General features: G+C 42.3%; 97 protein-coding genes, 1 pseudogene and 1 riboswitch (3 of these 99 running past the window's edge). Of the genes and pseudogenes, 41 read left to right on the forward strand and 57 right to left on the reverse strand.

Annotated features, from left to right (window positions below; translation table 11 throughout):
- Both G5S32_RS16095 and G5S32_RS16100 read right to left on the reverse strand, forming a co-directional pair.
- On the reverse strand, positions 1-348 hold the start of the coding sequence (locus G5S32_RS16095; protein WP_165313058.1) for a M14 family metallopeptidase. The gene continues 777 nt to the left of window position 1, outside the view; the window shows 348 of its 1,125 coding nt (coding positions 1-348); it begins with the start codon at positions 346-348; the stop codon falls past the left edge of the window.
- Positions 349-437: 89 nt separating this feature from the next.
- Positions 438-1,358, reverse strand: a complete 921-nt coding sequence (locus tag G5S32_RS16100) for a LysR family transcriptional regulator (RefSeq protein ID WP_165313061.1) — start codon at positions 1,356-1,358, stop codon at positions 438-440.
- 131 nt (positions 1,359-1,489) lie between these two features.
- On the opposite strand from G5S32_RS16100, the gene G5S32_RS16105 reads away from it, so the two are divergent.
- The 3 genes from G5S32_RS16105 (at position 1,490) to G5S32_RS16115 (ending at position 6,502) form a co-directional block, all read left to right on the forward strand.
- Complete coding sequence (locus G5S32_RS16105; protein WP_165313063.1) at positions 1,490-2,245, forward strand: SDR family NAD(P)-dependent oxidoreductase; 756 nt, start codon at positions 1,490-1,492, stop codon at positions 2,243-2,245.
- 212 nt (positions 2,246-2,457) lie between these two features.
- Positions 2,458-4,629 carry an esterase-like activity of phytase family protein gene (locus tag G5S32_RS16110; RefSeq protein WP_165313065.1) on the forward strand — a complete coding sequence of 724 codons (2,172 nt, stop codon included), beginning with the start codon at positions 2,458-2,460 and terminating at the stop codon, positions 4,627-4,629.
- A gap of 151 nt (positions 4,630-4,780) precedes the next feature.
- Positions 4,781-6,502, forward strand: coding sequence for a S8 family serine peptidase (locus G5S32_RS16115; protein ID WP_165313067.1), 1,722 nt, complete (start codon positions 4,781-4,783; stop codon positions 6,500-6,502).
- 58 nt (positions 6,503-6,560) lie between these two features.
- Here G5S32_RS16115 and G5S32_RS16120 read toward each other — a convergent pair whose 3' ends face one another.
- From G5S32_RS16120 to G5S32_RS16165, 10 genes are all read right to left on the reverse strand, one after another.
- A complete protein-coding gene (locus G5S32_RS16120) occupies positions 6,561-7,754 on the reverse strand; it encodes an acetate/propionate family kinase (RefSeq protein ID WP_165313069.1) in 1,194 nt (397 codons plus the stop codon).
- Positions 7,755-8,081: 327 nt separating this feature from the next.
- Complete coding sequence (gene vctC, locus G5S32_RS16125; RefSeq protein WP_165313071.1) at positions 8,082-8,843, reverse strand: iron chelate ABC transporter ATP-binding protein VctC; 762 nt, start codon at positions 8,841-8,843, stop codon at positions 8,082-8,084.
- Between the two features lie 2 nt (positions 8,844-8,845).
- Positions 8,846-9,796 (reverse strand): iron chelate uptake ABC transporter permease subunit VctG, encoded by a 951-nt coding sequence (gene vctG / locus G5S32_RS16130; protein WP_165313073.1) that lies wholly within the window; start codon positions 9,794-9,796, stop codon positions 8,846-8,848.
- Positions 9,786-10,724: an iron chelate uptake ABC transporter permease subunit VctD gene (vctD, locus tag G5S32_RS16135; protein ID WP_165313075.1), complete on the reverse strand. Its 939-nt coding sequence runs from the start codon at positions 10,722-10,724 to the stop codon at positions 9,786-9,788. Before vctD ends, vctG begins: the two co-directional genes overlap by 11 nt.
- A gap of 79 nt (positions 10,725-10,803) precedes the next feature.
- Positions 10,804-11,712 carry a siderophore ABC transporter substrate-binding protein gene (locus G5S32_RS16140; protein WP_165313077.1) on the reverse strand — a complete coding sequence of 303 codons (909 nt, stop codon included), beginning with the start codon at positions 11,710-11,712 and terminating at the stop codon, positions 10,804-10,806.
- A 197-nt stretch (positions 11,713-11,909) separates the two neighbouring features.
- A complete protein-coding gene (locus G5S32_RS16145; protein WP_165313079.1) occupies positions 11,910-12,668 on the reverse strand; it encodes a class II glutamine amidotransferase in 759 nt (252 codons plus the stop codon).
- A gap of 169 nt (positions 12,669-12,837) precedes the next feature.
- On the reverse strand, positions 12,838-14,838 hold the full coding sequence (locus G5S32_RS16150; protein ID WP_165313081.1) for a HAMP domain-containing methyl-accepting chemotaxis protein: 2,001 nt from the start codon (positions 14,836-14,838) through the stop codon (positions 12,838-12,840).
- Between the two features lie 172 nt (positions 14,839-15,010).
- Positions 15,011-15,271 (reverse strand): hypothetical protein, encoded by a 261-nt coding sequence (locus G5S32_RS16155; RefSeq protein WP_165313083.1) that lies wholly within the window; start codon positions 15,269-15,271, stop codon positions 15,011-15,013.
- A gap of 228 nt (positions 15,272-15,499) precedes the next feature.
- Entirely contained in the window at positions 15,500-15,844 is a 345-nt protein-coding gene (locus G5S32_RS16160; RefSeq protein ID WP_165313086.1) for a HopJ type III effector protein, read from the reverse strand.
- 96 nt (positions 15,845-15,940) lie between these two features.
- Positions 15,941-16,921: an ABC transporter substrate-binding protein gene (locus G5S32_RS16165; protein WP_165313088.1), complete on the reverse strand. Its 981-nt coding sequence runs from the start codon at positions 16,919-16,921 to the stop codon at positions 15,941-15,943.
- 159 nt (positions 16,922-17,080) lie between these two features.
- Between G5S32_RS16165 and G5S32_RS16170 the strand changes: the two genes are divergently transcribed.
- The gene (locus tag G5S32_RS16170) at positions 17,081-19,015 is read left to right on the forward strand and encodes a PAS domain-containing sensor histidine kinase (RefSeq protein WP_165313090.1); all 1,935 of its coding nucleotides are present in this window, start codon (positions 17,081-17,083) and stop codon (positions 19,013-19,015) included.
- Here the strand turns inward: G5S32_RS16170 and G5S32_RS16175 are convergent.
- On the reverse strand, positions 19,012-20,550 hold the full coding sequence (locus tag G5S32_RS16175; RefSeq protein WP_165313092.1) for a DUF3369 domain-containing protein: 1,539 nt from the start codon (positions 20,548-20,550) through the stop codon (positions 19,012-19,014). The genes G5S32_RS16170 and G5S32_RS16175 overlap by 4 nt on opposite strands.
- Before the next feature lie 223 nt (positions 20,551-20,773).
- Between G5S32_RS16175 and G5S32_RS16180 the strand changes: the two genes are divergently transcribed.
- The gene (locus G5S32_RS16180) at positions 20,774-22,771 is read left to right on the forward strand and encodes a methyl-accepting chemotaxis protein (RefSeq protein WP_165313094.1); all 1,998 of its coding nucleotides are present in this window, start codon (positions 20,774-20,776) and stop codon (positions 22,769-22,771) included.
- A gap of 60 nt (positions 22,772-22,831) precedes the next feature.
- Here the strand turns inward: G5S32_RS16180 and G5S32_RS16185 are convergent, their stop codons facing one another.
- Together G5S32_RS16185 and G5S32_RS16190 are read right to left on the reverse strand one after the other, a co-directional pair.
- The gene (locus tag G5S32_RS16185) at positions 22,832-23,323 is read right to left on the reverse strand and encodes a hypothetical protein (RefSeq protein WP_165313096.1); all 492 of its coding nucleotides are present in this window, start codon (positions 23,321-23,323) and stop codon (positions 22,832-22,834) included.
- A gap of 36 nt (positions 23,324-23,359) precedes the next feature.
- Positions 23,360-23,872, reverse strand: coding sequence for a nicotinate-nicotinamide nucleotide adenylyltransferase (locus tag G5S32_RS16190; RefSeq protein WP_165313098.1), 513 nt, complete (start codon positions 23,870-23,872; stop codon positions 23,360-23,362).
- Positions 23,873-23,977: 105 nt separating this feature from the next.
- On the opposite strand from G5S32_RS16190, the gene nadE reads away from it, so the two are divergent.
- A complete protein-coding gene (gene nadE, locus G5S32_RS16195; protein ID WP_165313100.1) occupies positions 23,978-24,808 on the forward strand; it encodes an ammonia-dependent NAD(+) synthetase in 831 nt (276 codons plus the stop codon).
- Between the two features lie 72 nt (positions 24,809-24,880).
- Here nadE and G5S32_RS16200 read toward each other — a convergent pair whose 3' ends face one another.
- Both G5S32_RS16200 and G5S32_RS16205 read right to left on the reverse strand, forming a co-directional pair.
- Positions 24,881-25,285, reverse strand: coding sequence for an OsmC family protein (locus G5S32_RS16200; protein ID WP_165313102.1), 405 nt, complete (start codon positions 25,283-25,285; stop codon positions 24,881-24,883).
- 36 nt (positions 25,286-25,321) lie between these two features.
- A complete protein-coding gene (locus G5S32_RS16205) occupies positions 25,322-25,900 on the reverse strand; it encodes an exopolysaccharide biosynthesis protein (protein WP_246201160.1) in 579 nt (192 codons plus the stop codon).
- Positions 25,901-26,829: 929 nt separating this feature from the next.
- Between G5S32_RS16205 and G5S32_RS16210 the strand changes: the two genes are divergently transcribed.
- The 5 genes from G5S32_RS16210 (at position 26,830) to G5S32_RS16230 (ending at position 34,900) form a co-directional block, all read left to right on the forward strand.
- Positions 26,830-27,300: a dCMP deaminase family protein gene (locus G5S32_RS16210; protein WP_165313104.1), complete on the forward strand. Its 471-nt coding sequence runs from the start codon at positions 26,830-26,832 to the stop codon at positions 27,298-27,300.
- A 222-nt stretch (positions 27,301-27,522) separates the two neighbouring features.
- The gene (locus G5S32_RS16215) at positions 27,523-29,352 is read left to right on the forward strand and encodes a putative bifunctional diguanylate cyclase/phosphodiesterase (protein WP_165313106.1); all 1,830 of its coding nucleotides are present in this window, start codon (positions 27,523-27,525) and stop codon (positions 29,350-29,352) included.
- Positions 29,353-29,729: 377 nt separating this feature from the next.
- Complete coding sequence (locus G5S32_RS16220) at positions 29,730-31,166, forward strand: glyceraldehyde-3-phosphate dehydrogenase (RefSeq protein WP_165313108.1); 1,437 nt, start codon at positions 29,730-29,732, stop codon at positions 31,164-31,166.
- A 241-nt stretch (positions 31,167-31,407) separates the two neighbouring features.
- Positions 31,408-34,545: a DUF748 domain-containing protein gene (locus G5S32_RS16225; protein WP_165313110.1), complete on the forward strand. Its 3,138-nt coding sequence runs from the start codon at positions 31,408-31,410 to the stop codon at positions 34,543-34,545.
- Positions 34,546-34,675: 130 nt separating this feature from the next.
- Positions 34,676-34,900 (forward strand): FxsA family protein, encoded by a 225-nt coding sequence (locus G5S32_RS16230; protein ID WP_165313112.1) that lies wholly within the window; start codon positions 34,676-34,678, stop codon positions 34,898-34,900.
- Positions 34,901-34,956: 56 nt separating this feature from the next.
- On the opposite strand, the gene G5S32_RS16235 is transcribed toward G5S32_RS16230, so the two are convergent.
- The 3 genes from G5S32_RS16235 to G5S32_RS16245 all read right to left on the reverse strand — a co-directional run bounded on the left by G5S32_RS16235 (position 34,957) and on the right by G5S32_RS16245 (position 37,021).
- The gene (locus G5S32_RS16235; RefSeq protein WP_165313114.1) at positions 34,957-35,571 is read right to left on the reverse strand and encodes a LysE family translocator; all 615 of its coding nucleotides are present in this window, start codon (positions 35,569-35,571) and stop codon (positions 34,957-34,959) included.
- Between the two features lie 73 nt (positions 35,572-35,644).
- On the reverse strand, positions 35,645-36,574 hold the full coding sequence (locus G5S32_RS16240) for a LysR family transcriptional regulator (RefSeq protein ID WP_207621652.1): 930 nt from the start codon (positions 36,572-36,574) through the stop codon (positions 35,645-35,647).
- A 3-nt stretch (positions 36,575-36,577) separates the two neighbouring features.
- Complete coding sequence (locus G5S32_RS16245; RefSeq protein ID WP_165313118.1) at positions 36,578-37,021, reverse strand: Lrp/AsnC family transcriptional regulator; 444 nt, start codon at positions 37,019-37,021, stop codon at positions 36,578-36,580.
- A gap of 285 nt (positions 37,022-37,306) precedes the next feature.
- On the opposite strand from G5S32_RS16245, the gene yjeH reads away from it, so the two are divergent.
- On the forward strand, positions 37,307-38,560 hold the full coding sequence (yjeH, locus tag G5S32_RS16250; RefSeq protein ID WP_165313120.1) for an L-methionine/branched-chain amino acid transporter: 1,254 nt from the start codon (positions 37,307-37,309) through the stop codon (positions 38,558-38,560).
- Positions 38,561-38,590: 30 nt separating this feature from the next.
- Here yjeH and G5S32_RS16255 read toward each other — a convergent pair whose 3' ends face one another.
- Together G5S32_RS16255 and G5S32_RS16260 are read right to left on the reverse strand one after the other, a co-directional pair.
- Positions 38,591-40,714: a methyl-accepting chemotaxis protein gene (locus G5S32_RS16255; protein WP_165313122.1), complete on the reverse strand. Its 2,124-nt coding sequence runs from the start codon at positions 40,712-40,714 to the stop codon at positions 38,591-38,593.
- A 270-nt stretch (positions 40,715-40,984) separates the two neighbouring features.
- Complete coding sequence (locus G5S32_RS16260; protein WP_165313124.1) at positions 40,985-41,446, reverse strand: TetR family transcriptional regulator; 462 nt, start codon at positions 41,444-41,446, stop codon at positions 40,985-40,987.
- A 405-nt stretch (positions 41,447-41,851) separates the two neighbouring features.
- Here G5S32_RS16260 and G5S32_RS16265 point away from each other — a divergent pair, with 405 nt between their 5' ends.
- Together G5S32_RS16265 and G5S32_RS16270 are read left to right on the forward strand one after the other, a co-directional pair.
- Positions 41,852-42,154: a YfcZ/YiiS family protein gene (locus G5S32_RS16265; protein WP_165313126.1), complete on the forward strand. Its 303-nt coding sequence runs from the start codon at positions 41,852-41,854 to the stop codon at positions 42,152-42,154.
- Positions 42,155-42,326: 172 nt separating this feature from the next.
- Positions 42,327-42,899, forward strand: a complete 573-nt coding sequence (locus G5S32_RS16270) for a leucine-rich repeat domain-containing protein (protein WP_165314174.1) — start codon at positions 42,327-42,329, stop codon at positions 42,897-42,899.
- Positions 42,900-42,958: 59 nt separating this feature from the next.
- On the opposite strand, the gene G5S32_RS16275 is transcribed toward G5S32_RS16270, so the two are convergent.
- Positions 42,959-44,062, reverse strand: coding sequence for a 1-acyl-sn-glycerol-3-phosphate acyltransferase (locus G5S32_RS16275; protein ID WP_165313128.1), 1,104 nt, complete (start codon positions 44,060-44,062; stop codon positions 42,959-42,961).
- Between the two features lie 202 nt (positions 44,063-44,264).
- Here G5S32_RS16275 and G5S32_RS16280 point away from each other — a divergent pair, with 202 nt between their 5' ends.
- Positions 44,265-44,873 carry an AraC family transcriptional regulator gene (locus tag G5S32_RS16280; protein ID WP_165313130.1) on the forward strand — a complete coding sequence of 203 codons (609 nt, stop codon included), beginning with the start codon at positions 44,265-44,267 and terminating at the stop codon, positions 44,871-44,873.
- A gap of 242 nt (positions 44,874-45,115) precedes the next feature.
- Here the strand turns inward: G5S32_RS16280 and G5S32_RS16285 are convergent, their stop codons facing one another.
- Positions 45,116-46,936: a hybrid-cluster NAD(P)-dependent oxidoreductase gene (locus G5S32_RS16285; protein WP_165313132.1), complete on the reverse strand. Its 1,821-nt coding sequence runs from the start codon at positions 46,934-46,936 to the stop codon at positions 45,116-45,118.
- Positions 46,937-47,218: 282 nt separating this feature from the next.
- Between G5S32_RS16285 and pyrC the strand changes: the two genes are divergently transcribed.
- Positions 47,219-48,253, forward strand: coding sequence for a dihydroorotase (gene pyrC / locus G5S32_RS16290; protein WP_165313134.1), 1,035 nt, complete (start codon positions 47,219-47,221; stop codon positions 48,251-48,253).
- A gap of 119 nt (positions 48,254-48,372) precedes the next feature.
- Here pyrC and tnpA read toward each other — a convergent pair whose 3' ends face one another.
- The gene (gene tnpA / locus G5S32_RS16295; protein ID WP_165310119.1) at positions 48,373-48,834 is read right to left on the reverse strand and encodes an IS200/IS605 family transposase; all 462 of its coding nucleotides are present in this window, start codon (positions 48,832-48,834) and stop codon (positions 48,373-48,375) included.
- 468 nt (positions 48,835-49,302) lie between these two features.
- Here tnpA and G5S32_RS16300 point away from each other — a divergent pair, with 468 nt between their 5' ends.
- From G5S32_RS16300 to G5S32_RS16315, 4 genes are read left to right on the forward strand one after another with little or no spacing between them, the layout of a single operon-like run.
- Complete coding sequence (locus G5S32_RS16300; RefSeq protein WP_165313136.1) at positions 49,303-50,448, forward strand: ABC transporter substrate-binding protein; 1,146 nt, start codon at positions 49,303-49,305, stop codon at positions 50,446-50,448.
- A gap of 9 nt (positions 50,449-50,457) precedes the next feature.
- On the forward strand, positions 50,458-52,167 hold the full coding sequence (locus G5S32_RS16305; RefSeq protein WP_165313138.1) for an ABC transporter permease: 1,710 nt from the start codon (positions 50,458-50,460) through the stop codon (positions 52,165-52,167).
- Entirely contained in the window at positions 52,133-52,783 is a 651-nt protein-coding gene (locus G5S32_RS16310) for an ATP-binding cassette domain-containing protein (RefSeq protein ID WP_165313140.1), read from the forward strand. Before G5S32_RS16305 ends, G5S32_RS16310 begins: the two co-directional genes overlap by 35 nt.
- Positions 52,773-53,384, forward strand: coding sequence for a CDP-alcohol phosphatidyltransferase family protein (locus G5S32_RS16315; protein WP_165313142.1), 612 nt, complete (start codon positions 52,773-52,775; stop codon positions 53,382-53,384). The genes G5S32_RS16310 and G5S32_RS16315 overlap by 11 nt, the downstream gene beginning before the upstream one ends.
- 675 nt (positions 53,385-54,059) lie before the next feature.
- On the opposite strand, the gene G5S32_RS16320 is transcribed toward G5S32_RS16315, so the two are convergent.
- The 3 genes from G5S32_RS16320 to G5S32_RS16330 all read right to left on the reverse strand — a co-directional run bounded on the left by G5S32_RS16320 (position 54,060) and on the right by G5S32_RS16330 (position 59,423).
- Positions 54,060-54,836 carry a PEP-CTERM sorting domain-containing protein gene (locus G5S32_RS16320; RefSeq protein ID WP_165313144.1) on the reverse strand — a complete coding sequence of 259 codons (777 nt, stop codon included), beginning with the start codon at positions 54,834-54,836 and terminating at the stop codon, positions 54,060-54,062.
- A gap of 512 nt (positions 54,837-55,348) precedes the next feature.
- The gene (locus G5S32_RS16325) at positions 55,349-57,163 is read right to left on the reverse strand and encodes a S8 family serine peptidase (protein ID WP_207621653.1); all 1,815 of its coding nucleotides are present in this window, start codon (positions 57,161-57,163) and stop codon (positions 55,349-55,351) included.
- A 145-nt stretch (positions 57,164-57,308) separates the two neighbouring features.
- A riboswitch (cyclic di-GMP riboswitch) is annotated at positions 57,309-57,393 on the reverse strand.
- A gap of 785 nt (positions 57,394-58,178) precedes the next feature.
- Positions 58,179-59,423 carry a ligand-binding sensor domain-containing protein gene (locus G5S32_RS16330; RefSeq protein ID WP_165313147.1) on the reverse strand — a complete coding sequence of 415 codons (1,245 nt, stop codon included), beginning with the start codon at positions 59,421-59,423 and terminating at the stop codon, positions 58,179-58,181.
- Between the two features lie 209 nt (positions 59,424-59,632).
- On the opposite strand from G5S32_RS16330, the gene G5S32_RS16335 reads away from it, so the two are divergent.
- Positions 59,633-59,989 (forward strand): rhodanese-like domain-containing protein, encoded by a 357-nt coding sequence (locus G5S32_RS16335; RefSeq protein ID WP_165313149.1) that lies wholly within the window; start codon positions 59,633-59,635, stop codon positions 59,987-59,989.
- A gap of 175 nt (positions 59,990-60,164) precedes the next feature.
- On the opposite strand, the gene G5S32_RS16340 is transcribed toward G5S32_RS16335, so the two are convergent.
- Entirely contained in the window at positions 60,165-61,751 is a 1,587-nt protein-coding gene (locus G5S32_RS16340) for a pectate lyase family protein (RefSeq protein ID WP_165313151.1), read from the reverse strand.
- A 653-nt stretch (positions 61,752-62,404) separates the two neighbouring features.
- Between G5S32_RS16340 and G5S32_RS16345 the strand changes: the two genes are divergently transcribed.
- On the forward strand, positions 62,405-63,403 hold the full coding sequence (locus G5S32_RS16345; RefSeq protein ID WP_165313153.1) for a patatin-like phospholipase family protein: 999 nt from the start codon (positions 62,405-62,407) through the stop codon (positions 63,401-63,403).
- Positions 63,404-64,212: 809 nt separating this feature from the next.
- On the opposite strand, the gene G5S32_RS16350 is transcribed toward G5S32_RS16345, so the two are convergent.
- Complete coding sequence (locus tag G5S32_RS16350; RefSeq protein WP_165313155.1) at positions 64,213-64,812, reverse strand: hypothetical protein; 600 nt, start codon at positions 64,810-64,812, stop codon at positions 64,213-64,215.
- A gap of 546 nt (positions 64,813-65,358) precedes the next feature.
- Here G5S32_RS16350 and G5S32_RS16355 point away from each other — a divergent pair.
- Positions 65,359-66,165, forward strand: coding sequence for a hypothetical protein (locus tag G5S32_RS16355; RefSeq protein WP_165313157.1), 807 nt, complete (start codon positions 65,359-65,361; stop codon positions 66,163-66,165).
- 103 nt (positions 66,166-66,268) lie between these two features.
- On the opposite strand, the gene G5S32_RS16360 is transcribed toward G5S32_RS16355, so the two are convergent.
- Positions 66,269-66,400, reverse strand: a complete 132-nt coding sequence (locus G5S32_RS16360; protein WP_246201161.1) for a DUF968 domain-containing protein — start codon at positions 66,398-66,400, stop codon at positions 66,269-66,271.
- Between the two features lie 162 nt (positions 66,401-66,562).
- Between G5S32_RS16360 and G5S32_RS16365 the strand changes: the two genes are divergently transcribed.
- The 3 genes from G5S32_RS16365 (at position 66,563) to G5S32_RS16375 (ending at position 68,491) form a co-directional block, all read left to right on the forward strand.
- A complete protein-coding gene (locus tag G5S32_RS16365) occupies positions 66,563-67,036 on the forward strand; it encodes a single-stranded DNA-binding protein (protein WP_165313158.1) in 474 nt (157 codons plus the stop codon).
- Between the two features lie 73 nt (positions 67,037-67,109).
- Entirely contained in the window at positions 67,110-67,295 is a 186-nt protein-coding gene (locus G5S32_RS16370) for a hypothetical protein (RefSeq protein ID WP_165313159.1), read from the forward strand.
- Entirely contained in the window at positions 67,274-68,491 is a 1,218-nt protein-coding gene (locus tag G5S32_RS16375) for a tyrosine-type recombinase/integrase (RefSeq protein ID WP_165313160.1), read from the forward strand. The genes G5S32_RS16370 and G5S32_RS16375 overlap by 22 nt, the downstream gene beginning before the upstream one ends.
- Positions 68,492-69,118: 627 nt before the next feature.
- On the opposite strand, the gene G5S32_RS16380 is transcribed toward G5S32_RS16375, so the two are convergent.
- Together G5S32_RS16380 and G5S32_RS16385 are read right to left on the reverse strand one after the other, a co-directional pair.
- Complete coding sequence (locus G5S32_RS16380) at positions 69,119-69,835, reverse strand: 7-cyano-7-deazaguanine synthase (RefSeq protein ID WP_165313162.1); 717 nt, start codon at positions 69,833-69,835, stop codon at positions 69,119-69,121.
- Between the two features lie 472 nt (positions 69,836-70,307).
- A complete protein-coding gene (locus tag G5S32_RS16385) occupies positions 70,308-70,517 on the reverse strand; it encodes a hypothetical protein (protein ID WP_165313164.1) in 210 nt (69 codons plus the stop codon).
- A 206-nt stretch (positions 70,518-70,723) separates the two neighbouring features.
- On the opposite strand from G5S32_RS16385, the gene G5S32_RS16390 reads away from it, so the two are divergent.
- Positions 70,724-71,740, forward strand: a complete 1,017-nt coding sequence (locus G5S32_RS16390; RefSeq protein WP_165313166.1) for an IS110 family RNA-guided transposase — start codon at positions 70,724-70,726, stop codon at positions 71,738-71,740.
- 386 nt (positions 71,741-72,126) lie between these two features.
- Here the strand turns inward: G5S32_RS16390 and tdh are convergent, their stop codons facing one another.
- The 3 genes from tdh to exaC form a co-directional block, all read right to left on the reverse strand.
- A complete protein-coding gene (gene tdh, locus G5S32_RS16395; RefSeq protein ID WP_165313168.1) occupies positions 72,127-73,158 on the reverse strand; it encodes an L-threonine 3-dehydrogenase in 1,032 nt (343 codons plus the stop codon).
- 46 nt (positions 73,159-73,204) lie between these two features.
- Positions 73,205-74,398, reverse strand: a complete 1,194-nt coding sequence (locus tag G5S32_RS16400; protein ID WP_165313170.1) for a glycine C-acetyltransferase — start codon at positions 74,396-74,398, stop codon at positions 73,205-73,207.
- A 272-nt stretch (positions 74,399-74,670) separates the two neighbouring features.
- Positions 74,671-76,191, reverse strand: coding sequence for an acetaldehyde dehydrogenase ExaC (gene exaC, locus G5S32_RS16405; RefSeq protein ID WP_165313172.1), 1,521 nt, complete (start codon positions 76,189-76,191; stop codon positions 74,671-74,673).
- Between the two features lie 249 nt (positions 76,192-76,440).
- Between exaC and G5S32_RS16410 the strand changes: the two genes are divergently transcribed.
- Complete coding sequence (locus G5S32_RS16410; protein WP_165313174.1) at positions 76,441-78,189, forward strand: sigma-54-dependent Fis family transcriptional regulator; 1,749 nt, start codon at positions 76,441-76,443, stop codon at positions 78,187-78,189.
- Positions 78,190-78,219: 30 nt separating this feature from the next.
- Here G5S32_RS16410 and G5S32_RS16415 read toward each other — a convergent pair whose 3' ends face one another.
- Positions 78,220-81,099 (reverse strand): HD domain-containing phosphohydrolase, encoded by a 2,880-nt coding sequence (locus G5S32_RS16415; protein WP_165313176.1) that lies wholly within the window; start codon positions 81,097-81,099, stop codon positions 78,220-78,222.
- A gap of 144 nt (positions 81,100-81,243) precedes the next feature.
- Between G5S32_RS16415 and G5S32_RS16420 the strand changes: the two genes are divergently transcribed.
- The 3 genes and pseudogenes from G5S32_RS16420 to G5S32_RS16430 all read left to right on the forward strand — a co-directional run.
- On the forward strand, positions 81,244-82,167 hold the full coding sequence (locus G5S32_RS16420; RefSeq protein WP_165314176.1) for a LysR family transcriptional regulator: 924 nt from the start codon (positions 81,244-81,246) through the stop codon (positions 82,165-82,167).
- A gap of 17 nt (positions 82,168-82,184) precedes the next feature.
- Complete coding sequence (gloA2, locus tag G5S32_RS16425; RefSeq protein WP_165313178.1) at positions 82,185-82,571, forward strand: SMU1112c/YaeR family gloxylase I-like metalloprotein; 387 nt, start codon at positions 82,185-82,187, stop codon at positions 82,569-82,571.
- Between the two features lie 526 nt (positions 82,572-83,097).
- Positions 83,098-84,684, forward strand: a pseudogene (locus G5S32_RS16430) (AMP-binding protein); the annotation flags it as partial.
- Positions 84,685-84,737: 53 nt separating this feature from the next.
- On the opposite strand, the gene G5S32_RS16435 reads toward G5S32_RS16430, so the two are convergent.
- The 8 genes from G5S32_RS16435 to G5S32_RS16465 form a co-directional block, all read right to left on the reverse strand.
- Positions 84,738-86,153 (reverse strand): ATP-binding protein, encoded by a 1,416-nt coding sequence (locus G5S32_RS16435; protein WP_165313182.1) that lies wholly within the window; start codon positions 86,151-86,153, stop codon positions 84,738-84,740.
- Entirely contained in the window at positions 86,143-86,799 is a 657-nt protein-coding gene (locus tag G5S32_RS16440; protein WP_165313183.1) for a response regulator, read from the reverse strand. The genes G5S32_RS16435 and G5S32_RS16440 overlap by 11 nt, the downstream gene beginning before the upstream one ends.
- Before the next feature lie 2 nt (positions 86,800-86,801).
- Positions 86,802-87,437 (reverse strand): tetratricopeptide repeat protein, encoded by a 636-nt coding sequence (locus tag G5S32_RS16445; RefSeq protein ID WP_165313185.1) that lies wholly within the window; start codon positions 87,435-87,437, stop codon positions 86,802-86,804.
- Between the two features lie 14 nt (positions 87,438-87,451).
- Positions 87,452-88,261 carry an SDR family oxidoreductase gene (locus G5S32_RS16450; RefSeq protein ID WP_165313187.1) on the reverse strand — a complete coding sequence of 270 codons (810 nt, stop codon included), beginning with the start codon at positions 88,259-88,261 and terminating at the stop codon, positions 87,452-87,454.
- Between the two features lie 9 nt (positions 88,262-88,270).
- Positions 88,271-88,954, reverse strand: coding sequence for an iron-containing redox enzyme family protein (locus G5S32_RS21540; protein ID WP_246201162.1), 684 nt, complete (start codon positions 88,952-88,954; stop codon positions 88,271-88,273).
- Positions 88,955-89,005: 51 nt separating this feature from the next.
- A complete protein-coding gene (locus G5S32_RS16455) occupies positions 89,006-90,475 on the reverse strand; it encodes an AMP-binding protein (protein ID WP_246201163.1) in 1,470 nt (489 codons plus the stop codon).
- Positions 90,472-91,092: a thermostable hemolysin gene (locus G5S32_RS16460; protein ID WP_165313189.1), complete on the reverse strand. Its 621-nt coding sequence runs from the start codon at positions 91,090-91,092 to the stop codon at positions 90,472-90,474. Before G5S32_RS16460 ends, G5S32_RS16455 begins: the two co-directional genes overlap by 4 nt.
- Positions 91,093-91,243: 151 nt before the next feature.
- Positions 91,244-92,572: a DEAD/DEAH box helicase gene (locus tag G5S32_RS16465; protein ID WP_246201164.1), complete on the reverse strand. Its 1,329-nt coding sequence runs from the start codon at positions 92,570-92,572 to the stop codon at positions 91,244-91,246.
- A 334-nt stretch (positions 92,573-92,906) separates the two neighbouring features.
- On the opposite strand from G5S32_RS16465, the gene G5S32_RS16470 reads away from it, so the two are divergent.
- A complete protein-coding gene (locus tag G5S32_RS16470) occupies positions 92,907-93,173 on the forward strand; it encodes an Lpp/OprI family alanine-zipper lipoprotein (RefSeq protein WP_165313191.1) in 267 nt (88 codons plus the stop codon).
- A gap of 144 nt (positions 93,174-93,317) precedes the next feature.
- Here G5S32_RS16470 and G5S32_RS16475 read toward each other — a convergent pair whose 3' ends face one another.
- The 6 genes from G5S32_RS16475 to G5S32_RS16500 all read right to left on the reverse strand — a co-directional run bounded on the left by G5S32_RS16475 (position 93,318) and on the right by G5S32_RS16500 (position 100,398).
- Positions 93,318-94,400: an AarF/UbiB family protein gene (locus G5S32_RS16475; protein WP_165313193.1), complete on the reverse strand. Its 1,083-nt coding sequence runs from the start codon at positions 94,398-94,400 to the stop codon at positions 93,318-93,320.
- 221 nt (positions 94,401-94,621) lie between these two features.
- Positions 94,622-95,389 (reverse strand): Fe(3+) dicitrate ABC transporter ATP-binding protein FecE, encoded by a 768-nt coding sequence (gene fecE / locus G5S32_RS16480; RefSeq protein WP_165313195.1) that lies wholly within the window; start codon positions 95,387-95,389, stop codon positions 94,622-94,624.
- Positions 95,390-95,392: 3 nt separating this feature from the next.
- Complete coding sequence (gene fecD, locus G5S32_RS16485) at positions 95,393-96,355, reverse strand: Fe(3+) dicitrate ABC transporter permease subunit FecD (RefSeq protein ID WP_165313197.1); 963 nt, start codon at positions 96,353-96,355, stop codon at positions 95,393-95,395.
- On the reverse strand, positions 96,352-97,323 hold the full coding sequence (locus G5S32_RS16490; protein ID WP_246201165.1) for an iron chelate uptake ABC transporter family permease subunit: 972 nt from the start codon (positions 97,321-97,323) through the stop codon (positions 96,352-96,354). The genes fecD and G5S32_RS16490 overlap by 4 nt, the downstream gene beginning before the upstream one ends.
- 20 nt (positions 97,324-97,343) lie before the next feature.
- Positions 97,344-98,243, reverse strand: a complete 900-nt coding sequence (locus G5S32_RS16495) for a Fe(3+) dicitrate ABC transporter substrate-binding protein (RefSeq protein WP_281347263.1) — start codon at positions 98,241-98,243, stop codon at positions 97,344-97,346.
- 55 nt (positions 98,244-98,298) lie between these two features.
- On the reverse strand, positions 98,299-100,398 hold the full coding sequence (locus G5S32_RS16500) for a TonB-dependent siderophore receptor (RefSeq protein ID WP_165313201.1): 2,100 nt from the start codon (positions 100,396-100,398) through the stop codon (positions 98,299-98,301).
- Positions 100,399-100,627: 229 nt separating this feature from the next.
- Here G5S32_RS16500 and G5S32_RS16505 point away from each other — a divergent pair, with 229 nt between their 5' ends.
- Positions 100,628-101,269, forward strand: a complete 642-nt coding sequence (locus G5S32_RS16505) for an esterase/lipase family protein (RefSeq protein ID WP_165313203.1) — start codon at positions 100,628-100,630, stop codon at positions 101,267-101,269.
- Positions 101,270-101,322: 53 nt separating this feature from the next.
- Here the strand turns inward: G5S32_RS16505 and G5S32_RS16510 are convergent, their stop codons facing one another.
- The gene (locus tag G5S32_RS16510) at positions 101,323-102,948 is read right to left on the reverse strand and encodes a methyl-accepting chemotaxis protein (RefSeq protein WP_165313205.1); all 1,626 of its coding nucleotides are present in this window, start codon (positions 102,946-102,948) and stop codon (positions 101,323-101,325) included.
- Positions 102,949-103,096: 148 nt separating this feature from the next.
- The gene (locus G5S32_RS16515) at positions 103,097-103,900 is read right to left on the reverse strand and encodes a DODA-type extradiol aromatic ring-opening family dioxygenase (protein ID WP_165313207.1); all 804 of its coding nucleotides are present in this window, start codon (positions 103,898-103,900) and stop codon (positions 103,097-103,099) included.
- A gap of 255 nt (positions 103,901-104,155) precedes the next feature.
- On the opposite strand from G5S32_RS16515, the gene G5S32_RS16520 reads away from it, so the two are divergent.
- Positions 104,156-105,055 (forward strand): LysR family transcriptional regulator, encoded by a 900-nt coding sequence (locus G5S32_RS16520; RefSeq protein ID WP_165313209.1) that lies wholly within the window; start codon positions 104,156-104,158, stop codon positions 105,053-105,055.
- 36 nt (positions 105,056-105,091) lie between these two features.
- Here the strand turns inward: G5S32_RS16520 and G5S32_RS16525 are convergent, their stop codons facing one another.
- Together G5S32_RS16525 and G5S32_RS16530 are read right to left on the reverse strand one after the other, a co-directional pair.
- Positions 105,092-105,373 (reverse strand): DUF134 domain-containing protein, encoded by a 282-nt coding sequence (locus G5S32_RS16525; RefSeq protein ID WP_165313211.1) that lies wholly within the window; start codon positions 105,371-105,373, stop codon positions 105,092-105,094.
- A 123-nt stretch (positions 105,374-105,496) separates the two neighbouring features.
- Positions 105,497-106,408 (reverse strand): LysR substrate-binding domain-containing protein, encoded by a 912-nt coding sequence (locus tag G5S32_RS16530; RefSeq protein WP_165313213.1) that lies wholly within the window; start codon positions 106,406-106,408, stop codon positions 105,497-105,499.
- Positions 106,409-106,591: 183 nt separating this feature from the next.
- On the opposite strand from G5S32_RS16530, the gene hisC reads away from it, so the two are divergent.
- The 7 genes from hisC to G5S32_RS16565 all read left to right on the forward strand — a co-directional run bounded on the left by hisC (position 106,592) and on the right by G5S32_RS16565 (position 114,600).
- A complete protein-coding gene (gene hisC, locus G5S32_RS16535) occupies positions 106,592-107,665 on the forward strand; it encodes a histidinol-phosphate transaminase (protein ID WP_165313215.1) in 1,074 nt (357 codons plus the stop codon).
- Between the two features lie 25 nt (positions 107,666-107,690).
- Positions 107,691-108,464 carry an ABC transporter substrate-binding protein gene (locus G5S32_RS16540; protein WP_165313217.1) on the forward strand — a complete coding sequence of 258 codons (774 nt, stop codon included), beginning with the start codon at positions 107,691-107,693 and terminating at the stop codon, positions 108,462-108,464.
- A 212-nt stretch (positions 108,465-108,676) separates the two neighbouring features.
- Positions 108,677-109,150, forward strand: coding sequence for a transcriptional regulator SlyA (gene slyA / locus G5S32_RS16545; RefSeq protein WP_165313219.1), 474 nt, complete (start codon positions 108,677-108,679; stop codon positions 109,148-109,150).
- A 17-nt stretch (positions 109,151-109,167) separates the two neighbouring features.
- On the forward strand, positions 109,168-110,226 hold the full coding sequence (locus G5S32_RS16550) for an HlyD family secretion protein (protein ID WP_165313221.1): 1,059 nt from the start codon (positions 109,168-109,170) through the stop codon (positions 110,224-110,226).
- Positions 110,227-110,238: 12 nt separating this feature from the next.
- Positions 110,239-111,282, forward strand: a complete 1,044-nt coding sequence (locus tag G5S32_RS16555; protein WP_165313223.1) for a DUF2955 domain-containing protein — start codon at positions 110,239-110,241, stop codon at positions 111,280-111,282.
- Between the two features lie 226 nt (positions 111,283-111,508).
- On the forward strand, positions 111,509-112,822 hold the full coding sequence (locus tag G5S32_RS16560) for an alpha/beta fold hydrolase (protein ID WP_165313225.1): 1,314 nt from the start codon (positions 111,509-111,511) through the stop codon (positions 112,820-112,822).
- Positions 112,823-113,304: 482 nt separating this feature from the next.
- A complete protein-coding gene (locus G5S32_RS16565) occupies positions 113,305-114,600 on the forward strand; it encodes a dicarboxylate/amino acid:cation symporter (RefSeq protein ID WP_165313227.1) in 1,296 nt (431 codons plus the stop codon).
- Between the two features lie 69 nt (positions 114,601-114,669).
- On the opposite strand, the gene G5S32_RS16570 is transcribed toward G5S32_RS16565, so the two are convergent.
- On the reverse strand, positions 114,670-115,343 hold the 3' portion of the coding sequence (locus G5S32_RS16570; protein WP_165313229.1) for a response regulator. The gene runs 4 nt beyond the window's last position; 674 of the gene's 678 nt are visible here — the last part of the coding sequence; its start codon lies off the right edge, out of view; the stop codon is at positions 114,670-114,672.
- Positions 115,341-115,343, reverse strand: the final stretch of a protein-coding gene (locus G5S32_RS16575) for an ATP-binding protein (protein WP_165313231.1). The gene runs 1,590 nt beyond the window's last position; 3 of the gene's 1,593 nt are visible here — the last part of the coding sequence; its start codon lies off the right edge, out of view; its stop codon occupies positions 115,341-115,343. The genes G5S32_RS16570 and G5S32_RS16575 overlap by 7 nt, the downstream gene beginning before the upstream one ends.

Here is a 115,343-nt window from a genome sequence, read left to right on the forward strand (position 1 = left end):
GCGCTCGTAACTGTAAGGAGCAAAATAGGCGAAATAGATAGAATCGTATTCAGGCAAGATTGCAAAATTCAGGTTATCGCCATCAAAAGTAGCCGGTACGCGGAACCACTCTTCTCGATCGTAAGAAGCGACCACATCGTAACCATTCCAACCTTCTGGGTACGCCGATTTAGCCAGATTCGCAATGCGGAATTTGTGTTCAGTGTTCGCTTCGCTTTCGACACGAAAGAAGAACCACTGAGCGATTTCAGTTTGATTATCACGTCTGATGGTAAGTTGAATATCTTCACGATTCTCTGCGCTGACAACGTCAATATTGCCTGCGTCAAAATTACTAAATATCTTCATAAAGTCACTATGTGGTTCGATAATTTGGTGGTTCGGTGTTTTGTCTAATCTATCAATATAAACCATGGGTTAAAAGAACGTTCTAGAGATTACAAGTTTGTCTCTTTTTTATTGTGGCTCATCCTTTCAAATAGGCTGCTTATCCAATCGATGAACTCCCGTATTCTTCTGGGCTGTTGATGTCTCGACTCATAGAGCACTGACATCGTCATTGGTTTACAAACATAGTCGCTGAGCACTTCTATCAGTTCACCTTTGGCGATCTGTTCTTGAACACCCCACTTAGGTAACTGAATGATACCCAACCCACTCAAACAGGCAGACAAATAAGCATCCGTTGTACTCACAGAAATTAAGCTTTGGGTTGAAACGAAGTAAGTCTTGCTGTTTTTAACGTATTCAAAGCCACTTGCTGCAATGCTCTGATCTGGAGAGTAATCCACCACAAAGTGCTTATGCAGCTCATCCAATTGAGTCGGTAAGCCATGTTTTTCAACATAGCTTGGACTAACACAGTTGACCATTTCAATACTGCCCAAATGCCGCGCCACAAGATTGCTGTCTTCCAATACTCCACCACGAATGACGCAATCGATCCGCTCTTTGATCAGGTCAATACGGTAATCCGCTCCTACTAACCTAAGCTGCGTTTTGGGGTGAAGTTCAAACCACTCATGAAGATTCGGAGCTAATACCGTCGAGAAAAATCGACTGGGCATATCCACTTTGATGACTCCACTTAACTCGTTACTTTCTCTCTGGAACTGATTTTCCAATCCTTCCAGTTCATCAATCAGCCGTTGGCTATGGGACAGATAACGTTCACCGGCTTCCGTCAACGAAACCTGTCTTGTGCTGCGTCTAAGTAACCTTGTTTGTAAGTGCTCCTCCAGACGACTCACCGACGTTGATATCGCCGATTTTGGTACGCCAAGCTGATTGGAAGCCTGAGTAAAGCTGCCTGTCTGAGCAACCGCTATAAAGCGCTTCATTGTTTCGATTTTATCCATACCGCCTTATCCAACAACTTTATATTGTTCGTGATATATGAACAGTGTTATCTGATTACGCGTATTTTTCAATCCAATACCTAGGAGTAACTTATAAACGAACCCAACAACTCAGCTCAAAAGGTAACAAGATGAACAAAATTGCTTTAATCACTGGTGGTAGTCGTGGCTTAGGTAGAAGCGCAGCAATTAAACTCGCAGAAAAGAATGTCGACATCATTTTCACCTACCACAGCAACCAACAAGCGGCGATGGACGTTATCGAAGAGATTCAGCGCAAGGGGCAAAAAGCAGTCGCTCTGCAATGTGATATTCGCGATACATCTACGTTTGACACTTTCGTTCAGTCACTAAAAACTATCTTGCAGGAACAATTCTCGCGTTCTGATATTGATTATCTGTTTAACAACGCGGGTACTGGTTTACATGCAACGATTGAAGACACCAGTGTTGATGATCTCGTAGAGATGTTTGATACCCATGTTAAAGGTCCATTCGTTTTCACTCAAAAAATGCTTCCTCTTATCAAATCAGGCGGTCACATCGTCAATGTTTCTTCTGGCCTAACACGTTTCTCTTTCCCAGGGTCTGCGGCTTACGCAATGGCAAAAGGCGCTGTAGAAGTGATGACACGATATATGGCTAAAGAATTTTCTGCCAAAAACATCCGTGTGAATACTTTGGCTCCTGGCGCTATCGCTACCGATTTTAGAGGTGGAGCCATTCGCGATAGCCAACAGGCGCAAGCCATGGTTTCATCAGTTACCGCACTAGGTCGAGTAGGTGAAGCTGACGATATTGGAAAAATCATATCCTCTATGTTTAGTGAAGGTTTTGATTGGGTAACAGGACAACGTATTGAAGCATCTGGCGGTATGATACTTTAGTTCACGATACGAAGGGCGTAGTTTTACTATGCCCTTTTTCACTTCAATACACTGTTTGATAAACAGTTTCTAACTCATCCGTGTGTAATTTAAAAGTAAGCGTGGCGTTGCAGATCCAAACGGTGTAAAGATAACGACATAAAACTCTCATGCAACTGACACACAGCCCATCTAGCGTGATTGAATAAGTCTTAAATAACTAGGAATAAGGCATGGAAGTCAAACATTTAAAGACCACATTAATTGCAGCAGCAATTGTTACTACCTCTTCTTTTGTACATGCAGAATCATTTCAGCGAATCTCTACATTTGCAGTAGCAGATAACATTCCCGCAGGGAAAAAATCATCGGTGACTTCATCAGAAATAATTACCGCTTCAGAAGATGGTAATACATTGATCTATTCTGACAGTCCTTTGGGTGGAGTCGGTTTTATCGATATTAAAAACCCAAAACAACCTTTAGCGGCTGGGTTTCTCGATCTACAAGGGGAGCCAACATCAGTTGCCGCAATTGGCAGTTCTGTTGTTGTGGGTGTCAACACATCAAAAACTTATACTGAACCATCAGGCTATTTGGCAACTGTGTCTATTGCTAGTCGTAAACTCATCCAAAAATGTGATTTAGGCGGGCAACCAGATTCAGTTGCAGTATCAAAAGACGGTCGTTTTGTCGCCGTGGCGATTGAAAACGAACGCGATGAAGAACTCAACGACGGTGAACTACCGCAAATGCCGGCGGGATACCTATCCATCGTCCCAATGAAAGACAATAAACTTGATTGCGCTAGCATTAAGAGAGTTGATTTAACGGGTATTACCGAAATAGCGCCGACAGATCCTGAACCAGAGTTTGTCTCATTCAACGACAAAAATGAAATTGCGGTAACACTCCAAGAGAACAACCACATTGCCATCATTGATGCGGAATCAGGAAAAATCATTAACCATTTTTCTGCGGGCAGTGTAGACCTTAACAATATAGACATTAAAAAAGATGGAGCTCTCACATTTAGCGATTCTCTGTCGAATGTTCGTCGTGAACCAGACGCAGTTAAATGGCTAGACTATAATCGTTTGGTTATTGCGAACGAAGGGGATTACAAAGGTGGTGCTCGCGGATTTACTATATTCAACAAACAAGGCAAAGTCCTATTTGAAAGTGGGACTAGCTTTGAATACGAAGTAATAAAAGCCGGCCACTACCCTGAAAAACGTTCAGGAAAAAAAGGCGCAGAGCCTGAAGGTGTTGAAGTTGCCAAGTTCGGTGACAATACATACCTATTTATCATGTCTGAACGCGGTTCAATCATGGCGGTTTATCGTGATACTGGCGCTGACCCAGAACTTGTTCAAATGCTCCCTTCAGGCATTGCTCCTGAGTCAGCGATAGCGATTCCCAAACGAGGGCTGATTGCTACAGCAAACGAAGAAGACCTAGGCAAAGATAAACTAGCTCGATCACACGTCATGATCTATCAACTAAGTGATAAAGCACCAACCTACCCTATGATTCAGTCGACTATGGATAACAATGGTCGTCCTATCGGTTGGGGGGCATTATCTGGACTGACTGCCGATCTTACTCAGGCAGGAACTCTCTATGCCATCAGCGACAGTTTTTACTCCGCTCAACCGGCAATATTTACTATTGATGCAAGCCAAACTCCGGCTCTGATCAAAGATAAGATGATTGTCACTAGTGGTGGGCATGCGGCTGAAAAACTCGACTTGGAAGGCATCGCAGTGGATCCAAAAGGTGGTTATTGGCTCGCTTCTGAGGGCAATGCTGAGAAGTCTGTTCCTCATCAACTACTTCATGTAACGAATTCAGGTGCTATAGACCAAACAGTGCCGTTCCCTGAAGAGCTGCTTCAATACCAAGAGCGATTTGGTGCCGAAGGTATTGCTATACATGGCGACACTCTTTGGGTAGCCATTCAACGTCCATGGAAAGATGATGAGAAGAACTCTGTAAAACTTCTTTCTTATAATACGCAGAGTAAACAATGGGGTGCAGTTAAATACCCATTAGAAACAGTTAAGAAAGGATGGATAGGCTTATCTGAAATTACGATTTACGGAGAAAATGCGTACCTTCTTGAACGTGACAACCAACTCGACAGCGATGCGAAGGTGAAACGTCTTTATAAAGTTGCGCTCTCAGAACTCCAACCTTCACCACTCGGTTCTGCATTACCAACCGTGAAGAAAACATTAGTTCATGACTTTCTTTCAGATCTGAAATCGACAAACGGCTATGTGGTAGACAAGATCGAAGGCTTTACTATTGATGCATCCGGACAAGGTTATGCTGTGACCGACAACGACGGCGTAGATGACAGCAGTGGTGAAACACTGTTCTTCAAAGTGAATCAGTTTTAGGCTCAGATTCAGTTCAGGCTACCAAGCGAGCTCTCATGGGCTCGCTTTTACTTTCACTCACGATAAAAGTAGCACTTAAGTATTAGGATTCACCACTCACTTATTAACTATACTCTCAATAACGTTTTAATTGAGTTTAAGGAGAACAGTGATGAAAATCTTGCGTAATGTTCTGCTTTCAATATTTACAATATTCTATATTTCAACAGGTTATGCAGAAAACACTGACAAAACAAACACGTATATTGTGGTGCTTAAACCTAATACATTACCCTCTGAGGTTGCTACACAAGTTGCACAGCAAACATACGGCCGAGTTGGATATGTGTATGAGAGGGCCATACAAGGGTTTTCAATTTCCATACCTGAACGAGCCCTAAGTGGTGTCTTAAAAAATCCGAATGTATGGTATGTCGAACAAGACCTACCGATAACCGCATTTGTACAAACAACTCCAACGGGTGTTCACAGAATATTTGCAAATGATGCCGTCTTAAGTATCAATAACACCGATGACCTACGCGTTGATGCTGATGTTGCCGTACTTGATACTGGTATTGATATAGACCATGAGGATCTCAATGTAGTTGGCGGAGCTAACTGCTTGAACTACTCAGGAAGATCACCTCTTTATAAAACTTACTTCTGTGATTCTTCAGTGAGCTATGACGATGATCACTACCATGGTACACACGTTGCAGGAACAATTGGCGCCTTAGATAATAACGTTGGTGTCGTAGGTATCGCTCCGGGTGTGAGATTGTGGGCGGTGAAAGTTCTTGATTCATCCGGTTCAGGTTCACTTGCAGGAATCATCGCTGGTATCGATTGGGTGGTAAAACAAGGCAACATAAAAGTCATCAATATGAGTTTAGGTGGCAGCGGACAAAGTAGCGCAATGAATAGTGCTATTGAAACGGCATTCAAAAGTGGCGTGTTTGTTGTCGTTGCGGCGGGAAACTCAAACGCAGACAGCGCAGGTTATACCCCTGCAAACGCTCCCTATGCATTTACAGTTTCAGCACTAGCTGATTTTGATGGAGAAGAAGGAGGCTATGGCTTCGCTACATGTCGAACAGACGAAGATGACACTTTAGCCAACTTTAGTAACTGGGGTGATCCAGTAAACATCGTAGCTCCCGGGGTATGTATTGTCTCAACCTTCCCAATCGAACGCGGTAGCTATGGAACGATAAGTGGCACTTCAATGGCATCGCCACATGTGGCAGGTGCAGCCGCACTATTAGCAAGCAAAGGACTTCTACCAGATCAAATCCAAACTACGCTCGTAGAAAACGGTAATGATAATTGGGAAGATACGAGCACAGACGATATAAAAGAGCCTCTATTAGATATTAGTTCGGCCTATTTTGAGCCAAATTTACTGTCTGTAACGATCAGCAACGAAAACGTTCCCCCAACAGCTCAATTCGAAGTCAACTGTGTGAATCTAACATGTACCTTTGACGCTTCCACATCAACTGACAGTGATGGCACTATTGTGTCTTATGACTGGAATTTTGGCGATGGTTCTATTGGTACAGACAAGTTTCAAACCAATGTTTATGGTGCTTATGCTCAATACACCGTGACTCTCACTGTTACTGATAATGAGGGCGCAAAAGACGTCTATGAGAAAAGTGTGATGGTTAGTGAAGCTCCGGAGGTTGTCACTCAAAGCTTCAATAAAGGTAAAACTTGGACAGCTGTTGTCTCATATAGCTCAGGAGATTATATATCCGGAGAGTGGGTGGGATTTGGTATTTGCACTCTTTCAGAAGAATGCATTCTAGAAAATATTTCTAAGAAGCAAGGTAGCGTTACGTTTATTGATGATTTATCTAATGAGTCTATAACTGTCTATAAACCATAATTGTTTGAGCAACAAAAAAGCGAGCCATTGGCTCGCTTTTAGCTAAAACTATTCGAATTTATAGAAGCGCTACAGATTGCTGTGCGATAACAAATTCTTCGTTGGTTGGAATAACCATAGCAACCGCGTTGAGTAGTTCAGATTTACCGATAATACCTGCGTTACCAAAACGAGCAGCTTCGTTACCTTCCACATCTTCAACAAAACCTAATAGTTTAAGGTTGGTTAAGATTTCGCGACGGATATCTAGTGAGTTCTCACCGATACCACCAGTGAAGATAATCGCATCTAAGCTATCTAGGGGAATCAAGTATGAACCAATGTATTTAGCCACACGGTAAGTGAATACCTCAAACGCCAGTTTCGCACCAGCATGACCGCTTTCCATCGCTTCTAGAATGCCACGAGCATCAGAAGTTAAACCAGATACACCAAGGAAACCAGACTTCTTGTTAAGTGTGTTAAACACTTCTTCTTGAGTCCAACCTTTCTTCAATAGGAACTCAATGATACCTGGGTCAAGGTCACCAGAACGAGTACCCATCATTAGACCAGCAAGTGGAGTAAAGCCCATTGAAGTATCAACTGATTTACCATCGCGGATTGCACATACAGATGCGCCGTTACCTAAGTGAACCGTGATGAAGTTTGATTCATCAATCGATTTGTTCAACATTTTTGCAGCTTCACGGCTAACAAAGTAGTGACTAGTACCGTGGAAACCGTAACGACGGATGCCGTATTTTTCATACAACTCGTGAGCAATTGCACCAGTAAATGCTTTTTGAGGCATTGTTTGGTGGAATGCGGTATCAAATACTGCGAATTGAGGAAGGCTTGGGAAAGCTTGCATTGCAGCACGAATGCCTTTTGCGCCTGCCGGGTTGTGGAGCGGAGCTAGATCCGACAAGTTTTCAATTTCAGTCAGTACTTCATCGTTGATGCGAACCGTTGAAGTGAATTTCTCACCACCGTGAACGATACGATGACCTACTGCAACCAAGTCTTTTGTAAATCCCAAGCTTTCCATCAAACCCACAATACGATTAATTGCATGTTGATGATGATTGTCCGGAGCCGCAATCGCCTCTTCGGTTTTCTTTCCCTGATATTTCCAACCAAGAACTGCTTCAGGAAGACCGAAGCATTCTCCTAAACCAGTAACTAACGCTTCACCATTCTTTGAATCAATGACTGCAAATTTTAGTGAGGAGCTACCAGAGTTGATAACCAACACATACGAGTTCGACATGGGGCTCTTTCCTGTATCCGACTATGAGTTTGAAGCTAATGCTTCGTGTGTTTGCTTACATGCCATTATTCAATAATTTTTTAATCTTTCAACTTTGTTTTAATTTTTTCATCCAACTCTTACGATTTTTTTTGATCTCTAGCAAAAAAATGTTTTTTTCGATATGTGAAATATTTAATCTGTGCTTCGCGCCACCAATATTCCGAAGAACAAAAAAAATGACTTCAATTCAATGTAATTGATTGAATTATAATGACAATACTATGAGTAACAGAGATAACAACGTCAAAACGAATATATAAAATCAGTTGAATATCAATAACAACTCTAATTTGTGTGATACAAACACATTAGCTTGCTTTCAAGCTCTACAACTCTAAAAGGCGTTTCGTAGATACTGCTTAATACGTCTGCTTGTATTACCTCTTCGACATTTCCAGAGGCTACAATCTCACCTTTTTTCATAGCAATGATTCGGTCTGAATAGCACGATGCGAAATTAATATCGTGTATGACCACAACAACAGCTTTATCGAGTTCATGGGCTAGCCTCTGAATGGTCGACATGATTTGCAATGAGTGTTTGATATCCAAGTTGTTGAGCGGTTCATCAAGAAATACGTAGTCGGTGTCCTGAGCGATAACCATAGCAATAAAAGCAAGTTGACGCTGTCCCCCACTAAGTTCATCAAGATATTTGTGTTCAATATCAAACAGATCCAAATACTCGATTGATTGGTCGATAACTTGCTGATCTTCCTGAGTCAGTTTTCCTTTTGAGTAGGGAAAGCGTCCAAAAGAGACCAACTCTCGAACAGTGAAACGCATGGTTAAGCTGTTCGCCTGACGTAATACAGAGAGCTTTTTCGCTAGCGTTTTGGTATCCCAATCCACCAGCTCACGATTATCAATCCACACTTCACCCGCGTCACGGTTGATTAAACGGCTAGCCATAGACAGCAGTGTACTTTTACCCGCGCCATTTGGGCCGATAATTGAAGTCACTTTTCCTTTCTCAAATTGAGTGCTCGCAGCTTTTACTACCGTTTGTTGACCAAACATTTTGGTCAGATTTTTCAATTTGATCATGACTAAACCACTTTGTTACGAATTAAGAGTGAAAGGAAATAAATACCGCCGATAAAGTTAATAATCACACTCAAGGTGGTACTGAAATGGAAGACTTTTTCCACCATCCATTGCCCAGCGAGTAATGCTGAAACAGACATGGCAGAGCAGGCAAAAAGCAGTACTCGGTGCTGATAAGATTTAAACCACTCACGGGTCAAGTTGGTGACCAACAAACCGAAAAACATGATTGGCCCTACAAGTGCTGTCGATATTGAAATCAAAAAGGCACTAAGCAGTAGGACGTTACGCGTCATTTTGCGTACGTCCACACCCAAGCTAATGGCATTGTCCTTATCGAGCCAGAATACGTCCAACGTTCGATTCATGCTAAACAGCGCAGCTGACGCCAACAACAACAATGGTGTCCCCAGATAAACCAGATCGACATTCACGTTATTGAAACTGGCAAACATAGTCGCTTGTAAAGAAGCGAAGTCGTTAGGATCCATTAACATAATGAAAAATGAAGCGATGTTGGAAAACAACTGACCAAAAATCACACCAAGAAGCAGCAGCATGATTAGACTCTGATTCTGTTTTCTAAAGTAAAAAGCAAACAGCATACTCGAGAATATCAGCATGACAGAAACAGCTAGCGAGAAGTTCAAATAGGCATCTAAGATAAAGCTGCTCATACCGCCAAACGTAGCCACAATCGTGGTTTGAGTTAACAAGTAGAGGGAGTCAAAACCCATAATACTCGGTGTTAAAATGCGGTTGTGGGTAATAGTCTGAAATGCCAGCGAGGATTGAGCAATAGCAATGCCCGCAATCACAATCGCCAGAACCTTCGGTACACGACGCGAAAGGAAGTATTGGTAGTTGTCAGCGGTTAAACCTATCCCGATAAACAGACCGATAAATACCAATGAAACTACCACTAATAAGACGATTTTACTTTTATCCTGCATGACGTTTGCCTTTGGTAATCAGGAAGATAAATGCAACACCACCTAACATACTAATGATCATGGAAATGGGAACTTCATAAGGGAAAATGATCACGCGACCAACCAGGTCACACAACAAAACCAAAAGAGCACCGAAAGTAGCGGTGCGTGGAATGTTCGCTCTCAAGTTGTCACCGTAGAAATAGCTCACCACGTTTGGCACGATTAGCCCTAGAAATGGAAGTTCACCGACAATCATCACCACACTGGCAGACATCACTGATACCAAGCAGACACCAATGACCAATACTTGCCCGTAATTCAAGCCAAGGTTTACCGCAAAATCTTTCCCCATCCCTACTGCGGAAATACGTGTGGCATACAAGTAACTGAATATCGCAATCGGTATAGCGATATATAGAAGCTCAAAATTTCCTTGTAGAAGGTTGGCGAAGTTAGCCACTTTCCATGCTGAGAGGTTCTGAATAGCGTCATATTTATAGGCGATGAACGTTGCAGTGGAGTCGACGACGTTACCGAATACGATACCGATTAAGGGGACGAAAATAGCATTCTTGAACTGTACGTTTTGAATGAACCAAACAAAGACCAACGTACCCACCATTGCGACTGAAAAAATAAGCCACAAATGTGAACCATTGCCAAACAGGACAAGGCTTAACACATAGCCCAACATGGCACATTCGATCGTTCCAGATGTAGAAGGCGCGGCAAATCTGTTTTGGCTAATCTGCTGCATGATCAAACCAGCAATACTTAATCCAGCACCCGCGAGAAGGATGGCAAGTAATCGCGGTAAACGACTTGTCCAAAATAACTGCCATGACATTGGGTCATGGTTAAGAAGAGAAGAAAGAGAGAGATTACCGACCCCCACAAACAGTGAAGCAACGCTAACCATCAATAAAGCAAGCAATAACCGTTTCAAAGCTAACCCCAGCTATGAGGCAGTTTCCCCCTGCGAAGAAACTGCCTCTCTTATAGTTTAAAATTGACGCTGAGTCAGATTAAAGACCAACCGATTTTTCCATATCAGAGATCATCTGCTCGGTTGCTTTCACACCTGAAATAGAAAGATACCAAGCATTCAAGTCGAGGAATGCGATGTTATTGTTCTTATAAGCTTGCGTTGCCTTCACAAGGTCGTTGTAAAAATCTTTACTGCCTTGGTCATTGTTTGGGTCGGTTAGCTTGTTACGGTCAATAACCAATAGTACTTTCGGGTCATGTTCACGAATGAATTCATAAGAAATCAAATCCCCGTGGCTAGCGTTCTTTTTCGTCGAAACTGTCTCTTTAAAGCCAAAATCTTTGTAGATTGAAGAAAAACGAGAGTCGACACCAAAAGCAGTAATGTTGCCACCATTGGTCATCACGGTCATTGCATCAAGATTGTGGTTTTGGTTGTATGCGCGAACCGCTTGGAACTTCTTATCAAGTTGATCGATCTTTGCATCCACTTGGCTTTCAATGTTGAACACCTTACCAAGGTTCTTCCACTGCTCTTGCGTGCTTTCCCAATAGCCTTTATTTGCATCAACAGCAAATACGATTGTCGGGGCAATTTTGGAAAGTTCGCCGTAGCTCTTTGATGCACGCGGGCCTATAAGAATTAAGTCCGGTTTCATTGTGTAAATATTTTCAAAGTCAGGTTCAAACAACGAACCTGCTGCACCGTATTTTTCTGCTTTGTACTTTTCCAAATAATTTGGAATTTGCGGCACTTTTGAGATAGCTACAGGATCAATACCGAACGTGTCCAAAGCATCAAGTACACCTAAGCCAATCACGACAACGCGTTGAGGGTTCTGTTCAAGCGTGGTTTTACCCATACTGTGTTCAATTGTGATGGGGTCGGCATACACCGTCATAGATAATAGGATGCCAACAGTAGCCAAACTGATACGCTTTTTCATTCGGGTTCCTTTACAACTGAGAAGATTATTGATAATCATTACCGTTTACGTCGAACTATAACGTTCAAACATGGCATAAGCAACCGGAATAATGGGTACGAATGTAAGAGTTGATGAAGCTTTTGGAACAACTTCAAATTGGGGATGTGTACAAGGCTTCACTGAGATTGACCTCAATGAAGCCTTCTGAAGAGGAGTTATATTTGGTAGGTCTGACAATGATTACCCAACACATAAGTAATCGTTTGAGGAGCTACACTCTCCCAGCCCGGCTCATTTGCCAGAGGCTCAGATGCAAGTATGATATCCTCGCCCTGCTTCTTCACAAACACCGTCGGTGGCTGTTGATCCGAACTGTAACGGACTAACCAGAACTGCTCACCGTCGGAAACGCATATTGACGCTTTGAAAGGTTCTGTCGCCCCTTTTCTTGCCATAGTCTGCTCAATGTCGTAAATCGTTTTACGAATTGCCGAGACAGGTTGTTCAAACAACCCATTCATGATCATCAGCAAGAAGATTAACTCACTGTCTGTGCTTCCCTGCTGCTTGATATAAATATCTTCCGGCAACATACGTTCTAACGAGTATTTGACCTTGCAAAATTCGCCAATTTGGCCGTTGTGCAAAAACATCCAGTTATCAATGATAAATGGATGACAGTTACTACGTGAAACGCGACTTCCCGTTGAAGAACGAACATGCGCCATAAATCGGTGAGAACGAATATGATGTGCAAGAGAACGTAAGTTTTCATCTCCCCACGCAGGAAGCACTTCATGAAACTGCCCCGGAGTGGAACGCTCGGTATACCAACCCAATCCAAACCCGTCAGCATTGACTCGGGCGATCGTTTTACGAGCTTCGATACTTTGATGAACAAGAGAATGTTCAGGGTGAAAAATAAGCTCATCTAAATAGATAGGGCTACCCTGATACGCGAGCCAACGGCACATAAAACACGCAATCCTATAACGACAAAAACCCTAATTAACCACGAATTTTGTAAGGGTGCAATGAGTACCTATAGGACAGAAACGCCTGTCTCTATTCTTTGAGGAAGGAAAGACGGTGCCATTCTGTGCTCACAAGAAGTATCGAGCACAGAATGTAAAAACCACAAAATTAGTGCAGTTTAAATTGTGCCATTTCGCTATTTAATTCGGTGACGTGGTCGCGGATTTGTAGCGAAGTTTTATTCGCATTTTGGCTAATAGAATCGACGTCTTTCATTGACGTCGAAACGTTCTGCATATGCTCAGTGATCAAACGTGTGGCTTCAGATTGCTGATTAGCCGCTGCTGCTAACTGCAACATTTGCTCATTGAGTGTTGATATTTGATCAGTAGAATTCACCAACTTGATGACGGCTTCTTCAATATGCTCTGAGCCTTGTTCCGCCATTTCCTGACTGCGTTGAATCTCTTTCACTACAGAACCTGTGGCACTTTGAATCGCATTTACAATGCTGTTAATTTCCGTGGTTGATTTCGTGGTACGCGATGCTAGCATACGAACTTCATCAGCAACCACAGCGAACCCTCTACCCGCTTCGCCAGCTCTTGCAGCTTCAATCGCCGCATTCAGTGCCAGTAGGTTGGTCTGCTCCGCTAAGCCTTCAATAACTTCTGTCACTTTACCAATGGCTTGGCTTTCCAAATTCAATTTGGCAACCAGTTCACTCGTCACTTCGATAGTTTTATGCAAAGACGCCATCGTCGCTTTGTTTTGCTCTAAAGATTCTCTGCCGAGCGTTAATTCGTACTGACTGTCAGAAAGAGTTTCTACCGAACGCTGAGCCTGATCAAGAGTATGCTGAGTTGATTGAGCCACATCTTCCAGTTCAGTCTCCATCTGCTCAATACTCAACTCCTGATTTTTCACTTGGCTAAGTGTTTGCTGGCTGGAGCTCAGTAGAGCCTCCATGCTGTCATTCACCTGACCCGCTTTATCCGTTACCCCTTTGACGATATTGGATAAAGACTGGTTCATTCTGTTGATAGAGATAGTCAACGCTGACAACTCATCGCTGCCATTCACGACTAATGGCTGTTGTGATACATCACCAGAGGCAATAAGCTGCGCACGTTGCGAAATTTGAGCAACACGACGGCCAATGCTGCGCCCCATATAAGTCGATACCGCAAGCGATGCAATCACCACCAAAATCAACGCCACCACCAATATGGTCAACACTTGGTGAATAGACTGATTAATACCTTCACCACTTCTATCGGCTTTGCTCTGCTGAGCAGCAACTACGGACTCTAAGCTGATGTTCAGTTGCTCTGCCGCTGGCACAAGCGTATTGGCCATTTCTTGGTTGACTAAGTTCCAGTCTTCCGACTGACGAAGTGCAATAGTTTGATCAGCCAGAGGGAAGAACAGTTGTTGCATCTCTTTAAACAGTTCCCACAAAGATTTGTCATCTTCATTCAACAAATCAATTTTGCTCTCGATTTCACTAACCGATTGCTTGTGTGCTTTGATGAAATCTTGGTATTTAGTCAGATACTCTGGGTCGCCGTACAGAAGAAAATCACGCATTGCTGACAGCGCGTTCGCCAGTGAGTTATAGCTATCTGCATACACTTTAAACAGACGCTTCCGCTCTTCACCCTCTTTGTTTGAAGACTCCGCATTGATCAAACCTTGGATCTGATCCAGCGCCACTTCGGCAATCGGCGCCGCTTCGCTAGTAAATAAATTATGCGCTGGCAGATTTTCTGGGGTATGCGTCATCTCGACAATTTTATTTACCGAGGTTTTGACCTCATCCCAATGCTGAACCACGTTCTGATAATCAGATTCCTGAATGAGGTTTTCCAACACTGGCAGCGACTCATCGGTTTGAGCGATGATGGTATTGATCTGAGCTTTCAGGTTTTCTCCTGCTTGCTCATCACTCCCCAACAACATATATGCACGAACGGTTGAAAGTGTCGCTTGAATAGACTGCTGAATACCACGGGATGTATCTACCGTTGGTAAGTCAGATTGAAGAAGTGAATTAGTGTGCGTCTCTAACACAGAGACGTTTCTATAGGTAACGACTGCAGATACCGTAAATAACACGGCTAAAAGTAAAAAACTTAACTGCAACTTCCCTGAAATCGTTAGCTTCATCCTTGAGCTCCTGTACAACTTTTATCAGACTATATCGTTAATTAAACGTTAACGGTACGCAGAAATAAAACTTGAGGAGTGTTTGGCTACTGTTTGTACAATTTCCGTATTTTATTCGGTATTTCCATACCAAGTTGCTCGTTTTCCGTAATCTACGCATGGAAATTAAACGCTAAGGCAGCAACGAATAAGCACACAATGATGGTAAAAGAACACAGATAACAAACGCAGAATGTGTTAAAGCCGAATAGCGAAAACGGATCAGTAGCGGCGCAGTAACAAACAATGTGATCAACACCGGAATGGTATCAATATCGATAGCAAAGTGAAAAATCACTAACAACACAGCCAGCCCTAACGTCGAAACGTAAGGAACAAGTACTTTTTTGCCTAACAGCAGCATAAAGAAAAGAGTAGCTAGGAAAGAAAACATCAATAAACCTTATTAATAATAATTATCATTTAGATTTAAATGATATGTTTACTGTCAGGGTAAATCAAGCAGCAAAATTAGTTTTTGCTTACTTAAAGAAGAGTTAGGAACAGTAATCAAAAAAGAGCAGCGGATGAATGCTGCTCTTTTCAATGGGTACTTTTTGATGAGTACTTTATCAGCCAATAGGTTAGCTTACTTAACTTTTACAAGTTTACCTGCAAGACGCTATTTTTCAGATAGTGCCTGACCGGTGAATTTCACGCCTTGCCATCCAAAACGGATAAAGTTACGAATGTTTTGATGGTCATCCTTATCTGGATTCTGCAGAACATCTTTACGATAAAAATCACCAAAGCAAGCCAATGTTTGCGCTTCAGATAAACCTTGGTGTTGTGCGAAAGAAAAAATCTTACATGAACCATTATTCTGGTTCTCTGCATTCATTGTTTCGCCATTTACAAAAGCGGTTGGTGTGAACACAAAGTTCGCATCAATAGTTGCGATAACTTCTTGGAATTTCACCAATTCTGGCTGTTGGTTTAACTTTTCAATCAGTACTGCAATTTCCATATGTATTTATCTATCCAGTTAACAAACTAAAAAGCAGTCTAATGAAAAACTTCCTTGATGCAACCCCGTGCATTAAGCGATGAAAATAAGTTTGTATTACCACTCCACCGCTTTCCACCCATTAGGAGGCGTCAAGCCCAAACGTTTAAACTCTTCAGGACTATAAACGTCCATTCCTTGATGACCCGCTTGTATAGGTACCGTACTTGCGTCTAGGCCTTTTTCAAGGATCTCCCGTGCAATATTGCCTGCTTGTTTCCCCTGAGATCTGCCATCTAATATAACCCCACCAGCAGCTTTACCTTTACCTATGGAGAAATCCCAAAATCCAAACAGTGGTACGCTGCTGTTCTTCGATGTCCAATCAAGTAATGCTTCGGACGATACACTCTCGCCATTGCTGTTAATTAAGGTTTGGAATAAACCGACCACAATAGCACTCACACCATTACGTGGAGCATTCATCACAGCATCATGCCATGCTCTTTCTGTCGAAAGAGTTATCACATGAGCCTCAATGCCTAAGTTTTGTTTAATCAACGGCACTTGATTCTCTATTGTCCTTACAGCGATTTTGGACGTATTGCCAGAATCGAACATGATCAGAACTTTGGGCTTGGTATTGGGGCTGTCAAACACCTCACCAATACCAGCCATGGTTTTAGTAAAAAATGGACGTTCGAGAACACCTGTTACCCCGGCTTTACCAGAATATTGAGTAAGCAATTCCCTCGGATTGGAGTTAATGCCCAAAAATACGATGGGAATAGGTTCTTGATATAACTTTGGCAGCATATAACTCAATGCATTGTCATCACCGACCACCACTAAGTCCGGCTTTAATTGCAAGTAGGCTTGGTGAGCTAATTCTGCCCTATTTTCATACTCTCGGCTTGGAATTCGTTTAGTATCCATCTCGAAAAAGGTCAGCTCGTGTTCAGGAGTTAAGCTCTCTATCAGCCCTTTTCTGTATCCTGCGTCCCAGCCAAATTCAGCATGGTAGCTTTCTATCACCAGAATGTTTGCTGCCATCACCGGTACAGATAACAAACTAAGTAACAGTACAATTCGAATCATAGTTAACGCCTTAATTTCTTTTTATTTTTAAGTTTAGACGAACTTCGACAATTCCCAGTGTTATACCTTCTATACTGGAATCATCCTTTAGTTAACAACTTAAAATAAAACGACTGCAACTTTAGGTAAAGCAGACTTCAAGCAGACAGGGAATGCTTAATGAATAAAAGCCGACAATTCATAGAAAGTGACACCAACCCGTTTTATAGCCGTATTGGCCGAAGAATTATCATTATTCTAGTTTTACTCAGTGGTGCCGTCACACTCGTCGCAACCTTGACACAAACCTATTTTAACTACAAAAGCGAGTTTAGTGACGTTGAACAGCGGCACCAGGAGATAGAGATTATTCATTCAGAACTGCTTTCTGCATCTTTATGGGATTATGATTTAGTGTTGCTTCAACAGCGTTTGGATAGTCTGGTTGAATTGCCTAAGCTCAGCTACCTTAAAATTGTTTCAGGCAAGTATAAGTTTGAAGCGGGAACGCCCGTCACTGAAAGTTCCGTAACCAGTACCTATCCTTTGTATCACGTAAACCCTGATGATAATAAAATGCAACAATTGGGTACTATTTATATAGAATCTAGCGCGCAAGAGATTTACAACACTCTAATCAAGCAATTCATCATCACTCTATTAGTCAATGCAGCTAAAACCATATTTGTATGTGCGGTAATACTCATGGTTTTCCATCAAAGCGTTAACCGACGTATTTTTTCTGTTGCTCAGTACTTACGTAAGTACAACCCTCGCCACCCAGCAGATAAGCTCTGCCTTGAACATAAAAAATGGATTATGGAAAAAGATGACGAACTGAATTGGCTAGCAGAAGAAACCAATACTATTACCAGCAACGTTACTACCCTTTATCGTAATATTAAGTTCGAACAAGAGCGCTTTGCCGACTTTACACAAGTATCCTCAGATTGGTTATGGGAAACCAATATGGAGGGGCACCTAACCTATGTATCTGAACCCATGCGTGAAATGCTTGAAATTGATGAGTTTACCCGCCCCACGTTCGCCCAGATACCCTGGTTTGTCGATGTCACAGAATTGCTTCGAGCTTTGGAAACCAAACAAAACTTCGCTAAATGTGAACAGCAACTGAAAATAGATGGCTACAATATTTACATGATGTTTCAGGGCATAGCGCGTTACGAGAACAATCGTTTCGTAGGCTACCGTGGCACTACCATCAATATTACTCAGCTCAAATCTACTCAGTTGGAGTTACAAACACTCAACTACAACTTAGAGAAAAAAATTGATGAGCGAACTCGCGATCTCAAACAAAGTATGGAGCACCTTCAAAAAACTCAAGAGCAGTTGATTGAGTCAGAAAAATTGGCGGCTTTGGGAGGGTTAGTTGCTGGAGTGGCACACGAGGTAAATACACCATTAGGAATTGCAGTAACAGCAACCTCTGTGATCCAAGAAGTTAAAAGTGAATTGAACTCGGCCTTTGCCTTACAAACATTAACCAGCACTCAATTTAGTGAGCTAATGCAGCGTCTTGCCGACAGTAGTGCGTTGTTAGAAAGCAATCTCAATCGTGCAGCTAAGTTAGTGAGAGACTTTAAACAAACAGCGGTGGATCAAGTTTCAGAACAGCGCAGCCAGTTCCGTATTCATCAGGTTATTGAAGCACTGATTGCCAGCTTACATTCTGAAACACGCAAGATCCCCGTTGAACCCAAAATTCAGGGTGATGAACAACTTATGATGACCAGTCTACCCGGAGTACTGACTCAAATCCTAACCAATCTCATCATGAACAGTGTGAACCACGCATTTAAAGAAACACAACAACCGAGCATCGCTATACATTTCTACGAACAAGGTGATGATATTGTTTTGGAGTACAAAGACAACGGATGTGGCGTTGAAGAAGCCCTACATCAGAAGATTTTCGAACCGTTTTTCACCACTAAACGCGGTGTCGGTGGCTCTGGATTAGGGCTAAATCTGGTGTTTAACTTATTGAAGAAAAAGCTTAATGGAGAATTGCTGTTTGAATCAGAAGTTGGGCATGGTGTGCATTATACCATCACCATGCCTAAAGTACTGGCTCCAGAAATGGAGCACTAATCGGGCCATGCTGATCTAATGTCAACAAACGCATCCCAGTGTTCAAGAAGCAAATCCACTAGCTTAGGTTCAAAATGCTGGCCTCTTTGTGTCAGCAGTTCTTGTTTAATTGATTCATCCGACCAAGCATCTTTATATACTCGCTTAGCACCTAGAGCATCGAACACGTCGGCTAATGCTGTAATGCGCCCACAAAGTGGAATTTCTTCACCTTCAAGCTGCTTGGGATACCCTCTACCATTCCATTTTTCATGGTGTGTAGCAGCAATTTCTTTTGCTACTATCATCAATGGGCGTTTGGACTTACTCAGAATATCCACGCCGTATTCAACGTGTTTTTGCATTTCTACCCATTCCTCTGCGTCCAGTTTACCTGGCTTATGTAAGATGCTATCAGGAATAGCCACCTTGCCAACGTCATGCAGAGGAGAAGCATTGCGAATAAGCGTCGCTTCAGCGTCAGACAAACCATATAAAAGAGCAAGCTTTTCACAAAACAATGAAACCCTTTGTACGTGGGCCCCGGTTTCTTTACTTCGCGCTTCCACCGCATTGGCTAAGTTATATACCAACTCTTTTGACGTTTCTTTCAAATCTTCCATCAGGTTAATCTTTTCGAAGGTTAACCCTATGTTATACATATAAATTTGTAGAAGTTGTTTATCCAGTTCAGACAACTCCTCATTCAAATTCACATAAAGAAGATTGTCTGCACCACGTTCGTCATGGAGATAGCAAACGTAGGCACGACCAAAATCCTCCGATTGACGGGTTTCCAGCACCTTCTTGCAGCGCTTCACCACCTCCTCAGGCAGCACGTCAAACGCGCAGTCTTGATAGCAGTCAACATACTCTCCTGTAGCAGCTAATGTAAATGGGCGAGCTTCTTCCCCCTCGCTTCGGGGCTTTACGATACAGTAAAACGCAGATGCGTTCAGTTTTAACAGAGATGTCATCTGACTCAACACAGACGAAGCATAAGTTTTTAACGTTGTGGTATTTTGCACTTTTGCCGATGCTTCAATTACGCGGCTCAAACCTTGTTTTTGCTCTTCTATCAAACACAGATCGCGGTACGATCTAAGCATTGAATAAAGCAAGGTGCGTAACTTCTGCGTGGTTAATTCGGTTTTTTCTTTATAGTCATCAATCTCATACTCTTGAATCACTTTGTCTTCAGGAGCTTGCCCCGCCTGTCCTGTTCTAAGTACCAAGCGAGTCATTTTATTATTGAGATGTTCACGAATGTAGCGAACTAATTCAAGGCCAGCATGTTCACTTTCCATGACAACATCAATCAAAGCTAATGCGATGTCATCACGCTCTTCCATAACTTTGCGAGCATCATCCCCAGATAGCGCTGAAATTAATTCAAGTGGGCGGTCCTGAAATAGGAAGCCGCTAAGTGCCAACTTAGTGACCTGATGCATTTCTTTGTCATCATCCACCAATAATACTTTCCATGTATTAACAACAACTTTTGGCTCTTTTTTCTCAGAAACCAAGCTGCCACGCATGTCAGCAAATAAATCCATTAACAGCCTCATTGTAGTTATGTCTATACGCCACTTTTAGCGTAGCACATTCCATATAGTTGCAATGTTACCTATGGCACTATTTTGCTGAACGTAATTCAGCGTCGATTTCACTTTTTACCGTACAACGGTATAAATGCATGTGAGTGCACAGCAAAAAATTTACTGTCATCTAAAATAATTAATTCGGTCAGTTGAAATTCTAAACTTTTAAGGGGATACAATGAAAAAACTGCTAAGACTTTTTCCTTTGTACTTAGTTGTAACTGTAATCGCAGGCGTACCCATATTGATAGCGCTGACATTAGCCATCTCCAACATCCTCGATTTAAATAAGCGCGTCAGCGTTGCCGAACATGATCAGGAAACCGTTCAACTCATACTGTTATACGATAATCTTGCTCACAATCTAGCAGTTGAACGTGGATTAACCGCAGGTGTATTGGGTTCAAAAGGCCAAGGTGCTCAAGTTGAAACCCTAAACAAACAACGCATCCAATCTGATTCTCATGTTAAAGCCCTTCAGAGTTTCAATCCGACTAACATTCCCAAAGCTTTTGCTGAAAAAATTAAAACTGACATAAACGCCCAACTGCAATCTTTGGCTGAAGTCAGAAAACAAGTCGACGCACTACAACCTAAAATTTCACCTTTTGCGTATTATTCAAATCTGAACCAACTCGCTATTGATAACGCACGTATTCTGCTCAGTACCATCGACGACGCCAATGTGTCAGAACTTGGTAGTTCATTAATTTCAGTAGTAATCATGAAAGAGCGAGCTGGCCAAGTTCGCGGCGCGTTGAATGGCGCATTTGCGAGTCAAAAATCAAATTCTGCACAATACACATCCATCAACGACTATATTTCATCAGGCAACTACGCTGAGCGTTCACTGATGTTAACGATGCCGACACAGTTTATTCAACAACTTGACGATGCCAAAAATTCAGCCATTTGGAAAAATGTAGAGCAGATACAACAAAGTTATCTTAACCAAGCAAATCAACTCGATAATTTACAAGGCCCTAAACCTACAGAATGGTTTAGCGCTGCAACAGAGCGTATTGGTCAATTAAATCAGTTGAGAAACGTCATCCAAGGTCAAATGATGACGATGTCAGCACAACAATCTCAACGTGCCAATACCAATGAAAAAATCATTATTTCGCTGAGCGTTATTATCGGTGTCATCTTGATATTTAGCCTTTATACAGCCGTCAGTACGTTGAGAAACCGAGTGGGCAGTCTAACTCAAAAACTAGCCGTAATGTCACGTAATAGAGATCTTAGCATTTCACTAGCTTCGGAAGGACAAGATGAGATTTCACATATATCTCAGAGTGTAAACGGCTTGACCACTAGTATTCGTAATCTATTGTCTGAAGTAACTGAAGCCAATGATCACAGTTCTCAACGCTTGAAACACCTCATTCAAAGCGCGAATAACTTGACAACAAGTAGTCAAGCAACAACGGCAAAATGTGACAACATTGCAGCTGCAATGACCGAATTGTCTCAATCTAGCGTTGAGATCGCACAATCGTCAGAGCGGGCACTCGACGAAACGAATACCATGACATCGAAAATCATATCTTGTCAAAATCAGAGTCAATCTTCGTTCAAAGCAGTAGAAGCCTTAGTGGATCAAATTGAGCAAACTCAGGTTTGTATGCAGAACCTCGAAAAAGACGCGATGAGTGTCAGTAAGATCGTGGATACCATTAGCGGTATTTCTGAACAAACTAACCTGCTTGCTTTGAATGCAGCTATCGAAGCAGCACGAGCTGGCGAACATGGACGGGGTTTCGCTGTTGTGTCATCGGAAGTTCGTGATCTGGCACAACGCAGTAAAGAAGCAACCGAGCACATCAGTCAACTTCTGAATAATATGTCGAACAACACCAACACTGCCGTTAATTATATGGAGAAAAGCCGCCAGGCAACCCATACGACCTTTGAATCAGTTTCAATAGTGAACACTAGTGTGGCTGAATTAGAAAGTGTCATTGAGGAAGTGAACACTCACATTACCAGTATTGCCAACTCAACAGTTGAACAATCTAAAGCGAGTGAGGCTGTTGACCGAGATGTTGATGTGCTAGCAGAAATCGCTCAAAACACAGGTGAACTTGCTAACGAGTTAAACAAAATCGTCAGCAACTATAACAAAGAGGCAGACACCGTTAAGCAAGCACTTAACGAGTTCAAACTCGCATAACCGGTTTAGCGGATAAAAAAAGAGTCATCCATAGATGACTCTTTTTTGTAAAACTTCAAATTAAAATGGCACTTCTATGTGCATCATTAGGTCGACTTCATAATCTTCATGCCAACGGTAGTCCATTCGCATACGTGGTTCACCTGCTTTCTTACTACCGAAGCCTAAGCTCAATAATAATCCATGACTTCTTAACCATTCTTCTGTGGTCAGCTCAGACTCCTCTTTTAGGAGCTTTGTTGGCATCCACACACCCACACCAATATAACTTTGTGCTATTTTATGAGTATAGAATGGCTCTTCGTCTTGCTTAAATCCCCACTTTTCCCAGTATTCATCAACGTTTTCTTTATCTTTAAACAAATCTAATTCGAAGAGTTTTTTTGAAGCGTACTCCATCCCATGAATAAAGGAGATGCACAATACGCGACTGTCTGACAGCTCTACAGTTTCAAAAGATTTATACGTCGGGTCTTTATATACGAACGACTCACACGCATTTGCCAAATTTGAAACCAACAGCAATAAAACACATGCAGTGATAGATTTCATTAAACAGCAGCTCCGACCTCTTGGTGTGATAATTCTCTAATAGACCTTCAACTGCTGCAATAACCTTTCAACGCTAGGAGTTGTTAATCCACGGATTTCAGCGTTATCTGACAAGCGACGCCTTATCTCAGTACTACGAACAGGTATCCTTTCCGGACAAACCATTATTGACCAACGTTTTAAAATTTCAGCAGATTTATAAAACCTGTCAAAATGTAACAGATTATCTGGACCAATAACAAACGTAATATCGGCATTAGGAAAAATTTCTTCAACTTTTTTTAGCACTGCATAAGTCGTTACACTACTGCTTGGTGTAAACAATTCTTGTTCGACCTTACAAAGAGTCACTTTATTTGAGCCTATATCCTGAATAAAAGCCTCTATCAGTTGGCAACGGATATCGTAATCCAACATCTCTTTGCCCCAAGCATGAGAAATACTTGGAACCAACAAAATGCGGTCAAAGTGATCCAAAGAATCAATGACACTCTTGTGCCCCAAACTCGGTGGATTAAATGCACTGCCAAACACAGCAATTTTTTCCATCTTTACCCCTACTAACAATGAAATCTCTATTCTCGGTTTTCTAATTGCATGATTGAGGTATGATACTACGAAAGTTTGTTAATGCTTGCAGGAAAAGGAAACCCAATGGAACAAATGATTCGAGATGAGATGCGAGTACTTCCTAGCATCGATCCTGCGTTCGAAATCGAACGTCGTGTCGCTTTTTTAAAACGTAAGCTATTAGAGTCTGGCTGTAAATCTCTGGTACTCGGTATCAGCGGTGGTATCGACTCGACAACATGCGGACGCTTAGCTCAGCTTGCTATAGAAGCACTGAACAAAGAAAGTAACTCAAGTAACTTCCAGTTCATCGCTGTTCGCTTACCTTACGGTACGCAAAAAGACGAAGATGAAGCACAATTGGCATTATCTTTTATCAAACCAACGCACTCTGTTTCTGTCAACATCAAAGCTGGTGTCGATGGCTTGCATGCCGCTTCTCATGAAGCATTAGCGCACACAGGCCTACTTCCGGCTCAAGCGGAGAAGCTTGATTTTGTAAAAGGTAACGTAAAAGCACGTGCTCGCATGGTTGCACAATATGAAATCGCTGGCTACGTGGGTGGCTTAGTGTTGGGTACTGACCATTCGGCAGAAAACATCACAGGCTTCTACACCAAGTTTGGTGACGGTGCTTGTGACATGGCCCCACTGTTTGGTTTAAGTAAGCGTCAAGTTCGTCAAGTGGCAGCCGCTCTGGGTGCGCCTGATTTGCTTGTTCACAAGACACCAACAGCAGATTTGGAAGAGCTTTCACCACAGAAAGCCGATGAAGATGCTTTAAATCTGACTTACGACCAAATCGATGACTTCTTAGAAGGTAAACCTGTTTCTAAAGAAGCTTCAGACCGACTAGTCGCTATCTACAAAGCTACGCAACATAAGCGCCAGCCAATCCCAACAATTTACGACTAACCTCTAACTCAATGCTACTCGATAGGCTATATATACGAGTAGCATTGGGCACATACCTGAGATACGTTTAGATTAAGCGACTACGATTTCCCAACTGTGGGTCATATCAACAGCTTCGCCTAACATCAAACATACAGAGCAGTACTTTTCTAAAGAATCAGTGGTTACACGTTCAACAATCTTTGCATCTAGGTTTTCACCTGTAACAACAAAGTGGATATTCACCTTAGTAAAGATTCGAGGAGGTGTATCTCTACGCTCAGCTGTAAGCTGTGCTACACAGCCCATGACTTTCTGGTCTGCTTTTTTGAGACCATCAACGACATCCACAGAACTACAGCCACCTGCACCAAGTAAAACCATTTCCATTGGACTAGGAGCGGTCGAGCCTCCATTCCCATCCATCACAATAGAATGGCCTGAGTTAGATTGACCTAAAAACTTAAAATCTTCGACCCACTTTACTTTTGCTTCCATTTTGTTACTCATTCTTAATTGTCTCAGAACCTAATTCTACAATGCTAACATCAGAGAATTCCACGCAACCCTAACCATAATGTGGCTAATCCACATGGCCACCAGTGCAAACCCACACCCTATTATTAGGCATAAACCATCACGTTCAATAATACCCAAAGCCAAACAAATAATCGCGATGTTTGGCAAAAAGTTGATGAAGGGCAGAGGCAGAATCGCAATAAAGGCTAAAACACATATGATTGCACCAACAACTCTACGAGGATTCACTCTGGATAACGGTTCCCATCGTGGCTTTACATACTCTTCTACACGCACCAGCCAAGGCATTACTTCTTCAGTAAATTTAAGTGTTTTATCACGATGAATGCGTTGTTTTTGAATGATATTAGGAAGCTTTGGAGCATGAAAACCCAATGCAATTTGTAGCCCTAATAAAAAGTCGGCGACAGCCGCAAAGAATGAAATACCTGGGATAAGCCCAGCTAGGCTTAGCATAATCAACAGAGCCCCGTATGAGCGGCGCCTAAGTAGCTCTAAAAGTTCACCAATAGTCAAATATTGTTCAGGATGAGACTTGAGCGTATTGATGAGAAACTGCGAGGTTTTTTCCAAGAGGTTATCCAAATTATCGAGGTAACGACATAAGCAAGGTACAAAATACCTATTACTAAGCGATATGAAGAAACATTATCAAATTTGTAATCAAAAGACGCAATAGACCTTAGGGGTCGAACTGAAAAAAGACAAAGATTTTACTTACAGCAACTACCAATCCAGCGCAGTTCGTAATGACATCTAAAAAAGAAAACCCCACTAAGCTTTCACTTAGCGGGGTTCTGTTCTCTTCGCAGCTATCCGGCTACTATAGGTGCTCCCTGCATCTATTCCTTGATAATCTGCTGGTTCCATCAGCGCATTCCATTTCATCGCCATCCTAGCGGTGTCCTGACTCTGTCATCCTGACAGACGCTTATTCCCTTAAGTTGTCTATTAACTGCTCTAAAACAACCATCCTAGCTATTTTAAACCTAATGTTAATATCCTTTGCTTTCCTTGCCGATTATTCTTCCTGAACAACCGTATCTTCTTCCTGAAGATGCCCTATCTCTGAGCTAATCCATTTCCGTGCCAGCATCCCGCCAACGCATTCAGATTACGACATCGGCGTTTAGGAACAAGTATGCAAGATAATATATATTTTAAACAAAAACCGCCAACCCAACAAAAATGCATAAGTTACAATAATTTACAAACAACCCCCTCGACCAATCTCAATAAGAAAAATCAAATATCCTACACATCATGTAAGAGATATCTCACAAAACACTTCTGCTATATCTCTAAACAACCTACATAACTCATGGCCTAACCTTTAAAAATGAAGTGAGAATATATAGAGGTAGTCATATCTTTTTCTAGACTAAAGGATGCGAAATCAGGATATTATTACCATCGAACTACTTGCAGCGAAGCCAGATCAGCGGTTCCGTCAAGTATGAAAAAACCAGCGTAACTAATGATTTATCAAAGGAAGCCTCACTATGATTTCGAAATGGGCACAACGTTTTTACCAGATGGCAGAACTTGTTGGCTCTTGGAGTAAAGACCCTTCTACCCAAGTAGGAGCCGTTATTACAAAACAAAATCGAATTGTTTCTGTGGGCTTTAATGGTTACCCACATGGTATTTCAGACAGCGCAAATACCGACGACAGAGATATGAAGTATCTCAAAACTCTGCATGCAGAAGAAAATGCCATCCTATTTGCAAAACGTGATTTGGACGGATGCGAAATCTACGTGACCCATTTCCCTTGTCCAAACTGTGCAGCAAAGATCATCCAAACAGGTATATCAGCCGTTAATTGCCCAGAGCAAGCAGACGATTTTCTTTCTCGTTGGGGAGATAAAATTAAAGTGAGCCAAGAGATGTTCTTGCAAGCCGGAGTCAAAGTTAACTGGCTACCACTTGGCGAGTTAAAACCAATCAGTGAAATTCACAAAGAATCATAAAAAAAAGCCCTCAAACATGAGGGCTTTTTTATTTAAAGTAAAAATGCCGTCTCACATTTGAAACACCCATGCAACTTTAGACTTTTAAGTACATTTTTTTTGCATGCGATTCAATGTTCAACGCTAACTATGTCTACAATCAAACTCAATTGGCGTTCAAATCGTTTCATCAACAAATGAAATGAGAAATTCATTTTTTAGTGGCTGTAAAAAGGAAAAACAATGAAGCCCACTACAACTGCAAATACAATAGATAAATCAAACTCAACACACTTTCTCGTTACGATTTTATTTTTATTCGCAGTAAGTGCCGTTAGTTATTCGTTATTGACGACACATCATTCCCTCACTCAATACTACTTTATTTACCCACTATGCATGTTAGCGGCATATTTTATTAGTAATACTTGGCTTAAACGAGCATTGTCCTTTGTGACGTTTGTATTATTACTGATCGGAAGTTATTTTGAGCCGCTCAATATAGATTTTTTACAACAGACCTTTATCTTAGTTCCACTGTGCTATATCGCGATTTTCCCTGGGTCATTATGGCCAATAGGAGTTGCATTCAGTCTGATAGGGGTTTATATCCCCCATGTCACCAGTGCCCAAGTATTCGAATTTTTAGATGCTGCCATCGAGATAGCTGCCATTGCGATTTTTGCAACAGGTGGGGTTTTCTATAGACAGAAGCTGATTAAGCAGGTTGAACGTTACCGAAAAGACAGTTTGACAGACTTTCTTACCCAAGTAGCGAATCGAAAAGCGTTTAAGAACGATCTCGAATCAATAGAAACAATTGCCGGCGAAGCCAGTACAATGAAATTTGCATTGCTGCTCCTAGACATAGATAACTTTAAGCTAATCAACGATTCATTAGGCCACCAACAAGGTGATTATTTATTGATTCAATTTGCCAAGCGGTTGAACAACTTGAGCTTTAACCGAATTAACATTTATCGACTTAGTGGTGATGAATTCGCCGTACTATTACAGGACAAATTTGATGTAAATTTCTATGCGCAACAAGTAGCAAACTACATATCAGAAGCTTGTCATACGGAGTTCGAACTCGATAAACGTAGCTACACAATGACAATAAGCCTTGGTATCGCAGCATTAGATGACGCTGCTTACAATACTGAAATCTGGTGCCGAAATGTAGATATCGCACTAAAAAGGGCAAAGCAATCAGGAAAAAACAGCATCCAATGGTTCGATGAGAATCTGATTGGAGAAACAATTCGCAGCTATCAAATAGAGAGAGAACTGAGCGATACTATCGAAAAAGGTCAATTAACACTTCATTACCAACCTAAAGTCGATATTAAAACCAACAAGGTCTATGGAGCAGAGGCTCTTATTCGCTGGAAACATCCAGTTTTTGGCATTATATCCCCAGATGAATTTGTTGGCGTAGCTGAACGTAGCCAGCAAATTATACCCATTGGCCGCTGGGTGATTGAAACGGCTTGTCAGCAAGCCAAAATATGGGATCAACTCGGACATCCCATTTGTATCGCTGTCAACGTTTCAACAGTTCAATTTCTCTATGATGATATATTTCATGTTGTGACTAAGGCTCTGAGGGACTCACAGCTTGACCCTCAGCTACTGCAACTCGAAATTACAGAGACAACACTAATGCAACAGCCTGAACGTGTGGTCGATGCATGTCATGAACTACGAACCTTAGGTATACGCGTCGCGATTGATGATTTTGGTGTGGCATATTCTTCTCTCAACTATTTAAAACAACTGCCCATCGACGTATTAAAAATTGATAAGTCCTTCATAGATGAATGCTGTTCTAACCACAATGATCACATGCTAGTGCGCACTATCATTCAACTTGGTCACAATATGGGTAAAGTGGTAACAGCAGAGGGCGTCGTCAATAACGAACAGCTGTGGCTACTAGCACAAGAAGAATGTGACGAGTATCAAGGCTATCTGTTTTCTCAACCACTTCCTCCAAATGAATTCATAACGCTTTTATCAAGCAGAAAAGAAATTATGATCCCACATCCATATATGGCTTCCAGCCGATAAATGATTTTCATATCACACGACAATCGTTGAATTCATCTTAAAACGTTCACTTTGACCTAGATAAAATGATGTAGCCCAACAAATATCTGCAACATCACCGTGATATAAACGGGGAAATAAGACATTTTTACAAATAATCGCAAAATAAGTTACGTTAATAGCATTCTGTCAATACGTACAAACACTTAAAATGGCATATTAAAATACTGGCATTAAGTACGTTAACAGATAAAAGTATCGTAATTATTTTCTCTAGCAGAATAACTCATTAGATACTACAATCCTGCCACATAAAAATAACAAAACTTCCCCCTCAAATACCAAACGCAGTAAAAACTGTGGGTATTAGCTCAACATAACGTGAAAGGTTTATAGCAATGAGTCCAGAAAAACATCTACTCGATTGGCAGACTAGCCAAACTATCGCAGAATCGATGTCACCAATTATCGGCCAGCTTTATCGTTTAAAAGGTGTTGAAGTCATTTTGTATGGTAAAACACTTATCAACGCAGCAACTATCGACATTATCAAAACACACCGCATTGCCCGCCGATACACTGAAACCGCACTTTCTCTAGAACAAACGATGCCCATTTTGCAGTGTTTAGCAAAGCTAAACCTATCTCCATGTCGAATCGACATCGGTCAACTTGCTCATCAATTCTGGCAACAACATACTGATGAGTATGGCTTAGATGATTTTCTGCATACTGCATTGCTTAACAGTCTAAACGGAAGCACTATCACTCAACCTAAAGACGTTGTTTTGTATGGTTTTGGACGAATTGGTCGCCTACTTGCTCGATTACTGATCGAAAAAAGTGGTCCTGGTTACCCGCTAAGATTGCGTGCCATCGTCGTGCGTGGAGGTAAACACGGTGATTTAGAGAAACGTGCTAGTCTGCTAAGGAGAGACTCCGTTCATGGGCAATTCAACGGCAGCATCATTGTAGACAACGAACATAAAGCGCTTATAGTAAACGGTAATTTTATCCAAGTGATATATGCCAACTCCCCTGAAGAGATTGATTACACCAGTTACAGCATCCACAATGCGTTAGTAGTAGATAACACTGGTGTATGGCGTGATAGCGAAGGCTTAAGCAAACATTTAAGTTCGTTAGGTGCAAGTAAAGTACTCCTAACGGCTCCTGGTAAAGGTGACATTAAAAACGTTGTCTTTGGTGTTAATGACTCGGTTATTCAACCAGAAGACACCATTATTTCTGCGGCTAGCTGTACCACAAACGCTATTACGCCAATTCTAAAAGCGATGAATGATAAGTTCGGCGTTGTATCTGGCCACATTGAAACGGTACATTCATTCACCAATGACCAAAACCTGATCGATAACTTCCACAGCGGCGAGCGTCGTGGTCGTTCAGCATCACTGAATATGGTTCTAACGTCGACGGGTGCAGCGAAAGCCGTTGCGAAAGCGCTACCTGAATTGGCTGGTAAACTGACTGGCAACTCTATTCGTGTTCCTACGCCAAATGTTTCAATGGCGATCGCCAATCTAAATTTAGAGAAAAGTACTGACAAAGAAACACTCAATGCTTATCTAAGAGATATGGCACTTAACTCTACTCTTTCAGCACAAATTGATTACACGGAATCAACGGAAATTGTTTCATCTGATCTGGTGGGCTCACGTTATGCTGGCGTAGTCGATGGTGCTGCAACGATAGCTCAAGACAACCGATGTGTACTTTATGTCTGGTACGACAATGAGTTCGGTTACAGTTGCCAAGTCGTACATTGTATGGAACAGATGATGGGTGTTCGTTACAAAACGTACCCACAAAAATAACGATTTAACCTCCACAACATAATAATAACCGATACTGACGAAGTGACTCCTGAGCTATTCAGCCTTAGCTTCTGATGACATCCCCCCGATTCGCCGCTCTATCTCAGATAAGAGCGGTTTTTTTTCGTCATTTTTCCAAATTATTTTGCACCGGTATCTCTTAGTCTTTAAGCGAAATATAGTTAAACTAACGAACTAGTTGTTGCGACACTTATGTCCAAAGAAGAGGCTAATAATACTTATGAAACAAGCAGTATATATGTTTTATGCTCGTTTTAAATCGACGCCTAAATTGGTAAGAATCTCAGTGTATCTAGCTCTTACCTATGCGGTATACATCACCATTCTCGGCCTTATTGCACCGATCGTCATTGAATCTCAAGCACCCAAACAACTTAGCCAGTTATTGGGTCGGGACGCTCGACTTGAAAAAGTCTCGATTAATCCTTTCCTACTTAGAGCTCGCGTTCAAAACTTTTCTATTCTTGAGAAAGACCAACAACAAGTATTTAGTCAATTTGAATTGCTTGAATTAGAAGTTAACTTTTGGCGCAGCTTGTTGACCCTAACGCCAACGGTTGACCACCTTTTACTTGTAGGTCCTAAAGCTCAATTACATCGTATCAATGTAAACAACACATTTAACTTCAGTGATATTCTCGAAACCTTAGCTAGCAATTCAAATAACGAAGATAACTCTCAGGCTAACGCTCCTGAAGATACTGTGAACAATGGAATCCCCGCGTTTAAAGTGAACTCCTTCATTATCGACAATGGTGATTTCCACTTTAGAGATACAGTCACAACTGCGGATTTACACTACCAAAAAATCAACCTCAAACTCAGTAACATTGATAGCCAAGCTTATACCCTAAGCCTTCCGATAAATACGGATGAAAAGCTCAAGCTCACCGAAAACGCAAACCAGTATCAATTTGAATTAACAAGCGCAGACCAAAGCCTGCTCACTTTCAACGGTCAGTTTCAGTTAGCCCCATTTGAAATCTCAGGCAATGTGTCCCTTAAAGATCTCACATTGAAGCCATACTGGCCATTTGCAAAAGAATTCATACAAGCTCATTTGAGTAGTGGTTCAATTAGCTTCTCAACCCACTATCAAGCCAAACTGGTTGATGAATCACTCTCATATCAGACTCAAAACGGCCAGTTTGCCCTTACCGACTTAACTTTCAGTGATCAACAATCTGATAAAGCCAAAGTACCCTCCCTAAAAATCAGTGATATCCAAGTCTCTGGAGATGAACAATCCGTCAATATTTCAGATATCTCTATACATGGCCTTTGGTTCGACGCTTTGTTGGACAATAACGGGTTAGATTTGGCAACCTTGTTCATGCCCAAAGCCACTACTGAAAATGAAGCATCGAACTCATTATCTGAGACAAACAATCAACCTGTGAGCCAAGAGCCATCCGACCAAAAATGGAAAGTTCGACTGGAACACTTTTCAATGACTGACTCAGACTTCAATGTCCTAGAGAAAACACAATCACAAGGTGTGCACTGGCGAATCCACCCAATGACAATTTCAACCAAAGCGATTCAAAGTGACTTAGTCGACCCTATCGAATATGAAATTAATCTTGATGTGAGTTCAAATAGTCTACGGCAACCGGAAACGGCCAGAGGTTCATTCTCTACTTCGGGTAGTGTTGATGTTAGAGCACTTAATGTAGATGGCAATCTGTCCATTGAGTCTCTAGACCTAACTCAGATACAACCTTATCTCGCTCCTTATCTCAACATTCGATTAATGAAGGGGGCTCTTAATACCCAAGGAAACTACAAAGTAATTGGTAGTGATGACATTAACTTCGATGGTTCATTAAGCATTAATAGCCTTCTGATACGCGATACCATCGACAGAGAACCATTAGTGAAATGGCAAAAAATGTCTGTAGATTCATTACGTTTCAGTTCAAAGCAGAATCAACTGGTCATCAAAACCGTATCGCTAGATGCGCCTTATGCCAAAGTTATGATTGCAGAGGATAAACGAACTAACATTGGCGATATTGTTGTTGCCAACGAAAGTGACAAAAACCAGCAGGTGCAAGCATCCCAATCATCAACGACTAAACCAACATCGACCAAAGTGACCGAGGCTAAAGCAGCGAAGAGCGGCAAACCAATGTCTATCATCATCCAGCAGATTAAATTTGCTAACGGATCTGCTTTCTTTGCTGACAATTCACTAACACCCAATTTTTCTTCAGGAATTGAACTGCTTGAAGGGTCGATCAAAAACCTTTCGTCCACACCGGGCACCAAAGCTACTGTCGACATTGCCGGCAAAATTGATAAATATGCCCCTGTAACATTGAAAGGTGAAATTAACCCGCTAATAGAAAAGCCATACTTAGACCTTGCTTTAGTATTCAGAAGTGTTGAGCTAACTTCAGTTAACCCTTATTCCGGGACATACGCGGGCTATTACATCGACAAAGGTCAACTGTCACTCGATCTCAACTACCGATTGGATGACAACCAGCTTCAAGGTACGAACCATCTTGTTGTCGATCAACTGCAACTGGGTAAACCAAGCGATTCGAGCCTTGCGACCAGCTTGCCGATCACTTTGGCTATAGCAATACTACAAGACCGCCACGGTGTGATTGATTTAGGGGTTAAGGTATCAGGTAAAGTTGATGACCCTGATTTCAGTTTTGCCAGCGTAATTGTAAATGCTTTCGCCAATATCATTACCAAAGCGGTAACAGCACCGTTTTCATTACTCGCAGACCTTGTAGGTACAGATGAAGAACTGAATCAAATTACTTTCCAAGCGGGAGTGGCAACGTTAGATGACCAAGAGAAGCAACGTGTGAACAAACTCGCACAAGCGTTACAAGAGAGACCCATTCTTAAAATCAGTGTCGAAGGTTCTGTATCTGCTCCTGACGATAGCTACGCCTTAGCAGAACAAAGAGTACAAGAGTCTTTGCTAAACAGTAGCGGACTAGAATCTCTGCCAGAGCCATTCAGTGCTAGCCGTATTACTGAATCAGCCCAATTATCTGATGCACTTGAAGAACTCGCAGAGAAACAATTGAAGTTAGATCTAAGCCAAGAGAGATATAAAGTAAAACAACAGCTTACAGATAAGTCACAAGGAACAGAAGTTACGAAAGTACAAATCGAAACTGTTGTTCATATGGGCCTGTATAACCAATTGGTGAAAGCAACGAACATCGACAAGAACAGTTTGAGCAATCTCGCAGCTGAACGAGCAAAAGCAGTCAAAGCATATTTGGTCGAAGAACAGCAAATCAGTCCAGATCGCGTGTTCTTACTCGATAGTAAAACCGATTTGAAAACAGAGAAGAGTGGCGCAGAACTCACCATAGGCGCTGAATAACCCTCCTAAGCATAAAACCCAACCCTTTAAATATCAGTCGGTTGGGTTTTTAAGCCTAACGGGACACTCCGTTCATGTTTAATTCATCTGGACTGAGTTAAGATGAATGCAATTAATACAGGAGCAGACAATGAATAGATTTCTTATTACCACACTGACGCTCATTACTGGATTTTTCGCAATTGCATTTAGTTTATTGCTTGCTATTCCGCTAACAATTGCAGCACTTATCACAGGTAAAAGGTTACAGAGTCAAATGCAACGCCGCCCCTTCTATCAAGCTCAGAACAATCGCTCATATGGCAATACAATCGATGGCGAGTTTGAAGAAGTGAATTCCAGAGCCAAATATTAAAAAGAGCCCCTCATGCAGAGGGGTTCTTTTTATATATCCATGAAGTATTGTTAGACCTAAACCGTAAGCACGACTCGCGCAGCTAACAGCAACAATACAATTCCTGATAGACGATCAATTAAAACAGCTCTCGAACGCAGTTTATCGAGAATCAGCGGACTCGATAAAAGGAAAGTAATGAAGGTATACCACAAACCGTCCACGACAAACGGGGTCACTACAATAATTGCTTTGCTAGTCAGTTCATGCCCGACAGCAACAAACTGGCTAAACAATGCAATAAAGAATAGAGCAATCTTTGGGCTCAACAGGGAAATCATAAATCCTTCCCGAGCAGATTGCCATGCACTTACCGTCTCTCCTGATTCTAGCTTCGCTGCCACACCACCTTTTGACCGCAAGGCATTAAATCCCAAATAAGCCAAGTAACCTGCGCCTGCGTAGCTAATTGTCTTGAACAACAATGGCGACTGATGAAGTAACACAGCCAAACCAATCAAGGTAATAAAAGCATATATGCCTATGCCAAAAGCATGTGCCCAAGCCGTTGCTAAACCATTATGGCGTCCGCCCGCAAGGCTGTGTTTTGCAACCATTGCTAAACTAGGTCCAGGTGACATTGCACCCAGCAGGCAAATAGTAAAAAGTGATAGCCAAACTGTAATTGTCATTCAAACCCTCCCGGTTAGTTCTTAAATGTACTTATGTTTTGCTATTATTTGAAATCATCTTTTTTCATTGTTGCTATGAATTAGAATCATAACCTATCGAATATTCAGAATGATTCATAATGTCGTAAACAAGCTGCCTAGCCCAAACATGAGAAGGTTCGTTATCGAATTTAGAGTGCCATAACAGCCAATACTTATGCTTTGGCGTCTTAACCGGTAACGATTTGAACACTAGATCAAAATGGTTTTGCATATTACGAGCAATATGCTCAGGTACCACCATCAAATACTCACTCATACATAATGAGCGAAAAGCTGCGGAAAAGAACGGTACTTTTAGGGCAATATGCCTTGCCTTATTTTGTTCTGCTAACGCTTGGTCGATGTAGGTATCCTTATCACCACCACCTATTACCTTGATATGTGAGTAATTCAGAATATCAGCGACAGTAAGAACACTTTTCTCTGATAAAGGATGAGATCGCTTCATTACGCATACAGGGTAGTCTTCACCAATCTGCCAAGAAGAAACGCCTCGAGGTGGCTCAGGTGACATAGTGGAAGCAAGCTGAATTTCAGAGTTTGCCATTTGTCCTAACAACGTTGGCTGCCAAAGGCAATACTTAATTGAGACATTAGGTGCATAAACAGATAGAGATTCAACCATCTCTGGTAAAAGATACTGAGCAACGTAATCGCTGGAAGCAAAAACAAACTCTCCCTTCCAGGTAAGTGGAACAAATTCCGCTTCGATCATTAGCTCATCAAGTTCAACAAACCAATGGTCTAGTTTATTCAGTAAGCTGACTGCTTTAGGCGTCGGTACTAACTGATTACCGTCCCTGACTAGCAAAGGGTCGGCAAACATGTCCCGCAGTTGACTTAACTGGCGACTCAGCGCCGATTGGGTAATGTTTAACTTTGCTGCTGCTTGACTGACATGGCACTCTTCAAGTAAGACCTTAAGTGAGCGAAGTAAATTGAGGTTTATCGGCGACATCAAACACTACTTCGCTGTGTTAAACAGTTCTTTTAAAACCGTATGAGTCATCAAATGACGTAGTTGTGGATAGCTTTGTAACTCATCTCGAATCGCATTTAACTTTGCCATGCTTTCTACTTCTACATACAGCATCATGTCGGTCTCTCCACTGATGGCATGGCAGCGTTTCACGCCTGGAATCAGATATATTTTCTGCGCATAAATTTCACAGGAATGTAAACTCGCCGAGGTATCGAACTTTAAGGCGAAATAGGCGCTCACATTATTTGTGTGATCGGGTTTAGCTATTTGGGCGTGATAACCCAAAATCACTTTGTCTTGTTCGAGCTTCTTAATTCGTGCCGTTACGGCTGATCGAGAAAGGTTGACTTCACGGGCAATGTCACTCACAGACGATCTCGCATCACCTTGCAGTATCTCTATGATTTGTCTGTCAAATTTATCCATTACTCATTCCAATCCTTATCACTTTTCAATCGTTTCCTCTCATAGTAGAACGTCGAAATATAACCAACTTATCCCGTTGATTGATGGTTAATTTGACACAATTTGCATTTCTAGACTACTGACAAATACCAGCAAGTTTCTCTATGAAAACAGTTTCACCGTCAAAATGACGGAATTTTGGTAAAAAAATGTCACTTTGACACTCAAGCACAACGTTTTGCAAGATGCATCGCAATCTAGTTTTCAGTAAGCTTTGCGACATAATAAGAATCAGGGAATGAGAGCATGAATCAACTCAAAAAAGAGATCACTTTACTGTCCGGTATTGGCCAACTGTCAACCACCTTAATGGGTACTGGATTGTTTATGATTCCAGCAATCGCTGCTGGTATTGCAGGACATTTTTCACTGTGGGCCTGGTTAATCTTGTTTGTGGCGGTCTGCCCTGTTGCTTTAACTTTTGCAGCGTTAGGGAAAAAATACCCTAGTGCTGGCGGCACTGCGTATTTCGTTCGCAAAGCGTATAACTCCAGATTAGAGCGTGCAGTTGCCTGGCTATTTGTAAGCGTCATTCCTGTAGGCGTACCCGCTGCTGTCGCCTTAGCTGCGGGCTTTTTACAGCAATTGTTACCTGCTCAGTTCAATAACGCCATTTTGGCACAAGTGCTCACGTTGGCACTACTTATTAGCGTAAACCTAGCAGGAACAAAGTCCTCTGGCCGCCTACAGACGGTCATTGCCATGAGCATTTTTGCCCTAGTAGCATCATTTCTCTGGATTGGAGATGTGGGATCGACTGATTTATCAATGCCAACACTAGATTCCGACTCCATTTGGTCAATAGGTGCAGCGTTAGGTGTGATGTTCTGGTGTTTTGTGGGTATTGAAGCTTTCGCCCATATGGGTGAAGAGTTCAAAAATCCACAACGGGATTTCCCTATCGCGATCTTAGTTGGATGCTTCGTCGCAGGTGCTACATACTGGGCTTGCTCAGTCGTTATCTTGAAGTTTGGTGCTTTCGGTACACCAGAGTTTGACAGCACTTCAATACCTTGGCTTAGTGACAAACTGTTTGGTCCTCGTCTGACTATTATAATAAGCGTCATCGGATTCTTCGCTTGCTTTGCCAGCATCAACTTATACACTCAAAGCCTGTCGAGAATGGTTTGGGCGCAAGCTCGCGAATATCGTCCAGACAGTATCCTTGCTCAGTTATCAAAACGAGGAGTGCCCACTCACGCAACTTGGCTTGTTTTCAGTGTGTTATTAGTTTCCTGTCTAATTGGCGAGTTTTCTAATCTGGATTTGGAATTTTTCCTTAAACTCGCTAATGGTGTGTTTGTCTTAGTCTATCTGCTCGCCATGCTAGCAGCCTATAAATTACTAAAGGGCATTCAAAAGTTTCTCGCGATCCTTGCTCTGCTTCTTTGCACAGGCGTATTTATCTGCCTTGGTTGGTCAATGCTTTATGCTCTTGTCATATTTTCTGCTTTTGCCATCCCGTGGCAAAGAGAAGCGAAAACTAGACACCCGGCGTAAAAATTTCAGGCGGGATATCCCGCCTGAATTCTAAGATGCTTTACGTACTTCGAAGCGACCAACCAATTGATCAAGCCGTTGAAGCGAGTTTTGCATTAGCGTGGTTCTACGCGACAACTGTGATGAAGCCTCCTGAAGTTTTAGCACAGTCGATTGTGCTTCATCAGCCGTTTGCCTGTGTTCCTCACTATTACGAGCAATACCCTGAATCAGCGTAAATAGCCCTGTCACCGATGTTTGCAGACGTTCGCTACGAGAAGACTCATCAACAACTTGAGTACTGTTTTCAACGTTAGTAATTCCCTCTTGCATATAGTTTACAGCCCTTTCTGATTGAGTATGCAGCGACGTCATCAACTCACCTATGCTGTTTGCCGCTTGCGATGTTTTGTTCGCCAACACTCTCACTTCATCCGCAACCACAGAGAACCCTCTACCATGCTCACCCGCTCTCGCAGCCTCGATAGCAGCATTGAGAGCAAGCAAATTGGTTTGTGCCGTTATTTCAGTAATGACGGAGACGATATTGCCAATTTTCTGCATTTCCTCATTCACTTCATTCACAGTATGTGCCGAAGATTGAACGATATTTTTAATTTCCTGAGCACTTTCAGCCGCTTTTTGATATTCAAGTTGTGCTGCTTGCACCGTTTGCAGCATAAGTTCATGCATCTCCGTGGCTGTATCATTAGCGCTGTTAATCTCCTGACTCTGCACACCTGCGAGCAAAAGCATGTCCGTTATTGAAGTTGCTGTCATATCACTGCTACTAAGCAGTAACTGGCTACGGCGGAACATTGATTCAGAAACACTTTGAACTTCCTTACTAGCAAATACCAGTTCCTGAATAATCCCTTCAAGGCTATCAATAAAACTGTTAGTCCACCGCCCTAAATCTCCAGTTTCATCAGTTTTAAATTTACTGGCTTCTAAACGGCGAGTTAAGTTGCCATCTCCTTCAGCAAGAACCTGCATGACTTGTGTCATATTTTCCAGGTTATTAGCCATGGGCTTAGCGGTAAAAATATGGAACAGCCCAATAGCGACTATACCGAACAACACTGATAGCAACATAAACAGATCAGGTGCCAATGGGTAGAACATCTGAACGATGAAGGGGAGAAGCAACGGGCCAAATATACTTAATGCAAATTGCTGATCGAGCTTTTGGGAAACCGAGCGGTGGCGGTAAACCTCTTCGAGATCAGATTCGCACATCATCCCCCAGCGGTCTTTAGATCCGGGCATAGTAAACGTCACACCCTTTCCTATCACCGGAATATGTCGGTAATCAGAGTAACCTGGATAGTCAATATATAGGTTATGGCCATTTTTAATGGTTTCCCTCACACCGGGATGAAGCTTGTTGGTTGCAGGATCATTGAACACAATCTCAAATTCAGTATGGCGACTCACTCTAACCACACCCCATTTGGTATTCACCCCATCTTTTAAGTTCTCGCCATGAGAAAAATGATTATCTTCAAATCGAGAACGTGACAGTGCGGCACCTTGTTTGATAGAAGGATCAAAATGAGATGTCACCATGAATAAGTAGTTATCGCCCGATTCACTATAAATATGTCCCGCCTCGCGCTGAATTAGATCGCCGATAACATCATTAGGAATTCGTCCACACAAACACCCTTTGGTATTATCACTAAGATCTAGAGGCTGATAGAACATCAATGTCACTTCATCATGAAAGTGGGAGCTTGAAGGACCAATGGCCAGAGTCACATCGTCGCGATACGGACCATGTAAAAATGGTCTCACTATCCCCTCACTTAACGCTTGTGGTGAAAACACTTTTTTGTTCTTTTGTGCTGAGAAGGTAGATTCAAGAATGTTGCCTTGCGCAGATACAATAAATAACTCGGATAAATCCGAACTGCGATTCAATAAGCGGGTTAACGTTTCTTTATATTCATGCTGTGATTTGGTAGACACATATAAAGAAGCATCGTGTAGAAATGCCCATTGATTTTCAGCCCAAGTCGTAAGGATTTTAACTCGAGTATTTGCAATATTTTCAAATGTTTGTTCTAGAGAGGTTTTACGTTTACGGTTAAACCAGCATGCTTTGCGCATTGCCAGTTTTCCTGTCTTACCAAACCAAGGCAGCCACCTTTTTTCTCCAGGCATTAAGTGCATAAAATTTCCTTATTTTTGTATTGTTATGTGCATCAATGTGCAATCAGCGTTCCAAAAATAAGACATCAGTACGTTGTTCTATATTTACTTCATATATCAAACAGGTTAACTATACTAATAAAAATCATACAGTTAATATCACCACACCACATACAACGCCAATCACTAAATTAGCGCGCAACAACCGCATTTATGCACCATTTTGGTTATTTGTAAGTTATAAAAACGAAAAAGGGCTTGCAAAAGCAAGCCCTAGAAATAATTAAGCGATTATTTACTCATTTCGATGAGTGATTTACCAATTAACCACTCAACAATCTTATCACTTCCTTCACCTAACTTTTCATGCGCCATCTTGTACATGCGTCCTACGCCTTTATAGGAAAACTCTTCCGCTTTATCTGCAGCAACTATGTGATGGAAAAATAAACGTAAAATAGCTAGAAATTCTGAATTATCTAACCCTTTAAGCCATGAGCTTGAGAATGAATCGACCCCATGATCAAAATCCAAATGCGCCACAAATAGATTAAAAATCCGACCATCTAACGCGAGTACAAAATCTGTTTTTTTCGGGAAATGGTGGCTAATGCCCGTTCGAGATACTCCCGTCTGCTGACTTAGTGTGGTGTATGACATTTTGTCATAGCCTAACCTTAACAGTTGGTCGACAACAGCATCCATAATAGTCTGAATGGTCACTTCTGTATCTTCTTTACTACGCTTCGGCATCTTAATAGCTCTTTGTGTACAAATTCATCAAAATTAAAATGAATCAAATATTGCTGAATCGCTCCAGCAAACAATCCACCTTTGTAAGAAAATATTCTTTCATTCACTTAGAATGAATTAAATATCCTTTAAAACTGCATCCCTATATGGAAATAATCCATGAAACACCCTTACCTTCACTACAGAATAATCTTACAAACGAATTAGTATGACAATGCATCAAACGCCGTAATGACAAGAAAATGTCACCATAACGTCCAATTTTCGACTATTATCACACTCCTAATTCTGTTAACTATGTCAACAATATCAATCAGCATTCATACATTGTTGCATTATCATTTATCTGGAACACCTGTTGATACGGGGTTAGAATGTCCTTAAATTTTGTAAGAGGATTGTGAGATGAGTAACGAAAGCTGTGAAGTAAACCAAGTTTGTGAAGCTTGTGGTTGTTCTGCTGAAATGGGCTTTTTTATCAAGGAAGGTGATGAAGTTGCAGAAGTGACTATTTTCGCCACTAATCAAGACCAACTAAAAAGCGAATTAGATAAGTATGTAGCTCTAGCAAAAGAAGTCTGTTCAGCTGTGGAGTTCGAAACAACACCTATGGACGAGAATACTACTGAATTGAATGCACGCTTCAAATTTGAAGTCAGTGCTGAAAAGCTCATCTTCGAACTTAAATCGCGATCACTGATGCGATAATTTGCCTTCGAAAGCGAGCTCTAAGCTCGCTTTTGTGATCTTACCCCTTCGATTTTATTGTTCGTTGAAGACATTGCTAATCCTGCCGATAGTATAGTTAATACTTATTATTAAGAGATTTAGGAAAAACATGTATTTCTCAACTTGGCGTTTATCGGCTTGGACGCTATGCATGGCTTTGTGCTCTTTACCTCTGAATGCTGCACCCCTAGACCAGTACCGTATGCTTAATCATTTAGATAATTACGGTAACCTCGACTTGAGAAACAAGCCTTATACCAGTTTACCCGATGGGTTAGAGGTTAAAGGCAATCTCAACATTGCAAAGACATCCATTAAATCTCTACCCAAAAATTTAACTGTCATGGGTAGTTTAGATGCCTCAAACAGCCAACTTGAGCTCGTACAACGAGGCACTAAGATTCGCGGCTACGCCAATTTTCTCGGTTCTCAAATTAAATCTTGGCCAGTTGGTGTTCAAGTGGGGGGGTACCTAAACTTTACTGACACGCCATTAGAAAAACTGCCGTCAAACATGAAGGTTAAAGGGGATTTGAGTGTTTCCAGAACACTATTAACAGAATTGCCGGAAGGTATTGTGATTGAGGGAAGCCTATATATAGGCGGATCGAAAATTGTCACTTTCCCAGATACGATGACAGTGAAAGGAAATATTTACTTAGGTGGAAATGTCATTACAAAGTGGCCGACTCATTTAACCTTGGGTGGCGCAGTCGCTCGCTGATGATTAGACAACGAGCTGACAATAAGAGAAGCTTGTTAGCTTCTCTTATTGTTTAATTGCTAGCGATTTCGAACAGGATTTGCGTAGCTATCAATTAGATACTGATGAGCATTAAGCGGTAACTGAGACAATTTTTGTTCCAATTTCGCTTTCACAGCAGGTGTAATATCTGCGTCGTCCTTTCCTGCTGCTAGCAAGTTTATCGGGAACAACTTGTAGTTCGCGTGAATTTGACGGTCAATTTCTTGAGCTAAATCTTCTGGCGTTTCATAAGTATCAGTAATTACGTCACCAAATGCGACATGTACACGACCTTTATCGCCAATAATGCCCTTAATGATACTTTCAATATCTTCGAATTCACCTTTTTCATACTTACCATGAGTCGCTTTTTCATAAAGCTCTCGTGCTTTGGCTATATCACAAGGGTCATTCTCGTAAGAAATTGAAACTGGAACAATTTTTAGTGATTTTATGTATTCAGGAAACTCAACTTTTTGCCTACGGCCTTCTACGTTAAACATCTTTAGGATTGCTGGATCAGTAAAATCATTACCGTCTTTTGCTCGACCTTCTTTTTGAGCAATCCAAATCGAATGACCAGTGTCCAAAGAGTGTTTGATATACGACGAAAGAGTTCCAAGAGCTTTCATCATTTCGCGGGGAGCTTTAACTGAACGTTTTACAATGAAGCTTTTATTTAGGCGCATCAATTCAGTTGCACAAGGTTTCTTAAGCAAGTTATCGCCAATCGCTATACGTACTGTACGATGTCCAGATTCATATAAACCGTAGTTAACTAAAGCCGGATCCATAGCAATATCACGGTGGTTAGACACAAACAGATAAGCAGTATTCTTATCGAGCTTACTTAAACCGCTGTATGTGACACCCTTGGTCGTGTGCTCTAGTGTTTTTTCTAAATACTTTTTCACCTCAATTTGAATTGCATCAACTGAGGTCAGTTTCGCCCATTTAAATTTAAGATAAACTTTTACGAATGGGCTCATCATTGCTTTTAGCCATGAAGGCTGACGCTCAAAACGATGATCAAGTATCGCTGTGATAAACTCTTCATCATTGATAAGACGTTCGATGGCGGCATGAATTTCGTCATCGTTATAAGGACGAATTTCTTGATACGGGTCGGTGGTTGAAGTCATATTCTCATACATCAAATAAAAAACTGGGCTATTCTACGCGCACTCGTAATGGCTCGCAGCTATCATAAGCACATAAATTACAAGGTCAGACCAGAAAACAACAAATTAGTTTCTGTCTGATTACCTTCTATCTCCTAGACGATATTTGGCTTTTCAGTAGATAAACGTTAATCTTAGCGCCCTTAAATTAATGAGGCTTCGTATGAACTACGCTATTCAATCTGAAATCTGCTCATTTCCATACTTGGAAGTCACGCCACGCAAGCGTGCCACTAAGCATAGTTTAGTCAAAGTTAACCGCGGTCTTGCTTTATTTAAGTTGGGCAAACAAGAATATGCCATTGAAGCAGGTTGTGCGATTTGGATACCTATTGAATGTTTATGCTCGCTGACTTTTTTGCCAAATACTCACATCACTCGCGTTGATTTTTCAGTTCGCCTAAGGGATGAGTTTCCACATCAATCTGGATTTATAAAGCTGACCGAGCTTAGTTCTGCTCTGCTTAATCGTATACAGGCGGTGAAAACAAGTGACGAAGTTTACCCGCATTTACTGCAAGTGCTCAAAGATGAAGTTAAAAAACTTGAGCCAAAGCTCGTAGAAAATGACTTAACGAAACAACTTAGCCTTTATCAGCCAAATCAACCAGATAACCTAAGCAAAGAACATCAAGTCGCTTTGCTGATTCGCGAAGCCATGAAGCGCAAGCTATCAGGCACAAAATTGCAGACAATTATTGATGAGCTTTTCTCTGGTAATGCAGCGCAATTTGAACAAATGTGTCAGCTAGTGCTTGGCAACTCACTCTAAAAGAACATAAAAAGCGCCAGTATCGAACTCGTTACTGGCGGCTTTTTATATACGAACTTTCCTAATCGAATTGAATGCAGATTATACCAATTTCACTATTAATCTGTTCAATATTAGACAATGAGCACTGAACGCAAACTCGCCCAAACCCATCCTGGAGCTCCGCCGAGCCTTCCATGGCTCGGAGGGTTTGCTTATCGGCACTCAATGTCGACTTGATTAGAAAATTAATACGATTAGTATTAGCTAACCACTTCAATATCCGTTTCGGGTAAACAGCAACAAGCTAAAGCCATCCCCATATTGCGTTCATGTTCTTGCAATGCCGGAACATCTGGCTGATGAACCTTTCCTGATTCGACCTTCACTTTACACGCACCGCAGAAACCAGCACGACAGCTATTTGCAATGGGAATACCCGCCGCTTCAGCCTGTTCTAACAACGTAGCCTGATTGTTACCCTCAAACAGATTACCGTTGACACTCAGTTGCAACGTTTTGAACTCTTTTACAGTTTGCTGTGCTACACCAAATGCCTCTTGATGATAGGCATTTTCAGCGACACCTTGCTTGAGCAGTAAATTTTTCGCTTTTTGCATAAATCCATCAGGTCCACAAACAAACACTTGACGCGCTGCTACGTCTTTAACTTGCTTGATATGTGAAAGCGACAGACGGCCTTTCAAGCCAAACCAATCAACAGGGGGTTGAGTCAGTGAAATGAACACCTTCAATTCGGGATGTTCCAATTCCATTTTTTCTAACTCTTCTCGGCATGGAATGTCTTCAATCGTTCGGCACTGATGGTAGAAGACCACATCACGCATCTGTTTGTTGTCAGCCAAATAACGTAGCATCGACAGCATAGGTGTTACGCCACTTCCAGCAGAAAGCAGTAACAACGGGTGGTTTTGGTGTTCTGCCGATAAATGAAAGCTACCGTTTGGTGTTTGTGTGGTGAGAGAGTCACCAACTTGTAAATTATCCAGCAGCCAGTTAGATACACGTCCACCATCAATTCGTTTTACTGAAATAGCCAAGCGTCCCGGACGAGAAGGACTGGAAGACAAAGTGTAGAAGCGGCCAACATTCTCCCCATCAACTACGATTTCGATAGGTAAATGCTGCCCCGGTTGATAATTAGGTATTACACCATGTTGTGGTTCAAGCCAAAAGCTCACGAAATCGCGGGCGATCTCTTCACGCTCTACGCAAGTCATTAGGTAGTGGCGTTGACCTAAATCTGGGTAATATTCTTTTTCTTTGTATTCAAGAACTTCAACTTTGTCTCCGGCATGAATCATACCCTCGTTTATCGCAACAAGGTTCTGTCCAAAGAACACACCTCCTCTTTCGTTGGCGCGAAATTGTGACAGAGTACGTAATGGCTCTTTGGTTGGACGATATTGACCTTTTTCAAGATCGACAGTGGTCATAATACAGCGCTCACAAGGCTTGAGTGCTTCAAACTCCACCTCTCCGATACGAATGCGTTTCCAACCATCTTCTGCAAAAGGCTCAGTACCCGATACAACTAGATTGGTTCGAAACTGATCCATTTGATGACGTTCTGGACTACGACGATTCAGTTCATCTAACGAGCCTTGGCTAATAATCAGTAGTGGGTAACCATCTGCAAAGCTGACATTGTGACCAAACTTTGCACGAACACGGTTAGACTGCTGACCCGTAAACAACAGTTCAACACGCTGCCCCATAATGTCACTGAACCAATCGTCCGCATCATCTGTGGTTGTGTAAGCGATAAAGCTGTCATCCCAAACCGTAGCAGGCGACTCTTGCATTTTGAACTCAGCATAACGAATCGCCAGCGGTGATTTACCCTGCGCGGTAAAAATCAGACCATCCGGAGTCAAAGTAGATCGAATCTTAACCATTTGCGGATACTTCCGAGCCGTTACCATACTGCCGTCCGCTAACGCCAGCATGAATCTTCGGTCAAACATCAAACCTTGTTTTTCAACCCATGCAGTAGACAAGGAAAGCCCACCCACAGATTTCACTGGATAAACATTGATTTGAGAAAGTACCGCTGACGACATGACACACATCCTTACTTATAGTTAGAAAATTAGTTTCCCGATCGACTTAACGTTGTGGCTTATATAGTGAAAGAGAACAAGGCTATGAATGACACAAATGAGCCATTGTTTCAATCAATTAGCTAAGACAAAATGCTCTCAACAACCAAAAGACACAAATAAAAAGATGAAATGGAAAGCCATTTACTCTATCATCCTGTCGCCTAAACGGAAGCGTTTGCGTGACGCAAATTTTCTCTTTAGGCTCCAATCATTCAAATGACTTCATGGTGGGAGCAATTCATGACAACACTTACGATCACTCGTCCTGACGACTGGCACGTTCATCTTCGCGATGGCGAAGTTCTCGCGGATACCGTGCGTGACATCAGCCGCTATAACGGGCGCGCGCTTATTATGCCAAACACAGTCCCACCAGTAACCAATACAGAAATGGCACTTGCTTATCGTGAACGCATCATGGCGCAAAACCCAAGTGCAGCTTTCCAACCGCTAATGTCTCTGTATTTAACGGATAACACTTCTCCCGAAGACATTCGCCAAGCAAAAGCTTCTGGTGCCGTTGTTGCTGCAAAACTCTACCCAGCGGGTGCAACCACCAACTCGGATTCGGGCGTGACCAATGCGAAAAATATCTACCCTGTTTTGCAAGCCATGCAAGAAGAAGGCATGTTGCTACTTGTTCACGGCGAAGTGACCACTCACGAAGTCGACATTTTTGATCGCGAAAAAACCTTCTTAGAAACGGTTCTTGATCCAATCGTGAATGATTTCCCGAACCTTAAAATCGTGTTGGAACACATTACAACAGCAGAAGCGGTTAGCTTTGTGAATAACGCTTCAGATAATGTGGCAGCAACTATTACAGCCCACCACCTGCTGTTTAACCGTAACCACATGTTGGTTGGCGGTATTCGCCCTCACTTGTTCTGTCTGCCGATTTTAAAACGCGCAACTCACCAACACGCGCTTGTGGCTGCTGCAACTTCAGGTAGCAAGAAATTCTTCCTAGGTACAGATTCTGCTCCTCACGCAAAAGGTAAGAAAGAAGCGGCTTGTGGCTGCGCGGGGTCATATACCGCTCACGCAGCTTTGGAACTTTATGCGGAAGTGTTTGAGCAAGAAGGCAAACTAGAAAACTTGGAGGCTTTCGCAAGCCACAATGGTCCTGATTTCTACGGAGTTCCTCGCAACACAGGCACTGTCACGTTGACCAAAGCCTCATGGGAAGTTCCTGCAAGCATGCCTTTCGGCGGTGAAACTGTGGTCCCGATTCGTGCTGGTGAGTCTATCCACTGGCAAGTTTTATCTGAATAAAAAATTTCTGATAAAAAAAGTATCCACCGGCATAGCCGGTGGTTTTTCATATGCGCCTATAAGGCTCTCCTACTGGCAGCGCCCTAGCAGGCGCGTAGTGATCTGACATTTGCATATGACTATTTCCTGCGGCCCGCAAACGGGCTACCTGAATACGGGAGCGACAATTGCTCTCCCATTTTATCCTGCTCTAGTTGGTGCTTTATGTAATTCTGTATCTTGCTCGTATTCTTACCTACCGTATCTACATAATAACCTCGGCACCAAAACTCACGATTCCGATATTTAAACTTCAAATCCCCGAATCGTTCATAAAGCATTAGGCTACTTTTACCTTTCAAATACCCCATAAACGCTGAAACACTCATTTTGGGCGGTATTTCTAAAAGCATGTGGATATGATCCGAGCAACATTCCGCTTCAAGAATGTTCACATTTTTCCATTCACATAGTTTCCTCAATATTTCACCTATTGCTCTACGTTTTTCTCCGTAGAACACTTGTCTTCTATATTTCGGTGCAAAGACTATGTGGTATTTACAGTTCCAGCGCGTGTGCGCTAAGCTCTTTTCGTCCCCCATTGGGACCCCCTTTCAATTCTTAATTAACTCTTGTAGTTGCCAGACCACAAGACGTTTTTATCAAATTGAAAGGGGTTATATAACTGATTTATAGCTGTAAGCTTTACGGAACCCCCAGCCTAGCTGGGGGTTTTCTCTATACAATAAACGCCCAATATCTTCCATTGGGCGTTTTCTTTTCTAGACCCCAATCACTACCTACTGATAAAAATACACTTTCCAATTAACTATCCTGTTCTTTTGCTCACCCACCGCGAAAGAATTTTCCAACTCATTCGGTCTATATCCACTCACCCAATTTTTAGCAGCGACAAATTTCTTTTGGCACCTATAATTGTCTTAGACGTAACACATTTAATACTCTGAATTCGTTAAAAATTTTGAGAGTAATGAACATTATAAAGCACAGCTATGTCTCAATAGCCAGTACAAGAAAGATAACAGTCGCCAAATGAACACGGAAAATTTATGAAAAAGCTACTCAGCACTTTAGGGATCATCGCTTCACTGTTTGCCACCTCCGCATTTGCAGAAGACTGGAAAGCCGTAGAACAAAAAGCAAATGGCGCAACAGTCTATTTTCATGCTTGGGGAGGTAGTCAAGAGATCAACCGCTATATTCAATGGGCAGCGAACGAGCTAAAAACTCGATATAACGTGACGCTAAAACACGTCAAAGTTTCCGATATTTCCGAAACTACTACTCGCTTGCTCGCAGAGAAGGCAGCGAACAAAAACAGTGGTGGCAGTGTCGATATGGTTTGGATTAACGGTGAAAACTTCAAATCTATGAAAGACAACGGCTTACTGTACGGACCTTTCGTTCAACAATTGCCGAGCTGGCAATATGTTGATAGAACTCTTCCTGTTGATAAAGATTTTTCTGTACCGACCGAAGGACTCGAAGCGCCTTGGGGTGTTGGGCAGCTCGTGTTCATTTACAATAAAGCCAAACTCAACAATCCGCCAAAATCCTTCCAAGAGATGCTGAGCTACGCGAAAGCATTTCCAAATCGCTTAACATACCCAAAGCCACCTGAGTTTCACGGTACAAGCTTCTTAAAAGCGCTGTTAATTGAATTGACTAACAACGATCCGTCATTAATGAAACCTGTCGACGACGCCAGTTTTGCATTGGTCACTCAACCACTATGGAATTACTTGGACGAGTTTCATCCGGTTTCATGGCGTGGTGGAAAACAATTCCCTTCAGGTACGAGTGAAACGATCCAGTTGCTTGATGATGGTCAGATTGATTTGGCGATAACCTTCAACCCAAACGCTGTATATTCTGCACAGGCCAGCGGAAATTTAGCCGATACCACCAACGCGTATGCGTTTGATTCTGGTGCTCTATCTAACATTCATTTCCTTGCGATTCCTTGGAATGCTAATGCCAGTGCCGGCGCTCAAGTTGCGATTAACTTCCTACTAAGCCCACAAGCGCAATCTCGCAAAGGAGAGCTAACGGTATGGGGCGACCCTTCTGTGTTGAGTAATCAATATTTAACCGGCAGTGCTAAAAACACAAAGCAGTTCAAATCGGTTGCAGAACCTCACCCAAGTTGGCAAGTTGCGCTCGAAAAAGAGTGGCTTAAACGTTACGGAAACTAAAACTAACCCATGTTACGCGTTTTATATTTAGTCATTATCGCTGTCTGCGTTTTACCTACCATTCCAGGGTTACTTGGAGTGGTTGTATCGGCGTTTGGCTATGTACCCGCGATTGGGTTATCCGCATTTTCTCTATCAGGATTCGCAGAGGTTTTTAACTGGCATGGTGTAGGAATATCTCTTTGCCTGACGTTGTGTTCTGCTGTCATAAGCAGTTATCTTGCGTGTCTAATTACCTTTGCAATTCTTCAATCCTGCTGGAATACGCGCTTATGGCGAAAAATTGAAGTATCACTTTCGCCTTTACTCGCTATGCCTCACGTCGCATTCGCTATTGGTTTCGCCTTTCTATTCTCCCCAACAGGCATGGGAGCTCGCGTTTTGTTCGAATGGTTCGGATACGATGTGAATAGCAAGGGTGTCGATGGCTTAACGTTACTGGTCAAAGATCCCTACGCACTGGGTTTAACCCTAATGCTAACGCTAAAAGAAGTGCCCTTTTTGTTACTTATGAGCATCCCTATTTTGCAACAGCTCAGAGTGAATCAAATTGAAAAAGTCAGCCATTCACTGGGTTATAGCTCTACACAATGTTGGTGGAAAGCCACCTTTCCGCAATGGATGGTAAAACTTCGCTTTCCGATGTTCGCTGTTATCGCCTACAGCGTTTCCGTGGTTGATGTTGCACTAATCATAGGCCCAACAAACCCACCCACTTTCGCCGTTTTAGTGTGGCAATGGTTCAATGACCCAGACCTATCCTTACTTCCTAGAGCAGCAGCCGGTGCTGTGGTTCTGTTTATCCTTGCAAGCTTATTACTTGGATTTACCCGTCTAGTGGAATGGGTTGTAACGAAAAGGTTTAGAGATTGGCAGTTTTCAGGACGTGAAGGGTTATCTTTGCCAGGAAAATCATTGTTTTATGTCACCACTTTACTTGCGATATTGATGGTTCCATTAATGATTATCTGGAGTTTTGCACAGCGCTGGCGCTTTCCCGAATTATTGCCAAGCCGCTACAGTACGCAATTTTGGCAATATGAGTGGCAAGCAATCACTGACACTCTTGTGCACAGTGTTACTATTGGCGTCATCAGTGCTTCTATTGCTTTGATGTTTGCACTCATTGCTCACGAATATCGCTTACGTTATCGTATCCAAATACCAAGCTATGTCATCGCCATTCCGATGTTGATACCGCAATTGTCGATCCTGTTTGGCATTCAGATTGCGACGCTTTATATCAACAGCGAGCTATATCTATTTTGGGTCTGCTGGGCGCATGTATTCTTTGCCTTTCCTTATGTTTATTTGTCACTCGATGGGCCGTGGCGCAGTTTTGATAATGGCTTAACGCGAGTAGCATTGAGCCTTGGAAAGTCACCGATTAAAGTCTGGTTTGGCATCAAACTTCCTTTGTTGATGCCTGCCGTCTTTTTCGCGTGGGCTGTGGGAGTAAGTGTAAGTCTGGCTCAATACTTACCAACGCTTATACTTGGTGCAGGACGAATCAGCACCGTTACAACGGAAGCCGTTGCGCTTTCTAGTGGTCTTGACCGCCGAGTCTCGGCCATTTATGCCATCTGCCAAGCACTATTGCCTTTGTTGTTCTTCTCGCTTTCCATATTGCTTAGCCGCACACACGGCAAGTACCGTAGGTTCTCTATTAAAGGTTTATTGACCCATGAGTCTTTGTCTCGAAAACCTCGCCATCCGTAAAAAGGGGGGTGAAGCGTTGTTTACTGCATTTAGCCTTAATGTTGAGAAAGGCGAGATTGTTACATTAATGGGACCGAGTGGCTGTGGTAAATCAACGCTGCTAGATGCCATTGCTGGTCACCTGTCTCAAGAGTTTGAATATTCGGGGAACATCAAACTTGATGACTCTATTTTGAACCAACAACCCGCGCATAAACGTCAGGTCGGGATACTGTTTCAAGACGACCTACTGTTTCCCCATTTAACTGTTTGGGAGAATCTCGCCTTTGCGCTGCCTGATGCTATCAAAGGTGTTGAACGCAAAGAACAAGCCATGAGCGCTTTAAAACAGATAGCACTGACTTCGATTGCCGAGTCATTTCCGGATCAGATATCCGGCGGTCAGCGGGCTCGTATTGCGCTTACTCGTATGTTGCTAGCGAAACCCAAGGTAGCACTGCTGGATGAGCCCTACAGTAAATTGGATAAAGATCTACGTCAGCAATTTAGAAATCAGGTAGAAGAACAACTTAGAGAAGCCAACATACCTGCGTTGATGGTGACTCATGATGAAGAAGATATACCTTTAGGTAGCCGCTGCATCACTTGGCCATGGGAGGGTAACAATGCTCGATAGATTCAGTATTAAAGCCATTCGTTGGCCTCTTGATCAAAGCGCAAAGATTTTGGACGCCATAGGTATCACAGCTAACCAAACCACTCTGTTTGGATTCGCACTTGGATTTCTCGCGCTACCGGCATTGGCTTTAGAGCAGTACTACTTAGCTCTGGTGCTGATCTGTCTAAACCGAATTTGTGATGGCTTAGATGGTGCCTTAGCACGAATTCAGGGAATGACTGATGCCGGAGGCTTCCTCGATATCTGCCTCGACTTTCTCTTCTATTCGTTGATTCCATTTGGCTTTGTGCTTGCCAACCCAGAACAAAATGCCATTGCCGGCGCTTTTTTGATTTTCTCTTTTGTCGGAACTGGCTCTAGCTTTTTAGCCTTCGCAGTGATGGCCAGTAAACGAGGCATTGATAACCCTGTTTATAAAAACAAGTCGCTGTACTATATGAGCGGGCTAACTGAGGGAACAGAAACTATTTTCTGCTTTATCGCCTTTTGTCTGCTACCTGAACACTTTGCCATCATCGCTTACGCATTTGGTGTCGCATGTTGGTTCACCACGTTTACGCGAGTTTATTTTGGCTTTCATACATTGCATAAAAAATAATCAGTCATTCGAAATACTTACCGAACACATACACCATCAATGCAACAATAAAATACAAAATCAATATTATTCAACGAAATACGATTTACAAAACAAATGTAATTACACCAATAATGGGACCAATATCACAGAATGTGCGCATAATTTCATTAACATGGCGCCGCTAACAGTAAGCCTAAGTTATGCAACCTCAACTAGTACACAATAAATTTATAAAAACAGTCGGTAACCCATTCATTATGCAGAGTTATAAAAGCTGCCCTTCTTGCGGTAAAGTTACAGTATTAAATAGGATTCAACGTTCGTTCTTAGAAAAGCAACTCAAACGAAATTACTATAAATTGCAGTGTACAAATTGTTCTGCTCAAGTCTTTTCTCATATAGCAAGTGGCAAAATGAAGATTCACAAAAAGGGAATTGTAATAGGTTAATATCTATAACCCTTAGCACTAGAGTCATTTGACTCACTAATAGAAACAATAAACAGAGCCTTAGTATACACAAGGCCGTGATTATTAATGCGGTAAAAATGACAGTAGCGACTTTAGTTGAAGAGTCGCTACTGTGTATTGGATCTATTAGATTGTTTAAACTTCAGAATCATTCAAACCTAGCCAGCGTCTATAAACACTTCTCAAGCCACCCAGCAATACTGATGAACGATAATGAATTACGTTAGTTATGCCCGAGAGATAGGGTGCCTTTTGTTTTTCGTCTGCCAGACAATCTTATAAAAATTAGACCTGTTGCCATTAATAATAAGATGTTGGGCTCGGGAATTTCGATAATCTGCTCTGAAGGTGGCACAATAACTGCATCCTTACTGTCATAGAAAACAATATGAGACAAATCTCTCGAGTCTGGAGTTTCCCACATTCCTGAATCCATGAAGTCTGCAGCGTTAAGACAGTCTAATGAGATCCCTTCCATGCCAACATAATTTGCGCTGTCACATGAACCTATATTGTCCACCCAGAATAGATTGAACCCATTACCAGCTTTAGCCGACCAGTACCTGATCGCAGGATCATCATCACCACGAATGTACACCCAAGTATCTAAATCACCATCTAGATTACTATCACTAAAAGTCCATTCTGTACCATCAACAGAACTAAACTGATTACTAACACTAATTGTCGGATCCGATAAACTTCCATCAAACTTAGCAATTACGGGAGAGATAAGAACAAGATCATTTCCCGTGCCGTAAAAAATCTGGCATGCATCAAAACCATTAGTACCATTATAAGTTGTGCCTTCGTATGTACCGCTATAATCATTGAAGTAACCAGCACAATCATTGCCACTAACGTAAGCGGTTATTAATGTAGCAAAAGCAGAGTGGCTACCGAGAAGCAGCACATTGATTAACACTAGAGGAAATAGAGCTACAAAACGCATAAACGCTACTTTAACTAACCGAACACTAGAAAAAAAATTCGTTTTCATAATCTTTGTCCTTTCAAAAGATCAGAATATCTGCCGCATTACATGCAGTTGTTGTGCCAAATGCTAATGCATCATTTTCCACATGCAGATCATGACGTTAGTAAGTGCCACAACTCACACCCTCGGAAGTTGTAAATTTATCCGACATAATCACCCACTACTCCATCGTTAGCTAATCTCTTTTTGCCCCTAGAAAAGCATTCAAAGTCATCAGGATTGTGAATCAATAAATGTAAATTGCTAATAAAAACAAATATATATTAGATTATTTAACATGTGATTTTTTTGAATTTTTCCGCCTATTCCCATTAGATTACAACTGTAAAAAAAATAGACAGATTGGGTGAAGATTTTGCGACACGAGCAGTTAAAAAGTTAACTCTGAGTTTTGGTTGCATAAAGTAAAAGGCCTAGCTATTAAGCTAGGCCTTTGAGTTAAATTTCATACAGGATCCGTTATCGGAAAGCCCACTGAGTGCTGGATAGTCTCCGGGTAGATTATATACCTACGCTTACTTGCTTACCTGCACACTCGTTTGCGAAATATTACCAGCTACATCTTCCGCTATAGCCATAATGATATGGCTACCGTTACTCACTTTACGGGTATTCCAGCGGTAATTAGAAGTTGCAGCATCAGTCGAAAGTACCAATTCTCCATCAATGTACAACTTCACCATTGCAATACCAGAGTCATCGTTAGCATTTATATCGATCGATACTACTTTACTTATAGTACTACCATTAGCTGGATTCAAAATTGACACACTCGGAGCTACTACATCAACGACTTCTACTTCAGCTTGGTTATCGACAACAACTATTTGAGTATCAGAGATACCTTCATTATCAGCAGCATCATAAGCATAAGCCGTCAGTGTTACTTCACCGTTATCAGCCTGAGTCGAATCCCAGCTAAACTGATATGGTGCAGAAATATCGGTTGCGACCAATACACCGTTTGCATATAGAGACACTGAGCTCACCCCTTGATCATCGCTTGCTGAAACATCTACGTTCACCAAACCTGCAATCTGCGCATTTTGTTCAGGAGTTACGATAACTACCTCAGGAGCTTGGGTATCGACACTCTGAGTATCTGTATCCAATGCCAGAGTCACAGCAGCAAATGCATTGACTCGCCCATGACCGTAAGATGTATCCCATCCTGGAGTTCCAAGATCATCAGCAGACTGCTCAAGTACAAGTTCAACCTCATCCGGCGAAAGGTTTGGATTTGCAGCCATAACGAGCGCAGCGACACCAGCAACAACCGGACTGGAAAATGATGTACCGCTGGCTGCTCCATATCCGCCACCATTAGTAGTAGTCCAAATACTCAAACCTGGGGCGGAAATATCAACCATATCTCCGTAGTTAGACCAACTATTTTTAGCATCAGCCTTGTCTGTTGCCGAAACAGTAACTAACGCTGTCTGTTCGCTGTAGCCTGGATCAGTTCCACTGTTACCAGCAGCAACAATAACGAGCCCACCCTTGTTTTTCATATATTGAGCTGCAGAAATAACACTGCTACTTCCATTCATATAATCGAAGCTAATGTTTGCAACTCTAGCCCCATTATCCGCAGCCCAAACTATCCCTTCTGTTATATCACTAGTATAAGCTGCGCCATCAGTACGGTTAGTAACTCGTACAGGCATTAGAGAAACATTCCATGCAACAGATGTGACGCCAAGTCCATTGTTACTTGCTGCACCAATGGTCCCTGCAACCTTTGTCCCATGGCCAAAAATATCGCTGCTATCAGTATTATTGCTAGCTGTGTTCCAACCCGAAACTAATTGAGAGCTGAGATCTGGGTGATCAGGATCAACCCCACTGTCCAATACAGCGACCACAACCCCACTTCCATCTGTGATATCCCATGAATCCGGAGCTTGGATCTTAGGCAGGTGCCAGCCAGAACTATAATATGTGTCATTAGCTACCATTTCTGGGGAGTGCAGCTGATCTTTTTCTGCAAAAGCAATGTTAGGATTTTTCGCAAGTGCACGCGCTACTGCTTCCTCTGCCTGCGCCGGGACTTCGACGATATGAATGCCCAATCCCTTGATCACACCCTTAGAATGACCGCCACTGCGTTCAAGAATTTGCTGAAGTTTCTCTTCGCTAAGACCAGCTTTAGGTTGTACCAGTATTCGACCTTCAGCCCAAGTTGTAGCAGCCATAGCGGTACTTGCAGATACACCGCAAACTAGCGCTATTAGTGAGCTGCCAGCAAATCTGAACAATCGTGAATTTAATGAGTGCTTCTGATGAGCTTTATTTACAACTTGATGAGTATTGAAGGTTGAAGTAGTCAATGTCTAATTCCTCTCGCGGATCAATCCTTCTACTGGATTTCTACTTCGCGAGAGGTGCACAGGGTTACCCCAAAGCGCGCTTATTTTTATTTCGCTAAACGTATTTAGAGTTAGCAATAAAAACAAGTCCACGTCATGAGACAGTACTGGCAGCCCCGCTATCATAGGATTAATCCCGTAGACCGGAAACTTTGCGTCACCATCTTTCGATGGTTTTGCCATTTTCAGTATTTTCTTAGATTGTATATCTTAATTAATTTACTGTTTTACTTAGGTTTATAAAACAGCAATATTAAATAATCAACAAAACCAAACCCTTAGCCATCTTATTAAGATATATACTTTCTTAATAAGTTATATGTATAGAATCTCTTTGTATTTATATTGCCATAAATATAAATTTGCGCAATAAGTGACCAATAAATTAATTGCGTCTATCGATGTATGGCTTTGATATCATTAATAGCTTCAATGAATAAATTTAATTTTTATTGAACCAAGATCACACTAACACCAAGAAAAGAGTCTTCAAACCTGAGATTGATACCAACTAATTGAGAGTAAATACTCTAAATAGATAGCTAATCTGAATAACTCGCTATCCTTCAAATGCGTTTATCGCAATTATTTTAAGAGACTTTTGGATAATGCCTAATCTTTATTTTTAATTATCATAATATTAGCTAAAATTTACTGAATCCCTAAGATAAAGTTCGTTAATTAATTCAATAAAAAATAAATTGTCTTTCACTTATAATGATGATCATATGCAACAAAGAATCCTAGTGTTTTAATGTTATTTGAGCCGTCATTAATGACAATATATTCATAAATTTCATCTAGATGTATGCATTACTAAGGCAGTAAGTGAGTGAGATAGGTAATGGCTCTAAGCCCGATTGAATCAAAGTTGCGCTTTTACCAAGCTTTAAAAACATCTGGCATCAGCACTCGTGTGTTTTTAAGTAAAAAATTATCTATGCAAATCAAAATCGTTTAGCGAGCACAATCATCGTTATTTGTACGAATCCTTTTTATTTATTTTTAAAAGAATGGGTTGATAGCTATTTTCAGTTTTATGCCTACCTACAACATACATATCACCATTATTGCTTTTCGTTACACTACCAAAAAGTGACAGCCCCTTTAGATGGTCTACTTCCAGTTTTGTAGTGTAGCTTTTGTCTAAAGTAGTTTCATAAACTATCCACTCATAGTTTTTTCTTTTTCCTATACCAACAAGTAATTCTTCACCATCTATCGTAAATAGTGATGCAATATATGCACTACCATCAGGATGCATCATACCAATATATTTAATCTTCTGTTTTTTATCTTTAAATGGAGAGATTAAATACAGCCCGCCATCAGAGGTAGTAAAATAGATATCACCATTTTTCATGCTAGTGTAACCGACTATCCCATGATGATTATTGATGTTTTCTTCCTGATAACTTGGTAATGGATATTCAGCAACCGTATTCAACTGGGTATCATATTCTTTCAAGCTGACTTTGATAATATCAGAATCAATATCACTTAGGCTTGGCACATAAACATGTCCAACCTCATCGACAATAAAATTTCTGGATACATGCATTTTTACGGAACCCGAAACAACTCGCGCTGTTGTTCCAGTTTTAGTGTCATACTGGTATATGACATGATTCCAATAGCCCAAGGCGTACACATACCTTCCATTGGTATTAACTGCAATTAGAGCCTCTTCAGTAGACATTACATGTTCCCAGCTCTCACTATCTGGCAATTTTCGCCAAAGGTGCCCGCCCCACACTGGATTTATATCCTCAGCTTCACCAGATTCATCAAAAGAACTAAAGTACAGGTAGCCATCATTTGCTTGGTAGATTTTGCTGTGAAGCTTGTTTTGTCGAGTACCTTCTCGATAAACATTGTTCTTTTTTAGCTCTCGGACCGTTTCACCTTGCGGTGATACCTGCTTTGTAACTGGGTTATATTGATATAAGAAAGAAGAACCATACACACCACCATGTGACGATACACCAAAGTAAATATTTCCAGCGTCGTCTCTACCACTGGCCCCCCATATTGCATCTAGGTTACCGCTTTTTTGCAGCTCAATTATTTCAACAGTTGGCGCGGCTAGTATATCTTTAGGCAGTGATGTAAATACTGTTCCCACCCTATTTTCAAAATTTCTTGTTGGTAGTTCAATTTCTTCGTTATTCTGGCCACAAGCAGTTAGCAACAGTACTACGACAAAAAGAATCCACCTCATAAATTATCCTTTTAAACTCAGCACCAGTCAGTTGTCACATCAGTATAGCTCGGATAATAGTCATTACCTTTAGCTAGGTAATATAGTACTTTGAGCTTTGTTTAATATATGAAATCAGATTTAACACTTTATGCTCAGCCAATGATAACTAGCAATAAACATTAGACATTGCTAATATTTGTATCGTTCGATAATAAAACCTTACTACTATGAATGAACAACTACTCATCTTACTGATAATTATCGCCATTTTTATCCTATTTAAGAGCTACAGTTCAAGGAGTGCCATATCAGCTCTATCTAAACTTAATATTGATACCCTCCAGTTACTCGATGTGAGAAGTGAAAGTGAATTTGCGGGTTTCAGTGCCCCAGGAAGCCTCAATATACCAGTACAGTCATTGGTATCAGGCAATACAAAAGGCCTTGAACGATCGAAGACCATCGTGGTTTATTGTGCATCAGGAATGCGTTCGGCAACCGCTGCAGCATGGCTAAAAAAACAGGGCTACACTGTTATTAATGCAGGAACGATAGGCAATATTATCAAAGGGATAAAATTCTAACTTACTGCATGCCAAATCGACAGAGAAGCTTTGAACTTAAATTGATACTAGGTTTAATTCGTTATTTCACGATTCAATCTAGTAAAAGTATATCTCGACAGCATTCTTAAAGTTGAAACTCATTAATTCAGCTATCGAGATACAGATTACTTGTTTTGTAAATTACGACTAAGACTTAGTCTTGCGGACCAGTTCCCCCATCGACTTGACTACCAAGGCTTGAAGCCGCTTCTAGGGTGTAGTTATACATATCTACATCTGTAAACACTGTTGCCCCATCGTCGACATATTGAGATGTTGCTGAAACGCCAGTGTATGAGTTACCCGATGCACTAAAGTAAGCATCACCGATATTCCAATGAGGTCTAGCACTGTTTTCAAAGTAGTTATTCTCTACTAGGATTTGAGCACTATCATCACCACCAATCGAGAAGTAAGAGATATCTTTCCAGTAATTATTGAATAGATGGACACGAGTGTCTTCCCCTTGGATTTTAGGGTTACGTCCCGCGGCTGTATCCCAAAAATTATGGTGGAAAGTGACATCAGATTCGCTAACCAAATTTGTATACCAGTGTTGGTTCGCACAAACTTGAGCATTGTATCCGTAAAAACGGTTCCAGCTTGCGGTGACGTTTTGGCTGTTTTTAATATCCAAGTACCCATCACTAATTTTACTAAACGCAACATGGTCAATCCAAACGTGGCTACTATCTTCTACTGTAATACCATCTCCAGCTTCCACTAACGCAGGATTGATGTTTGAGATAGTTAGATTACGAATAATGACGTTTTCAACTCCATTGAGATTCAAGCTCGCACCAATGATGCTTGAAGAGCTACCTAAACCAATCAAAGTTTTGTTAGATTGTACGTTGATAGTCGTGTCGTTACGTGTTACAGAAACCGTATCATCTGACGTACTTGCTTCAAAATCACTACAAGTTTGAGTACTGGTAGGAACACGATACCAAGTTTTTCCATCATCATTCCAATACGAACAATCGAGAGCACAAGCTTGCACTGTGCGGTCTGACGTACGACAGTCTATGCTGGTATTCGCAACCTGGATAACTTGTGCATCACTAGATTCTAAGGCGGAGGTTAAAGCACTACAGCTTGATACAGTAATTGTGCTACCCGCAGCACCACCCGTAGTCGTTGATAGATTATCATCACCAGACTGTGCGGCAAAACCGACTAAATCTTCATCACTCGATGAACCATCGCAGCTTCCAGAAACTGGATTGATATACCAGCGTTGTGAACTTGCTGATGCATCTTCATTTTGGTAAACGTTTGAACCATTTGTTGAGCCAGCTACGGTAAGAGAAAGTTGTGAGTTTTTATTGACGATTTTAAACCCACCTGAAGACTGAACTTTTAGTTCCCAACGTTGGTTGTCACCATCCCAATCGCTATAAGTATCTACGTTCGCTCCGTTAGACGTGGAAGCGTTCAATACTTCTAATAACTTACTGTTATAAACCGACTTGATTTCCCAGTAATTATCACTCTGTTTAGTTAATATAAACTGTTGGTTACTTGCTTCCCACAAGTCATAAGTGATCACATTTGGCACACTACTGGTGTCGTTAGTGTTAACATCCAGAGCTTGCCCAGAGCCTTTATTTATAATGTAGTAGGTACCACCCGAAGTTGGAGTGGTTGAACAGTTCTCTGCAAAAGCAGAGGCACTTATCAAAGTAAAAGTAATAGCGATAGCTTTCTTCCACCATGATTGACGATGTAAAACTTTCATTTGTTACCTCTTATAATTTCTATGTCGATAGAAAAGGTGTGACTTCTGAAATTAGAATTATTTTAACTACTTGCTTGAGCTAATCTTCTTTTTGTTCATCGACCATTTATTTATTGAAATAATGTTTTAATACTGAATCATTCAGCAGCGAAACAATACATCCCAAGTCTCTTAAGTCAACACTGATTGTAACAAATTGCAACATCGTGCAATTATTGACCGATATTGGCTTTTAAAAGTGTGCTGAAAGGTTAACTAAAGAGATGCTCTATAGAGCAGAATATCTAACGTTGCATGACGGATGTTTTCGCACCGAACAAATAAAGAGTGAAGGACGGACTGTCATTGTAGTTAAAAAAAACGCTACATTTGCTAAGACATTAGAATTCTAAAACTTGCCTAAATTCACTACAAAAAGCGCCCAGTATTATATTTTTTATGATTTAAATCATAAGGTTAAAAATAAAACCTTCTTTGTAGGACTAAACCAGATCGAATATAAAATATACATTTGCAACAAGTATAATATTTCTAATTTCTGATAATTAACTCAGTATCTTCATTTTTCGTCTTAAAGCTAACTACTCTCTTTCTTAAACAAGTCCGTATTTAAAAATGTGCCCTTTTTGTTAATCATTTAGTAAGAGGTGTATATGGCTAAGATAATACTATCTTTAGACGGGGGAGGTATCAGAGGTGCGGCAACGACACAATTCTTATCGCATGTAGAAGATAGCCTAAACTCTAACCACAGTTGCTCTATACGTGATTGTGTCGACTTTTATGCTGGCACTAGTACTGGTGCAATCATCGCCCTAGCTTTAGCAACTACAAATCTTTCTATGAAGGATATAAACTCGTTGTACAGCCTTCAAAACGCAAAAAAAATATTTACTGAAAATAAAGGACTATTTGAAGTAGATGGTATAAACAGCCCCAAATATGAATCAGGAGGTAAAACTAAAATCCTCAAGCAAAATTTTGGAGACGCCAAAATAGGTGATGTGGTCGAAGGTAAGCATGTACTAGCGGTCACTTATGAGATATCCACCAGAAGACCAGTCGTTGTAAAATCTACTAACCCAGCATTCAAAAGCTACAAATCCTCTGACGTAGCAGATGCCTCAAGCGCGGCTCCAACATATTTTCCGACTAAGGAACTTAAAGATTCATGGTTAGTCGATGGAGGAGTAATTGCTAACAATCCAACTATGTGTGCAATTGCTGAAGCCAGACGCGAATGGAACTCTACCCCATTAGATGAACTACTCGTGCTATCCGTTGGTACTGGTTACCGTGCACGAAAAATCAATGGTCCAGAATCTCAAAAGTGGGGTGCTATTGGATGGTTCACACACGGTCATATTCTTGATGTTTTATCAGATGAAATGGTGGTGGCATATCAAGCTAAAACTCTGCTAAGTGATGGGAAATACATCCGAGTCAATTCGGACATGAAGAAGCAGATCGGCCTAGATAACCCACCAGATGATGCAATGGATGATATTTCGAGAAGCAATATAGACAAACTTAGGAAAATGGGGGATTGGTGGTTTGAGTTGTATGGAGGCCGCGTGATCGATTTCTTATTAAAACGATATACAGGGCCATCTATAGACCGTGTTGACCCAGCGTCAGGTAAACCGATCTGATAATAATTCAACGGGAACGGCTACTCCTATTCAAAGCGTATAATTCGGTAGTGATGTACCGAATTATACGTTTATGAAGTGAAACTAACCCCATAGCGCCCCCTCTAGACTAACGTCAAAAACCAAATAAGCTATATGTATACACAGTTTAACTCTATTTAACGGTTACGTTCAAATTGGCATTGCCAATAAAATTATTCCATCGTAAACGCAAAAGCCGAATTAAACCAAAGCCCCAAACTTTGCGAATCTGTCTTAAATTGTTTGTATGCCCTTTTTGTTAGTCAGTTCCTTCGCCAAACTGAAAATACAATATATTTGACCAATTGCCCAAGCCCAGACCGTAGAATGGTTCCAAAGGTTCATATTTTGGTGACTCTTGCTTACGACCCAAAAGCTTTGTTCGTTTTGAACTCGCCAAACTCTGCCACAACTTTCGGAAATTTCTGCTCTCCGAAGTAAAATTTTACATCTGTACCTAACTTGTTCTTTGCTGCCTCTGAACTTAGAGCATTTTCTATTGAATATGAACCAATATCATCTCTAGCAAAAGTGTAAGAAGAAAAGAGAATTAGAGAATTAGAGAATTAGAGAATTAGAGAATTAGAGAATTAGAGAATTAGAGAATTAGAGAATTAGAGAATTAGAGAATTAGAGAATTAGAGAATTAGAGAAGATAGTGTCAGCATTGCTATATTTTTCATATTGTTAAACAACCTTAGTTAATAAAAATTTGATTGTAAGCATAACACCGCGCTCACCGGTAAATTAGGAGCGCAGCGAGAAATTTATCCAAGTGCAGCGCTTTTTTAAGTGTTTTGGTAGGCTTGCTGAGCTATAGACTCCAAGTGCTTATTCAAAGCTTTTATCATTTTAATTATTCGAGGAATCTTCGTTGCTATCCGATAAACTACAAATGCCCCAGTAATGATAGCTCCCGTTCCTACCGAGTTTGTAATAGATGTCACTAACCACCATAAACCACCAGCAATAAAAATAGACTTTCCCGAGATCTGATCTATTTTTAAAAGCTTATTTAAAGAGTCTGCTTTGTTTACAAACCAATGCTGATTTGCGTTGTGGTTTACTAACACAGAAAAGTAACCCGAGTCTTTACCTTTAATACCAGCAGATATTAATGTAATTTTTTGTCCTTCGCGAAGTGGGATGTCGTGCCCTGCAAGCTGTATACTTTTTTCACTCCCATCTTCTTTTTTAATCCAAAACTCGTGATTTGTTACCGTAGTTGAATGAACCGTTGGAGCACTAACATGACCTCCATGCTGTCCTACATAGCCACCTCCTCCACTAGATGATACATGAGTCTCCGAATATTTATTCTGACCCAAGATCTCTCCAGTTACACTCCAGAATTTAATCTCTTTATTTCTGTGTTTGAAATTTTCCATTATTACTCCGTTTATGGATTGACACATAACAGTTCTTATACAGAACCTTTCTATAAAACCAGTTCTGTATAATTCATAATTACATATTTAACAATAGGCATAAAACATTGTTTTATTTAAGAGTTATGAGTATTAGACATTGATCAAATATAAAAAGCATCCGTATAAGTGACTCACAGTTTAAGTAAGTTTCCTGCGATTGGAGATTGAGTGCTCAAATGCCCAGCCCACAGGCAACTGTTGGTAAGGAAAACTAAATAAGTACACTGCATTGTTGATATTTAGCATGCACAAAGTTAGGTCAATTTCGCTAAGTAAATACAGATTTATTTGTGCATGTTTTATATCTCGATTGTTTTGTAATTTACGAAACCTTCGTTCTTGTAATTACAATGAAACAAGTCCCACATCAGATACACAACACTACTAACTACCATATCAATAGCCACATTTATCAATTTTTTCCTCGTCCTTTCCATTTCATTGCTAACGTAAAAACTAACAAAAAAATAACACAACTCTAACAACAAAAAGGAAGCTAGTGCTATGAGAAAGGAAATCCGACTGGGTTTATTAGCCCTGATTATTGGAGGTTGCGGCGGCGGAGATGGGGGATCAAATACCCAGAGTGCAACTAATATTGGTGTCAGTGGTTCAACCGACATAGAAGGTCGCTGGTCCGCGGCATACTTGTCTCCATATGAATCCCCCCCAGTAATCGATGTGTCCCCCCGAGGAGTATTTATTCTTCGCGGACAAGAAGGAAGGGTAGACCCAGATCAATACAACAACGAGAAGAGTTTCGAGGTCATAGGTAAATTTGAGGGAGAATCAGTCTTAGTGGGAACAGCCACAACAAGAATCGATCCTCGACATGATTCACCAGATCAAGGTTTATATTATGAAACAATTACCATCACGGGACAGCTAGATACTGTACCAACAACGCTAAGGTTCAGCTCACAATATCTTTTTGATGATATTGATTTTAACTTTACGGTAAAAGTTAATGGTAACTCCCCTTTGATGAGTGTTAACCAGATTAAAGACAAGATAGTATCAATTGATGCGGATTATTATGTTTCTAACATCCACTTCAATGAAGAAAGTCTACTGGTAATGGACGTTTATGCTCTATCTGGCAACAGTGAAGCTCCTTATCGGCAAAATTGTGAAGTCACCGCAACCGTGGAACCATTTCAAGCAGCCATAGGTTCAGGAGTACAGCGCCACTACTACGATGTAATTCAAGAATCGACTGACTGTTCTGATATGTTAACACTTTATGCTGTTATTACATGGAATAGTGATAGTGACTCTATTGCGATACAGACCAACCATGACAACTGGTAGCTGGCAGTGAAACAAAAACCTAGTCGAACGACTATTTGTAGAGCCTCTTACAACATGTGAGAGGCTTTTTCACACCATATTTTAGTTTTTCACCGCAGACAATTTAACTCAAAGCCCCCAATTCCAACGCCTTCTTAATCGTCTGCTTCACATAAAACAACTGAGAACCGTGCTTAGATTCCCAACCTTTTGGATCATCGTGAAACTTTCGGTGCTCGTCTGCAGTTAGGGACATAGTGTGTAGTGGTCAACTAAATTTGCAGTTTCAACAGGAAATGGCCGCAATTATGGAAAATGAGCCAGTGGTAGGTTCAGCATTTTATTTTCGTAACAACGATGAATCAAAAGGTGGCCGTAAGAACCTGAGCTTTAACCCTTACCATGGTGGAGCTAAGTAATGGCTAGCCGTGGAGTAAACAAAGTCATCCTAGTAGGAAACTTAGGCAGTGATCCAGAGGTGCGTTATATGCCTTCTGGTGGAGCTGTTGCCAACATCACTATAGCCACCAGCGAAACGTGGCGAGATAAATCGTCAGGTCAGCAACGCGAAAAAACAGAGTGGCACCGAGTAACCCTGTACGGAAAGCTTGCTGAAGTCTCAGGTGAACACTTAAGAAAAGGTTCGCAAGTCTACATCGAAGGTCAGCTACAAACTCGTAAATGGCAGGACCAATCAGGACAAGATCGATTTTCAACAGAGGTTGTAGTTCAGGGATACAACGGAGTGATGCAAATGCTAGGTAGTAAACGCGACCAAGGATGGGGACAGCCTCAGCAACCGTCACATAACGAGCCTCCGATGGATTTCGATGATGATATTCCTCTGGTTCCAATGTTTAAACCGCATCGCTCACTTAGTCTGTGCGTTTAATGGTGTCAACCACCAAAGCTATTTTGGTTTGGTGGTTATCTAAATTTCAATCACAAGCTATAAGGTTATTCAGATGAGTAAATCTCAAATTGCGATTGTTACCCTCAAGAAAGCTTCTGAAGAAATTGGCTTGAGTACCAAGACGCTAAGAGAGAAGGCTCGTGACGGGCTTTATCCATCCACCGTTATGAGAAAGGTTCAAGGCACTTGGATGGTAGATATTGAGGAATGGAACCGATGGCATCGAATGCAGGCGTAGATAAACTTCCAGCAGGTATTGAGGTACATGGAAACACGTTACGCATAGTTTTTTACATTAATGGTAAGCGTTTCAGAGAGTCTTTAGGGCTCTCTCCAACAAAGCAGAACATTAACTTCGCCAAGAACAAACGTGAAGCCATTATGTATGAAAACAAAATCGGCACATTCAATTACGCAACTCATTTTCCTAACTCTAAGCACTCTTTTGGTAAGCCTACTGCGAGAGAAATTGGAGCACTTACCAAGAGTTTCTTGCAATCAAAAGCCTATGATGTGCGCCGCTCAACATTAGAGCGTTATGAGTGGGTACTTAGAGATTTCGCGCAACTTTACGGCGAGAACCGCAGTTGCAATACCCTATCCCCTCGCTCGCTAACTCAATTCAGACAAGATTTAGTGAAAGGGAAAAGCGGTAGGACCATAAACCGAAATCTAGTTACTATTAATGCTTTCCTCTCATGGCTTCATAAAATGGAATACATCGAGCGGGATCTTTCTCAAGTTATGAGCCGTGTGAAAGAGAGTGAACCGGATATTCAGCCTTTCTCTGTAGATGAGATAAACAAAGCCCTAGCACACTGCCACCAGTTGCAGCACCGCAATATGATCACTCTGTTGGTTTATTCAGGAATTCGTAGTGGTGAACTGTGCGCTTTAGCCTGGGAAGATGTCGATTTCGAGAACCGGACACTACATGTTCGCCGTTCCACCTACGACAAGCGCGGACTTAAGACAACAAAGACAGACAAAGAACGCTTTGTTGATTTAATGCCACCAGCTATCGAAGCGTTGAAAGCGCAGCGTCACTTAACCTATCTGTACCCAGCGACAGAGCATGAAGTAGAGCTACCCGGTAATGCATTCCGCACTGAGAAATTGCGCTTTGTGTTCAACCCAAAAGCAGTACGCCAACAGAAAGGTAGTGATTATGACTACTACGGTAAACGAGCTTTAGTTCGTATTTGGGCTGACCTATGTAAAAAAGCAGGCATCACGCACCGCAACCAGTATCAACTGCGCCATACCTACGCTAGTTGGGCTATCACCCACGCGAACGTAAACGTTAGCTACCTAGCCCAGCAAATGGGCCACTCAGACATCACTATGGTAGCTAAGGTTTACGGCAAATGGTTGAAGGAATCGAATAAGAAAGAGTCAGATCGAGTTTGGAAAGAGCTACAAAAGGTAAAATGAAATTCGTAGCTCAGTTTTGGACATAAGTGAGCTAGGGTTTATATTGAATTAATAATACGTCGAATGATAAAAAATATTAAAAAAACTAAAACAGTGTGGGCTGATACTTTAATTTGGAGTTGATTTCTATCAACTACTTTTTAATCATAGAGTTAGCTTGAAAGCTTCAAGTAAAAGGCGTTCGCGATCACGATATAGTTCTACATTTTCAATCGCTTACATGGGTAACTGAAAAAATACAGCCAATCGTCACTTAATAATCATGACTCTTTGGTGGAAATCACCACCGAGTCTGTCCCAATCACCCGAAGCTTGGGAGGAGAAGATGCGCACATCACTGTTTTAGCTTTGTAGGAGCATGGTTAAGGGAAAATAGAATGCATATTTTTTAATTATCACAGTAATTTAATGAATAATATAGAATAAAGTCTGCTTTTGAATGGTTTTGTTACTCTACCCATATAGATACGCCCTTGTGTTTATTCATTACGAACAAATCACAAGGGCGCATTCTAGATCACGAATAAAGTATCAACCCAAAAACAGTGGTCTATTTTGTTTAGATGTATCATTAACGACTTCATACAAGACTCGCAATAGACGAGTACCTGTATGCATTTAATTAGCTTACTGTGGGATGTGATCGGTCTGAACATCGACCGCACTTGTAGCATAGTGAGTTGGATCCGAACCAACAGTTTTGGAAAAAACACTCTTTCTTTTCTTGCAGCTAGAACATTCACCGCAATGATATCTATTCCCCCACAAGCAGCTCCACGTCATTTCGTAGTTAAATTTTGAATTTTTTGCATGTTCAATAACTGCATCATTATCAAAACCAGCCTCAATGAATGGGAAACTAAACTCGGTAGTACAACCCGAAACCTTTAAAAGGTTGTTCACTGCATCTGAAATTTCTCTCATACTAAGGTGTGGCCAGCGGTTCTCATCTGAAGTTGTCAAACCATGATAAAGTTTTTTATAACCTAACCATTGGGCGGTGAACGCAACGAAAGCTGTAATACCTTCAGATGATGCTGGCCCTTTATCTTCTACTAGCCTACTTGAAGTTTCAGTTTGCATTATATGAGGCGGTTCAGTTGCTATAGCGTATATATCCACAATTTTAGGAGCATCTATAATGTGCAAAGGAACATTTAGCCTATGGCAAAGACGTTGAGCGTACGTCTTTTGCCTAAATGCTGGTTCTTGGCCTAAATCTAAAAATATTGCCGAGACCTTTTTGTTTACCTGTTTATTTACTTCTTGAAGCAAAGTGGAGGAATCTATTCCTCCCGACAACAGAACCAAAGAATCTTCATTTTCAAATATAAGTTTACTCATTTTCTTCTCCTTGAATGTTCTAAAAACTTCATAAATTACATACATCCCATGTACTTAGGCTCAGCGATCACGATTGCGACAATTTTGAAAGCCTTTATTCCATAACCTATCCGATCCTTTAGTACTGTGGGGAATGTGACGTTAAAACCACAATTAGAATGAACTGGCAGCTGAATCTGAATAACAACAGAATAGTTGTCTTAGGCTTAGCAGGCACTACTAATTCATTTATAGTTTTAATTATGAGATTGCTCCGTGGAGATAAATCTGAACATTTGGGCGAACTCGTCCCAATAAGTAATCTAATTTTTTGCAAGAACAAATTCGATCTGATAAGCAATACAAATATGGATCCGAAATAAAACTAGCCCAATTTCAGGATAGCCTCTTATAACAAAATAGATTCATATACAACACTCTTTGGGGCATTTTTCGTTCGGAAGCGCCTCTGGATAAAAACTAAATATAAATCTTACATCTCATCCACTGCATACTTTGTGCGAGAGCTGTCGAATTGAATATGGTACTGCCTTCCATCTTTTGAGATGAGAGCTGTGCTGCCGACAACGTTATGCATTGGAATATCGAGCATAGACCAACGTGAACAGTCTTCTAACTCCAGTACAGTAAGTCCCATTTGCTGTGACAACTTTAGAACTATTGATTTTGAATTATTGCCCATCTTTTCACTCCTCCATAGGTGCAGATTATTGCATGTTGTTGCATTGGTGGAATAAGGTCAATTTAAGGCTGAGACAATTGAACAGAAATGAGAGCTAACAAAGTTTGGGGCAAAAGTAACTAAATGAGTCAAATAGTTTAATGAGATGGTACGTCCCTCTTCACGGCTAAACTGAAATATGTTTACTGCTATAAGGAAGGTGCCATATGACACATGCTCATATTATTGGAATTGATCTTGGTAAAAACTCGTTTCACATCGTTGCTCATGATATTCATGGACACCAACTATTTAAGAAGAAGTTTACTAGAACCAAGTTGATCGATTTTATATCTACTCAACAACCGACTATTGTAGCAATGGAATCATGTGGTGGTTCGCATTGGTTAGCGCGTAAATGTGAAGAATATGGGCATACTGCCAAGCTCATTCCACCTCAATATGTGAAACCCTACGTTAAAACCAACAAAAATGATTTTATCGATGCGGATGCAATTGCCGAAGCGGCTTCTCGACCTACAATGCGATTCACTTCAGTAAAAAGTGAATCAGCACAAGCCATATCGACAATACGAAAAATTCGTAGTGGTTATATCAAAGAACGAACTGCATGTATGAATCGTGTTGGCTCAATACTCCTGGAGTTCGGTATCAGCTTTCCAAAAGGACATGTATGCATGAGAAAGTTATTCCAGTGGTTAGCTGATAAAAATGAATATCTTCCACCACTAATTATTTTTGAATTAAGTGAATTACATGAGCACTACGAACATCTTAATGAGCTTGTAGAACATCAAGATAAGAAAATAGAAAAGTTACTGGCAGAGAATGAGCAAATGAAACAGCTACAAAGCATTCCAGGTGTCGGTCCGGTTGTTGCTAGTGCTTGCTTATCCTCAATAGGAGACCCAAACGATTTTAAAAATGGTCGAAATTTCGCAGCGTGGATTGGTCTTGTACCAACCCAATACTCGACAGGGGGAAAATCGACACTATTGGGGATATCGAAACGTGGTAACAAGGAATTAAGAACTCTTCTGATCCATGCTGCCCGCTCAGTTCTTTGGCGTGACAAATCTGTTGAAAAATATTTCGGTTCGTGGCTTGCCAATCTAAAGAAACGGAAGCCATTCAATGTTGCTGTTGTTGCATTAGCAAATAAGATTGCACGCATTATCTGGGCAGTATTAGTAAGCAAAAAAGAATTTGAAATCAGAGCGTAACCCCAATTTGCAATGGAAATTAAAGATGACAAAACGGTTAGACCACCAGATTGAAGACCTGTTGCCCCAAACAGCAGCTTAAGTATGCTTTTCGTTTTGCGAGGACAATCTGGCGCGAACCTCATCATAGAGCTGAGACTAAATAGGTCTCTAAACAGACTCTGAATATATTAGCGCAAATCAGCTCGTTATTTTGATTTCTACTTGCAATAACGGGACGTACCATATATTGGGGCTTTTTTGGGGCCTTCGTTGACGAGATATTTTATATTTGGGGCTAAATTGGGGCTTTTTCTGGGGCTAAATGGGGCTGTTTCTTCCACTTCATGTTGTCTAGCCTCAAACAAAAAGCGCTCCAACCGGAGCGCTTAAACTTCAATATTCGATTATTCCCAATCAAGAATAACTTTACCGGAAGCCCCGCTACGCATAGCGTCGAAGCCTTTTTGGAAGTCATCAACCTTGTAGTGGTGAGTGATGATTGGTGACAAATCTAGACCAGATTGGATCAGGCTTGCCATCTTGTACCAAGTTTCGAACATTTCACGTCCGTAGATACCTTTGATAACCAAACCTTTGAAAATCACTTTGGTCCAGTCAATCGCCATATCTGATGGTGGAATACCTAACAGAGCAATACGACCACCGTGGTTCATGGTGTCTAACATTGAGCTGAATGCACTTGGTACACCAGACATTTCAAGACCAACGTCAAAACCTTCGGTCATACCTAGTTCAGTCATCACGTCCGATAGCTTCTGCTGAGCAACGTTAACTGCGCGAGTCACACCCATCTTACGAGCAAGCTCTAGACGGTATTCGTTCACGTCAGTAATCACCACGTGGCGTGCGCCTACGTGTTTTGCTACTGCTGCGGCCATGATACCGATTGGGCCAGCACCTGTGATCAGAACATCTTCACCAACAAGATCAAAAGAGAGTGCTGTATGTACTGCATTACCGAACGGGTCGAAGATTGATGCTAAATCATCAGAAATACCATCTGGGATCTTGAATGCGTTAAATGCTGGGATCACAAGATATTCTGAGAAAGAACCAGTACGGTTTACACCGACACCAATAGTGTTACGACAAAGGTGAGTACGGCCGCCACGACAGTTACGGCAGTGACCACAAGTAATGTGGCCTTCGCCAGAAACGCGATCGCCCAGTTCAAAGCCGCGAACGCCTTCGCCGATGCCGACTACTTCACCCACGTACTCGTGGCCAACAACCATAGGTACTGGAATGGTTTTTTGTGACCACTCGTCCCAGTTATAAATGTGGACGTCAGTGCCACAAATGGCCGTTTTCTTAATTCTGATCAGAATGTCGTTATAACCCAATTCAGGCTTTTCGACTTCCGTCATCCAAATGCCTTGTTCAGGCTTAAGCTTAGCTAGTGCTTTAATTTTCATAATGTTCACCAAATGAATCCTCCGAGATTGGAAGAAACAATAATCCTTAGATGATGTTCATCTCTTTACCGACTTCGATAAACGCGTCGATAGCTTTATCTAGTTGTTCACGAGTATGTGCTGCAGACATCTGAGTACGAATACGCGCTTGACCTTTTGGCACAACAGGGAATGAGAAACCAACTACGTAAATACCTTTCGCCAGAGAACGCTCTGCAAACTCAGCCGCGACTTTTGCATCGCCAAGCATAATTGGAATGATTGCGTGGTCAGCACCAGCCATAGTGAAGCCCGCTTCTGTCATGCGTGCACGGAAGTGTGCTGCGTTATCCCATAGGCGATCACGAAGCTCATCGCTTTCAGCAAGCAGATCAAGAACACGCAGAGATGCAGAAACGATCGCAGGAGCAACTGAGTTAGAGAATAGATATGGGCGAGAACGTTGACGTAGCCAGTCGATCACTTCTTTCTTACCAGAGGTGTAACCACCCGAAGCTCCGCCCATTGCTTTACCTAGCGTACCCGTGATGATATCGATACGGTCAATAACGTTGTGGTATTCGTGCGTACCACGGCCGTTTGCACCCATAAAGCCAACAGCATGAGAGTCATCGACCATCACCAGTGCGTTATATTTATCTGCAAGGTCACAGATCGCAGGAAGGTTAGCGACTACGCCATCCATTGAGAACACACCGTCAGTTACAATCAACTTGTGACGCGCACCAGCTTTATCTGCCTCGATTAGTTGCTCTTCCAACTCTTGCATATTGTTGTTTGAGTAACGGAAACGCATCGCTTTACATAGGCGAACACCGTCAATGATAGAAGCATGGTTTAGAGCATCAGAAATAACCGCATCTTCTTTATCAAGCAGAGTTTCAAACAACCCACCGTTTGCATCGAAACATGAGGTGTAAAGAATGGTGTCTTCTTTGCCTAAGAAATTTGAAAGTTTCTTTTCGAGAGCTTTATGTGAATCTTGTGTACCACAGATAAAGCGAACTGAAGCCATACCGAAACCGTGAGAGTCCATCCCCTCTTTCGCTGCTTCAATCAATGTTGGGTGGTTCGCTAAACCAAGGTAGTTATTGGCGCAGAAGTTCAAAACTTCTTCGCCGGTAGAAATGTGTACAGAAGCTTGCTGCTGAGAGGTAATAATACGTTCAGATTTATAGAGACCTTCAGCTTTTACTTCTTCAAGCTGGTCACGAATTTGCTGGTAAAAAGCAGTCGACATTGCATTTTCCTTCTTCGTTTTTCGGAGCATAAATAAGCGGGTTATTTACACTGTAAAAGAACTGCCAGTAGCGACAAATATGTGTACGTTTTCCCAAACGCAACTCGCTACAAATCATCTCCTAAGTGTAATCCACTCGTTGAAAAGCGATTATCCTACTTTGCGGAAAAGCATTCATGAAATTAAGGCACAAATAGCAACTATTAAACCCGTCAGTTGCGAATATAGAAAAAAGCGCCTTATGGAAAGGCGCTTCATATTTGTGATGGGTTTTAGAAGAACCCTAGAGGGTTAATATCGTAGCTCACTAGTAAGTTTTTCGTATTTTGGTAGTGGTTAAGCATCATTTTGTGAGTCTCTCGACCGATGCCTGATTTCTTGTAGCCACCAAACGCCGCATGTGCTGGGTATGCGTGATAGCAGTTAATCCACACTCGACCCGCTTCAATGTTACGTCCCATACGGTATGCAAGATTAGTGTCCCGAGTCCAAACACCTGCACCTAGACCATATTCAGTATCATTGGCGATGGCGAGTGCTTCTGCCTCATCTTTGAAGCTCGTGATAGCAATGACAGGGCCGAAAATTTCCTCTTGGAACACCCGCATTTTGTTGTTACCCGCCAGCATGGTTGGCTGAATGTAATATCCCTTACTGATGTCACCGTTTTGCAGCGCAACTTCACCACCAAAGACCACTTTTGCGCCTTCCTGACGACCAATCTCCAAGTAACTTAAAATTTTATCGAACTGCTCTTGTGAAGCTTGAGCCCCTACTTGAGTGTCTGTATCTAAAGGGTTGCCTTGTTTGATGGTTTTCGCACGCTCTGACAATTTCGCCACAAAGCGGTCATAGATAGATTCATGAACCAGCACGCGAGAAGGGCAAGTACACACTTCGCCTTGGTTAAAGAAGCCGAGCAACGTACCTTCAATGCATTTTTCTAGATAAGCATCTTCATGATCGAAGATATCTGCAAAGTAGATGTTTGGAGATTTACCGCCAAGCTCCACAGTAGAAGGAATCAAGTTGTCAGCGGCACATTTCAGAATGTGATTGCCCACTTCGGTAGAGCCAGTAAACGCCAATTTTGCAATACGGTTACTGGTCGCAAGAGCCTGACCGGCTTCATTACCAAAACCGTTCACCACGTTAACCACACCTGCAGGGATCAAATCACCAATGGTTTCCATCAATACCAAAATGGATGTTGGTGTTTGTTCTGCAGGTTTTAGCACCACACAACAACCCGCAGCCATCGCAGGCGCAATCTTCCAAGCGGCCATCAGCATTGGGAAGTTCCAAGGAATGATTTGACCAACAACACCAATCGGCTCAGGAAAGTGGTATGCCGCTGTATTAGCATCAATTTCGGCAGCGCTGCCTTCTTGAGCACGGATACAACCAGCGAAATAACGGAAATGATCGACCATTAGAGGAATATCGGCCGCCAACGTTTCGCGAATCGGTTTCCCGTTTTCCCAAGACTCAACATAGGCCAGTTTTTCGATGTTCTCTTCAATGCGGTCTGCGATTTTCAGTAGTATGTTTGAACGCTCAGTCACACTGGTTTTACCCCACGCCGCACGAACACTGTGCGCGGCATCAAGAGCGAGATTAATATCTTCTTCACTTGAACGTGGCACTTTACAGAATACTTCGCCATTAATTGGCGATGGGTTGTCGAAATACACTTCACGGACAGGTTTTACCCATTCGCCGCCAATATAGTTATCGTATTGATCTTTAAAATTAAAAATCGAATTTGCTGTTCCTGGTTGCGCATAAATCATAGTTCAGTCCTTGTAATTGTACATTCACGTTATTGTTAGGGTTTGCAGTGCTCATTTTCACACCTGCTTGTTACGTTAACGCAAATCACAAGCCAAACTCGTCGGTCTTGTTGTTAATAAATTGTAAAGCTATGATTAACAAAATGATCGAAAGCATTAAGTGGCAATGGAAACGCTGTTTGGGTACTGCCACCCATTGTTCCAGTGTCCCAAAATGACACACAGCTACTGTCACAACATGGAACAGTTATGCAAATTCAAACAGTTAAAGATTGGCTTTCAACATCTTGGCATCGAAGTGAAGAAGCAGGGCTGACTCAAAGAAGCCGTCCAGAACACATTCTGTTACCCAATTACGAGCTTAAAGAGCGTAAATGGTTAGCCACATCATTACTTGCTGCCGTCGAGAAACATGCGTTACCACTGTTTAATCAAATGTGCGGTCACAGTGACAGCCACTTAGTGTTAACGGATAAAGAAGGCGTGATTCTCTCCACTTGGGGACAACCTCGTTTTAAAGAACGTTTAACTGAGATTGCTCTGGAATCAGGTGCATGCTGGCAGGAAAGAATTAAAGGAACCAACGCAATTGGTACTGCCATTGTTGATGCCCGTCCAGTAACCGTCGTTGGCGATCAACATTACATCCGACAACATCATTTCATCAGTTGTTCTTCATGCCCTATTTTTACTCATCAGGGTGAACTACTTGGTATTCTGGATATCACCAGCGAGCAGCAAAAGCACGACCTATCCACTCAAGTGCTCGTTCAAAGTATGGTGCAGCTCATTGAAAACCATCTGCTGTGCGAAATACCTCAAGGTTCCACCAGAATTGATCTCGCTTGTGAACGTTCTCTACTTAACAGTGGCTGGCAAGGTATTGTTATCGCTGATGAGGGCGGAAAGATCATCGCCCATAACCACATAGCGGCTCAACTTTTGGCGCAGAACTCAGTAGTAGGTCACACTATTGATGAAGTGTTTAATCAAAGACCAAAGCCATTTGTATTTGAAAAGCACGCCCTAACCAATAAGCATGGCCAAACGCACTCTTACACCGCTTCGTGCGAACTTCATTTTGGTGACAGTAATGTTGAACAAGCATGGCAACAAGCGAACAAGCTGATCGATAAAGATATTACGCTGATGATTCTAGGTGAAACCGGCGTAGGTAAAGGCGAGTTTGTAAAAGCACTCCATCAGCAAAATCCGAGAAAAACCAAAGCACTGGTCAGTGTTAACTGTGGTGCATTGCCAAAAGATTTGATTGAATCTGAACTCTTTGGCTACGTGGCGGGCGCGTTTACCGGAGCAAACAGCAAAGGTTATCAAGGAAAAATTCGCCAAGCAGATAAAGGCATTTTGTTTCTCGATGAAATCGCAGACATGCCATTAGAAGCACAGTCTCGTTTGCTGCATGTGATTCAGGATAAAGTGGTGATTCCTGTTGGATCAAATCAAAGCTATCCAGTGGATATCCAGATCATCGCTGCCACTCATAAAGATTTAGAAATAGCCGTTGAAGAAGGAAGTTTCCGTCAAGATCTGTACTATCGGCTGAATGGTTTGATTCTGCATTTGCCCGCTTTGCGCGAGCGGCAAGACAAAGCGGCTCTGATTGAAAACATCCACAAAACCTATCGTATTGGCGATCAGTCGTTATCACCTGATCTTATGGAGTTACTAACCAGTTATCACTGGCCTGGCAATATAAGAGAGTTAGATAACATGATGAAGGTTGCTTGCCTGCTTGCCAGTGATGAACCTCAATTAGAGTTGGAACATGTTCCAGGCCACATCAGAAAATCTCTACTCAATCACGTTGCTGATAGTGCGTTTGAACGTGCTGCGGTAGATTTAAAAACCACAGTAGAAGATAAACTCCTTAAAACATATCAAGCGAATCAAGGCAACATAAGCCAAACATCGAAGATGCTTGGCATCAGTCGTAACACCCTTTATCGAAAGCTCAAATCCATCGGGATTTTGAAATAGCTCGAAACGACTTTATAGATGGCTGATTGGTTATACCAAATAATCAGCCACGTTCACTTGATCTATCTGCTCAGATTCTAAAAATTCCTTGGCGTAATCCATGTATACACCTGAGTTGAGGAACAGGGCGAACAGGTCTGCGTCGATGTGATTATCTTTGACCATAAAACTCATGATTTTTAGTGACTCGGACAACGTCTTCGCTTTCTTATATGGGCGATCTGCACTGGTCAACGCTTCAAAAATATCCGCAATCGCCATCGCTTTACCCGCAAGAGGGATTTCATTTTGGTTAATTCCCTGTGGATAGCCTTTGCCATCCAATTTTTCGTGGTGGCTGCCAGCGATAAGCGGAATATTTTTCAAATGGCTTGGGAATGGCAGCGACTCCAACATCATCATGGTTTCTATAATGTGGTCGTTAATGATGAATCGTTCTTCATCATTAAGAGTACCGCGTTCAATGCTGAGGTTGTAAACCTCACCCTGATCATTCTTGTACTGCTTAGGTTGCAATTGGAAACGCGCATCACGCGTTTTATTACTTTCCCAAGGAATATGATGTGACGCTTTATCTGACAATAAAGACTCAGTAACCGGCAATTCATTCGGGTCATCTTTATATCGCTTGAGCTCTTCATGCCCGAGACCTAATCGTGAATCCAGAGTGCGTTGCCATGTTTTAGCTGCAATATCTTGAATGCGTTGTTTATATTCATCACTTAGAAACTCGTTACCTTCGTTCATTTGAGCGATAAAGGCGAAGTCCTCATCCAGCTGTCGGCATTTCTCTTCCACCGTCATTTTTTGATCTACAGGAAGTTCACCAAAAGCCTGTTTGTAAACTTCAATTTGAGCATCTCTTTTTAGCACTTCGAAACGAGTTCTGACTTCGTGGATACGGTTATAAATAGTCTCCAGTTTAGTCGCTTTATCCACCACATATTCGGGTGTCGTTACCTTGCCGCAATCATGAAGCCATGAGGCAATATGCAAAGCCTCTTGGTCATCAGGAGTCAATGAATATTCCTCGAACGGAGGTAGATCCGATTCAGCGGCAGCACTTACCAAACGCTCGGTTAAAACAGGTACGCGTTGGCAATGGTTTCCTGTGTATGGCGACTTGGTATCGATAGCGCCTGCGATAACACGAATGAAGGCTTCCAATAACTCTTTTTGCTCTCTTAAGTGTTTTTTGGTTTCAATCGCCAGTGAGGTATATCCCGTTAAGACTAAAGTTAACGGTAGAGTTTCATCCAATATTGATTGCTTTTGCTCATTGAGATAAGCAAGGTTCACACAGCCAATACATTTTTCATCGCGGTTATAAAGCGGCACCAATATCCACCAGACTTCTTCTGGCAAACGAAGCTTTCGCGCAAACTCAGGAGAATTTTCATAAATCAGATACTCCTGATTGGTCACCTGAGAGTATATCTGTCTTACTTTCTCGCTGTTATCTAAGTAGGCAAGAGAAACATCATTCTTATCTTTGGTTTTCCCATCCCAATAAATATGCGACTCCAAGCGACCTTCATTCTCATTCCAAATCGACAGAAATGCGCTTTGAGCCATAGTGACCTTAACCAGGCCTTCACTAATCACAGATTGAATTTTCATCGAGTCTTTTTGCTTAGAAATTGTTCTGGTCAACTCGAAGAAGTTACGGATAGTGACGTTCATCCCTTTTAAAGCTCTGCTCAGATCTACAATCTCTTTGATTCGACTTGGTCTGTAATTTGGAGCATCAAATTTAAAATGGCTTATGTCTTGAGCATTTTTTGTTGCCAAGCGGATTGGACGGCTAATAAACTGAGCCATAATGTAAACAATTGGCAAAACAAGTAGAGCCAAAATAAACGCCGTAGCAATGGCATGATGTCTGATAGCAGCAGCTTTATCTAATAACTCCACCTCTTTAATGGCAAACAACAAGTAAAAGTCTTTATCACCTATTTTTGCCACAGGGAATACTTCACCGAACCATTTTTCACCCTTGATTATCTCGGTTTTTAGACCATTGCCCACCAAACTTTCATCCAATATAACTTCTCGAATATTTGGAAATGGCAACTGGTCGATGGTTTCCAACTTATCAACCGCGATACGATGGTTGCTACCTTCGCTGAAAGCGTAGATATAACGTTGATTTTTTTCAAACAATAGCCTAGTTGAGGGATGACTCTCAGCACTCCCCGCGAGTACACTGGACACGCTAGACAATAGAATCTCAGCAGCGATAACAGTTCCCGATTCGGCTTTCTTTTGAACGGTTACACCAATTTGCTGCTGCACATTAAAGAACTTCGGTCTTGCCAGGCTCATCTCATTACTTTTTGCCGCTTGATACCAAGTCTCTTTGCGAGCATCTAACCTATTATTGGAGATAGTTTGAGAACCAATGACTTTACCTTCAGCGCTAAAAAAGAATAGCGTCGCATATCCCTTCTCATAAGAAGAGATAACACCAAAAAGCTCTGCATTTTGGGGAACGGGGATATTTTTCATCCATGGCGATTGCGTATTTTTGAGTGCTGCAATGATATCGCCATTGCTATAACCGATGAAGTACGCATTAACTCCCGGTTGGGTGTGCAAAAGCTTTTGCAAAATAGCGATGTATGAAATGCTATCTTCTTTAAATGTTTGCTCACCGAGCGAAGTAAGTTCTAAGGTACTGATGGCGTCCATTGCGGGTTGAAAAACTTTTTCGAAATCGCCTTTTGTAGTGGTAGCTATCTGTTCAAACAGCGTTTGATTCGCTTCGAAGATGATGTTGTCGATACTTTTAGAAGAAGCCCATATTTGCAACAAACAAGAACCGGCTACCACAGTGACAAACATCACAGACAAGTGAATATGAAGTGGCATAACAAATCTCGAATACCACCGCTCTTCTGTTTTCTTCATTCCAGCTTTCCCTAGCACAACATTTTGTAAAGATAGACTATTTCTACTTCTCATAAGTAGGAATTATGTCATCAGATTAATTGGTTCTTATGGTACAGTTCGCTTTACGACTGCACTTGTATGATCATTAAACGTCAGAACACCATGCTAAACCCTAAGCTCATTACCCTACTACCTGATTTAGCGACATTTATCTTAATTGTAAATGAAGGCAGTTTTACCGCGGCTGCTCACAAGTTAGGTGTTACTCCTTCTGCATTAAGTAAACTTATTACTCGTTTAGAGCAAGCTTTGTCAGTTAAGCTGTTTGAACGTACAACACGTAAACTAATGATTACCCAAGCTGGACAAAAAATTTACGACCAATGCTTAGTAATGATCAATGCTGCTCAGCAAGCAGTCGAATTATCAAGCTCAGATCATACTGAAGCGTCGGGCACGTTAACTGTCGCAGCACCGGAAGCCTTCCTAAACTCAGTGTTACAGCCTCTTGTCGTACCTTTCCTCAAGCAATATCCTGAGATAAAACTCAGATTAAGAGCTGCAGACGGGGAAATTGATCTGTTCAAGCACAATGTCGATGTGGCTTTTAAACTCACGGATAAACCGGATGAAAACTTGGTGTTAAAGGAACTGGCGAAAACCAATCTGGTGCTGTGTGCCAGCCCTGAATATCTCAAGCAAAGAGGCATACCGAAACATCCGACGTATCTCTCACAGCATGATTGTCTCTACCTCGCGGAAACCGAGCATGACCATATTTGGAGCTTTTTAAAGGACGACGAGTTCCACACGGTGGCAGTCACTGGCCGTTTCGCTGTAAACCAATCACAAATACGTTTGAACGGAGCAAAAAATGGCTTGGGTATTGGAATATTCCATGACTTTGTCGTCCAAGATGCGATCGCTAACGGAGAAGTAGTACAAGTGTTAGAAGAGTGGACAATTAAAAGTAATTATCATGGTGCGATCGCGATGCAATATGCTCAAACTAAATATATGCCTGCACGATTGAGAGTTTTCATCGACTACGCACTCGAACATTTACGTCCAAAACTCAACCGTTAATACGTTACGAGGACACCATGTTAAAACGAATTCATCACGCTGCGATTATTTGCTCTGATTATCCTCGTTCAAAAGCGTTTTATGTGGACGTTCTGGGACTAAAAATTGTTGCGGAAAACTACCGTGAAGCGCGCGACTCTTATAAGTTGGACTTAGCATTGCCTGATGGCTCGCAAATCGAGTTATTCTCATTTCCCGATGCTCCGAAAAGACTGAGTTATCCTGAAGCTCAAGGTTTACGTCATCTGGCATTCTGCGTTGATGATGTCGCTGCGGTTAAGCATAAACTTGAACGGCAAGGAATCACGGTAGAACCAATTAGAGTGGATGAGTTTACTGGCAAGCAATACACATTTTTTGCTGACCCTGATGGCTTGCCACTGGAGGTATATCAAAGCGAATAACGGCATTGCCATCCGTGTTGCATAAGCCATTTTAATATTAAGTTTATCACTAGCAAATTGACTAAACTTTTGCATTACGCATTTGCATTTTGCAAATTCCGGGGCGCAAAGCGTTCATAAAAGCTTCTATCAGGTCACTGAACAACCAAATAATTAGCTAAACCTATAATAAACAGATTGGCATGCAATATGCTTTATATTAGGTGACCCTTATTAAGCCGAGGGTCACCTAGCCAACTGACGTTGTTAGTGAATATATTTTTGTTCACATGTTATATCAGCCAATCGTATGAATTACGGTTGGCTCTTTTTTTATCTATGAGCAAGACTATATTGCGGTCTCCTTTCTCCATAAATACAGAACTTATTTCACTAGCCCAAACTCATCATTCTGCTCGTTATATTCTGAACTTTCGATTTATGATTCAACTCATCTTTTTTCTTAAATATCAGTGGGCTGTTGTTTGACTTTGCTTAGATCTGCGTCAAAACTTTATTCAGAGTAAATTGGATTGCCGAGAAAGTTATGTCGAACGAGCGCCCCCTGTGGATACCTAGTGAAGAGCGAATTCAAACTTCTAATCTTCAACAGTTTATTCAACACATCAATATGCAAGGTGAAGCAGTTGAAACATATCAACAGCTTCATCAATGGTCTGTGGCTGACAAAAAAAAATTTTGGCTCGAAATCTGGCAGTTCTGCGATGTGATTGGTTTTTGCGGTAACTGCATTTACGGTGAAGGGATTGCTCGATGGCAACAGTTTTTGCCCGCCCGAGACACCATTTGGTTCCCCCAAGCACAGCTTAATTATGCGGAGAACCTACTTTCTTACGCTTTCCAAAAACCAGAAGGTATTGCTATCTGGTTTAAAAACGAAAGTGGGCAAACTAAGAAGCTCTCTTGGCAACAGCTTAGCGATCAGGTCTCTATCGTTCAGCAATGGCTCACACAAAATGGTGTGGCAAAAGGCGATGTGGTTGCGGCGTGTTTACCCCATATGCCTGAAACTGTAGTGGCTATGCTAGCTACCACCAGCTTAGGCGCAATATGGGCATCCACATCTCCGTCCGATGATATAGAAAAAACAATTGCGCGTTTTGAACAGATACAACCAAAAATCTTGTTCTGCTGTAACGGTTACAGTTTTAACGGTTCAAATCATCTGATGGAAGAGAACAACTCAAAAATTGTCCAAGTAATTGAAAGTATTGAAAACACATGCCAGATAGAGTATCTACAACAACGCGAGTATAGCGTCAATTTCAACGATACGTTTTCAGACTGGCAGTCACTACTTTCTAGCTATCTCCCTCGTGGACTTACATACGAGCGTATCGGTTTTAACGATCCTCTGTTTGTCTTATTTTCTAGCGATAAGATATCTGGTGATGAGTACGTACCTCCGAGATGCATCGCTCACAGTGTCGGTGGAACTGTACTAAACCACCTCAAAGAGCATCAACTGCAATGCGATATCCAACCCGACGATCGTGTCCTGATTAACACTCAATGCGACTCAATGATGTGGAATTGGCACATCTCAGCGCTAGCGAGCGGCGCAACTTTAGTCATTTACGACGGATGCCCTCTTTATCCACAACCTGGTGTTTTATGGGAACTCGTTCAAGAAGCAGAAGTGACTCTATTAGGAACCCCCGCCAACTATTTGCAGACCCTCGAAGAAAAGGCTTTTTCTCCCGGTAACTTTTACTCTTTAGCATCAGTTAAAACATTATGCTCAAGGGGTGAAATCCAATTTGATTATATCTATGACCAAGTGAAACCTGATTTACATCTCTGTGCGATGTCCTGTGATGCTGATGTTCTCGGCAACTTCGTCATTGGCAATCCTATTTCTCCAGTATACCGTGGCGAGTGTCAAGGTGCAGCGCTAGGATTGGATATTGATGTGATTCGCGATGATGGTGAGTCAACTGATCTTACTGTCGGAGAACTCATTTGCAAAAGCAGTTTTCCCAATCAACCAATCGGGTTTTGGCATGACGACGGCGAACAATATCATCTGGCTTTTTGGAACAATAATGATGGAACTTGGCATCAAGGAAGCCGAGTTAAAATCACCAGTACTGGAGGAATACGATGTTACGGCGTTGACAAATCCTAGCCGTAACAGTGAGTATCTATCTTATTCGAATACCGATCTTATTTAGGAAGAACAACCAATAAGGTATTACGATTGTCTGCTCGAGGAAGCAGTTCAACGCTACCTCCATGAAATTTGGCTATATCTCGAGTGATTGACATGCCAAGCCCTGCACCATCGCCCTTCTCTGTATTGGCTCGGTAGAAGTTATCGAACATTTTCTCACGAGTTTCCTCTGAGATATCTTTACCCGTATCACTCACATAGACTTTTATGCGCTCTTCTTGCTCTTCCAGTCTGATATTGATTTGAGAACCGTCTCCCGAATAGCGCATAGCATTATCGAGAAGATTAGTTAGTAGAATTCTAAGCAGCGCTTCATCGCCAAGCACTTTAATACTACCACCTTCAAAAGAGACATCTTGCTGATGTTTAAGGGCAAGAGGTACGCGTTCGGCAATGATAGCCTGGCAAAGCTTGGTGAGATCCGTGGCTGAGAACCGCTTCTCATGAATACTGTCCACTTTCGCCAGCGTCAGAAGCTGATGAATCATTCGATCCGTCCTATCAATCCCTTGTAGAATATTATTTAGGTCTGATTTCAATTGCTGCTCATTTTGACTCATCATAGCGTTTTCTGCATTTAGCCGCAGTATGGTCAGGGGTGTTTTCAGCTCATGGGCAGCCATTCTGGTAAAGCGTTTCTCTCTTTGCCATGCTTGGTCAAGTTCGTTGAGCAAAGCATTGAGTGCTGAAACCAACGGCGATAACTCTTGAGTCGGGTTCGCTACGTAGATAGTGTCCAATTTATTAGCACTACGCTGAGCAATCGCTAATTTGAGCTCAGAGATCGGCTTAAAGTGTTTATCAATTAAAAACACCATAACCAGAGCCAAACACGGAATTAAAATCAACTGAGGTAACGCCGCTGATAGTGCTAATTCGTAAATCATTTCATCGCGAATTGACTCTTTTTCTGCGACAAAAATATACTCATGCTTAGTGTTCATTGAATTGGGAAGCGGCAGTTGGAAATATCGCCAAGGCTCATTTTGTATATCCATATAACCAAAACCAGTATATTTGGAGTCATGTTTAAGGTTATCGACCCCTGGAATAGAACTCCAAATCAGATCACCGGCAATATAAAACTGAACGAGAATATTTTGCTCGTAGGGGTGCCCAAAAGGCGTAGGGGCATCATCATTTTTAGCTTGTATAGCAATCCGTTTCATCCAGTTATCAAACAGCTCACGAGTGTGACCAGACTGAAGCGGCTGCTCGGAAATCGGCATGCTCAAAAGTAACATCTTTGCTGATTGCCCTAGGCGAGCATCATAAACTTCTTCGATTTCATGCCTCGACGAAGAAAAACTAAAAATCAAAGAAATCAGAATCAATACAGTTGAAAGCAGCACCACTGATATTGTTAATCGCTTTTTAATTGAGAAAGTTACATCGGTGTTATTTTTCAATGATATACCCCACTCCTCGGATATTCTTAATCAGGTTATTGGGGACCTTCTTGCGCAAATTGTGAATATGCACTTCAATCGCATTATCACTGGCTCCTTCATCCCAACCATGTAACGACTGTTGTAGCTGCTCCTTACTCAGTACTCTCCCAGCTTGAGTCATCAAAGCAGTAATTAATTTAAACTCGTTATTAGTTAACTTTAGTCTATTTCCATCAAATTCAACTGCTTGCTCTGCTAATGAGAGAGAAAGTTGTCCAACAACGATGCGTTCATCACAATATCCTGATTGACGACGAATAAGCACCCGCAACCGAGCCATCAATTCTTCAAGTGCAAATGGCTTAACCAAGTAATCATCCGCACCGCCATCTAAGCCTTTTACTCTGTCTTCAATATCATCTCGTGCCGTGAGTATTAATACTGGTAAGGTATAACCTGCCCGACGTAGATTTCGTAATACCACCAACCCATCAATATCCGGCAAAGTCAGATCCAAAATGACGGCAGCGAATTGCTCTGTTCTCATAACAATCTCTACGCCACCGCCTTTGTCTACCCAATCAACGGTATAACCATGGCGACTTAGCGAGGTCACCATGGATTGTCCTAGTAATGCGTCATCTTCAACTAAAAGTAACCGCATGGTTATTGGAGTTCTCCTAATAATTTAGATATTTCCTGCTGACGTCCTTGGTCAGCGAGAGGTCGATCCGGACGCGGCGGGGCTTTCTGTGCTTTGGTCAGATATTGAATGGCTTCTTTCTTTCTTCCATCTTGCGCTAAGAAATCGGCGTAAAAATAATTAGAGTCAATACCATTAGGATTGAGTTCCAACGCTTTGCGAAGCATTTTCTCAGCCATTTCATCGTCACCGAATCCAATCGGCCACCCCGGTACTTTGTAGTATAGCGAACCCAAACTGGTATACGCTGAACCACTTAACGTTTCTGGAGCATTGTCAATAACTTGCTCCAGAAGCGTCTTCGCTTCTTTGGCTAATGATAGCGCTCCTAACCCCCCCTCAGCACCGGCTAGAGATGATTCATTAATTGCTAGCCATAACTTTAGCTCTTGCCGATTAGGCTCATCTTTCAGAGCTTGCTTATTATGCTGAATTAAACTCTCTAAACAGTGAACCTGGTTATCCATATCTTTTGATTGATACTGACAAACAGCCCATTTGTGCTGAATCACCATTAATGAGTCTGCTTCGGCAGCATATGTAGACGCCGCGGTGCTCAAACAGAAAGCAGTCATTAACATTGCTCGTAGAAATTTCATAACTCGTTCCTCAGTTACTTTCCATGCACTTGATTAATAAAGTGGTGAATGGTGTCTTGCTGTTTTCTAATAGAGTTGGAAACTACCGTCGGTAGGATCTGGTTGATGCGTGCAAATATCTTTTCTGGCCAGCCAATCCAGCGTGCTGCTTGCTCTTTTTCCAATATGTCAATCACATGTTCTGCCACAATGGTCGGAGAATCACTTTTGTTACCAAGCTTTTGATTCATCTGATTAACCAAGTGATCGTTGAGTGAAGTATCTGTTGCTCTTGGAGCAAGGTAAAGAGTGCGAATGCCCGAGCCATCAAGCTCTCTGTCTAATGCTTCGCTAAAGCGTTGCAAACCTGATTTCGCAGCGCAATAAGTGGTGTAGCCAGGAAAACCAATTGAGCCAAAAGTGGAACCAACATTGAGAATGATCCCCGGGCGGCTAATCCAAGAAAGCGCCGACTGACTCAACAACATAGGAACCAGTAAGTTCAAACGTATTTCGAGCTCTATAGACGCCGTGGTTCTTTGTGCAAGAAAGCTAAATTGATTACTCCCCGCATTGTTGATCAGGACATCGATACGCTGCCCCTTCTGCGAAAGGTTCAAACAGGTTTGCTTGACCTTCTCAAGACCGCCATCAGTAGATAAATCTGCGACCAGAATTTCATGTTGATGAGGAAACTCTAAGCTATCTTTCAAGGCTTCCAACTTATTGCTATTGCGCGCGACTAATAGCAGTTTTGCACCTTTGGCTTCGAGCGCTTTCGCGACTTCTTTTCCAATACCGCCGGAAGCGCCAGTCAACAGCACGCGTTTATCTTGCAGTTCCATACTCGCTCCTTAAGCCGCATTCTTCATCGCTGATGGAGTTAGGTCTTTCAACATCTGGCCGTAGAGTTGAAACACCATATTCGCAGAGTCTATGATCGCCGCTTGGTCTTGTTCGTCTGTAATTTGGTTCATCAAATTCTCGAACAGTTGGATATGGTCTTGGTCCAATACGCTGTGCGAGGTTAAATAGCTCATTGCGTTATCTGGTAGATTCAGGGTTTGCTTCACCAAAACCGCCACTTGACCGCCAACGCCAACACTGGTGCCTTCCAGCACCCAAACCATGCCAAAAAACGCGATAGGATTGCCACGGTCAATTTGGTTGTATAGATACGCCACCATCAGTTCGATAGCAGAACCTACGCGACCATTACCTCTGTTTGCTCTTACTGCATCAGCACTCACGCCACACGCTTTTATGTCATTTAAGATCCATTCATGATGGCCTTTCTCTTCCTCGATATATTCACCGATAGCCTGACGCAACCATTCATATTTTTCAGGTAAACGAGCGCCACACGCCATCAATAGTGGTACCGTGTGTTTCACATGATGAAATGCCTGAGTGAGAAAACTGACATAGGTATCGAGGTCAATTTCACCGCGGGCACAAGCTGCAAAAATAGGAGCTTGTAACATCTGCTGTTGAGCGGTTTGCGTTTCTTTCTTAAGGATTTCAAAAAATGCAGTCATGGCTGTCACCTCATCATTCTAATAATCAGATTCGTTAATAAACATATTGTTTTATTTGTGGATTGGCGTAACGGTTCGTTTAATCTCATCGTCAGCCCTGCTCAACATCCACTGTTCAAATTGGGAGCGAATTGGGCGACCATTACTGGTGTAAAAACCCGCAAGTAAACGCAACCCTTGAGTAGTAATTAAAGTTTTGACTTGTGCGTAGTCAGGAAGGCGTTGGTTAAGTTGCTTAATTGACGCAACAACCTGTTCAACGTTCTGGTTCTCAATAATCGCAGTCAGAGAATCTTCTCCATCACCCACTAGCACCATGCCATACAAAGCCATGAATGCTTGCGCTTCAGACTCTATCCATTCAGGTGAAATGTTGCGCCCAAATGCCGTAATGATTTGATTCTTCTTACGACCATCAATTACAAGGAATCCATCGTCATCCAGATACCCCAAATCACCTGTGGCATACCAGTCTTGTTCAAATGGCTGATCGACATATCCCAGCGCAACACAGCCCGATACATAGATTTCACCATCATTCGAAACTTTTACGTCAATGTGAGGAAGTGGTTTACCGCTAGTTCCGGCTTTGTATGCTGAAGGCGTGTTCAAACTTACAACAGATGCGTTTTCAGAAAGCCCATATCCTTCATAGGCTGGAATGCCCAAGCTGTGTGCCATTTCTAACAGTTGAGGAGAAACACGCGCACCACCGACAGCAACGAATTCAAGATTTCGAGCTAAGGTTGGCATCGCTCTGACAACTTCAATCAATGCCATTAGCAAAGCGGGAGTTAGCACCAAGCTGTTCGGTAGGTACTTCGCTAATGCCAACGCAAATTGCGATGCGTTAAACGAACTTGAGCCAGTCAGCCCCACTTGTGTACTTTTCAACACCACCGACGATGCTCCTAAAATCAACGGAACGTAGATACCTGTAATGTTTTCTAGAAGGGTAGAAAGAGGCAAAAGGACGAGATGCCTTTCGCAATTCACCTCGTTGGCAATGGTGTCTGCCAATGATTGACTGACTTTTGATAGCTGATTTTGACTCAAACAAACGCCTTTCGGATGGCCTGTTGAGCCAGAGGTAAAAGTTATTTTCGCTGTATGTGGCAGCAAAGACTTGCCGCCTTCAACTGTGCGTTTCCAAATGCTCAAGTCTTCAACTTCCCCGACCATTTTCGTGTCAGATGAAGCATTTATGCTCCAGTTTCCCACTAACAGGTCTGCACCAGACTCTTGCAAAATATGCGTCACTTGTTCAGTGGTGAAAAACAGAGGAACAGGTACGTTAGGGATATCCGCATACAAAGCAGCAAGGTCGGCAATGACCCAATTAAGGCTATTGTCAGCACGCAAAGCGATACATTTAGGCGAATACTGAATGAGTTGCTCCGCAGCTTCTCGAACTCTCACCAGCAGGTTCTGATAGGAAACCTCTTCAAACTCACCAACAAATGCAATTTTGTTCGGCGTATCAATAGAATGGCGAATCAGAGATTCAATGATCATGTTCATAGAGCGCCTCCACGAGCACGTAATACTTTTTCAGCAAACAGTGCTTCTAAGTGAGCCAATCCATGCTTCAAGTTACCCGCGACAATGCGTGGCTGATGCTGGTAATAGTTACCCCATGTGTAGGTTGCATCCGGAATCCGTAAAGGGTCTGCTTCGGCTAAAATTGTTGTTTCTAAACCCAAACGGGACATCATGGCATACAGTGGGTCCGTAGCAGTGAAAATGCACCACTCATAGCCGCTTTCCACCAATTTCTGAGTCATCAAAAGAAAGTGAAGTGTAGAAAAACCTTTTGAAAATGAAGCGAGCTGACCAAACTCAATCAGATTGTTACGTTCTATCGAGCAGTGGTAAATCCGACTTAAAATAGAGTCGGCTGAAACATCTAAATACTGTTCAAGAAATAATGGTTCGTCACTAGCAATACGAAATCCGCACAGTGAGCGAATGTCCTCGCCTTCCATTAATGCCATAAACGTTGGCATAAACGTATTCAAATGAGCATCAAAAGCTAAGGAATAACGTTGGGAAATGTAGTTTTCAATATCACTACGCTGCGGATGCAAGCGGTCAATAATTGCAAGTTCAAATGGATGGGATGAAAAATAATCAGCCATACAAGAAGCCCTCTCTGCTAGCTATAGAGGAAGCTTAAAGAAGGAAACTTAAGGAAAACTTAAGAATATAATTTTTTATTCAGACAAATTGGTACAAACAAAAATGCCGCTGTTACAGCGACATTGATTCATTATTCGATATTTAGAACGATTATTCTTCGTCTACTTTAGGTGCAACTTTCTTCTTAGGAATGAACACGTTGTCACCCACAGCCACGTTTTGGTAGAAACTCTTGTCGCGTTTAACTGGCTTCTTAGCCACTTTCTTCGCTTGCGACTTAACGCTCTTAGCTTGGCCTTGATCTTTACGAACTGGTTGTCTTGGTTTAAGACCTTTAAATTTACCAGTTAAACCTTCCAGCTCATCAAACTGAATATCTTGTTGCAAGAAGGCTTCGACACGCTTGAAGCTATCCCAGTCTTTAGGACCAACGAGAGAAATCGCATCACCTTTATTACCCGCACGGCCAGTACGACCAACACGATGAACGTATTCTTCCGTGTGCTTTGGCATGTCAAAGTTGATAACGTGAGTTACGTTAGCGATATCCAAACCACGTGATGCTACGTCAGTCGTCACCAGAATTTTGAACACTGTGCGCTCAAACTGACTCATGATGGTGTTACGCTGTGCTTGGTTTAGACTACCGCTCAGAGCTACCGCTTTCAGTTTTTTCTCATTCAGTTTCTCGGTCAGACGCTCAGTGTCAGCACGAGTTGCTGTAAAGATAATGACCTGACGGTAGTCCGCATCGTTTAATACACGGTCGAGCAGCGCTTCTTTGTGATCTAGGTGATCACACAAGTAGAAACGTTGACGAATATCTTTGTGCTGTTCGTTAGAAACACCTACCGAAATACGACGAGGGTCGTTCAGCATTTCAGCCGCAATATCGTTAACTTCAGCGTGGTCTAACGTTGCAGAAAACATCAATGTTTGACGACGGCGATGTTTTGCTGCTTTATGAATGTGACGAAGTTGAGGCGCGAAACCTAAATCCAACATACGATCTGCTTCATCAAGAATCAGCGTATCTACACCATCCAAGAACAATGAACGATGCTCAAGGTGATCCGCTAAACGTCCTGGTGTTGCCACAATAAAACGTGGATGACGACTTAACGCTTTCACTTGATCGTTAAAATTTTCACCACCCGTGATCAGCGTACCTGTATAGCTTAAGCCACCTAACATCACACGCAGCTCGCCATAAACCTGCTTTGCCAATTCACGAGTTGGCAGCAGGATAATAGCGCGCGGATCTTTTGCTGAGAAAGCCTTGGTTTTTAAAGCCTTGTGCAGTGTAGGAAGCAAAAAGGCTAATGTTTTACCGGAACCAGTTTTAGAAGACGCCAACACATCTTTTCCTGCAATAGCAACAGGAATAGCGATCTTCTGGATTTCGGTCGCTTGTTTGAAATCGTAATGAGCTAGGTTTTTCAATAAGCGATTATCTAAGCCTAAATCTTTAAACTGCAAAGGATTCTCCAAATCAGTGGGGTAGCCGAACATATATGGCTAAATGGTCAAATTCAAAGCGCAGTATAATACCGCGATTAGTACGCTAATAGATAGAGATCACAGAAAATAATATCTCTTCCACATTATCAATAGTATAGGCTTGATGAACTAAGTTAGCTTAAACTAGCTTTTAACTAAAATTTTACGCAATCAATTGATTTGATAATATTATTTTGGATTAATTTTACGTTTATCAATTATGCGAAGATTAAAATAATGGCTACAATATAACTCGCCACTATATAGAAATGTAGCGGGTGTTTTAATAGTTACATAAAATCAAGGAGTTCATATGAACAAGATGTTGATAGCAGCAGTGTCTTCTGTATTACTACTAGCCGGTTGTGCATCAGGTCCAGACGAAGCAACAACAGCAAAATTGGACGAGCTAAGTAACCAAGTTAGTCAGCTAAGTGATGAAGTTGCAGCACTTAAGAGTGAGCATGCAGCTCTAGAATCAAAATCAACTGCAGCATCTGATTCCGCAATGGCAGCACAAGAAGAAGCAGCGCGCGCAAATGAGCGTATCGATAATATCGCTCAGTCGTACACTAAATAGTATTTCACGCCAAATGTATCTCTTAAGCCTCCTGCCCCTTCAATAGGGAATGGAGGCTTAATTTTTTCCATTAATGTTCACCGGAATCGTTAGCGATTAACTTGCCACTGTTGGAAAACTTCATCTTGCCTCATACTTTTTCTATCACAGTTGATATTTCTGTGCCAAAAGACGTTTTTCTTTGTATCGCTGTATAAGCTCCTGTTGTGATTTGCCTTTATTGCTGTAAAACAGACCATCATTCAACAACAAATAGTCAAAGTTGTTCTCCAATATGTCTAGAACAATAGAAATACGTTTAAGAGTTAACGACGTGCAAGACTGACCATCAATGTCATCATCAATATCAAGCACATGAGAGCGAAATAACTCTAGCAGGAAGAGGTGCCAAAGCGCCTCATCATTAACTAATGCAGTCTGCCAAGCAGAGATGATGCTTTGATAGTGATTAATAACCATGACTTTTGCTTGATGGGCCTTTAACCATTCAACTTTTTGCTGATAGCAAACCACAGCTCGTTGCTTCAGCGTACGATAAAGTGCCAACTGTTCTACTAAAGGCTGCTCTCTCTTGAGTAGCCAACCAAAAAAGAAACGGGTTTCAAAACGTTCGACCATGTGGAACAAAGGGTCTGTGATGCCGTTACTGTTAAACTCACTTTTAGGATCAAACGAATACATATAACCGAAATCGAACAACCAAAGCTGTTGTTCTTCGTCCACAAGCAAATTACCACTACAAAGATCCCACTCCATCAAACCATACTCTTCACAGGCCAAAAGAGTATTGAACAGCTGCTCCATCAAATCTGATGTAATTTCGCTAATGTGCTCACCCTCAATCCACGGCGACAGAATAATCCCCAAGCGATAATTAGCATAAATCGTTGGCACTATATGAGCGAGTCGTTGGGCTGTCTCGGGTTTCTGTTTGAGTTTTTGCAGATCATTACGGCGCTGAACTTCGTTTAAAAATGAATACTGACCATCCAAATTAGCCACTTTTGCCACTTGACGACGCTTCTTCAAGTTGTACTCTTTACCATCAATTCTTAAGTGATATATCTCTGCCGTCAGCCCTGAGCGAATCACTTTTAGTACAAACGGCGAGTCTTCTGTTATTGCTGCAAGAACGGAAGGTTGCAGAGGACAAAGCGGCTCGTCACCGATGATTATGTTCTCGCTGCTCTCATCAAACTCTTTTTGCTGTTGTTGTCTTAGATTCATGATGCTATCTCGTCGTTATTGGTGTTTATTATCGTTTAAAGTGTTAATAAAAACCGTACCTGATGAAAAAACATCATACTTTGCATCAAAATTGCAGGAGGACATTGAAAGAAGGAAGTGCTAAAGAGAAGGCTGAGAAGCCTCACTTTCCCAAGAGGGAAAGTGAGTGAAAACCATCAGACTATATGAATAAAAGGCTATATGACTAAAAGACTGTATACCTAGCAGACAATACACATAGGTGTGTGCGTAATTGGGCATTGATGAATTTGTGCGTCTAGCTCAAACACCTTTGCAAGCAACTCAGACGTAAGAACTACATCCGGTGCTCCTTCGCTCATCACCTGCCCTTCCTGCATGACAATTAAATGATCACAATAGCGACAAGCCTGATTGATATCATGCAAAACCGTCACTATGGTTTTACCTTGCTGATTCAACTTACGAAGCAGTTTCATCAACTCCACCTGATGGTTCATATCGAGATAAGTGGTTGGCTCATCAAGCAATATGTAGTCTGTGTCTTGAGCTAAAGTCATAGCTAGCCAAACTCGTTGTCTTTGGCCTCCGGAAAGATCGGTAACCGCTCGTTCTGCAAAACTCTCAACGCCAGTGGCTTTCATTGATTGCTCAACAATCGCTTTATCGCGTTCAGACAATTGTCCCCAGAACCCCGTGTATGGGCTGCGACCATACGAAACTGCGTCACGAACAGTGACACCTTCGGGTGGCTCTTGAGATTGAGGTAATAGCGCCAATTGTTGTGCTAATTGACGTGAAGATATCTGTTCAATCTTCTCATCGTTCCACAATACAGCCCCATTTTGCGCTGACAAAATTCTCGAAAGCGCCTTCAACAAAGTTGATTTTCCACAGCCATTCGGCCCTAACAGAGCGGTAATTTTACCTTCAGGAACAGTTATGTTTACTCCCTTTACGATTGGGACTTTGCCATACCCGACAACAAGATTTTCAGTCGTTAACGCCATGAGTTATCTCATTTTGATTAATAGATATAAGAAGTAAGGAGCTCCGATAATCGCCGTCATAATGCCCGCAGGTAGCTCAATCGGCGGGTCAATTGTTCGCGCCACCAAATCCGCAACAAGAAGCAAACTCGCGCCGACTAACATGGATGTTGGCAACAATGCCTGATGTCGCCCTCCCACCAATTGTCGAGCCAAGTGCGGAGCAACTAAACCAAGAAAGCTAATCGGTCCGCAAACCGCCACCGACACTGAAGTCCAGAGTACAGCGACAAACAGCGCACCCGCCCTCACCCAAGGTACAGAAATACCTAAGTTGCTGGCTCTTTCATCACCGAGAGTGAGTAAGTTCAGCGCATGACTTAACCACAAAACGACAGGAGCCAGAACGAGCCATGGCACTATCATCGAAAGTTGTGCCCAGCTTCTTCCCCACAAACTTCCCGTCAACCAAAGCAATGCATTGTTGATTTCTAACGGCTGAGTCAGGATCAGAAAATCGATACCGCTGCTGTATAACGCTGCCAGCGCAACACCGGTAATTGCTAGGCGGACAGGCGTGGTATTTACACCGCACACTAACGCAAGTAAGAACGCAGAACTTATTCCGCCAACCAGCGCCGCCAAAGGCAACCAGTAGACAGAAACCGAAGGAAACAGCGTCATCATAGCCACCGCAGCCAACCCTGCTCCGTGGCTTACGCCTAAAATATCTGGCGACGCTAACGGGTTTCGAATTACGCCCTGAATCAATACACCAGAACTTGCAAGCATTGCCCCAACCAGTATGGCAATCAGAGTTCGTGGCAAACGGTATTCGTGAATAGTGAAGTAGTGCTCGCTGCCAGAAAATAGCCCTTGCCATACCTGTTGAGAGGCTAAGTTAACCGCTCCAAAACTCAGGTTAGCAACAATTGCGATAGCAACAAAAACGGTCAGAAAGACTTGCGTACGTAAAACTGCATTCATCGCTTCTGCCTTACTAAATAGAGAAAACAAGGCGCACCGATAATAGCGAGTACTGCTCCAGCAGGTGTTTCGGTTGGAAAGATAACCGCACGACTGAGAACATCTGCGCCGATAGTTAACACCGCCCCAAGCAACATAGTCACAGGCAATAGTATTCGATGATCGTAGCCAACCAACAAGCGAGCGATATGAGGCACAATAAGACCGACGAAAGCAATCGCACCAACACTGCTGACACTAACGCCCACCAACACCAAAACGGATAAAGCAATCGCCGCACGTAGCACATTAAGATTCACGCCAAGGCTCTTTACTCGCTCATCACCCATAACTAACAAATTCACTTTGGGCGCAAGTAATAAGCTGAGTATTAAGGCGCTAGCCAATACCGGTGAGCTCCATGCCCATGTATCCCAGCTTGCGTGGGCGAAAGACCCAGCCAACCACACCATTACGCTGGCAGCCTGATCCTCTACCAAAATCACACTCGCTTTGGTTAATGCGCCACATAATGCAGATATCGCAATGCCCGCTAAAACCAATTGACCTCGTTCAGCACCCATTTTCCAAGCACCGCCGAGAACCATAACCAGCACCCAAGCAGCAAGGCCACCGACCATCGCGGCAATTGGGCTAGAAATAATGTCCGTTGAGAAAACCGTGGTCGCTAATGCGATCCCTAAAGCTGCACCCGCGTTAACGCCAAACAAACTTGGAGACGCCAACGGATTACGGGTTAAACCTTGCATCAATGTGCCAGCACAGGAAAGGCTTGCACCTACAATGGCAGCCTCAAGCACTCGTGGCAGGCGAATTTCTTGAACGATGACATGAGCAATAACGTCAGGTTGAGGCGACCAAACGCCAGCAATCGCATCCATTGCAGAGACGGGGACGGCTGAGTAGCTAAATAAACCAAGCCAAACCATCAAAACAAGTCCAACAATGAGCGTGGTAACCACACTCATTATTCTCATTTTGACATGCATTAAGACTTAACCAACTTCAACAAGTCTGCTGCCATATACTCCGCAGCAAGAATGCCTCGGCATCGCGCCCACATGTTGCCATCAACATGAAAAACTTGTTTGGCTTTTACAGCATTAAGCACATTCCACAATGGCTGTTTCTGCCACTGTTTTACGATGCTGTTTTGAGTGTAATCACCAACAATCAGATAATTCGGGTTAATTGCCAAAAGCTGTTCAAGGCTGATTTGGCGAGAAGCGTTTTCATTTTTTAACCCTTCTGGAGAACTTAACCCTAGCGCTTGAATCACCCCACCCGCGTAAGACTCCGACGAGTGTGCAAAGAAATCATTTTCGCGTGCAACACCAAATTGCACCGTTTCATGCTCAAGCCCGTGTAACTGTTTTGCATAGTCCTGCATCAATTGCGTGTGCTGTTGTAAACGTTGCTGCATTTCAACATCTTTACCAATCACTTTACCGATAATCGCCGCGGATTTTAGGTTGTCTTGATAGGTCTCTCGACGAGAAGGAAGTAAAAGTGTTGGCGCAATTTTGCTTAAATCGTTATACACCGCTGAGTGTCGGTCTACGTCGGCAATAATCAAATCAGGCTTTAACGACGCAATAACCTCCAGACTTGGTTGAGAGCGAGTACCGACAGATTTCCATTCTCCCAGTTTTTCGCTCACCGCTGGAAGCAACCGGCTAGCATCGTTATCATCCGCAATACCTACAGGGCTCACCTCGACAGCGGCCAGAGCGTCAACAAAAGAGAACTCTAACGCTACGATTCTTTTTGGCGTTGAGTTAATAGTAAATTCACCGTGACTGTCAGTGACAGTTACAGCTGAAGCAAAGAAACTTGCGCACCAAGTCGCGATCATCGCGCTGCGTATAAACCAAGAAAACCATTTCATCATCAATACCTTTTGGAAAAATAAAGAGCCTCGAACAAATGAGGCTCATAAAAAATTAGAACTCGTAATTAGCCGTCAAATAAATACGGCGCTGTTCACCTGGGAAATGCCCTGTACGGTCGATAAATCCACTCACTGCGTACTCTTTATCAAACAGGTTTTTTACATTCAGTTGGAACTGCCACTGCTGCCAGCGTGTTTGCCATGATGCATCAAATACTGAGTAGGCTTTTACAATCTGACCGCTCTGGTTGTACTGCTCACTGACATGATCCGCGCCGAAACCAACGGATGAATTCAACATAGTAATGTCATAGCGCGTCCATAACCCCAACTGGTGATGAGGAGCATTCGCAAAGCGAGTTCCAACGCTACCCGAAATACCGTCATAGGCTTGCTTCACACGAGTGTCGTTGTAGGCGTAGCTAAGGTTTGCCGTCCAGTTTTCGGTTATATCCGCCAACATATCAACTTCAACACCCTGACTGCGAACTTTGCCGTAAGAGACCAAACGAGTGTCATCATCGGGATCAGTTTGAAGAATGTTCTCTTTAACCATGTGATAGAGAGCTAAATTGACATTAAGTGCATTGTCAAACCAATAACTGCGTACACCCGTTTCGTACATCAGGCTCTCTTCAGGATCAAACGGGCCACCATTTGAATCAGCTTGATCAGAAGCATCCTGTGGTACAAATCCGGTTGCGACTACTGCATAAGGGTGTAGATTCGGATTAATTTGATAGGTAGACCCTAAACGATAGGAAAGCCCTGAACCTTGATACTCACTGATAGAGTTTTCTACTAGGTCGTTAACTTTGTCTTTGAATCCGTCAACACGAACACCAGAAAGTACATTCCAACGGTCAGTAAGCTGCCATTGATCCTGCACGTAGGCTCCGTAACGTTCGGAACTCGATTCCGTCTGCTTTGACAGCGTGAGGGTATAACCCGAAGTATCCGCACCGTATTCTGGATCTGTCAGGCTGATTCCCGTTACGCTCTTATCAACGTAATAAACATAATCTTCATTAAGTCGATAGTAATCGCCACCAAACAGCACAGTGTGGCTACCCAGCTCTGCAACTAAGTTAGCAGACAGTGAACCCGCTTGGTTCTCGCGCACTTGGTCACGGTACTGGCGCTTACTCCAGTCATAGACACCATCGCCGTCAGTATCCACCAAGCCCATAGGTTCATGGTATTTCTGCGTTTCTTTGTTCTCATAATAACGAGCCGTAACATCACCACTTAGCCAAGCATTAAAGTCATGCTCAACTTTAATCTGGTAAACCTGTGCTTCGAGGTCTTGATAGTCAGAAGTCTCATTAGCGTTCCAGTTAATATCTGCAAGGAAGTTGCCTTCATTATCGGTTGGAATACCGCGTAAACGAGCACCACCGTAATGTTGAATGATGTCTGTAAATTGAGTTGTCACTGTTGTGGTATCACCTAAGTCCCACGCATAACCGAGGTCGATAATTCGATTACGAACATCGGTGTTGTTGCGTGAAGGATTCTCGTGATCTTGATAAATCGCGACACGGTAGCGTTGAGTTTCATCCTCATTGGCAGGACCAGAAAGCTCTACACTACCACTGGCGAAATTTTGATTTCCTGCTGTAACAGAAACACGACGATGAGCCTCGTAAGTGGGCTTCTTGGTCACATAGTTAATCACGCCACCAGGCTCGCCACTTCCCATCACCGCTGACGAAGGTCCTTTCAATACTTCCACTTGCTCAATATTGAACAGCTGTGGAATGGAGAAACCATTAAACGGGTCCCCTCTCACACCATCATAAAGAATTTGATCCTGACGAAAGCCACGAAAAGTCACACCGGAATAAGAGTATTGGCTTACACCGCTGATTGAACGGTATAAATCCGTAATTTGACGAGCGCCTTGATCTTCGATCAATTGCTGTGGAAGGACCTGAATCGACTGAGGTGTATCGTCAATCGCCGTCGGTGTTTTGGTTGCAAGACTGGTTTCTTGTGAACGATACAAAGAAAGCGCGCGACCATAAACTGTCACCGTTTCAGCCTCATCAGTAATGGTACTTTGAGTGCTGTCATCTGCGGAAAAAGCGGGGGAAGAAACCGCCGCCAACATCGCTAAAAAGAGAGAAGAGTAGTTGAATTGAGCCTTCATGGGGTTGTGTTTATAGCTGATTTATATTTAGAAGGCCTGCGAATCTAACTGAGTTTTATTCTCATTACAAATGATAAATTAAGTACTAATACTTATTTATTATGAATAACTGCAATATACGCATCGTATTTGACGATACGATAAATCAAGGCTTTGACATGAGTAACGGCATCATTATATTAACTTCATTGCATTATGATCGGCTAATTCAGGAACTCAGAGATAGCGTATGAAAGTGATTATTCTTCACGGGCTGTACATGCACGGTATTGCGATGTTGCCACTTAGCCAACGTCTTGAAAAACTGGGTTATAAGAGCCAAGTCGTAAGCTATAACACAGTGGCGATTGATGAAAACAAAGTGTTTTCAGCCATTGATAAAGCGCTCGATCACAAGCAAATCAATATTCTTGTAGGACACAGTTTGGGTGGAGTGGTGATCAAACGATATCTCGCTTCACGCAAACCAGATGCAAACTTAATTTCCCATGTCATCGCCTTGGGGTCTCCGATAAATGGCGCTTCTATCGTTGGCAAAATTCAGCAGATGGGTCTGGGTATGTTATTGGGAAATTCAGCGAAGTTTGGGCTGCAAAAGCACGAAGATAAATGGGATTTCCCGCAAAAACTGGGAAGCTTAGCTGGCACTATTCCCATTGGCGTACGTTCATTATTAATGGGGAGAGACGCGGCTCATTCTGATGGAACAGTAACGGTCGAAGAAACTAAAATTTCGGGAATGACGGCGCACCATTTGGTGAGAAATACTCACACCAGTTTGATATACAGCTCGGGTGTTGCAGAACAAATCGATTACTTCATACGTCATGATAAGTTCGCGCAAGAAAAAGCCCGAATAAAAGCGGAATGAATAGGCAAGTTTGCTTTTATTCGGGAAAAAGTGCAGGTATGGAACGAAATCTGTTAAACAGTAAAAGCTCCTATGTACTGTTTTAAGTGTTCTGTTTGAGCTTGTACCGCGTGGTAAGTCTCTGTGGTGTCATTGGCGATATTCTCAATATCTAAAGAAGACTGACTGATCGCTTGGACGCTGTTATTTACGTTCACCGATAGCAACTGCTGATCTTGAGCAAGCTTTGCTATTTGGCTATCCATATTGGCAATTTCTTCAGCAGCAGTAACGATGGCATGGTAAGACTCACCCGCTTCCGTGACTTGCTGTAAGCTCACGCCAATTTGTTGTTGGCATTGGCTCATTAATTCTTGTGCGTTGGTGGCTTGTGACTGCAAGTTGTCAATAATGCCGCCAATCTCATCAATTGAGTTTTGTGTTTGCTGCGCAAGTTCTCGCACTTGATCAGCGACTACAGCAAAACCGCGACCACTTTCACCAGCTCGAGCAGCTTCAATCGCAGCGTTAAGCGCAAGTAAGTTGGTTTGCTTAGTAATATTGCTAATCACATCGGAAATGACGCCAATATCAAAACTCCCACGGTACAAACCTTCGATGACTTCGCCAGTTTGACCAATCAGCTTCGACATATTCTCTGTGCGCGAGATAGAATTCACGATGCTCTGCTCACCAATTTGCGCTTGTTGCTTCGCCATTCCACTCTTTTCTGATGCCTGTTGAGTGACTTGGTCGATGTATTGCGTATTCTCTGTAAGCTCTTGAGATGCGCCAACAATCTGACCAATCTCTATTTTTTGTGCATCAACACTCTGTTGGGTGTGAGCCACTTTTGCTGCCAACTCTTCAGAAACTAAATCCAGTGAGTGAACACTCTCTTTCACGGCAATGATCAAATTAAGCAGGTTCTGTTGCATGCTATTAAATGCGGTAGCAGCCTGACCAAATTCGTCGTTGTAAAAATCTTTGTTTGCCAACGATGCTTGCAATTGGCCTTGCCCAACAATCGACATGTGTGCTTTTAGTCGGTTGAGTGGGTTCAAAACGCGCTTCGCTGTGTAATAGCTAAATGCCACCAGCAAAATAACCACCACGCTCGCAGCAATCACTGACCACTGAATAGCCTGCTCGATGTCAGCTTGTTTACTCTCTTTTATCGCGTTTGCTTCTTGCTCTAAATCGTTTTGTAGCTGAGTCAGGCGATCAACAATGGCATTAAAAGGCGCAAGCATTGGACCTAGCATTTCTTTGCGTGCTTCATCCATTTTGCCTTCATCAATTAGGCTGATGTAATGCTGTTGCATCGCTCTGTAGCCATCAATGCGACGCTCAAAATCGTACACCGCAGCTTGAATATCACTGGTATCCGCTAGAGCTTTCATGCGTTTCAACGAATCATTTACTTTCTTGTCATTCACTCCGATGGTTTGAACAATCTGCTTGTGTTGCTGTTCATCCGAAGTCAAACCGTAGTCCAACGCAAAACGACGGTAAGTTACCGTGTAGTAACGAAGATCGGAAACCGTCGTCATCAAACTGACATTTCGGTCTACAACGTTACCAAACTGCGACTGCACGCGAGTCAAAGTAAACAAGAGATATATGGACAACGCGACAATAGCGGCAACGGCTATAAACGCATTTCCTCGAACTAAATTTGTAATTGAAAAAGAACGCATATAAATGCCCTAACGACCTAACAACGGGCAAAATTTAACAGAAATGGAATAATAAATATGTCCGATTAACCCTATTAATTTAATAGGAATAATCTATAGAAAAAGCCCAAGAGGTCCCTCTCTTGAGCTTTGCATTGAAATGATTTGATTAAGCGGCGATACCAAAACCGTAAGAATCAAGCGCTAAGATTTCTAGATCAATAGCGCGATGCAATACTTCACCTATTTCATCATCGTAGCTTGTACCTAAGATACAAGGCAGAGGAAGATAATGATCCGGCGTAGGATGGTTGAACCTTGCATGAGGTCCTTGGTTTAAGTAGTCCAACAACGCACTGATATTACCTGATGCAAGCTGGTCACTCACCCATCCTGTAAACTGATTCACCTTCTCCACACGATGTGGGTCTTGAACTGGTGCAAAGATTTCACGCAAGTTATGGCTAATACCACCAGAGCCTACAAACAGCACGCCTTCTTCACGAAGTGGACGTAACCAACGGCCAATTTCATAGTGAGAAACCGCATCCATATAGCTATTAATAGACACCTGAATGATCGGCACATTTTTTTGTGGATACATGTATAGCATTGGTATCCAAGCCCCGTGATCCAAACCTTGGTTCGAATCAAGTTGAGCACTTATGCCAGCATCTTTTAGCAATTTAGCGGCTTTTTGAGCCAAATCAGGCGCACCTTTCGCTGAGTAGTCGATGTCATAAAGTGGTTTAGGGAATCCATAGAAGTCATGGATTGTTCCTAAGCTATGTCCACTGGTGATAGTGACTGGACCACGGCGATCGTAATGAGCAGAAAAAATTACAATGGCTTTAGGCTCTGCAAATTTTTCACTGAGCTGTTTAAAGAATTCTGTGGTTTGCGAATGTTCAAGCGCCATCATTGGAGAACCATGTGATAAGAACAATGCTGGCATACGTTGAGTTGATTTCATTTTACTTCTCCTGATTCGGCGGCTTTCGTTTTTTAGTCTTAGTGCTATGTCTGTCTTAAAGCTATATCTGTCTTAAAACTATGTCTGTCCTAACACTATGTTGGCTTAAATCTAAGCTCGCCTTGACTATGTCGCTTAATATACCTATCAACTCACGTATGATAAAATAGCGCCATGTTGCTTAATTATAAACTTGGCATTGCTAATACAGGCAGAAGTCAATATAGACGAAAGTTAAAATAGGCAGAAATTAGTATGGACAAAATAGTTGCGATGAGAGCTTTCACAACCGTTGTATCGGAAGGAAGCTTCGTTAAAGCCGCTGACAAGCTGGAGCTGTCACCACAATTGATCAGTAAATATGTCGCCCAACTTGAAGATGATTTAAAGATACGGCTGCTCAACCGAACGACGCGACGAGTAAATCTAACTGAGGCAGGACAAGCTTATTTCGACCGCTGTCATCAAGTATTAATGGATATTGATGATATGGAAAATGCCATTTCGAACTTGCATACCCAAGTTTCTGGCACTTTGCGTATCAGCGCGCCAATGTCGTTTGGGGTTTATCATTTGTCCGACCCTATCGAAAAATTCCAAACTCAGTTTCCTGAAATTAAAGTCGAACTGTTTTTGACCGACCGCAAAGTCGATATTCTCGAAGAAGGGGTTGATATTGCACTGCGTATCGGACATCTCAAAGACTCAGCGCTTGTGGCTAAAAAAATCACGCCAATCAATCTGTCGGTCTGTGCGGCGCCAAGCTATTGGGATAAACACGGCAGACCAACCAGTTTTGATGAATTGTGCCAGCTTAACTACCTGCGCTTCTCTTACTCTGATCCAAGAAGCCTTTTTATTCGTTGGCCAAAGCACTTATCTGTGCATGATTTTCGCAGTGATTTCGCCAGTAACAACGGCGATGTAATAGTCAAAACGGCAGTATTAGGTCGAGGTTATGCCATTCAGCCTACCTTCTTGACGGGATCTGCTATAGCGAATGGAGAGCTGGAAATTCTGGAAAATTTCCCTATCGAGCCGCTTGGACTTTATGCGCTCTATAGTCACCGCGAGTTTCTTGCATCCAAAGTCAGACACTTCATCGACTTTTTGTCTGGGTTCTACGGCGATGAACCATATTGGGATAACTATTAAGAAAGAAATGGTGTTACGAATACATGTGAGCCCAAATCACTCGGTTGGGCTCATCATCAATGCTTTACCATTTAATAAACTGTCCGCCACTTTTTTACGCGCAGCCTTAACCAGATTGGCCAAAGTTTGTCTGGATACTCCCATCTCAACGGCTGCCTGCTGCTGCTGCATACCTTGATAGTCCACTAGTCGAATCGCCTCAAACTCATCAGCTTCAAGAAATACTTTTTCTAAACTTCCCATGGGTACGCCATTAGGTTTAAAACAGCTTTGAGCTGGAGAACCACAAATTTGACGAGGGATTTTCGGACGCGCCATAACGGCTCCTTCTTTGTATCTAATCTGAATAATTCTTATCTAATCTGAAATTGCCGACGTTTGTTACCGAACAAGTTTGCTTAAACAACAAGCTAGGTTAAACAACAAATTAGGTTAAACAAGTTAGTTCACAGCCATGGCCTGTTTTTCGATTGCTACTGATTGCTGGAAACCTGAAACGAGCCAATCTTGCAGCGTATCTAGCATAGGGTTATCACTCTGCTTTGGATACAAAAAGTAATAGCTATGGCCTGAAAGTACCGTTTGATCAAATGGCTTTATGAGGCGATGCATTGCAAGATCTTGCTCAGCGAGAGTGATGTCACCCACTGCAATACCAAACCCTTGCTGAGCAGCGTTCATGGTTTGATCCAGTGTAGAAAAATGCTGATTACTTTTACTAAACAACTCTTTTTTATCCATATGGTTTAACCACAGTTTCCAGTCACTTTGCTCCGTATTGGCGTGCAACCAAGTTAATCTAGGCAGATCGTCTAACACTAGCTGCTGCCCTAAATCGTTAAGTAACTCCGGACGACAAATCGGCGTTAAGCGTTCTTCAAATAATTGATGACTCACTACCGAAGGAAGCTTGGGTGCTTTGCTGTACATAATCACTGCATCAAACAAATTAAAGTTCGGCTCTAAGTGATGCTTAATGGTTGAGGTCAGCTCCACATCAATATCTGGATGAGCATCCTGAAACGCCATAAGCCTTGGTAGCAACCAAGAGGTCACACAGCTAGGTGCATTAAGTTTAATGGTGGAAGGCGTTGACGAGACTTCTTCAATAGCAACACACAGGCGATGCAGCACATCTTCCGCGTGTGGAATGAATTTCAAGCCTTGCTGAGTCAGTGACAAACCTCTCGCATGACGAAAAAACAGTTTCACCCCTAACAGCTCTTCCAATGAAAGAATTTGTCGGCTGATCGCTCCCTGAGTGAGGTTCAGAGCATTCGCTGCTTTAGTAAAGTTCAAGTGTTCTGCGGTCGCCAGAAAGGCTTGCAACGTTTTCGTCGATGGAAGATGCACACCACACCTCAAGCTATGAATTTTAATCATGGCTAGTATGTGTTTATTTCGATTCTTTTTACAAATTCTTTTTGATTGAATAATCAAAACAAAGAACGAATTGCAAATAAAAACAAATTAAATGCAATTAAACGAATAAAAAATCATGTTGTGCGACTAACTAGCACTAACGAGAGGTCAGTCATGTCTTCACTAGCAGCGTCATTGGTTCCAGAGGTCATAAAAAAATTAATACCTTATCAATCCGCAAGACGTATCGGTGGTTCAGGTAGAGTGTGGCTAAACGCCAACGAACTTGAGTTCCCAATTCATTTCGACAATCAGGCGAAGAGCTATAACCGCTATCCTGATTTTCTTCCTCATGATGTTGCTTCTGCCTATCAAAAATACGCAGGCGTAGAAACACCTGTGCTCGCCGTTCGTGGTGCAGATGAAGCAATCGACCTATTGATTCGTACCTTCTGTCAGCCAGGCAAAGACAAGATTGTTGTTTGCCCTCCGACTTATGCCATGTATGAGTTCTGTGCGGATGCACTTGCAATGGAAACCATTAAGGTGCCACTCGTTGGTGATGCTTTCGATTTGGATAGCCAAGGTGTCATTCAAGCGGCAAAAGAGGCGAATTTGGTCTTTTTATGCTCGCCAAACAACCCAACAGGCAACCTCATCTCACAAGCTGAGATCATCAAAGTATTAGAAGGCACACAGGATGATGCCATCGTCGTAGTCGACGAAGCCTATATCGAATTTGAATTGGCACAGAATGCGGCGAGTTTAATTGCTCAATATCCAAACTTAGTGGTTATCCGCACCCTATCGAAAGCTTTTGGCTTGGCTGCGGTTCGCTGCGGTTTCATCCTAGCAGATAAAAGTGTGATGGATTTCGTCGCAAAACTTATCCCACCTTACCCAATGCCAGATTCAAGCGCGACGGTCGTATTAGCGGCGCTGTCTGAAACAGGTTTAAAGCAGGTAGAAGAGAATACCCAAACTCTTATCAGTACTCGTGACTGGTTCATCGGTGAGCTTAAAAACTTACCTTGCATTGCTCACGTTTACCCGTCATCCACCAATTTCGTGTTAGTACGTACACATTCAGGTGAAGACCTGTTTGCGTATCTTCTAAAGCACGGTATTGTGACTCGCAATCAAAGTCACGATCCTGCACTTAGAAACTGCGTACGAATCACTATCGGTAGCCAATCGAGCATGGAAGAAGTGATCAGTGTGCTCCGCAGTTACCCAACGCAATCGTAGATAATTTATTAAAAGGAATTAACCAATGAAAAAATTAGCTTTAGGTTTAGCTTGTTGTGCGGCACTGTTCGGTTCAGCAGCATTTGCAAAAGAAGTACGTCTTGCTTCTGACTTTACCTACCCTCCATTCAACTATAAGAATGCGGAAGGTACGCCTGTAGGTTTCGACATTGAAATCGCAGATGCGCTATGTGCTCAAGCAAAACTAGAGTGTACTTGGGTTGCACAAAGTTGGGATGCGCTTATCCCTAGCCTGTTAGCGCGTAAATCAGACGTGATCATGGCTTCAATGCGTATCACCGAAGACCGTAAGAAAAAAGTTCTATTCACTAACAAATACTACCAAACGCCAGCTCGCTTCGTGGCAGCTAAACAAGCCGGTTTTGCAATTGATGAAGCCGGTATGAAAGGTAAAGTGATTGGTGTTCAACAAGGCACGATTCACGATCGTTACGTGACTGACAAATTCGGAGCAGTGGCTGAAATCAAACGTTACACAGGTCAGGATGAAGTGTACATCGACATGCAAAATGGTCGTTTAGACGCAACGTTCGGTAACGCAGATCAGCTATCTCTGGCTTTCCTAGACAAAGCTGAAGGCAAAGGTTTTGAGTTCAAAGGTCAGGCAGTAACTGATAAAGCGTATATCGGCGAAGGCACTGCACTAGCACTACGCATGCAAGACAAAGATTTGGCTGAGAAATTTAACCAAGCGATCGTAGAAATTCGCCAAAACGGTACTTACGACAAGATTGCTGCGAAATACTTCACTTTCGACATCTACGGTGAAAACCTTTAATTGAGTTCACCCTCATTAGACATGATTAAGTGAAAATAAAGCCGGCGACCATGCCGGCTTTGTTGTTACTAACGCCCTATCCATTCCAGAACTCATTTGCTTTTCTCCCGAGTACCACTCTTAAATAAAAAATGAGATTTACATCACACCTATTTACTTAGCGTGCTAACTAAATTATATTGCTTAGCACGCTAAGTAAATAAGAGTTAATCATGGTGCACGACGTAGCAAGCCTCAAAGAATTGTCTCTCGCAGAGCAGTTAGCTCGCGTATCACGCCTTTGGAAAATGGTGGCAGATCGCGAATTAGCTCCGCTCGGTCTTACACACCCACGCTGGACTGCCTTATGGAAACTAAGACGTCTAGGTGACAACGTAAGTCAGAAGAGTCTCGCTGAAGCGCTTGAAATTGAACTGCCATCATTAATGCGCACTTTAAATCAATTAGAAGAGCAATCTCTCGTCACTCGTTATAGCTGTAAAAGTGACAAACGCGCTCGAATCGTACGATTGACCGAAGACGGAAAATCTCTGCTCAAACAGATGGAAGAAAAAATCGTCGAAGTCCGCAGTCAGATACTGAATAACATCTGTGATGAAGAGATAAAGATGCTTTCATCGATACTCGACAGAGTCTCACAAAGCGCGCTTGAAGCACTTAGTCAAAAGTCAGAAACCTTAGAATAAAAGAGAAGTTTTAAATCATGACCCCAGATCAAAAATTCGCTCGCTGGATTAAATACTCCTGCTTCGGGTTTGTCTTTGTGTTCGCCTATTTTCTCGTAGCGGACCTTGCGATGCCATTGACACCTCAAGCAATGGCAACCCGTGTCGTCACCAAAATCGCCCCTCAAGTAGGCGGTCAAATTGCCAACGTCTATGTCAAAAACAACCAAGCCGTGCATAAAGGTGATGTACTGTTTGAAATCACCCCTGAAACTTACCAACTAGCGGTTGAACAAGCTGAACTCAATCTCAAGCAGGTAATGCAAAACAACGATCAGCTCGACGCATCCATTGCCGCTGCACAAGCAGACTTAAAAGCGAGCGTTATCGTTGCAGAACAAAAACATCGCGAAGCAAACCGTCTGAATACTCTTTTCCTTCGCAACGGCACATCACAGCAGTTAAAAGATGATGCGCAAAGTGCAGCAGTTGCCGCACAAGCAAATGTATCGGCTGCACAAGCTCGTTTAAAGCAGCTGCAGGTTAATCGTGGTGATGTAGATAATAACAACGTCAGTATTCGTGTGGCACAAAACCAGTTAGATAAAGCAAAGTTAAATCTTTCATACACACGTGTTGTTGCTGAGCACAATGGTATTGTCACTAACCTACAATTGGAAAACGGTACTTACGCGAGTGCTGGCAGCCCACTAGTAGCGCTAGTGGCTGATGAAGTAGATGTGATTGCTGATTTCCGTGAAAAAAGCTTACGTCACTTTGCATCAGACAGCCGCGCGTTAATTGCTTTCGATAGCAAACCGGGGCAAGTGTTTGAAGCTCAGCTCAGCACATTAGACGCAGGTGTGAGTGCAGGTCAGTTCGCCGCTGACGGTAGTCTAGCGACACCAACTACCTCAAGCCGCTGGGTTCGTGATGCACAACGTATGCGCGTTCACTTAGCGATTGATAATAATCTAGTAGAGCAATTGCCTTCTGGCGCACGTGCGACGGTACAGTTGATTCCAGAAAACTCACTCTTTGCATTACTAGCGAGAGCACAAATCCACTTCCTTAGTGCACTCCACTATATCTATTAATTAGGAGGTGGCATGAGATTATGGGATCACCCACTGTCTGCGAACGACCTCAGACAGTGCCTGCGTATTGCCACTGGTGCAACTCTTGGTTTTACCATCAGTAAGATCTTTGGCTGGGATAACGGTGTATTCTTCACTGTTACACCCATGCTGCTTTTGGGTATGGTGCCAGTGATGAGCGCTCACGCCGCGCGCCAGCTTGTCGCGGCGGCGGTAGTCTGTGGTTTGGAAATTGGCATTTTGGGAGGACTGTTCGGGGCTCATCCGGGCATGATGACTATCATCGCGTTCGGTCTGTTCTTAGTGAAATTTGCTTGTATGTCAAGGGGCAGTCTGTTTTTGTTTGGCGCAAACAGCATCATTAGTTTGAGTATCATGCTGCACTTTGCCAGCTACCCAACGACAGACATTAACAATTTAGTTTTTACCAACTTACTGGCAAGTGTGCTTTCCGTTGTCATCGCGTACTTAATGACATTTTTGATTCCCGATGTTGAACAAAGACAGCCACCACCAAGACCAACGGAACCGAAGAAAAGTCATCGCATGCGCCACGAAGCGATCATGGGAGCGACGATTGCCACCTTGTCATTTATTGTCTTTCAGGTGTTCAATTTAAGTGACTCTCTATCCGCGCAAGCTACAACGGTATTGCTGCTTTTTCCTATGAACTGGAATGGCGCTATGGGGTATGCGCGTAAACGTGCGATGGGAACATTGATGGGCGTAACCTTCGGTTTGCTTGGGCAGATACTGCTGTATGACTGGTCAGATTTACTACTCTTCGTTGTTCCTCTGCTCTGGATCGGTTCCATGATCTTCAGCTACATGCACGTAAAAGAATCCAGCGGTTCAGGGGCTGGCTTTGGCGGCTTAACTACGCTTGGGATTTTATTTGGACAGTATCTCTCTCCGGGCGGTGACTTGGTTTACAGTGCTCTTTACCGTGTAAGCAGCATTCTGTTTGCGATTGTTGTGACACTACTGGTGACTTACTTTGTGCATCGATTATTAAACCGTTTTGAATCAACACGATTCAGCCATGAGATGGCATAGTTCGATTATTGAAGACCAGTAAAAAGAAAATTAAATAGATAAAAGGCGCCCACGAATACAAAACGTATTCATGGGCGTTTTTTTATATAGAAGCGAACTATCTGTTGAAACAAATTATCAGTTGAAACAAATAATCAGTTAAACCCGAAAGTCTGTTGGGCAGTTATGCTAATGCTTGAGTTGTGCTAAGGTGCGGAAAAACAAATCCATAGGATAACTCTCAGCCATGTCTCTACTCGCTCAAAGCTTTATTGATAGCGGTGTTCGCTATACCCCACATACCTTTTCTGTGCCACTGGATTACCAACATCCTGATCAGCAAACTATCGAGGTTTTTGCTCGCTCGGTAACATCAGCTCGCGGGGATGATGAACATAAACCTTGGCTTGTTTATTTTCAGGGCGGGCCGGGATTTCCTTCTCCTCGTGCCGTGGCAACCAGCGGTTGGATGAAACGTGCACTTCAACAGTTTCGTATTTTGCTGCTCGATCAGCGCGGCACCGGAAACAGCACCGTCATCAATCATCAGACACTGGCAGGAATGAGCCCTGAGCAACAAGCGCAATATCTAAGTCATTTCAGAGCAGACAACATCGTTCGCGATGCAGAGTTTATTCGCCAGCAATGGAACATTGATAAGTGGGCAATTCTAGGTCAAAGCTTTGGTGGTTTCTGTTCGTTAACGTATCTGTCGCTCTTTCCTGAAAGCTTACTGCGTTCATACATTACTGGCGGTGTGCCTTCGATTTCTCGTCATGCGGACGATGTATATCGTGCCACCTATCAGCGCACATTGGATAAAAACGCCGCTTTCTTTGCGCAATTTCCACAAGCACAAGAGCTTTGCCAACGAATCGCCGATCACCTATTAACCCATGAGGTTCTTTTACCAACAGGTCAGCGCTTCACGGTTGAACAGTTCCAGCAAATTGGTATTAATTTCGGTGTTAGCGACAGCTTTGTTCCAACCTATTTCACCTTGGAAAACGCCTTTATTACCGTAGAAGGTAAAGAGACGCTACGCTACGAGTTTTTGCAATCCATGATGATGGAGCAGAACTTCCAAACCAATCCTATTTATGCACTGTTGCATGAGTCTATCTACTGTCAGGGGTTTGCATCGCTGTGGTCGGCTCATCGAGTCAGACAAGAGTTTCCTCAATTCAATTATCAAAGCGATCAACCTTTCCTTTTCACTGGCGAAATGGTTTTTCCTTGGATGTTTGACAGCTACACCAACCTCAAGTCTTTGCAAAAAGCTGCGCAGATATTGGCAGAAAAAAACGATTGGACAGATCTCTATGACTCCGCGGTACTTGGCAAGAACACCGTACCCGTAAGTTGCGCCGTTTATGCTGACGACATGTTTGTGGAAATGGACATTAGCCGCGAAACCCTCAAGCAAATTCCAAACAGCAAAGCATGGATCACTAACCAATACGAGCATAATGGTCTGCGTGCAGACGGTGAACACATTTTGGATACTCTGATTGGAATGGGTGAACAGACCGCTGCTAACTTAAACCTAGCACTGCTTTAATTCTCCACCGCTCATTTACTGCTAAACAAGTGAAGTACTGATTGTTGTCACTTCACTTGCTTCTCTGTTTTAGAGGTTATTAAAACACCTCGTTATTCAAACGATTATCTTTAATGACTTGCCATACGCGATGCCGATACCACTAACTAATTTGCATATAAAATCACCAAAACGTTATTCATATGATTACCTATTCACCAGCTAATAACTGAACCAATAAGTCCATTTATAAACTTAATATTAGCTAGCATTTTGCACTCTTTTTACCCCAATTCGCATTTTATGCTCAATAAATATTCACATTTGTTTCTAAATTCTAAATAAATGTTAATAAACAGTAATCTCAACCACCAACAAAGTGATCGTGGTCACACTCACAAATTTCACACCCTTATTTGATTTTTGATTTCCTGACTTGACTGATACCCTGCCGCCCACTTCAAAATGAATGTTGAAGTGCATAACTATAAGGAGTGTTCTCAATGGATACCAAAAAGCCGTTATCCTTAACCAGCCGAGTTATCATCGGTATGGTCACCGGTATTTTGACCGGGTTTATCATTCGCGCCCTGTTTGAAGGCAATGGATTCGTCGACGCTTATATCGTCAACGGACTGTTTGAAGTTGGTGGCAAGATCTTCATCGCCAGCTTGAAAATGCTTGTTGTTCCACTGGTGTTTGTATCACTTGTGTGTGGCACAAGCTCTCTAAAAGACATCACGACTCTAGGTCGTATGGGTGGTAAGACACTTTCGTTTTATATCATCACCACTGCTGCCGCGATTACACTTGCTCTGTTCATGGGTACTGTTTTCCAACCAGGAGCAGGTGCGGATCTAACCGCTGCCAGCACGTTCGCTGCAACTGAAGCGCCGTCATTAGGCAAAGTGATCATTGATATGTTCCCAACCAACCCAATCAGCTCGATGGCTGAAGGCAAAACGCTACAAATTATCGTATTTGCATTGTTGTTTGGTATCGCTATCAGTGCGGCAGGTGAAGCCGGTGAACGCGTAGCTGCAATGTTCAACGACCTAAATGAAGTCATCATGAAGCTGGTTGCTTTACTGATGAACATTGCCCCTTATGGCGTGTTTTTCTTAATGGCAAAGCTGTTCACTGGCCTTGGTCTCAGTGCCATTGTGAACTTGGCAGAGTACTTCCTAGTGCTTTCTGCTGCGCTTCTGATCCACGGTTTAGTGACTTACAGCGTTATGTTGAAAGCTTTCGCAGGTCTAAGCCCAATTACTTTCCTACGTAAAATGGAAGATGCGGTGATGTTTGCCTTCTCTACGGCATCATCAAACGCAACGATTCCAGTAACCATGGAAACGGCTAAATACCGCTTAGGTGTGGACAATAAAGTGGCGTCTTTCACGATTCCGCTTGGTGCTACCGTTAACATGGACGGTACAGCGATCATGCAAGGTGTAGCCACAGCGTTCATTGCTCAGGCATTCAACATCGATCTTACGATGGGTGATTACCTAACCGTTATCCTGACTGCAACGCTGGCTTCTATCGGTACTGCTGGTGTTCCGGGCGTCGGTCTGATCATGCTGGCGATGGTTCTGAACCAAGTCGGTCTGCCATTAGAAGGTATTGCTTTGATCATGGGTGTTGACCGTCTGCTTGATATGATTCGTACTGCGGTAAACATTACAGGCGACTGTTGTGTTAGTTGTATCGTTGCGAAATCTGAAAATGCATTAGACATCGATAGATTTAATGACCCATATGCTGGCGAAAAAGAAGAAGAAGTTCATCTTCATAAATAAGCTTGAGTAAAAATTGGAAGCCCCAAGTTGCTACTGCACTTGGGGCTTTTGTATAAATGACTTTTTGTTCTACTTCTTAATACCAATAGGACGGCAATAAACACGCGTCGGCCTGCCGACCTTTCCATGTTCTAAAAATGCGGTCAGTTCGCCTCGCTCTACCGCTTTATCTAGATACCGTCGCGCCGTACTTTTACTGATATTCATCATTTCAGCGACACTACTGGCTGTCTGCTCCACATGAGCGTGAGTAAACTGGGCAACAACCTGATTCAGCGTAAATTCGTCCGTATTGGTACTGGATTCCACCACCGCAGGTGCTTGGTGAAAAAGGCTATCGAGTTCACTTTGATGCAATTTATTCGCTTGAGAGACATGCTGACGTACCTGAATAAACTTATTGAGACTCAGAGACAGTCTCTGGTAATCCACAGGTTTAACTAAGTAATCGAAAGCGCCATAACGATAAGCCAAATTTACCGTTTGAGCATCGTTTGCGGCGGTAATTAAAATGCACTCAGGTTTGTGTTCCAATTTGAGCCAGTCATAAACTAAATCGACTCCGCGTCCGTCTGGTAAATAATTATCTACAATAACCAAATCAGGCTTGGCGACAACCATCATCTCCTTTGCCATTTCAAAGGACACCGCAATACCGACCAGCTTGAGCACAGGCTCTTTGGCAATGAAGTGGGCATGTAACGCTGCGATTTCGCTGTCATCTTCAACGATCATCACTTTCA

The organism is Vibrio ziniensis, from assembly GCF_011064285.1.
GTDB classification, from domain to species: Bacteria; Pseudomonadota; Gammaproteobacteria; order Enterobacterales; family Vibrionaceae; genus Vibrio; species Vibrio ziniensis.

Bases quoted from the DNA above. Each gene is read 5' to 3' on its own strand.
- G5S32_RS16505 (WP_165313203.1), top strand. From the start codon at position 100,628: ATGAAAGTGATTATTCTTCACGGGCTGTACATGCACGGTATTGCGATG.
- fecD (WP_165313197.1), bottom strand. From the start codon at position 96,355: ATGAATGCAGTTTTACGTACGCAAGTCTTTCTGACCGTTTTTGTTGCT.
- hisC (WP_165313215.1), top strand. From the start codon at position 106,592: ATGTCTTCACTAGCAGCGTCATTGGTTCCAGAGGTCATAAAAAAATTA.
- G5S32_RS16180 (WP_165313094.1), top strand. From the start codon at position 20,774: ATGAAAAAACTGCTAAGACTTTTTCCTTTGTACTTAGTTGTAACTGTA.
- G5S32_RS16455 (WP_246201163.1), bottom strand. From the start codon at position 90,475: ATGAACATGATCATTGAATCTCTGATTCGCCATTCTATTGATACGCCG.
- G5S32_RS16460 (WP_165313189.1), bottom strand. From the start codon at position 91,092: ATGGCTGATTATTTTTCATCCCATCCATTTGAACTTGCAATTATTGAC.
- G5S32_RS16420 (WP_165314176.1), top strand. From the start codon at position 81,244: ATGCTAAACCCTAAGCTCATTACCCTACTACCTGATTTAGCGACATTT.
- G5S32_RS16115 (WP_165313067.1), top strand. From the start codon at position 4,781: ATGAAAATCTTGCGTAATGTTCTGCTTTCAATATTTACAATATTCTAT.
- yjeH (WP_165313120.1), top strand. From the start codon at position 37,307: ATGAATCAACTCAAAAAAGAGATCACTTTACTGTCCGGTATTGGCCAA.
- G5S32_RS16190 (WP_165313098.1), bottom strand. From the start codon at position 23,872: ATGGAAAAAATTGCTGTGTTTGGCAGTGCATTTAATCCACCGAGTTTG.
- G5S32_RS16185 (WP_165313096.1), bottom strand. From the start codon at position 23,323: ATGAAATCTATCACTGCATGTGTTTTATTGCTGTTGGTTTCAAATTTG.
- G5S32_RS16470 (WP_165313191.1), top strand. From the start codon at position 92,907: ATGAACAAGATGTTGATAGCAGCAGTGTCTTCTGTATTACTACTAGCC.
- exaC (WP_165313172.1), bottom strand. From the start codon at position 76,191: ATGATTTATGCGCAACCAGGAACAGCAAATTCGATTTTTAATTTTAAA.
- G5S32_RS16350 (WP_165313155.1), bottom strand. From the start codon at position 64,812: ATGGAAAATTTCAAACACAGAAATAAAGAGATTAAATTCTGGAGTGTA.
- G5S32_RS16385 (WP_165313164.1), bottom strand. From the start codon at position 70,517: ATGGGCAATAATTCAAAATCAATAGTTCTAAAGTTGTCACAGCAAATG.
- G5S32_RS16520 (WP_165313209.1), top strand. From the start codon at position 104,156: ATGGACAAAATAGTTGCGATGAGAGCTTTCACAACCGTTGTATCGGAA.
- G5S32_RS16490 (WP_246201165.1), bottom strand. From the start codon at position 97,323: ATGAGTGTGGTTACCACGCTCATTGTTGGACTTGTTTTGATGGTTTGG.
- G5S32_RS16225 (WP_165313110.1), top strand. From the start codon at position 31,408: ATGAAACAAGCAGTATATATGTTTTATGCTCGTTTTAAATCGACGCCT.
- G5S32_RS16400 (WP_165313170.1), bottom strand. From the start codon at position 74,398: ATGTCGACTGCTTTTTACCAGCAAATTCGTGACCAGCTTGAAGAAGTA.
- G5S32_RS16555 (WP_165313223.1), top strand. From the start codon at position 110,239: ATGAGATTATGGGATCACCCACTGTCTGCGAACGACCTCAGACAGTGC.
- G5S32_RS16540 (WP_165313217.1), top strand. From the start codon at position 107,691: ATGAAAAAATTAGCTTTAGGTTTAGCTTGTTGTGCGGCACTGTTCGGT.
- G5S32_RS16245 (WP_165313118.1), bottom strand. From the start codon at position 37,021: ATGGATAAATTTGACAGACAAATCATAGAGATACTGCAAGGTGATGCG.
- G5S32_RS16230 (WP_165313112.1), top strand. From the start codon at position 34,676: ATGAATAGATTTCTTATTACCACACTGACGCTCATTACTGGATTTTTC.
- G5S32_RS16320 (WP_165313144.1), bottom strand. From the start codon at position 54,836: ATGAAAACGAATTTTTTTTCTAGTGTTCGGTTAGTTAAAGTAGCGTTT.
- G5S32_RS16255 (WP_165313122.1), bottom strand. From the start codon at position 40,714: ATGCACTTAATGCCTGGAGAAAAAAGGTGGCTGCCTTGGTTTGGTAAG.
- G5S32_RS16525 (WP_165313211.1), bottom strand. From the start codon at position 105,373: ATGGCGCGTCCGAAAATCCCTCGTCAAATTTGTGGTTCTCCAGCTCAA.
- G5S32_RS16160 (WP_165313086.1), bottom strand. From the start codon at position 15,844: ATGGAAATTGCAGTACTGATTGAAAAGTTAAACCAACAGCCAGAATTG.
- G5S32_RS16165 (WP_165313088.1), bottom strand. From the start codon at position 16,921: ATGATTCGAATTGTACTGTTACTTAGTTTGTTATCTGTACCGGTGATG.
- G5S32_RS16365 (WP_165313158.1), top strand. From the start codon at position 66,563: ATGGCTAGCCGTGGAGTAAACAAAGTCATCCTAGTAGGAAACTTAGGC.
- G5S32_RS16120 (WP_165313069.1), bottom strand. From the start codon at position 7,754: ATGTCGAACTCGTATGTGTTGGTTATCAACTCTGGTAGCTCCTCACTA.
- vctC (WP_165313071.1), bottom strand. From the start codon at position 8,843: ATGATCAAATTGAAAAATCTGACCAAAATGTTTGGTCAACAAACGGTA.
- G5S32_RS16140 (WP_165313077.1), bottom strand. From the start codon at position 11,712: ATGAAAAAGCGTATCAGTTTGGCTACTGTTGGCATCCTATTATCTATG.
- G5S32_RS16270 (WP_165314174.1), top strand. From the start codon at position 42,327: ATGGCTTTGTGCTCTTTACCTCTGAATGCTGCACCCCTAGACCAGTAC.
- gloA2 (WP_165313178.1), top strand. From the start codon at position 82,185: ATGTTAAAACGAATTCATCACGCTGCGATTATTTGCTCTGATTATCCT.
- G5S32_RS16175 (WP_165313092.1), bottom strand. From the start codon at position 20,550: ATGGATTTATTTGCTGACATGCGTGGCAGCTTGGTTTCTGAGAAAAAA.
- G5S32_RS16145 (WP_165313079.1), bottom strand. From the start codon at position 12,668: ATGTGCCGTTGGCTCGCGTATCAGGGTAGCCCTATCTATTTAGATGAG.
- G5S32_RS16390 (WP_165313166.1), top strand. From the start codon at position 70,724: ATGACACATGCTCATATTATTGGAATTGATCTTGGTAAAAACTCGTTT.
- G5S32_RS16510 (WP_165313205.1), bottom strand. From the start codon at position 102,948: ATGCGTTCTTTTTCAATTACAAATTTAGTTCGAGGAAATGCGTTTATA.
- G5S32_RS16560 (WP_165313225.1), top strand. From the start codon at position 111,509: ATGTCTCTACTCGCTCAAAGCTTTATTGATAGCGGTGTTCGCTATACC.
- G5S32_RS16235 (WP_165313114.1), bottom strand. From the start codon at position 35,571: ATGACAATTACAGTTTGGCTATCACTTTTTACTATTTGCCTGCTGGGT.
- fecE (WP_165313195.1), bottom strand. From the start codon at position 95,389: ATGGCGTTAACGACTGAAAATCTTGTTGTCGGGTATGGCAAAGTCCCA.
- G5S32_RS16515 (WP_165313207.1), bottom strand. From the start codon at position 103,900: ATGAAATCAACTCAACGTATGCCAGCATTGTTCTTATCACATGGTTCT.
- G5S32_RS16200 (WP_165313102.1), bottom strand. From the start codon at position 25,285: ATGGAAGCAAAAGTAAAGTGGGTCGAAGATTTTAAGTTTTTAGGTCAA.
- G5S32_RS16340 (WP_165313151.1), bottom strand. From the start codon at position 61,751: ATGAAAGTTTTACATCGTCAATCATGGTGGAAGAAAGCTATCGCTATT.
- G5S32_RS21540 (WP_246201162.1), bottom strand. From the start codon at position 88,954: ATGACTGCATTTTTTGAAATCCTTAAGAAAGAAACGCAAACCGCTCAA.
- G5S32_RS16445 (WP_165313185.1), bottom strand. From the start codon at position 87,437: ATGAAATTTCTACGAGCAATGTTAATGACTGCTTTCTGTTTGAGCACC.
- G5S32_RS16370 (WP_165313159.1), top strand. From the start codon at position 67,110: ATGAGTAAATCTCAAATTGCGATTGTTACCCTCAAGAAAGCTTCTGAA.
- G5S32_RS16110 (WP_165313065.1), top strand. From the start codon at position 2,458: ATGGAAGTCAAACATTTAAAGACCACATTAATTGCAGCAGCAATTGTT.
- G5S32_RS16170 (WP_165313090.1), top strand. From the start codon at position 17,081: ATGAATAAAAGCCGACAATTCATAGAAAGTGACACCAACCCGTTTTAT.
- G5S32_RS16450 (WP_165313187.1), bottom strand. From the start codon at position 88,261: ATGGAACTGCAAGATAAACGCGTGCTGTTGACTGGCGCTTCCGGCGGT.
- G5S32_RS16300 (WP_165313136.1), top strand. From the start codon at position 49,303: ATGAAAAAGCTACTCAGCACTTTAGGGATCATCGCTTCACTGTTTGCC.
- G5S32_RS16440 (WP_165313183.1), bottom strand. From the start codon at position 86,799: ATGCGGTTACTTTTAGTTGAAGATGACGCATTACTAGGACAATCCATG.
- G5S32_RS16565 (WP_165313227.1), top strand. From the start codon at position 113,305: ATGGATACCAAAAAGCCGTTATCCTTAACCAGCCGAGTTATCATCGGT.
- G5S32_RS16265 (WP_165313126.1), top strand. From the start codon at position 41,852: ATGAGTAACGAAAGCTGTGAAGTAAACCAAGTTTGTGAAGCTTGTGGT.
- G5S32_RS16410 (WP_165313174.1), top strand. From the start codon at position 76,441: ATGCAAATTCAAACAGTTAAAGATTGGCTTTCAACATCTTGGCATCGA.
- G5S32_RS16345 (WP_165313153.1), top strand. From the start codon at position 62,405: ATGGCTAAGATAATACTATCTTTAGACGGGGGAGGTATCAGAGGTGCG.
- G5S32_RS16150 (WP_165313081.1), bottom strand. From the start codon at position 14,838: ATGAAGCTAACGATTTCAGGGAAGTTGCAGTTAAGTTTTTTACTTTTA.
- G5S32_RS16220 (WP_165313108.1), top strand. From the start codon at position 29,730: ATGAGTCCAGAAAAACATCTACTCGATTGGCAGACTAGCCAAACTATC.
- G5S32_RS16475 (WP_165313193.1), bottom strand. From the start codon at position 94,400: ATGAATCTAAGACAACAACAGCAAAAAGAGTTTGATGAGAGCAGCGAG.
- G5S32_RS16375 (WP_165313160.1), top strand. From the start codon at position 67,274: ATGGCATCGAATGCAGGCGTAGATAAACTTCCAGCAGGTATTGAGGTA.
- G5S32_RS16355 (WP_165313157.1), top strand. From the start codon at position 65,359: ATGAGAAAGGAAATCCGACTGGGTTTATTAGCCCTGATTATTGGAGGT.
- slyA (WP_165313219.1), top strand. From the start codon at position 108,677: ATGGTGCACGACGTAGCAAGCCTCAAAGAATTGTCTCTCGCAGAGCAG.
- G5S32_RS16380 (WP_165313162.1), bottom strand. From the start codon at position 69,835: ATGAGTAAACTTATATTTGAAAATGAAGATTCTTTGGTTCTGTTGTCG.
- G5S32_RS16215 (WP_165313106.1), top strand. From the start codon at position 27,523: ATGAAGCCCACTACAACTGCAAATACAATAGATAAATCAAACTCAACA.
- G5S32_RS16285 (WP_165313132.1), bottom strand. From the start codon at position 46,936: ATGTCGTCAGCGGTACTTTCTCAAATCAATGTTTATCCAGTGAAATCT.
- tdh (WP_165313168.1), bottom strand. From the start codon at position 73,158: ATGAAAATTAAAGCACTAGCTAAGCTTAAGCCTGAACAAGGCATTTGG.
- G5S32_RS16360 (WP_246201161.1), bottom strand. From the start codon at position 66,400: ATGTCCCTAACTGCAGACGAGCACCGAAAGTTTCACGATGATCCAAAA.
- G5S32_RS16415 (WP_165313176.1), bottom strand. From the start codon at position 81,099: ATGAAGAAAACAGAAGAGCGGTGGTATTCGAGATTTGTTATGCCACTT.
- G5S32_RS16100 (WP_165313061.1), bottom strand. From the start codon at position 1,358: ATGGATAAAATCGAAACAATGAAGCGCTTTATAGCGGTTGCTCAGACA.
- G5S32_RS16155 (WP_165313083.1), bottom strand. From the start codon at position 15,271: ATGTTTTCTTTCCTAGCTACTCTTTTCTTTATGCTGCTGTTAGGCAAA.
- G5S32_RS16210 (WP_165313104.1), top strand. From the start codon at position 26,830: ATGATTTCGAAATGGGCACAACGTTTTTACCAGATGGCAGAACTTGTT.
- vctG (WP_165313073.1), bottom strand. From the start codon at position 9,796: ATGCAGGATAAAAGTAAAATCGTCTTATTAGTGGTAGTTTCATTGGTA.
- G5S32_RS16260 (WP_165313124.1), bottom strand. From the start codon at position 41,446: ATGCCGAAGCGTAGTAAAGAAGATACAGAAGTGACCATTCAGACTATT.
- G5S32_RS16550 (WP_165313221.1), top strand. From the start codon at position 109,168: ATGACCCCAGATCAAAAATTCGCTCGCTGGATTAAATACTCCTGCTTC.
- G5S32_RS16310 (WP_165313140.1), top strand. From the start codon at position 52,133: ATGAGTCTTTGTCTCGAAAACCTCGCCATCCGTAAAAAGGGGGGTGAA.
- G5S32_RS16315 (WP_165313142.1), top strand. From the start codon at position 52,773: ATGCTCGATAGATTCAGTATTAAAGCCATTCGTTGGCCTCTTGATCAA.
- G5S32_RS16280 (WP_165313130.1), top strand. From the start codon at position 44,265: ATGAACTACGCTATTCAATCTGAAATCTGCTCATTTCCATACTTGGAA.
- G5S32_RS16495 (WP_281347263.1), bottom strand. From the start codon at position 98,243: ATGAAATGGTTTTCTTGGTTTATACGCAGCGCGATGATCGCGACTTGG.
- G5S32_RS16330 (WP_165313147.1), bottom strand. From the start codon at position 59,423: ATGAGGTGGATTCTTTTTGTCGTAGTACTGTTGCTAACTGCTTGTGGC.
- pyrC (WP_165313134.1), top strand. From the start codon at position 47,219: ATGACAACACTTACGATCACTCGTCCTGACGACTGGCACGTTCATCTT.
- G5S32_RS16335 (WP_165313149.1), top strand. From the start codon at position 59,633: ATGAATGAACAACTACTCATCTTACTGATAATTATCGCCATTTTTATC.
- tnpA (WP_165310119.1), bottom strand. From the start codon at position 48,834: ATGGGGGACGAAAAGAGCTTAGCGCACACGCGCTGGAACTGTAAATAC.
- G5S32_RS16500 (WP_165313201.1), bottom strand. From the start codon at position 100,398: ATGAAGGCTCAATTCAACTACTCTTCTCTCTTTTTAGCGATGTTGGCG.
- G5S32_RS16305 (WP_165313138.1), top strand. From the start codon at position 50,458: ATGTTACGCGTTTTATATTTAGTCATTATCGCTGTCTGCGTTTTACCT.
- nadE (WP_165313100.1), top strand. From the start codon at position 23,978: ATGGAACAAATGATTCGAGATGAGATGCGAGTACTTCCTAGCATCGAT.
- G5S32_RS16105 (WP_165313063.1), top strand. From the start codon at position 1,490: ATGAACAAAATTGCTTTAATCACTGGTGGTAGTCGTGGCTTAGGTAGA.
- G5S32_RS16275 (WP_165313128.1), bottom strand. From the start codon at position 44,062: ATGACTTCAACCACCGACCCGTATCAAGAAATTCGTCCTTATAACGAT.